The organism is Peribacillus simplex (genome assembly GCF_900156045.1).
Lineage (GTDB): Bacteria > Bacillota > Bacilli > Bacillales > DSM-1321 > Peribacillus > Peribacillus simplex_D.
The window spans coordinates 1-115,343 of sequence record NZ_FTMX01000011.1 but is presented as its reverse complement, the minus strand read 5'-3'; the positions used below and the strand labels follow the sequence as shown (position 1 = coordinate 115,343).

The following is a 115,343-nucleotide window of genomic DNA, read 5'->3' as shown; positions in this document are numbered from 1 at the left end:
TCCCCGCCAATTCCATCACAAGAGGGGGAACATATTCATTATACTGAAGGATATGTGTTATTTGAGGATGGGCATACCCATTATTATAAGGCATATTCGGGACCGCCCATTCCGGTTGGAAATGGAATGCATGTTCACTATTACGATTTTTACACCACGGAAGATGATGGGCATAGACATAGAATTAAAGGGGTTGACCAACCTGCTCCAGGGAATAAATAAGATACTTGATAAACAAAAAACATCAGGGTGATGTGAAATCCCCCTGATGTTTTCTTGCCTCCGATAGTCTGACTCTAAATGCATCTCACTAATCTTGAGATAAACCAATTGGAATGCATAGGGGCGTTTGATCAACAGGGTTTTCAATAATGCAGCATTCAAGTCCGAAGACGTCCTTGATCATATCTTTTGTGAAGACCGTTTCAGGCGGTCCTTCTTTATAGATTTTCCCCTTCTTGATGCTAATCAGATGATCGGCATACTGTGCCGCTTGATTCAAATCATGCAGAACCATGACAATCGTGCGCCCATGAGTGGAGTTTAAATCGCGCAGTAATTCCAATATTTCAATTTGGTGCGCTAAGTCCAGATAGGTTGTCGGTTCATCCAACAGTAATAGGTCGGTTTCTTGTACCAAAGCCATCGAAATCCATGCCCTTTGCCTTTGTCCTCCAGATAATGCATCCAATGTCCGATCAGCGAATTCCGTCATTTTTGTTGCGGATAATGCACGGTCGACAATGGCATGATCTTCCGGGGTTTGTCTGGAAAATAAGCCTTTGTGCGGATGCCTGCCATAATAGCATAGTTCTTTAACCGTTATATCTTCAGGAGCTTCCGGAGCTTGGGGTAAGATAGCCAATTTCTTTGCCACATCCTTGGAAGATTGAAGATGAATGGCTTTTCCATCTAAATAAATCGTGCCTTGCTGGGGTGTTAATAATCTGGCTAGAGACCGTAGAATGGTAGATTTGCCACAACCATTGGAACCTATGATTATACTGATCTTACCTTCAGGAATTTCCAAATCGATATCATCGATGATTTGAGTTGCTCCATAAGAGAGGGAAAGATGCTCTGCTGATAATGTTGTCATGATATTCAGCCTTCCTTATGTTATTTTTCGTTCTCGGCGTAATAGATATAAAAAATATGGCACTCCAATCACCGCAGTGATAATTCCCGCGGGTATTTCTATTGGAGGGAATAATCCTCTTCCAAGGCTATCGGCAACGAGCAGAAAGATGGAACCGAAAAGAGCTGAAGCAGGAAGCAAAACCTTGAATTTTGACCCTACCACCCTCAGTGCGATATGGGGGGCAATTAAACCTATGAACCCGATGGAACCCACCGCCGCTACACAGACCCCGATTAATATGACAGAAACACTCAACAACATATAACGCAGTAATTTTGATCTTTCACCGAGACCTGTCGCTATATCGTCGCCAAGGCTGAGTACATCCATTTTGGAAGTTAAGGCAATCAATACCGGGACAAGGACAAGAAATGGAAGCAAAATGAATACTTGATCCCATCCTCTTCCCCATAGACTGCCGGTCAACCAAAGCAGTGTCGTGTTTACATCATCCGGGAACTTGACCATGAAATACTCTATACCCGCTTGACATATGGCCCCTAAAGCAATTCCCACCAAAGCGATTGTATTTGGCTGGGCTCCTTTTTTATAAACAAATATCATCAAAATTGCCGCCATGACCGCCGCTCCGATAAAAGCTGAAAGAGGCAGAATGATAATGGGCGATTGCGGAAATAAAACGATGACGATAACAGCTGCCAAGCCGGCCCCTTTTGTTACCCCAATCACATCCGGAGAAGCCAACGGATTTCGAAGAACCCCTTGCAGAATGGCTCCAGCCGTTGCCAAACCGGCCCCCACTATCACGGCAATTAAAATACGTGGTATGCGATAGTTGTGCAGAATGAACGACTGGCTTTGCATGCCATTTCCAAGGAAATTTTGGAGAATTTCTAAAGGTGAGATATAAATGGCCCCTAATCCCAGGCTCACCATTGCTAAAATCAGCATGGTAACCGTCAGCATCAGGAGAATAGAATAAGGGTGCAAAGTTGATTTCAACCCAAATGTCCCTTTTCGTTTCATTGCTTTATATTCCTCCCTCTCTTCGCTAAATACAGGAAGAATGGCGCACCGATTATAGCTGTTACGATGCCTACCGGCGACTCAAAAGGGTAAGCGATAAACCGGGCGAGAATATCTGCGTAAACCAAGAGTAAAGCGCCGAATAATGCAGAAAAAGGGATGATTCTCCGATAATCCCCGCCCACCATTCTCCTGACGATATGAGGAATGATCAAACCTACAAAGCCGACCGGTCCTGCGACGGCAACCGAAGATCCTGCCAAAATGATCACCAATATTCCTGCCAAAATACGGATTCGGTACACCCGCTGCCCAAGTCCCTGCGCCATATTTTCCCCTAAGACAAGGATGGAAACAGATCGAGAGAACAAGGCAGCGATAAGTAGCCCGAAAAGGGACCAAGGAAGAATCATGTTAACGTGCGCCCATGTTTTCCCATTAATAGACCCGACTAACCAATAGAGCACATCTTTCGCTTGTTCATTAAAGATGATCATGCCTTGCGTTAAAGAAGATAAAAAAAAGTGAACAGCCATTCCGGCCAATGCCAGCTTTACTTGGGTCATCCCTCCTCCCGAAGCAAAAGAATAGACCGCCACCCCTCCCACTGCTGCACCAATGAATGCAACGCAAACTAGAGATACGGAAGAAAGGTCAGGAAAGAAAACGAAAGCGGACACAATAAAAAATGAGGCACCGGCATTAACACCAAACACTTGTGGAGAAGCTAATGAATTCCGGGTAATGGCCTGCATGAGAGCGCCCGCCACCGCTAAATTGGCACCGACCAATGCTCCAACTAAAGCCCGGGGCAATCGAAGGGTCCTTATAATAGTTTGTTCCTTGGACGAGTCGGCATCAAAAAAGGACTTCAAAACCATTGATGCATCTATATCGGCCGCTCCCACCGAAATACTCGTCAGGACTCCTAAAATCAGCAAAATGATTCCAGCGATAGCGGTACAATACACTTTCAGTTTACTTCTAGCTACAGATTCCATCGCTATACAACACACTTCCTAACTTAATTTAAACCTAATGGAAAGCGAAGTAAGAATGGGATCTCTTACTTCGCTTTTGTACCTTTATTCTTCACCAAGCATGTTTAAAGTGTCTTTAGCAATGGCCTCCGCTGATACAACACCACGGTATCTCGTCCATAAATCTCGATCAACACTATACACTTGTCCGTTTTTTACAGCCTTCAGGTCTTTCCAAAGAGGATTGTCTTTCCACTCATCAGTAAGTAACTTACCCTCATTATTCGCTAGAAGCAGCACATCCGGATTAATCTCGACAAGCTGCTCCAGGTTCATCTCGGCATGTGGCTGTTCCTGCTGAATGGCATTTTTCAATCCCATGCGTTCAAGCAATTCCCCATCATAAGAAGATGAAGTATGGGCTTGGAATGAAGTATCTCGTACAACTGCAGGTAAAACCGTCATATTTGAATCAACAGTAAGTTTTGCTTTAAGTTCCTTAATCGTTTTTTCATGCTCGCTCAATCTTTTTTCTGCAGCATCTTCCTGATTCACTGCCTTTGCAATCGTTTTAAATGAATCCAGGTTTTCTTGATATGTAGATTCCCGGCTTTTTAAGACAATGGTAGGAGCAATCTGCTGTAAATCTTTATAAATCCCTTTATGCCGCTCAGCATCTGCAATGATTAAATCCGGCTGTAAAGAACTGATCACCTCTAAATTAGGCTGTTCACGTGTTCCTACAGAAGTATAATCCATTTCTTGGCCTACAAGCTTTGTAATCATATCTTTTTTGTTGTCATCTGAAATCCCGATAGGTTTTATCCCTAGGGCATTTAAAGAATCAACGAAAGATAACTCAAGCGTAACTATTTTTTTAGGAGTATTTTTAATTTCCGTTTCTCCCATTTCATGCTTAATCGTCCTTGTTTCTTGATTACTTGTTTCGGCAGATGTCTTCTCTGCTTCTGTTGTTTTTTGAGAATTATTACATCCTGATAACATCATCATAATCGTGAATAACAGGATCAATGCTCCTCCCCCAAACGTTCTTGCTTTTCTAGATTCTCTCATTTTTCGCACCCTTTCCTTCATCTATACCTATTTAACTTCTTACACTACGAATACTACATAATTGAAAATGATTATCATTATCCTGTTGTTATGATAAAGTCATAGATTGATACCGTCAATATTAATAAAATTTTGTGAATAAAGATCATTTTGGCCATTAAGACAACCTGCATGGATTTTATTATTTCGTGAAGGAAATTGAAGTATGGATTCGGCAAGGGCTTGAAGTTGAACTTTAAAAAAGGCAGTTTTCACATAATTCGTTGCTATTTACCAAGTAATGCGGTGTGGTTGATTTCACCTCCAATGCTCGCTTTCCGCGGGGCGGGCGGTGAGCCTCCTCGGCGTAAACGCCTGTGGGGTCTCACCTGTCCCGCTGCTCCCGCAGGAGTCTCGCACTTCCGCCCCAATCAACCTTAAATCGTTTCGTTTTAAAAACATCAATCTTTACGAAAAGAGCCTTAAAAAAAGTAAAAAAAGAGCAAACCCGTTAAGGTCTGCTCTCCTTGCCTTTTCAAAGAATCTATTTTCTTTCAATCAACATCTCTTCAAGAGGATATTCTTCATTTGCAGCTTCTTTTGTTGATCGTTTTATGGAGGTTTTAATAAGAATGGTAGAAACAATTGATAATGCACCCATGATCAGGTAGCCTGTCGATCTAGAAAACACTTCAATCAAGATGCCGATTAGGACAGGTCCTAAAAACATACCAGCAGAATATAAACTTTGGAACAAGCCCATTCTCGTGGATTGTTTAATCTCCGGGATATTTTCAACAGCCCAGGAAGTGACGACCGTAAAGATCAATCCGTAACCGAAGCCTTGAAATGCCTGTAATAGAAAAAGCATCGTTAAATTTTCAGCATAAGGGATCAATATGATGATGACCCCTTGTAAAACTGCTCCCAAAATCGCTGTATTCATTAAACCGATTTTTTTATAAAAAAGGGCACCACATAATCCTGCGGCTAAGCCATATATGATCAGGTGAGTGTTTGCCAGCATGCCAATCAATAGTGGATTTGCTCCAAGGTCGGTTGCGACTAAAGGTGTGAATGTATCCCTTGTTCCAATGGTGACCATCAAAGCAATCGTTGCCAAAACCGAAATGACCCAGATTTTTTTATCGGTGATTTGCTCGACAAGTATTTTCTTATCGTATTTAACTTTTACCCCTTTAATACTTAGGTCTTTTGTGAAAAATGTTAAAGCCAGCGCAAGTATGGCGGCGGCCACCGCTACTAAAAAGCTATATCGATACCCATAACTATTGGCCACAACTGCACCGATCGTTGTCCCGAGTATGGAACCAACCGGCGATGCAACACCCAATATCGCCACTGCTTTTGCAGCTTCCTTCACACCAAAATAAGAGGCGAACATAATATTGTAAATAACCCAGGTGGAACCCGTTAAACCGTCCGAAATTTTCCCAAGGTACAATGTTGTTGAACTTGGTATGAAAAAGGCCAGCGTCCACATTACGATGGTTATCAGCAACCCCATTTGGATAAACAATCTTCGTTTATGCAGCATATCCGAAAATACACCTACCGGAAGCCGTGTCAATAAAGCAACAATCCCTGAAATTCCAATAATACTGCCTATCACAACTGAATCGAACCCAAGATCTTTAGCATAAGAGGAGATAAATGGATCAAATGCCGTAATGGTGACAAAGAACAACAAGCTAATGATAAAGAATAAGATGGTTTCTTTCCGATTATTAATTTTATTAGTTTTGTTCATATATTCCATCCTTTCATTCCCCTCCCTTTCGTCACTCTGGACAGAAAGGCGAATCTATTAATGTTTACACATATTTTCATATATTTTATAGGGCTCAAAACTAACCTGCAGCTACAGGTAAAGCAGTTCATCCACTTTTTCCTTTGATTCGTTTCTTCTATTATTATGTATTCAGATTCATTTTTTATATAAATATATTAATGACATCTGCGTAAACATAAAGATATTTTACTAAGAGATCAATCTTTCCGTATTACCTGAAAAGTTTGATCTCCCGGATTACGTGCCAGCTTATCAGTTAATTTTTCCAGAGTGAATGCGAAGCTCTGTTTCCGGTTTGAAGAAGTGGACTTTATTCATATCCAAGGCTAGTTCTAACAGTTGCCCAGGCTGCACCTCCGCACGGGCGTCAACGCGTGCAACAAAGCTTTGATTATTAATTTGGGAGTATAGCATAGTTTCGGCTCCCATTAACTCTGATACCTCTACCTTGATAGTCACCTTTGTACCTCGAGATGCATCGATGAGTAGAGGTTCATCGTGAAAATCTTCTGGACGGATGCCCAAGATGATGTCTTTATTAACATACCCTTGATTACGTAATACCTTCATTTTCTCCTCTGGCACTTCAATGCCTACTTCACCAATGTGGAAGGCACCATCTTTTAATGATCCTTTGAAAAAGTTCATTGCGGGTGATCCAATGAATCCGCCCACGAATACATTTTCCGGATATTCGTATACTTCTTTTGGGGCACCAACCTGCTGTATGATACCCTCTTTCATAACAACAAGACGAGTAGCCATTGTCATTGCTTCTGTTTGGTCGTGTGTTACATAAATAGTTGTCGTTTGTAAACGTTGATGCAATTTCGCGATTTCAGAACGCATTTGAACACGAAGTTTCGCATCCAAGTTAGATAGCGGCTCGTCCATTAGAAAAACATTTGCATCCCGTACGATGGCTCTTCCTAAAGCAACACGCTGCCGCTGACCACCGGAAAGGGCCTTTGGCTTACGTTTTAAAAATTGTTCAAGACCAAGGATACGTGCAGCATCATTTACACGCCGTTCGATTTCGCCTTTTGGAAACTTGCGTAATTTTAAGCCGAATGCCATGTTATCATATACACTCATATGAGGATATAAAGCATAGTTTTGGAATACCATTGCGATATCGCGGTCTTTTGGCAAAACATCATTTACACGTTTGCCATCAATATATAAATCACCTTTAGAAATATCTTCAAGACCGGCAACCATACGGAGGGTCGTGGATTTACCGCATCCAGACGGACCTACGAATACGATGAATTCCTTATCCTGGATATGAAGATTAAAATCGGTAACGGCCGTAACATTTTTATCATAGATTTTATAAATGTTTTCTAAGCGCAACTCCGCCATCTTAATATTCCTCCTTGAAAAAAAGGGATTTCGTTAACAATTCTCAGCATATCTACTTCGTTTACCTTTGTTAATTAAATAAAAATATTACTTGATACCGCCGGAAGTCATGCCAAGAATGAACTGTTTGCGTACAAGCAGCATAAAAATCACCGTTGGCAGAACAAATATAATGCCAGCTGCAGCCATTTGGTTCCATAAAACTCCCTCTTCCCCAATAAAGAAAGACAATGCTATAGGAAGAGTAACCGCTTCCTGTTGGGTTATCACGAGAGAAAACATAAATTCATTCCAGGTGATCACAAAACAAAAAACAGTTGCGGTAATGATGCCGGGCTTTGCAAGCGGCAATAGAATATGCCATAGCACTTGTAATCTATTAGCCCCGTCAATTGTTGCTGCTTCTTCCATATCAATTGGAATTCGATCAATGAACCCCTTTGTCAACCAGATGGCATAAGGAATTGTGTGACCAAGGTTGACAATGATTAACGCAAGTGTCGTATCCAGCATTCCCCAGTCACGAAACATCGTGAAGAAGGGAATCACATTTACAATTAACGGGATGAACTGAGTAGCAAGTATCATAAACATGAATATTTGTTTCAATGGCATTTGAAAACGTGAAAGGCTGTAAGAGGCTAAAATACTTACCGGAATCGTAATAAGCAGTGTCACTGCAACAACAATTAAACTATTTGAATAGTATTTTCCTAAATTAAAGGCTGATCCGAAGACTGTTCTAAAATTATCCAATGTTGCCTGAAAAAAAATACTAGTGGTATATACTTCGGATTCTGGCTTAAAGGCCGTTAGCACTATCCAGAAAATTGGAAGAAACAAGAAGATGACAATAAGAAGGACACATAACACTTCTAAAACTGACATCATTTTCTTTGAGTTGATTTTTTTTGTGTTGACCTTTTTCTTTTGGGGTAATGTAACTACCTGAGTCATTAGTTCCAATCATCTCCCTTCACCAATTTTCTCATATAGATAATAACAAATACGATTGTTATAAGAGCTAAAATGTAGCCCAATGCAGAGGAATAACCCATATCGAAATAACGGAATCCAGTTTTATAGATGAAAAAGTTTAATACTTCCGTTGAATCCCCTGGACCTCCACGCGTCATCGTAACAACCGGATCAAACGCTTTAAGAGAGAACATCGTCATCAATATGGAGGCTATGAGAATAATTGGCTTTAGCATGGGCAGTGTGATATGGAAGAGTGTTTTTAAAGGAGACGCTCCATCCATTTTAGCTGCTTCAAAAACCTCGCCTGGCATTCCCATAAGGCCGCTTATGAACATCAGGCTCATAAAAGGCAGCCAAATCCAAACCACTACTGAGATGAGGGCAATCATCGCAGTAGAGTTCGTTCCTAACCATACTACATCAGAAAGTGGCGGTATGAGGAACCCAATAATTTTGTCAAATAATCCATAATCAGGATTTAGCATGAATCTCCATGAATACCCGATAAGTGCAGGACTCATTGCAAATGGAATGATAAATACGGCCCGTAAGTATGAGAGATATTTTTTATCCTTGCTTAATAAAAGCGCGACAATAAGGCTTAATATTAATGTAAGCACCACTGTACTGGCAGCAAAAATCAGCGTTGCGCGTACGCTATTCCAAAATTGAGAATCAGAAAAAGCGCGGATATAATTATCGAGCCCAATGAAAGCTCCCATTCCAACAGAGGTTTTTAAATCCCATTCATGTAAGCTGATCCAGAATGACCTCATTAATGGATAAAAGGTCGTAGCGGCAATAAGCATGAAAGCCGGGGCTAATAATACATATTTAAAGAGCTTTTGGTTCAATTTAGCTTCCCCCTACCATTTTTGAGAACAAGATGTGATCCCCTTTAACAGATTAATATTGTTTGATTTGCTCGGCGATCAAAACTGTTAACAGTAATTTTTCATCACCCATAATCTCCTTGAGAAGAGTGAGAAACTTCTTCTCAAGGAATTTAAGGAAAACAACTTGTTCATCAATCGTAGTAACCAGCTTTATCTAAAAGCCGCTCCACTTGTTTAGCCGCATCATTCAATGTTGGCTCTACAGGCTCACCTGTAGCCATCTTCGAGATAGCTCCACTGATTATATCCGCTATGCGAGGCCACTCCTTCATTTTGGGCAGCGCTTTTGCATTTTCAAAGTTATCGGCAGCCACATTGTAGAATCCATCTGTCAATTCATTTAACTCCTCGTTTCTCAAGTTCTCCGTTTGGGTGATAACAGTTGACTGTACAGCTGAAGGACTTTCGTTTTTCACTGTTTTCAGAACCATGTCAAGCTCTTCCTCAGGTTCTGCAATCCACTTAAGAACTTCCCATGCCGCCTCTTTATTTTTTGATCCTTTCATCATCGCCAGAGGGAATGTAGCGACGTTCGCCTGGCTTCCTTTTCCTTCCCAGCCCGGTACTGAGGCGAATCCAACATTCCCAGCGACATCTTCTACAGATGCTTCTTTATCGTTAAACTCAGAGTATACCCACCACCAGCCAAGCCACATTGCCGCTTTTCCTTGCTTAAAGAAAGTCCTGGAGTCTTGTTCACCAAATGTGACAGAGCCAGGCGGTGCCACTTTTTCTGTTACAAGAAGATCTATATACCGTTGCGTGGCTTCAATGCCTTCCGGGCTGTTAAAAACAGGCTTCATTTTATCATCAAAAATATTACCGCCGTTGCTCCACAAGTACGAAGTCCACATAGGCAAATTCTGCCCATTATTCCCTGCCCCGTAATAAGGAACGATGCCAGCAAGGTCAGTTTTATCCGTAATTTCCTTACTAACCTTGTCAAGCTCTTCCCAAGTTGTCGGGACAGTCAGCCCTAGCTGATCAAAGATATCTTTTCGGTAAAAAAGCATTTGTACGTGTGCCCTGACAGGCAGGCTGTAAAGTTTATCATCGAATGTCGATAAATCCCGTATAGCTGCTGGCCAGCGATCAGTATTGAAATTATCACGCTTTACATATTCATCAAGCGGCTCCAAAAATGGTGTTATGGAAGAACCCATTGTATCAAGATGAACAACCAAGTCATAAGCCCCTCCAGATGCAATACCGTCAGAAGTGATATCTTCTAACAGGTTTTCATATGGCGTTTCAATAAACTCAATTTTAATTCCCGTCTTTTCAGTAAAATCTTTACTTCTTGCCTTCCATGCATTGAACTGACCGACACCTCCAGCAGACAATAGTACCTTCACTGTCTTTCCTTTCAAGCTCTCACCTGACGTATTCTCTGAACCAGAATTGCTGCAGCCGGTGACTAACAAAGTTAGTATCAACACGAGTACCGTAATCAAACGAAAGGTTTTTCTCTTTTTCATTATCATGTTCCTTTCTGATTTGGGTTTTGAATTGATGTATTGCTTTTTTCTTAAACTATAGTTTACTGCCCTTATGAAACCTTTTGAATACGTATTCAATTTCGAATTAAATGAATGCGCTTTCTTTGAAAATCAATACTCTTACGAATTCATGAGTATTCCTAGTGCTTATTGCATCGTTCTTTTTAAGAAAAACCTTTTTGAATACGTATTCAAAATAGGGTGAAAATTTCTTACACAAATCATTTTAAACCATATTTTTGAGGTGAAACATTATAAGGAATACGTATTCTTTCTAAACATTATCTTAATTGTGTAAGAAAATTCTGTCAATACTAAATATTATAATAATTTAAGGTGGATTAATTGTTTATTGCTTTTTATACGGGCATTTCTAATGAAAAACTATTTAGGTATATTGTCATAAAGATATCTAGCGAAAATTAGGCGCATTGTCATGTTTGAAATCAAATTTCCTTCGAGCGGCCATTCATTATTTTGCAATTCTTTTAGAAGCGGCATCTAAGCCCAATCCCTAAATTGCTTAAAAGATACACTATCGAATCAGTGTTTGGTGGCGAGGATTGATTTCACCTATGATATTTTGCAACCTTATAATATCCTCATCCAATTGCTGACTGACCTTTATAACCTCCGGATGAGAGGTTCCTTTGATTTTCGTCAATACATACATATCCTGGCGATGCCCATTTATCATCTTACTTAATTCTAATACTGTCTTTAAGATCATTGATCCCGTATCCTTCCCGATTAAAACAACAATTCAAACATCAATTTATTATGAATATAGCAAATAATAAAAGTACAATAATCAAGATGCCTGGGTTTTTCCTTTACTAGCCAATACCTCAGGCAACCGTTGCAAAACCAACCATTAATTGTTTAATTCAAGATGCCTCTCAGAGTAAAAACTTGTCAAGGCAGATTGCTCATAAGCATACCCAGCACGAAATAAGAGGTCTTCTCTATTGTGATTGGCGATTAACTGTAATCCAAGCGGAACTCCATATTCTGAGAGCCCAAAAGGGATCGATAACGCCGGATGTCCTGTGATGTTAAAAAGACTGGTGTAGCGAATCATACAATCCCCGAGAGATTCACTTTGTCCCCCAATGGTCACTTCTTCTGTCTGTACGTCAGCTGTGGCAATAGGCATCGCTGGTGTCATCATTACATCAACATCCAAAAAGATTTCTGATACTCTACGAGTCCATTCCGCTCTTTTTTGCAAAGCATTTAAATAGTCAAAGGCCGAAATAAGTCGACTTTTTTCAAAAGTTTTTTGGGCACCTTCACTGTATAGGTGAATGGAGGATTGAATACGTTCTTTGTGAACAACCCCGACTTCAGATGTCCCAAGTGTGGTAGCGATACCTACTACATCTATTAAAAAAGAAGTGTCTATTTCTACTATGGCAGCTCCTAAATCGGTCATATGCTGAACAGCTTTTTCATACATTTTCTTTACTTCGTCATCCATATTTTCATTGAAATAATGTGTCGGCAGACCGATTCTCATTCCTGCCAGTCCATTCAAACATGCCGTTGTGTAAGGGATGCCTGTAAGGGTTTGCATTATTATCGCTGTATCCTCAATGTTACCTGCTATCGGTCCTGCGTGATCAAGAGTCCACGATAATGGCGTCATACCCTTCATGCCAACTAAGTTATAAGTGGGTTTCATGCCCACAACGCCACAACAAGCTGCAGGTACACGAATTGATCCAGCGGTATCTGTACCTATGGAACCTAAACAGAGATTTGCCGCTACCGCAGCGGCCGAACCACCACTTGATCCACCTGCGGTCTTATTCTTATTCCACGGGTTTATGACATCGCCAAAAAAAGGATTCTGAGAGGTGATGCCAAATGCATATTCATACATATTATTTTTACCAAGTGAAATACTGCCCTCCTGCTCTAACTTTGTGACGACTTCAGCATTTTCAGCAGGTATTCGCTTTTCATCGATTATTGAGCCGCTAGTTGTTAAGACACCTTCAGTATCGATCGAATCTTTATATGAAATAGGTACTCCTAACAGGCCGCTTACTTCTCCAGCATTAATTTTCACTTCCGCCTTTTTCGCCTGATTAAAAGCCTTTTCTTCCGTTATTGTAATGTAGGAATTCATCTTGGGATTTAATTTTTTTATTCTTTCTATATACCAATTTGTTATTTCAGTAGGGGAAAACAGTTTATTTTTATACCCTTCCATCAGTTCTTTTATCGTTAAAATCAATTTGCATATCCCCCTCTATCTGTGCTTTATATCAAATGCCAGTAGTTCCATTAACTAACCTGATCCGTTTCGGTTAGAAAGTTTTGGTTTTCATTTGGTTTCGTTGTAATAAAAAGTTTTATTAATATCCCTGAAACAGCCGAAAGGATTCCTATTATTATAAAACTAAAACTCCTTGAGAAAGCCTCTGTCAATATCCCCATCAAGACGGGGCCAAAAAACATCCCAAACGAAAACACGCTTTGAAAAAATCCCATCCTCGTGGATTGCTTATGTTCTGGAATATCCATGATACTTAATGACATTAAAACAGTAAAATTCAATGCAAATGCGATTCCGGAAAGCGCTTGCAACCAAAAGAGCAAAAGTAAGTTTGGTGCAAATGGTGTTAAAATGGCAACAACGCATTGTAAAAATGCCCCTGCAACAGCTGTGTTCGCTAAGCCCAACTTTTTATAAAAAAATCCTCCACATAATGCGGCAGCAATCCCCCCTGCAATTAAAAACGTATTGGATAGCCAACTTAGAGCAATCGCATCAGCCCCTAAATCTCTTGCTACAAGAGGTGTAAATGTAACTCTCATTCCAAAAGAAGCCATCAGTGCTATGATTGCTAGCAGAGATAAAAGCCATAAGTTTTTATCGGTTACTTGTTCCTTAACGATTTTTTTTATATCATATTTTTCCCTTTTCACTGTAACTTTTATCTCTTTCAAAAAGAACGTTAAAACAAAGGCGATTGAAGCAGCAAAAACGGCAACAAGAAAAGAATATGAATATCCGTAACTGTTTGCGACAATACCTCCTATTATCGAACCTACTAAAGCTCCAATGTAATCTGCCAAAGTTAAAAAGGCAACAGCCTTCGCAGAATTATGGACACCGAAATAAGAGGCGAACATTACAGTATAAAGAACCCATGTAGCCCCCGTTATACCATCCAAAAATTTCGCGAGATATAAAGTATTAGCGTTTGGTTCAATAAAAGCGATTATCCAACCAATGATTGTAACCAATAGCCCAGCTTGAATAATCAACCTTCTTTTGTTCAGCATATCCGAGAATACGCCAAGCGGGAAACGGAAGAACATGGATGCCAGTCCCGTCACTCCCATCACACTGCCAATCACTGCGGGTGAGATCCCTAAATCTTTGGCATATGATGATATAAATGGATCAAAGGCTGAAATGCTAATAAAGAAGAGTACGGTTATGATAAAAAACAATATAATATTCAACCGAAAATGGACTTTGTTCATTAGGTCACCTCATTATTATTTTTCATTTAACTCTTGCCAAAAAAACGAGCAGTTGAATTAGCTCGTCATTTCGTGATGCCTGATGACCTTTATTGAATGCTTTAAAGTAAATCCCTGTCCCGAAATCACAGTTACCAAAACACAACAAGGATAACAATAAGGAATAAATTGATTAAGGGGCAGTCAAAAACGCAGATATTATCTACTAATACATTAAAACGAGTATAAAATCCGCGCTTTGACGCCAGGACCCCTACACAATGAATTTCGACGCAAATGCGCCAACACCCAAGATAGACAGACTTTAAAAATCCTTTTTTTACATTAGAATAAGCTTTTGTTTGCTTTTCACATTTAACTAATAGAATGATATTTTACTTTTTATAGTTTCATACTTTTTGATTTATCCTGACAGTGGCCGATAATTTATGGCCTTCCAAGCCTTCGATTTCGGATTGATCTTCCGCATGGGATGCCAGGAATTGAATGCCTTGGCCTGTGATTTCCTGATGTGTCATGACTTTCACATAACTTCCTGCCCAAAGCCCCCCCGTATATCTTGCTGCCTTTTGTGTCGGCAATGTATGATTCGTTCCGGAGACTTTGTCAGAGAAGACGACGGAACTGCCTTCATCAAGGAACAATGATCCATAGTTATTTAGTTTATCCATCAATTCGCGGCTATTTTTGATATGCAAATGTAAATGTTCAATGGCATAATCATTGCAAATATCCAGTCCTTCTTGTAATGAATCCGCATGGATGATTTCCCCTCTTTTTTCCCATGATTCGTGTGCAGGGGAAGATGGTGAAAAGGTTTTCAAAAAGCCTTGGATTTCTTTTTCAGTTTCTTCGGCAACCGTTCGGGACGTTGTGACAAGAATGGCCCGTGCGTACGGATCGTGTTCAGCCTGGGCTAGTAAATCGGCCGCTATTTTCGTAGGTGACGCAAAATCATCAGCAAAAACCATCACTTCACTCGGTCCAGCAATAAGGTCTATGCCCACTTTACCGAACACTTGTCGTTTTGCTTCTGCTACAAACCGGTTTCCTGGTCCAGCGATGATATCCACTTCCGGGATGGATTCGGTTCCATATGCCATGGCGGCAATGGCCTGCGCCCCGCCAATTGCAAAAATGTCTGTAGCACCGGAGCGGATCAATCCATATAAAACTGCCGGATGGATGCCGCCTTCATAATTGGCCGGGCTTGCTGCAACGATTCTTTTTGCTCCCGCTACCTTTGCTGGGGCAACGACCATTGGTCCTGATGATAATAACGGGAATCTCCCGCCTGGTACATAAGCCCCCACCTTTTCGATCGGTACGATTCTATGACCCATCCTGATCCCATCGCCAAAATCCTTTTCGAATGGCGTCAGGCAGCTCAACTGTGCTTTAGCGAATTCGGATACTCTTTCCACGACCCGGTCAATCAGCACTTTTACCTCTTCAGGAAGAGTCCTGATACAACGCTCGATCTCCTCTTCACTAACCCGGACCGGACGATCGGAATCACCGAATTTTTTTTCATATTCCCGGACGGCATCATCCCCGCCTGCCTTTACATTTTCAATAATGGACTTCACCGTTTGTTCTACTTCATGTGAAGAGGTCTGTTCAAATACGTCCGCTTTTTTCAAATATTCCATCCTATTTTCCCCCTAATCGTTGTTTAGTGAATAGACGGCTGATGCACAGCCGTCAACTGGTCAATCAAGATACGCCGGTAAAATTCCCATCATCGATTGTGGATTCACCATCTTGTTGTGATTCGTTTTCATCAGGCAAATAGATCTGACGCAACACTTCCATTCCATCAAACAATAGCCATTCTTCCGAAATTTTTTCATTACGGATTTTATAGTGGCTGATGCCAGCAATATCAATGGCTTTTCCGCTAGGGGCTCCGAAGTATCCTGTTCCTTCGTGCACTCCTTGTATTCTCCAGCGAACCGCCACATCCCAATCACTGTCAGACCCGCGTCTATTACAAGTTACCCTTTCGAGAATCACTTTCCCATTCGGTATGGAGGCAAAGAGGCTCATGAACATTCCTTGAATTTCACTTACTCCGATTACATCCTTGTTGCAGACATAATGAACGACTGCATTTTCTTCATAAAATTCCCGAACAAAATTAAATGAGCGCCGAGCCCAAATTCGATTGAATACAAGCTGCATGAACTCCCCTATCTCGAACTCATCAGAAGATGGAGTGAATAGTTTTGGAGGAAGTCCCGTTTCTGCTGTCTCTTTAAATCCAAACTGTATAGACGGAGCAAGCTTCTGCGTACTTTTAGCCATTTTTTTAGCAAACTCGACCGGATCCAATCCGAGTTGCAGGACAAGATGATATGTATCCATCACAAGCCATTCTTCGTAAATCTTATTATTTAAAATCATACAATCGGCGCTTGTTCTGAACATCACTTTCTTTCCGGTGGCAGGACCGTATAAACTATCTCCAAGGTTCGTTGCAACGGAACGTCCTCGATGTGAAGTGAAAAACCCTGCTTCATCATCACCTGACCAAATTACACTCCATCCCAGCCCTTTCCGATCCGGAAAAGCGTGCAATGTTTGCAGTGTCCCTGAAATGACTTCGTTAACCCCATGGCTATTGATCAACCCTTTATGAACAGATATGCTTGTGCTATACGTATCGTAAATAAGCCCGATGTCTTTCTCTTTCCAGATTTGCCGTGTGATTTTCACAATATAATCAACGATGTTATTGTATTCTGGGTTAAAACCGTTCATCCTCTGTTTCTTTTGATTCATTTCTTCTATATTAATGTAATCATAATCATCTTTTGTATCGAGCATATTAACGTCTTCAGCATCAGCATAGAAGATGAAGTTTGCTGATTTCTTGACCGGTTGGATTGTATTCTTTACTGTTTTTTCTTCTTTTGGAGCTACTTCAATTGAACCTGTCTTCTTTTCTGCCATAATACCCATCCTTTTCGTATAAAGTAAATTCGTCAAAATGCAGGACTTCTTGTAAAGTCATTTAACAGATTGAGTGGCCTTGCTTGCAGAGATAACATCCGATAACGCAGTAGTAATCACATTATTTAACACGATGCAAACAAATTTTGCGCCTTTGTCAAAAGCCCCATTAGCAGCATCGCTGTTACTGGCTACGGTCCCGAGCGGCACATCGAGTTCTTTACCTTTTATGAATAGTTCATTGATGACCTTTTGCACTTCAGGATGACTTGCGCCTTCCAGTTGATAACCCATGTTCACCGAGAGGTCTGTGGAACCGATAAATGCCAAATCTATTCCAGGGACTGTTGCAATATCTTCAAAATTGGTTGCTGCATCAAGCGTTTCAATATGCACAATTATCATAACATTTTCATTACTCTCATCTAAATAGGGTTTTCCGCTATCTTTTCCGTAACGCGCTGGTCTGGTTGAATACGATACCCCTCTATTTCCATATGGAGGGAATTTAGCCCGCTTAACTACATCAAGAGCCTCTTCCTTTGTATTGACCATCGGTACTTGTACACCTTTTGCTCCGCGATCCAGAGCCTTTTGAATACTGGAAGGATCATATGAAACCCGGACGATCGGGACAAGCCCAACAGAATCTGCCGTACGGATAACGTTTTCAAGCTCTGATGGACTGAATGCACCATGCTCGTCATCTATTACGACGAAATCAAAGCCGGCATAACCGAGCATTTCGACTAATGGGGGGGAATTTATCCCTAAAAATGCACCAAGAACTTGTTCCCCACGTTTGATTTTTTCCTTTATGGCATTATTCTTCATCGTCTTCCTCTCTTTCCACAGACTCGTTCAATGCTGTTAAGATCACATTCAGTTCCCGGCATTTCAATCACCCGTCAACCATTTCCTCAATGCAGCGTTTACTTTTTCAGGCTGTTCCAAAGGACTCAAATGTCCTGAATGGCTTACAATTTCAAGGCTCGCCGTCGGGATGTTTTCCGTTAAATACTCGGACATATGCAGGGGACATACCCTGTCTTCCCTTCCTGCCAAAATCATGGTCGGACATTCAATGGCAGGAAGGATGGGACGTTGATCCGAACGCGTCATCACTGCTTTTAATTGATTGATATACCCTTCAATGCCGACTTTTTCAGCCATAGCGATAATCTTGGAAACTAATGCTTCATCATTTCTACGGTCTGGGTGGATTAACACCGGCAGAAGGTGATTGATTGTAATATCCAAAAACTGACCGTTATTCGCCATATCGATGAACCTCTCCCAGACTGCAATTTGTTCATGGCTAGGAGGATTTGGGTTTGTATCAAGCAAGGCCAATTTCATGATCCGTTCCGGTGCAAGTCGCATGATTTCCAGAGAAATGATGCCACCAAGTGATAAGCCTGCAAGTGCAAACTTATCAGGGGCCTCTTCCAATACCGCCTGAGCGATTCCTTCTATAGTATCAGCCTTCGACACATCACAGACTCTCACATCTGCAAGATCTGCCAGGTTCACAGTTTCCCATAGACGTTCATCACAAAGTGTGCCCGGAAGCAAAATGAGCGGTACTTTGTCCATCCTTATTTTTCACCCATTTTCAATTTATCGGCAATTTCCTTTTCAAGTTCTTCAAAGTTATCAGGTTTGATCATTTTTCCTAAATCATTGGCAAAAAATCCATATTCAGCTGCATCCTTGATCACTTTTGGGGACCAGTAAGGGTCTTTTCCATCAAATACTTTATGTTGTTCAAGAACGGCGAAGATCCAAGAATCTTCTTCACTGATGTTTTCGAAACCTCTCCATAAGCCTGGCGGTAATGAAATTAAGTCCCATTGATCGATGATCGTTTCGCCATCAATTTCATCTGGACCCTTGCCCCAGTAGAAACGCCATTTTCCTGAAAGGGGTAGGAAGGATTCAATGTAATCATGCGTATGGTAAGCAGGCCCGTTTCCTTTTTGGGCTTTCACCATTCCAATTTGAAAACCATGCGGCTCAGTAATTTCAGGAGTGAAGTTATCATTTTCACTTGCTGTATCGCCTATTAATGTATAGTTGATGCGTTGGTGACCCGGAATGATACTATCAATGAACATTAACGGTATTCCTTTTGATTTCATTTGATCGAAACGAACGATCCAATTGTTTTCCATTTCCTCATTCGTTACCGCTTTTTTTACTTTAGGCTCTTGTACTGACATTTTAGTTTCCCCTTCCGTGTTCGTTAATTTTTTTTCATTGCTCCATTTGGATGACATATCTAATTAGAGAGTAAAGACGGCTAGTTTTAATTCTGTCATTTCCTCGACTGAATACTTAACACCTTCCCTGCCAGTTCCGCTGTTTTTCACACCGCCATATGGCATTTGGTCAACCCTGAAGGATGGTATGTCATTCACGATGACACCTCCGACTTCAAGCCTTTCAACAGCATCAAAAGCTTTTGGCATCGAAGTCGTATATACACCTGCTTGAAGGCCGTATAATGAATCATTCACTAGGTCGATCGCTTCATCCCATGTTCCATAGGAATTCACTGAAACGATTGGGGCAAATGCTTCTTGGCAGCTTATTTCCTGTGCTGGCCCTGCATTTTTGATAATGGTAGGATGCAGGACTGCACCTGTTCTTTGACCGCCATATGCGATTTCCGTACCAGCCTCTCTAGCCGATTCGATCCACCCTTCCACTCGTTTTGCTTCATTTATGGTGATCAACGCGGAAAGATCTGTATCTTCTGATTCCGGATCTCCAAATTTAAGCTTCTTCGTCTTTTCTATAAACTTTTGCAAAAATGCCTCATATAAAGCTTCCTGTACATAAATTCGTTGGACAGAGATGCAAACCTGGCCTGAATAGGCAAAGGAACCTTCTGTACAGCGCAGTGCAACGGCATCCAAGTCATCAGCATTGTCAATAATGACAGCTGAATTTGAACCAAGCTCCAATGTCACCTTTTTCAAACCCGCTTTTTCTTTGATCGCCAACCCGACTTCGACACTTCCTGTAAATGTAACCATTTTAATTCTCGGATCAGTGACCAATACATCGCCGACAACGCTTCCTTTACCTGTGACAACATTCAGGGCGCCTTTAGGTAAACCTGCTTCTTCAAAAATTTCGGCTGCAGCCAATGCACTAAGCGGAGTCTGTGAAGCTGGCTTTAAAATGACTGAGTTGCCAGCTGCAAACGCAGGTCCAAGTTTATGTGCCGCTAAATTAAATGGAAAGTTAAATGGTGTGATGGCCGCAATAATGCCTAGCGGTTCACGCTTTGTATAAGCAAAACGGCCTTTGCCACTTTTAGCGGCATCCATCGGAATCGTTTCACCATGGATCCGTTTTGCCTCTTCTGCTGCAAACTTGTATGTTTCAATCGTGCGTAAAATTTCTCCTCTTGCAGCTTTCAAGGGCTTAGCATTTTCTTTGGCGAGTATTAAGGCAAGCTCCTCAAGTCTTTCCTTAAAAATTCCTGCTGCACGTTCCAATATATTTGAGCGCTCAAGGGCCGTTAACTTTTTCATTTCCTTTGCACCTTGTTGAGCACATTCTATCGCTTTTAGAACGGTTTCCTTTCCTGCCAAAGGCACTTGCGCAATCACTTTTCCGGAATAAGGAGACCGAAGATCGTAATGATCATTTCCTTCCAGCCACTCCCCGCCAATGTAAAATCTCTTTTTATCTGAATTGGTCGTGATCAATCAGTTTCCCACCCTTCCTTTAAAGGCGCTTTGGTAGATTCCGAGAATCTTTTGTTCATTTAGCTTATAAGGAGTATTCGAAAGCAAGCGATCAATTTTTGCAGCCTGTTCCGCCAGCATCGGTAATGAGTCCTCTTCAATCCCAAGTTCTGATAACGATGTAGGTAAATCAAGATCTTCCAGAAGCTGATACATATAATCAACAACTGCCTTTAGCGCTTCGCTTGGTTGTGCCTTGAAATCACCCAGCTGTAAAAAGGACGCTACTTCCATCATTTCTTCCGTGCATGTTTTCCCAATCACTTCGAAAACAAATGGCATTAAAAGGGCATTTGCGACTCCATGCTCAATATGATATTTACCGCCCAGCGGATATGCCAGAGCGTGTACCGCTCCAACTCCTGCATTTGCTAGAGCCACTCCCGCTAACGAGCTTACCCAGCTCATTCCGGTTCGAGATTTTAAATCCTTTCCGTTATGGACAGCTCTCGTAATGTTCGCAGGAAATAGTTTCATCGCTTTCTCTGAATAAACTTTCGTAAGTGGTGTAGCCTTGATCGCAATATACGATTCAATAGCATGTGTAAAGGCGTCCACCCCTGATGCCGCGGTAACCCGTGCCGGGCAGGAAATGGTCAATTCCGGATCGATGATCGCTACATCAGGAAGGAATACCGGACTTACGATCCCTCTTTTTACTTGCTGCTCTTCATCACCGAAAATGGCATTCATCGTCACTTCCGAACCTGTTCCTGAAGTTGTCGGCAAAAGAATGCATTTGACCGTTCTCGATTCAACCACTTTTTCGCCGTTTATATAAGTTGTTATATCGCCTTTCCCGCATAAAGCACTACTTGCTTTTGCTACATCCAGCGCACTTCCCCCGCCGATTCCGATGATTAAATCACATTTTTCTGCATCCAACGTTTGTACAGCATCCGTCAACAGCTGAAACGTCGGCTCTCCCGAAATCTCCGTATATGTGATGGTTGGTATGGAAAGGGGCATAATGTGATCCAACACTTTTTGAACAACGCCCACTTTTTCCAGACCTTTGTCACTTACAATCGCAACCTTCTTTGCTCCCAGCTCTTCTATTTCCTTTACTAACGTCGTAAATGCCCCAACACCAACCCGGAAAACTGTCGGCATTCGAAAATCATGAATTACATTTTGAGCAGCGGACATTTTTCACCCTCCTTTGAATACGTATTCAAAAAAACTCACCAGACAGTCCAACCGCCATCAACCACCAATGTTTGACCTGTCATCATATCTGAACAATCTGATGCCAGATATACCACCCCGCCAAATAAATCCTCCGTTTTAGCAAGTCTGCCAAGCGGAATCCTGCTTAATACTTCATCTTTGAACGTTTCCTCTTCAAACATCTGCTTTGTCATCGGTGTTTCAATGAAGGTTGGAGCAATGGCATTGACATTGACTTGATGCGGAGCCCACTCTATAGCAAGCGCTTTCGTCAGTTGTGTAATGCCTCCTTTACTGGAGGAGTATGCAGCCCGTTTGTAATAACCGACGAATGCCATTTGCGAAGACATATTTATGATCTTGCCTTTTTTTTGGTCGATCATATACTTCCCTGCAGCTTGGCTCGTAAAAAATACACTTTTTAAATTAATGTCCAGCACTGTATCCCAATCTTGCGATGTCAACACTTCAGCTGGCTTTGCCACGTTTATTCCTGCATTATTTATTAAAATATCAATCTTACCGAAGTGCTTGTATATTCCCTCCATTACTCCCGCCGTTTCATCAACCTTTGTTAAGTCAAATGAAACGGGTAAAACATTTGCACCGGTTTGCCCGATTTCATGTGCCGCTTCTTCGAGTTGCTCTTCATTGCGGGCAACTATCGCTATATCGGCTCCAGCCTGCGCGAGCAAATGGGCTAAGTCTTTCCCGATTCCTTTACTTGCTCCTGTAATGATGGCCACCTTACCGCTTAAATTAAATAAATGATTTATATCCAATCTATCACCTATCTTTACCTCATCGAGGCGATTTTTGTACATTCAGGCATTTTGCATTTTAATTTTGAATACGTATTCAAAATTAAACAAAATGCTTGTTGGCGATTACAAGTTAAAATATAAACAACTTTCTGACTTTTGTAAATAGTAAAAATAAGATTAAGTCAAAATTTTTAAAAATGACCGATTTCTTTCAAAGGAGTGTTAAAACACTTAAGGTCCAATCCAAAACCGGCCTTTACCCTTAATCTTGTTTGGGGGCTGGCCCTGTTGTTTTACGGACCATCAGTTCAGGCTTAAGGAAAATTTGTATGGATGAAGATGATGTTTCTTTATTTTCTATGAGGTAGATTAATTTTTCCAAAGCTGTTAAAGACATTTGATCCATTTGTTGGGATACTGTGGTCAGCCCTATAAATTCATTAGCGGACAATCTTATATTATCAAACCCGACAACGGATAAATCAGCAGGGATTTTCAAATTCAAGCTTGAAGCTGCATCCAGGACTGCGAGAGCCATCTGATCGGATGCGGCAATGATTGCAGTCGGCCTGTCCTTCTTTTTCAACAGTTTTTTAGTAAATGAATAAATCTTGTCATAGGAAAATTCGCTATTGAAAATCAAATCTTCATCAATTTCATACCCGTTCTCCATCAATTCTTCTTTATAACCCACCGTTCGTTCATAAGTCGCCAAGTATTTGGATGGGCCGGATATTTTCGCTATTTTTTTATGTCCTAATTTTATTAAATGCTGAACAGCGAGCCTGGCACCTTTATTATTGTCCATTACGATAAAGTTAACGTCCTTGATATCGAGGAAACTATTATATAATAATACGGGGAATCCATTATCATGTAGCTTCTTGATTTTATCAGTATAATTTTTACTAACGCTTGTAAGGATGATTCCCTCTACCCTTTTGCCAATCAGCAAATTAATGGCTTGTTCCAAGTTTTCATCTTTATGCCCAGTGTTGTAAACGATGACATCATATTTTAATTCTTGTGCCCTTTCTATGATGACTTCCGCCGTTTCGGCAAAGAATGGATTTGAAATGCTCCCTAATATCAACCCTATTGATTTGGTTCTTTTTTCTACGAGGCTTCTGGCAATTTCATCCCTTGTAAATCCCAGCTCATTGATTACAGCAAGAACCTTGTCACGCGTATTTTTCTTAATATAGGGGTAATCATTCAACACCCTGGAAACTGTTGATTGCGAAACACCCGCTATTTTTGCAACATCTTCTGTCGTCACTCTCTTCATGCTTCATTAATCCTTTCTACGTCTAGAAATTGTTATCCTAGGAAACTAAAATAACGTACTTATATCAATATAAACATTATGATTTCCCTTTAATATATCATAATATTTAAAATTTTACTTCCAGTTATGGAACTGTTTTGGGTTCTGAGTTGCGTCAGCTTGGACTTTTCCCAAAATATGAGGAATGAATCAGCCTTTGTTTCTTATCTTAGCTTCCTATAGAAAGAAGAGCCCATCTTTAAAGATGGGCTCCAGACTGTGGACATGCATACAATTTTAAGAAACGTTCGGAGTAGATTTCAGAAATCCGCTCCCTTTCCGCCGACTGTCTGCCAAGCCTCATCAAAGCAAGCGCCTGTGGGGTCTCGGCTAGCCAGTTATTCGGCAGGAGTGTCGCAAATTTCTTCCATCCATTGAGGGTTTCATAAAACCAGAAAATACATTAAGAATCATCAAGTCTTGCTTTACTATCATGGTTCGGGATGAGACCTGACTACAGTTTTTTCTTTAAACCACAATCCAGTTGATTGGAACGTAAGGTACGAGACTCCTGCGGGAAAAGCGCGTCCAGGGGAGACCCCGCAGGCGCAAGAGCGCCGAGGAGGCTCCCGGACCGCCCGCGGAAAGCGAGTGCCTGAAGTGGAAATCAACGTTCAAATTTTACAAACCAGTTTGGCTCTTCTTGCCTTCCAGGGTTATCTTAGTGAAACATTCCCTTTAAAAAGCGATACAGTCCATCTTCTCGATATGAATGCTCCGTCACTTCATCGGCCTGTTCTTTGACCAGGTCCGTGGCGTTTTTCATGGCAACGCAATTTCCGGCGAGTTGGAATAGCGGGAGGTCATTTTCGCCATCGCCTACTGCCAGGATATTTTCCGGTGCCAGCTGGAAATGTTTCAGCAGCAGTTGAACGCCTGTTGCTTTTGTGATGCCTTCCACAGTCACTTCTACATTATGATGGGTGGAGGAAGCTGTGGTAAAGGCATTGTGCTGCTTGATTTTCCCCAATTCCGCTTTCCATTTTCGAATCGTATTCATTTCATTGCTGAAGAAGTAGATTTTGGCTACGCTGCTTATATCCAGTTGTTCTGACCATCTTATTTTATCTTCCACTGCATCCTGTCTTGATAGCCATTCATTTTCATCGACTGTATCAGGCTTTGGCATCAAACCTTGTTTAACCATATAGTCTTTATCTTTAAGTAATGCCATCCGTGTTCCATCATTCGGATGAACTTCGTAAAAAATCTCTTCCGCTCCTGCTTTGGCGACCAATTCCTCCACAAGTTCGGTCGGCAGGGCGTGTTCGACAATCTGTTTCTTTCCGATGAATACGGACATTCCATTGGCGGTCACCATTCCATCGGCTTTCATGCCGGACGGCAAAACGTCCCTCACTTCTTCCAGCGTTCTTCCTGTTGCAATGAAAATCAGCTTACCTCTTTCCCTGAGTTCGCCTATGTATTGTTCCAGCGTCTCGTTCACAGTATTTCTTTCGTTCAATGTCGTGCCATCCAAATCGAGCACAATAGCTTTGTTGGTCATGTAAATCACCTCAAAAATCCTAATGATGATGAAAATGCCAACAGCCCATTATCTATAAAGATCCCAGGCTGTTGGTTTCATTCATTTATTTTTGTTTCTTTACCTTATCAGTATAACAGTTCAGGATAATCCTAAAAGTTTCATGACGCTTAGGATCAAGAGACCGACCACACCGAAGTCCGAATCACCAAATGTGGTTCCTTCAAACCCTACATCCCCCAAGAAGACCAGGAGTATTGCCGGCAGGAAACTAATGATGAGCCCGTTGGCAAAGGATCCAAGCATCGCTCCGCGTCTGCCTCCTGTGGCATTTCCGAATACACCTGCTGCAGCTCCGGTGAAGAAATGCGGTACGAGCCCCGGAACGATTACTTTCAATCCAAGTGCCGGAAGGAGGAACATGGATAATAGTCCAGCCAAGAAACTGAATAGGAACCCGATAATCACTGCATTTGGAGCGAATGGAAAGATGGTCGGACAGTCCAATGCAGGTTTTGTATTCGGCGCGACTTTATCGGCAATCCCTTTGAATGCAGGGACGATTTCAGCAATTAACATCCGTACCCCTGCAAGGATGATGTAGACTCCTGCAGCAAATGTTATCGCCTGGATGAAAGAGAATACAATGAAGTTCGAACCGCCGGATAATTCCGTTTCAATATAGTTCTGTCCCGCAAACAATGCGACGATCACAAAGAACATCGTCATCGTAAGCGATACAGCGACTGATGTATCCCTCAGGAATCCTAAAGATTTAGGAACCTTGATTTGCTCTGTCGTTTTTTCCTTATTTCCAAACCATTTTCCAACAGTCGCGGATACAAAATATCCGATTGTCCCGAAATGGCCGATGGCAAAATCATCGCTTCCGGTAATCTTCCGTACGTATGGCTGAAGGAGGGCTGGGAACATCACCATGCATACTCCCAATAGAATGGAACCGACCAAGATAAGCGGAAATCCGTTAAGCCCGCCGACCGAAAGCGTGACTGCAAGTAAACAAGCCATGAATAAGGTATGATGTCCCGTTAAGAATATATATTTAAATGGCGTGAAACGAGCCAGCAAAACATTGACAACCATACCAAAAACCATGATTAGTGCAGTCGAAGTCCCAAAATCACTTTGGGCGGCTGCGACAATGGCTTCGTTATTCGGTATGACGCCTTGTACATTGAATGCATGATCGAACATTTTACTGAATATATCAAGGGCGCCAATGAGCACTGCCGCTCCCGCTCCAATGATAATGAAGCCCATGACGGTTTTTAGCGTTCCAGATACAACATCCGCACTGGATTTCCGCTGTAACAGCAGGCCGATGAGGGCAAACAGCCCCACAAGTATGGAAGGTGTACCCAAGATGTCATTCATGATAAGTTCCAGCATTGCCTCTCCCCCTCTTCTTTATGTTTTCTTCTTATAGATGTGAAGCCAATTTCGATGTGATTTCAGGAATGCTCATCATGTTTTCCAGTGTGACGATCGTCCGGGTTCCATCATCCAGCTGACCGACAATATCCGCCGCTCCCAGGTAAATATCCGCCTGAACCGTTTTTGCGGATGCCAGATCCGTATGATCCACCTCGGCTGTCTTCCCCATTTCCGTCAACGCTTTCTTCACATTCATCTCCATGATGAAGCTGCTTCCCAATCCGTTTCCGCATACTACCATGATTTTCTTCATATCAATCTCTCCTTTTTTTATCCTACATGCATTTCCAATTTAGATTTGATTTCAGGGATGCTCATCATGTTCTCCAATGTAACGATCGTCCGGGTTCCATCATCCTGCTGACCGACAATATCCGCCGCTCCCAGGTAAATATCCGCCTGAACCGTTTTTGCGGATGCCAGATCCGTATGATCCACCTCGGCCGTCTTCCCCATTTCCGTCAATGCTTTCTTTACATTCATCTCCATGATGAAGCTGCTTCCCAATCCGTTCCCGCATACTACCATGATTTTCATTCCGCTTCCTCCTTCGAATATTTATGAACGTACTCCATAAGGACCGATTTATCTGAAGTGCTTAAAATATCTTCTATATTGGCTGGTTCATTCAATAATTGAGTGAGCTGGATCAATGCCCGCAGGTGCGAATCGTTATCCACGGCCGCCAAAATGATTATCAGGCGTACCGGTTTATCCGGCGCAAAGTCCACGGCTTCATCCAATTTCAGCAAACTCATGGATAAAGACCTGACCCCCTGCTCCGGACGCGCATGGGGAATCGCCACTCCAGGCGTTATCACTACATATGGTCCATTCGTTTCTATTGCCTCGATCATGGCATCCACATACCGTTCTTCTACGGTTCCTAAGTCCACGAGAGGCTTGGCCGCGACTTGAATGCCTTCTTTCCAATCGGAAACATGCGGCTGTAATTGAATCGTTTGCATATTGAGCAGTTCTTCTAACACAGGCTTCTCTGCCTCCTTTAAAGAAAATTGGGTTATTTTTGGTGTATGGGTATACACATTCGACTTCAAAGCCCTTTCAAGCTGATCCTGTTCATGGATGGTTGCATACTTGGAAATGATCTTTAATAAAGCTGCTACATCCACACTTTCCGTCGTATATCCATATAATTCCTGCATGACCTGCTGGCGCAATGTATGTTTGTCCTGCATTTCCAAAATGGGCGGTACAACGAATAATGCCGCTTTTGTTCTCATATGCACCGTTGAAAAAACAAGGTCGTACGACAGTGGGTATTCAGCCGCATTTCTAACGGACAGAACGTCCAGGAACAATATATCCGGAAATAACTCCCTCAATGTATAAATGAGGATATTGCTGATACCAATGCCATTCGGGCATACGACAATTGCCCGTTTTCGATCATCCAATGTCGTCCCTTGCCTGCGCAGCCATCCGCCAAAATAGACTGTGAAGTATGCGACTTCCTCTTCTGATACCGGACAGCCAATTTCTTTCTCCAACACCCACAGGGATTTTTTTGTCAAATGATGCAATTCAGGATAGACCTTCTGCACCCGTCCCGTCATCGGGTTCATTTGCGGGAGACCATACCGCAGGCGATGATATGCCGGTTTAAAATGAACGTATAATTGTTGGCATAGCTGTTCTTTGTCTTTCAAGTGAACAAATGCCAGCCTCTCGAACTCTGCCACGATTTCCTGCAAAAGGTGCTGAATGGCTTCATCATCCTTAAGAGGCGAAATATCCTTCGTTCGATTCATGCTCAGTAAATGTAAGGTTGCGTATAAGTTTTCGGTTTCGCTCCATACTGATCGAAAGGCATTCGTTCTGGTCATTTCCTCAACCATTTTGTATTCTTCCGTCGCAACAAACGGCGCCCAGCTCTGGTCTGCCTGTAACTCTTCCCCTTTTCCTATGAGCTGATCTGTACATAAAAATAAATAGCTCAATTCATGAAGCCGTTCATCCGTAAAGGTGATGCCTAATTTACGTTCGATCCTTTCAAGCTGTACCCGGATCGAGTTGATTTGCTTCTCATGATTTCCCCATATGCACTCCATGATCAATTCACTATTGGGACTGTTCAGTACATCATGCACAAGACATTCAATGATATATCTCTTTACTCGGGTTTCCCCAATCACCACATAGCCATCTTGTTTGGAATACTGGATCTTGAGCGATATGTCACTGTTTTTCTCTTTAAGTCTTTTTAAATCCTTCAACACCGTATTACGCGAAAGCCCGGTGATCGTCTGGAAATGATAGACGGACAATTCTTCTGGACTTAACAGGATCAAGAGGTAAAAAACTTTTTCCCTATCTGTCTCTGAAAATATATAATTGCGTTTTGTCAGTTTTACATTCAATTCTTCATCCCTGATCGTTTCAGAAAAGGAGTAGCCCATTTCACGATTATATTGAATCGGTTGATATCCATGAAATTGGAGCCAGTCATTCGCCTTGCTCAGACCATATTGGATTTGCCTTCTCGTCAGACCTGTTTGGGCTTCAAGTTCTTTCATTTTTGAAATGGGCGAATGCTGTAATAGTTTTAGTAAATTGGCGCTTCTTTCATCTAAAAACATTCTCAATCCCTCTCCCTGCTTCTACGATATCTCACTTCTTATTAAAAATGTAGCGTTTCTAAGTCCGAATGTTGTCATAGGCACTGCACAATAATATACTCTTTAAACATTTGTGCACAATCCTTATTACCATTCAGCCTAACAGAAAAGGGGCTAGCGAGAACCTGGAGGGTGAATTAAAAGTGGTGTATGCATTATTAAAATGAAATTGCATACACTCCTTAAAAGAAAACAAAAAAGTGGTGACAGTTTTGAGATTAAACGTCCACCACTTTTTTTATACTATTAAGAAATATGCCAACAGGACCTGTTTATAAATCACAAGTAAGTTCCGGATTACCATTTTACTTAGCACTTTTTTGATAAATCACACTTGTTTTTCCTACTTGTAATTTACGTGCCTTGTCTTTATAGAATTTCACAGTTCTTTTAGGGAGGTTATTAAAGGATGGAATGGTTTGCTATTTTTGTTTTTCCAGCATTCACTTTAGGTACAATAGCTTTAGGGCTCGCCCTTCACTCAATCAAAGAAATAAAGAACATGGAAAGGAGAGTTGAGGAATTAGAAAATAAAAATAAATAAATCTATGACTTTTGTCAATAAGGTGCCCCAGCTAAACTTTAATTACAATGATTTTTTCCATAAAAGGGCGCTTTAATTGAACAAACAGCCTTTCTTGATGTCCATAATAAACACGCTGCCCGTTGTTATCTGGATCTTTTAAAACGGGCATTAGCTGAGGCCATTTCTATAACCTCATTTTCTGCTGAGACGAAGTATTCACTATCGGAAATATATTCATTATTAACATATTAAAGAGTTCTATTTATTCATCTTCAGACAAATTCACACCATAAATTTCCAAATGATTTATTGATTTATTAATCTTTACTTCTGCATCTGATACTGTTGAAATGATGAAGTTATCGTTTTCAACACTATTAAAGTGAAGCTCCTCGCTAGTTCCTTCAAACAATATTTCTTGCTTATTCGCATACTTTGTTGCTATTTACCAAGTAAAGCGGTGTGGTTGATTTCCCCTCCAGATGCTCGCTTTCCGCGGGGCGGGCGGTGAGCCTCCTCGGCGTAAACGCCTGTGGGGTCTCACCTGTCCCGCTGCTCCCGCAGGAGTCTCGCACTTCCGCTCCAATCAACCTTAAATCGTTTCTTAAATCGTTTCTTTTTAAAAACAACAATCTTTACGAAAAGAGCCAAAATTAAAAAGGTTTCGGAATGAGAACATTCCGAAACCTTTTTGTTCTGTATAAGGACACAAGTAAAGTTATCTTTATATCTTGCTGAAATCGCGCTGAGCTCCCCTATAGCTTCCGATTATATTTTGATAACCAGGAAGCTGGCTGGAAAGTAAAGCACCAAAACCTTCGACATCGTTGCGCCAATCACGTTGTAATTCGCACGCTACGCTAAACCAGTTCATAAGCTGCACACCGCCATGGGCCATACGCGCTAAAGCCGCATCAGCCACCTGTTTGCTGACTGTTCCAGAAGCATCCGTGACAGCGAATACTTCATAACCAGCGTTCAAAGCGGAAAGTGCCGGGAAAGCAACGCAGACATCCGTAACCACGCCCGCGATGATTAGTTGTTTTTTTCCAGTTTCTTCGATTGCTTTAACAAAATCTTCATTATCCCATGCGTTAATTTGTCCAGGCCGAGCTATTTTTGGTGCGTGAGGAAATAGTTCTTCCAATTCTTGCATGAGCGGTCCGTTTGGCCCGTTTTCAAAGCTCGTTGTTAAAATGACTGGCAAATCAAAAAACTTAGCGGTGTTGGCAAGAGCCATAACATTATTCTTGAATTCATCAACACCATAATCACGCACTAGCCCTGAAATAAGACCGGTTTGATGATCCACTAGTAGAACGGCAGCATCATCTTTGGAAATACGAGAATAGAGATCAGACATTTTTAAAGTCCCCCTTTTATTAAAGCTATCGAAGAAAGTTCATATGTAGGGAAATCCCCCCAACCTCTTCGTTGGTTGCAATCAGTTTACAACTTAACTGATTGTTGTTTAAGTTTATCTATAAACTTATAACCTGTCAATCATATATATAGTAAGATTCATTGATTATTGCTAATTAATCTAGTACTGGAGTGTGATTGATCCAATGAATGAATTGTTGTAAATAACGCTCGAGATAACGTTTCGTTTGATCGTCAGTAAGCACTTTACGATCAGAATCAATCTTTTTATGTACCTGCGATATCAGCATTTTTTGAAATGGAAGAACATGAACTTGCATGGCCTCCAGTATTTGCCTGATTTGCATTTGAGCAAATGCAGTGCCCATTCCACCAGGGGTAGCTCCGATCAGGCCAACTGGTTTTTTGGTAAGTACAGCGGACTCCCGAGGTCTTGATGCCCAGTCCAATGCATTTTTTAATACGCCAGGTATTCCGGAATTGTACTCTGGGCTTACGATGATGATACCGTCAACGTCCTGAATGGCGGATTTAAATGACGTCACTGCTTCTGGAACGCCGCTTATTTCCAAGTCTTCGTTAAACAACGGAAGATCATTAATTTCGATCCAGCGAAATTGATAAGAATCAACCATATCTGTCAATGATTGAGCAATGATTCGATTATAAGAATTTTCCCGTAAACTGCCGCAAATAAGGCCGATGGTTCTGGTCATCTACTTCCCTCCCATTTTGAAATCATCTCCTATAGTACCATAATATACCAACGGCAAAAAAGTGACGTTATTCCTAATCACTAAATATGGAAAAACATAATAGCTGGGTAAAAAGAACTTCCTAAAATTGATCATGAACTCAAAAATTGCATGTACCAAAGTCCCCCTTCCATTTTCTGAATATTTACAACATACTATAAACTATAAGGCGATTGGGAGGAGTGCGGAAATGGATGAAAAGAAAGTTACATGGTTAGAGCTCTTTTATGATTTGTTATTTGTGGCGGCCGTTGCGGGCGCCACTCATGTTTTACTGCATGTTGAAGATGGATATATCCATCTGGAGTATTTGTTTAAGTTCGTGTTGATTTTTATTCCTATCTGGTGGGCTTGGGTAGGGCAAACCATATTTATTAACCGGTTTGGAAAGGATGTATTTCATCAACGGCTATTTTTGATACTGCAAATGTTTTTTGTCCTAATTATGACATCGAGCTTATCTGTTGATTTTGATCATTATTATCTTTCTTTTTTAATTGGCTATATTGGCTTAAGAGCCGTGACGGCCATCCAATATCTTGTTGTACAGCGGATAGAAGAGGGAGTTCGAAAAAAGGCAGCACTCTTTTTGGGAAGGTATTTTTGGGTTGGGATCGTCATTTCATTATTCTCCGTCCTTTTTGATTCTTGGCTTCGCTATGCTGTGCTGTATTTGGGCATCCTGATCGATATCATCATCCCAATCCTTGGAAGAAAGTGCTTGGAAAAGGTTCCTACAAATACGGCCCACTTGTTGGAGCGCTTTGGTCTATTCACCATCATTCTCTTTGGGGAAGCTCTTGTGAGCACTCTTGCGGTCATACAACCTAAACAAGGAAATTGGGATTCGATAGCCTTTTCCATCATTTCATTTGCCCTGATAATAGCTATGTGGTGGCAATATTTCGATAACATGGAGAAAAAGGTCGACAAGTCTGTACAATCTTCCGGCCAAATCATCATTTACGGTCATCTGTTTATTTTAATGTCCATTAGCATGATTGCAGCAGCCATCAGATTATTGTTTTTACATGAGGTCCATTACTCATTTATCCTATATTTTGTTTTTGGTTCCGTATTGCTCTATTTCATTTCAACCACTTTTGTTTTCCACCAATATAGACATAAGCATCAGCGGTTGCAAATATATCATTTAGGATTATTTTTAGGGATTTTGGCAGTCTTTTTTATTTTTAATTTGTTTGTCGGGGTACCGAATATTGTGATAATAGGCGAATTAACACTGTTTTTTATCATCTTTGCTAAACTAACGACCACATAATAAAGGAATCGAAACCAGTATCAATCGATAATACTGGTTTCTTTAATTTGAAGATGGATTTTTTTGCATTTGACACCATATTGGTTTATTCATAAACTGATTGTGACGAAGAAAGAATGAGGTGACATTCATGAAAGAAAACACAACGAATCCCTCCGCATCTACTAATGAGGAACGACTAGGTTTAATGTTATGGTTCCGAATAACAAGAATATATAACCAGAGTATCCGGGAATCCAATCAACATTTAAAGAAATGGAATCTATCGGCAGCCCAATTCGATATCTTGGTCCAAGTGGGTTCACATGAACGATTGTCTCAGCAAGAACTGGCAAACAAGCTGTTCGTGACAAAAGGCAATATCACTCAACTATTAAGGAAAATGGAAGAGTTGGGATTGATTAAACGGGAACAGGAATGGAAAACAAAATACCTTTCATTGACAGAGGAAGGAAAAGAATTTTTTCATGAAGTTGTTCCAAAACAAGAGCATTTTCAAGCATCACAGTTTGCCAACTTGAATGAGGCGGAAAAGCAGCAGCTTTTGGATTTACTTAGTAAAGTTCAAAAATGAAAACAGATCACCTGCTAGAATGGTGATCTGTTTTTTTATCTTTGTTATTTTATAAACTGCATTTTGATTTTTCCATTCTATTATCAGTTGACATTTTGTATACATATGTATACATTTAACACAGAACAAAAAAATGTATACATATGTATACACAGAAGGAGGTTTTAACATGAGAAATGAAAAACTCAAAAGGGATGGCCATCACAAAGGAAAAGACCATGGTTCACACCATCGTGGCCCAAAAACGTTTCGCCGCGGAAGGGCCCTTGCTTTTTTAGAAATGATGAATGTTAAACGTTCAACCATTAAGGAACAGTTAGATAAACCAGAGTTTCAATCCATTAATCAAATCTTAGTCGGTGAATTAAAAGCCATCGATATGTTAATCAACGAATTCATTCAATTATTTGAAATACAAGAAAATGAAGCAGCCGATAAGAAAAGTGAAGAAAAGGAAACATCCGATAACGGTGAGAAAGGAATGGAAATGAATGAAACAAATTAACAGTTATATCGATTCGTTGTTTTATACCAAAGATGCCCTTTTGGAAGAAGTCATAACGTCCATACAAGAAAACGGAATGCCGTCCATATCGGTATCCCCCTCATCTGGGAAACTTCTTACAATTCTCATATCCATTTCAGGAGCTAAAAATATTTTGGAAATAGGCGCTCTTGGGGGCTATAGCGGGATCTGCCTTGCCAGGGGATTCGGCAGCGAAGGAAAATTAACCTCCCTTGAATTAAAGGAGGAATACGCAAAGTTAGCTTATCACAATCTATCCAAAGCCGGCTTTGGCGATCAAGTATCATATATGACCGGAGCAGCTCTGCCAAGCCTTGAAAAACTCGTACGTGATAACAAGAAATTTGATTTTTTCTTTATAGATGCCGACAAGGACAATTATGAAAATTACCTGCAATATTGCATTAAGCTGGCGGAACCGGGTGCTTTAATCGTCATGGATAACGTACTTGCAAGGGGCAGTGTCGCAAATCCGGATGCCAAACCTGAACGGCACACTGCATTCATGAAGGCATTCAATGAAAAAGTTGCCAAACACCCTCAATTGGAATCCATGCTCATTCCGATCGGTGATGGGCTGACTCTTTCAAAAGTAAAGGCTCTAATTCACGAGTAAAACAGCTAAATTTACGTAATGTTCGAATTCACGAGTAAAGTGCCCATTTTCACGAGTAAATTGCTTAAACTCACGAGTAAAGTGCTCAATTTCACGAGTAATGTACGAATTCACGAGTAAAACAGCAAAACTCACGAGTAATGTGCTCAAATTCACGAGTAATTTGCTCAAACTCACGAGTAATATGTGAATTCTCGAGGATTTCGCCCGATTTCACGTGGAAATCGATCAAACTTTTGAATATATCGCCCAAACTTTCGAATTTATCGATCATACTCTCGTATTTATCGCCCAAATATCCTTTTCATGAAGAAAAATGAAATGAATTTCTATAATCTTGAATGAAAATGATTTTTATTATCAATAATAAAAAGAAAGAAGGGTAACCAGTTGATGGTTACCCCCGATGATTTAAATTTCTGGATCAAATGTTTTGCAATCCGTTTCTTTGCTATTTGATGCTTGATTCCCTTTATGACTTACAACATAAATAGCATCAGCACTGCATTTGTTTCCAGAATCCCAATATTTACAATTATTCACTTCACATAGAACATCTTTTGCCATCTTATCACACCTCCTCATTTGCTATCATTAACAAAGTTGGGGTTATTGATACTTTCCTTTTTCAGGTTTTTGTGTCTAATTTTAAGGAAAATGATATTGAGGGCCGCAACGAACGAAAATCCGGGCAGTTTCCGCCCGGATTTTTATGTTCATGCTGATCTTTTCAGTAGTTCTGCCTGAGGGATTTTCCAAAGCTCCCGCCATTTTTTCAAGGCGGCAACCAGAATGATCAAGCCCAGGATTAACATGGTGATCGATAATATTCCGTTCAAGATGCTGAATCCTGCAGAGTCCGGGTTCAGGTATACGTTTCTGACCATCCAGTACCCTGCTACATTAACCGTTACATATAAATAGGCAAGGGGTACAAGGCATGTCCACATATACCAGCGTTTGTCTGCAATTTTCAATACGACGGTCGCACCGATGATGAGTCCAATTGAGGCCATGAGCTGGTTGGATACGCCAAAGAGTGCCCAGATCGAACTAATATCCCCAGAGTAAAGCAGGTATCCCCATATAAAGCAGGCTAACGCGCTGGCAAAGATGTTACCCGGCAGCCAGTCGACCCTTTTTAATGGTTTATAGAACTCCCCGAAGAAGTCCTGGATTAAGTAACGGGCAACACGTGTCCCTGAATCGATTGCGGTCAATATGAACACCGCCTCGAACATGATGACGAATTGGAAGAAAAATGAAGCCAGTTTGTCAAAGAAGGGGATTTCGGTAAAAATATAGGTCATGCCGACAGCAAGTGTAACTGCCCCGCCTGTCCTTCCTTCCAGATTAATGCCGATTTCTTCACTGAGTTCGTTAAGGTGTACGGTTTCCATACCTAATGTTTGAAATACTTCAGGTGAGGAGTTAATCGCAAAATAATCCCCTGGCTGCAGCGAAACCGCAGCAATCAATGCCATGATGGCAACGACACATTCCACAAGCATCGCCCCGAAACCGACGGATTTGATATCACTCCAACGGTTTAACATCTTTGGAGTTGTGCCTGATCCGACAAATGCATGAAATCCTGAAATCGCCCCACAGGCGATGGTTATTGAAATGAATGGCCAAACGGGTCCGGCTACAATCGGGCCCCCGCCATTAATGAATTCGGTAAACGCAGGGAACTGGATTTCTGGATTCACCACGAAAACACCGATAATCAATGCGGCAAATACACCGATTTTCATAAATGTACTCAAGTAATCACGAGGTGCCAGCAACAGCCAAACTGGCAATGCGGCAGCGAAGAAAGCATAGATCGGCAAAATGATGGCAAGTGTACTCGCCTCGAGTGTCAATAAGTCACCAAGTGCCGTTCCTTGAATGTTCGGACCAAGTAAAATCGCGGCCATGATAAGCGCAAAACCGACGATGGTCGCACCTTTCAGATTGCCGGTTTTTTTATGGTAAAGCCCTACTCCCATGGCGATGGGAATGGTGATCCCGACTGCAAACGTCCCCCATGGATTATTTTCCAAAGCATGCAGAACGACCATTGAAAGTCCCGCCATCGTGATCGTAATGATAAAAAGCATCGCGAGTCCTGTACAGAAGCCTGCTACAGGTCCAAGTTCTTCTTTTGCAACTTCCGAAAGGGATTTGCCGTCTTTCCGCATCGACGCAAAAAGCACGACGGCATCATGGACGGCTCCCCCGATTACAGCCCCGATTAAAAGCCATAATAAACTTGGCAAATAGCCGAATTGTGCAGCAAGGATCGGACCCACCAAAGGACCAGCCGCTGCAATAGCTGCAAAATGGTGGCCGAATGCCACCCATTTATTTGTTGGAACATAATCTTTTCCATCTTCTAATTTATGGGCCGGAGTCGGCTTCGAATCATCGAGTTTTAATACTTTGAGTGCTATGAATGTCCCGTATAAACGGTAGGCAATCATTAATATACAAATGGAGCCTATGACAATTGTAACCGCATTCATATTTGAACCCCCTCTATTTCTTACATCGTAAAATGATGATATCACAATGAAAGCGGCTTCAATGGGTTTTCAAGTTATAATGCAGATATCGGGGGATGGACTGCAATATGAAGAAGGTAAAATGCAGAATTATGAAAATTTTTAAAAACCGATAAGCTGCCTTAGTTCCTTCACATATGTGCGGCTTACCGGAATGTTTGATCCGTCACTCATAATGAGATTATAAGTCGAGTTGAACCAAGGCTGTATTTCAGATATATGGATGACATTCACGATAAAACCGCGATGCACCCGTAAAAATGAGCGCTTATCGAGCTTCCTTTCAAGCACGATGAGGGGCTCACCGATTTTATATTCTGTTTCTTCGGTTTTAATGATCGTCTTTCCTTCCATGAGTCCTATGAACAAAATATGATCCCGGTCAATCAAAACGATACGATCATCTATCACTACAGCCAATTTACCTGTCTGTTCCACCGCCGTACGGCTGGCGGGAGGTGCTGTCCTGGATTCGCCTTTCCCGATTTGCCGCTGCTTCATGAGCTTATCCAATGTTTGGCGAATCCTTTTTTCATTAAATGGCTTTAATAGATAATCAAATGCATATAACTCGAAAGCCTGGAGGGCAAACTCATCATAAGCGGTCGCAAAAATGAGCGAAGGTGCGGGGTCAAGTTCCGCCAATTGCTTAGCCAAATGCAAGCCATTGCCTTCTGCAAGCTCAATGTCCAAAAAGACAAGTTCAGGTTTAAGGCGGGAGATATCCCTCATGGCATCTTCTATCCCCTCGGCCTCACCCACGACTTCAACTTGCCTGCTTCTCTTCAATAGATATTTCAATTCATCTCTTGCCAGTGGTTCATCCTCTACGATAAATGCTTTCATCATCGTTGACATATGCTCCTTTTTCGTTGAGTGGTATTGATATTCTCACTTGTGTTCCGTGCCCCGGTTCACTTGCGATCGAGAGGCTGGCCTGTCCTTTATAGATCCCTTCCAGCCGTTCACTGATATTATGAAGGGCCGTTCCTGTACCCTTAGTCGATTCTACAGCATGCTTACCCAATTCATCTATTTTCCCGCTTGGAATCCCTTTTCCGTTATCTTCCACAGCAATGCGCATCGTACCGTCTTTAAAGTATGCGTGAATGATGATTTCACCTTTGCCTTTCAGAAGTGGAAATGCATGGTGTACCGCATTCTCAACAAGTGGCTGTAACGTGAATGGGGGGATGAGAACTTCCTTAAGCCTTGGCTCAATGCGATAGTCGATATGATATTTATCTGGAAAACGCGCCTGCTCCAGTGATAAATATGCGTTAACATGCTCTAATTCCTTTTCCAGCGGCACCAGTATTTGTCGGGCCCCTTGTAAATTAGAACGAAAGAACGCACTGAGCTCCTGCAATAAATTTCTTGCCTTCTCGACATCCGTCCGGCAAAGAACGGATATCGTATTGATTGCATTGAATAAAAAATGAGGATGGACCTGTGCCTGTAAGGCCTTAATTTCTGCATCTTTCAATAATTTCGTTTGCATTTCCGCTTTAGCGAGTTCCAATTGAGTGGAAAATAGTTTGGCCAACCCTTCAGCTAACTCTTGTTCCACTTGGCTTAATTTATCCGGATGCTTGAAATACATCTTCAAAGTCCCGACCGTTTTCTGCTGGACCTGCAACGGCAGGACCACTGCCGCTTGCAATGGGCATTGATCATGAAAACAATAAATGTCCTTTTTTGTTTTGGCCACGATGATTTTCCCTTGTTCAAGGGCTTTTTTCGTTAAGCCTGTCGCTATTCCCACCTTTGGGACATGGTGATCGGACGCAGCACCCACATGGGCAAGTACGCTATGTTCATTGGTAATGGCCACGGCGTCGGCCTCAGTCAGCCCCAAGATGATTTGGGCTATTCTCTTGCATGAAGTTTGATTCAGACCTTGCCGGAAAAAGGGCAAAGTTTGATCTGCAATCAGGAACGCAAGATTGGTTTGTACGGCCCGCGTCCGTGCTTCGTCCCTCGTGATCGACTGAATGATGAGCATGAATAGTAAAGTCCCGAACCCGTTGATGATGATCATGGGCAGTCCGATTACTTGTACGAGCTCCCACGCCCTTTCAAATGGTTTGGCCGTCACCAGGATGATGCCCATTTGGATCGCTTCCAATGCCATGCAAATGGGAAGGGCAAACCAAGGGGTGATCGTCCCATGCTTTCGCCGCCTTTTCCCCAAAAAACCCGATAAAACCCCAGCCAAAATCGCAGCGATTGCACAAGCCCCCGCCGTAAAACCCCCGAGAAAATAACGGTGAAGCCCCGCAATCAAACCTACTCCCAACCCAACAAATGGACCTCCCAGCAAACCGCCGATGGCCACGCCCATGATTCTTGTGTTGGCAATCGCGTTATCGGGAGCAATCTCAGCATGCCAATTCCCCTCTGGCATGGCATGAATCCCGATTTCGATCCCTGTATAGTTACTTATGATGCCAAACGTTCCAAAAAGTGCGATAAACATGATTTTCTTTGACATTTCATGTTCATGGCCTATCATTTGCCGAAACGGTTTCATATAAGAAAGCAGGAATGCGGCAATTACGATGATGCCCACTTTTTCAAACAGCGACGGTAATAAATCAACCAAAGCATTCACCCCATTTCTGGCTTTTTCATTCATCTTACACCAGCCATGAAATCCTTGTCGAATTTTGTTTTTACGATTAACTCCGATAATCCAAGAACATGGAACCTCCATATAATCTTGTTACATTTGGGATATACGCCTTCAGCTAGCATGGGGAACATTAGAATGCTGTGGTTGGTTCAATCCCGGTATGATCATTCAAAAAAAAGCCTATCAATACCAAGGCTTTTTCAAAAGAAGGAAATCACTGATTCGTTTATATAGGACCGAGTCACCATCCTCAGGTAGACATTTAACAAGTTTTTCGTCATGGAGGTTCCTTACAGATGAAGCTATTAGACCAAAAGCTGCATTTAACATCCTTTGGTCGCCTTTGAAATGGAACGCTTTTTTTTCAATAGTCCAATCACTAGCAATATCACCGGGAGCAGAAAACAAATGGTTAAGGAAAATGGCGTCCATGCTTTTAAAGTAAAATTTTGACTATGTACTGTATTTGGATGTGTAATGATGGAGAAGGCAAGAATGATAAATGCTAATGGGAAGTGAAGAATTTTGTGATTTTTTAATCCCAGTACTTGTGCTAACCCCAGAGACATTCCATAATAACAAATCGTTAGCTTGAAATACACGGAAAGAATCCAAATGAAGGCTACAATGACTTCAATACGTTCCAAAAAATTACCAACACTCAACCTCTTTCCTAATCTATAAGAAGGATAGTTTTGCAGTGCTGTTATATCAATACCCAATACGAGGATACTGAAAATGATCACCAAAAATAGAACCATGCCTCCCAATAATGTTCCCCGATAAAAGTTTTTTTTCATTTCATCCTTTTCATTTACATATGGCATGATCATTAAAAGGAAAACGAGCTGTACATACGGGAGTGCCAAAATGTGATATGAGCCCTTAATAATTGGTTTCATGCCGTCGTCGAAAATAGGCTGTATATGTTCTAATTTGATCTCAGGGATAAGAAGTAAAAATAACATGAAAAGCATAAAAACTATCCAAGGGAAAAAGATTGATGCAGTTCGGCTGATGACTTCCAATCCTAAGCGTACACCGATTATGCTTGTCAATAAAAAAAGAACCATGATCATTTCGATAGGCGTTCCAACCAAAATTTGTGTCGTTGAAAAACTCCCTATTTCATACAATAAAGCAGACAAAAGGTATAAAATATAAAAAAGAAAGAGCAGTGCCGAGATTTTCCCAACCCATTTCCCCAATATTTTTTCATTAACTTCGACATAAGTTTTAGATGGATAAATAGAGGCTAATTTATTATATAAGAATACAAAACATAAACTGATGAGCGTAGTCATGATATAGGAAATCCAAGCATCCTGCTTTGCTAACGTGACAAGTAAAGCAGGTACATTAAGTATCGAACCTCCTATCGTAAATATGATGACCAATATAAGAAATTCCCCGGAGCTAATTTTTCCTTTCTCGAGCATGATCAGTCCCCCCTAAGACAGTATCCGTTCCATGAAAGATGTGAAGGGATTATAAATTTTTGTTATCCAGTCTAAGGGATTAGGGATGGTAATATTTTTAATTAATAAAATACTCAACGTCATGCCAACTAAAAGCAATAGAATATAAACGGAGATTTCCCTCCAGCATTTATTTTTAATAAGTTGAGGTAATTCGAAATATGAAATAACAGCTCCAGTAAACACTGTTCCAATCATTGCCCACATTGATTTTACTCCTCGATTTCTTTTTGAAGGATTCTGGTTATCATCTTTGCTTTAAAGGTCACATTCACTTCCAAATCTCGAATTGCTGTTCCCGCAGCCAGTTAGACATAAAACAGGTAAGATGAATGTTACGGTTATGGTTTCACCCTGGATGCAAATATATCCATTTAAATAAAATAATTATGTAATGAAATAAAGGGCATTTTTTGAAAAAAGACTATTCAAAACATGCCCGCTTACAAAATTACCTTTGCGGGAGCGAAAAGGCTAGTTATCGGGAAACGCCCCCATTTGCATCATGAATCTACACACAAATAATAATTAAATCAAAATTCAATCCCATTTCTTTTCTACGAAATGGGATTTTTTATATTGACCCGAAATATGCTACGTGTTAAATAAGTGAACTTCCTATTGTATAAGAAGGATAAGCTTATATTATGTTAAAATTGGAATGGTATTATTTTTGTGCTTGATAAAAAGGTAATCATTATGAAAGTAACACAATGGCTAATGTAAAAAAGAGTATAAGGCTGCACAGCACATAGATATAAATGATATTGTGGACTTACTTTCAGTTCAGGAGATTCTAAAGAAATTTTATGGAGGCGATTAATGTGTTGGTAGTTACCACAGAAAAAATTGAAGGTTACAAAATTGTAGAAGTAAAAGGACCTACCTTTGGTCTAATTGTAAGAAGCAGAGGGATTGGCGGCGATATCATGGCAGGGTTGAAATCCTTAGTAGGCGGGGAGATCAAGCAATATACAGCTATGCTTGAAGATTCAAGAAAAGAAGCTATGGACCGTATGATAAAAAATGCCAATGAAATGGGAGCAAACGCAATTGTAATGATGAGATATGATTCTGGGGAAATCGGTACAAATATGAGCGAAATTGTTGCATATGGAACCGCCGTCATTGTGGAGAAGATATAATGAAATTCATCATAGGGTACTATATATTACAAATTGTTATAGTTATCTTATGCATTTTACTTGGATACTTTATCTATGATAAACGGTTTAGACGCAATCACGGTGCAAAAGTTCCTGATGGATTTCAATCGACAGATGAAATAAATATAGACCCTGTGACTGGAGAAAAAACAAGGGTGTATTATAATCCTGATACGGGTGAACGCTTTTATAAAAAGGAAAAATGATTATAAAAAGCCACGATTTTTACAAAAACGTGGCTTTTTATTTATTGAATCAAATGCAATTCCTAACTTTTGAGCAGGTGTTAATCCTTCGATGAAAAGTTGTCTACATTTTTTAAGGGTCCACTCCAGGCACTCGCTTTCCGCGGGCGGTCCGGCAGCCTCCTCGGCGCCTTTGCGCCTGCAGGGTCTCCCTTGGACACACTTTTCTAAGCAGGAGTCTAGTACACCCGCTCCAATCAATTTTTTTAAAAATTTAGATAGAACCCCTCGTAACCATACAAGCGATTTTAATAACATAATTATTTTTGCATGACAGGCTTATAGTGCCCTGGGATGTTTTGGGCTGAAATGGCCAATCGGTTCCAGCCGTTAATCGTGATGATGATGGTCACGAGATCGATATATTGTTTTTCATCAAAATGAAGGCGGACCCGCTCATACAGTTCATCAGGTACACCGTTTGCAGAAATGGCCGTGACCGCTTCCGTCAATTCCAGCGCTGCCCTTTCCGGTTCAGAATAGAATGGTGATTCACGCCAAGCACTCAAGCAGTAAATTCTTTGTTCCGTTTCACCCATTGCCCGGGCATCCTTTGTATGCATATCCAAGCAGTACGCACAGCCATTGATTTGAGACGCGCGAATTTTAATCAATTCGATTAATTCGCCATCGATTCCCGTTGTTTTTTTGTACTCCTCCAATCCCATCATTAATTTGACCACTTCCCGATTTGTCTTCATGTAGTTAATGCGTTGTTCCATGTCTATCTCCTCCATCAAATCTTTTTGGTTACACTTATAAGACAAAATGGAGATTTGATTTGTGACAAACAAAAAAGAGAGCCCGTAATCGAGCCCTCAGTCTCCCCTATTAAGGAACAGTAATATGTTTTAATTTATCTGGATTGGTAACAATAAAGATTTTTCGGATATTTTTTTGTTTTGAATCCAATTCAAAGCAGATGACTTTGACTGGCTTCCCGTCTTTCATTTGCAAGATTCCTTCCTGACCATTGACCATCACCGGAAGAAGTTCTCCTATGAAACTTCCTTTAGCAGAAATTCCTTTAAGAAAGGAGGATACGCGCTGTTTGTTTACAATCGGATTTAGTGCAGAAAGCACTTTTCCTCCGCCGTCAGTAACAAGGACAACATCTTCTGTAAGGATATCCAAAAACTCCTCAATGTTGCCTGTCGTAGATGCTTTTATGAATTTTTTTGCCAAAAGATCGATATGTTTCGTATCCTCCGGATGGACTGGAAGATCATTCTGTAATTTCCGCTTAGCCCGGCTATAGATCTTTCTGCAGTTCACTTCATTCTTTTCCAGCATTCCGGCAATATCTTCATAGCTGTAAGCGAATGCTTCTCTAAGCACGAAAACCGCTCTTTCAACAGGTGAAAGCTGCTCCAGCAAAACGAGGAAGGCATATGCAACCGTTTCATCCGTTACCACCTTATCTAAAGGCTGCTCTGTTTCGTTTACCCGGGGTTCAGGCAGCCAAGGTCCAGTGTAAACCTCTCTTCTCTTACGGGCTGAATTTAAAAAGTTCAGACAGCGATTTGTCGTCATTTTCGCAAGATATGCTTTCAAGTCCTTAATTTGTTCGGTATCAAGCTTGAGATGCAGGAATAAATCATGAACGATATCTTCTGCGTCGGTAACCGATCCAAGCATCCGGTATGCGATGGAAAAAAGAAAAGGTTGATATGTCTTATATAATGTATCCAACTCCACTTGCTTCACCCATTTTCTATCAAATTCGTTTTTTTGAGATGTATGACCCATTCCATAACTATTCTCTAAACCAATCACTTATCCTTCTTCACCTGGTTTAAAGCAGTCATTCAAACAACATAAAAAAGAGCAGCAAGGGCTGCTCCCAGACTGTAGACAAAATCGATAATCATTTCCAATTTTAGCTCATTATCAAGGTGCTTCATACCATACGATATCATCAAACATTTTTACAACCCGCGGTATGAAGCCTTCTTCATATTCTTCCGGGTATTGAACGATCGCATAGTAAACCCGATCGCCATGTTGAAAAACCGACACTGTACCCAATATTGAATAATTACTGCCCTTCTGACTAATGTCAAATTCAACCTCAGACCAATCAAATCGGTTGGGCGCATTATCAGGTCGCTGTTTAATCTCAAAATCGTTGCTTATCACAACTTCCCTCGCAAACTCCGCCTGTTCTTCTATTGTCGCATTCGCACCCTCTTTGGAAAATATTTGAACTTTGGCATCCTCATTTCTCTTGCCTGCAAAATTTGCAAAAACAATCATTGCATCTCCTTCACCAGAACTAGCCTCTTCAACGACCATGTCATCCACGATGTAGGTTGAGAATCCCAATGCCTGACTTTGATGAAGCGTGAATTGAAATGATTCTTCCATACCTTCTAATATGATTCTATCCGTTTTCGTAGTTGGCCGATCTTTTGTCAGATCGACCGATTCACCTGGAGGATCTTCAGCTTGTTCGTCGGTTTGCTTAGGATTATCATTTGGCTTTTCTGAAATTGGTGGAGATTCCTTATTTTCCTCCTGGACTCCGTTACAAGCACTAAGTCCTGTTACAAAAAAAACGGCTGCCAAAATCAACAATATCCTTTTCATTGGAACCCTCTTTTCATGTGTTTTAACAAATTATTATACGGTCCCACATGAAAAAAAGTTACACTATACCTCTTTGCAAGTATCAGACTTAAAAATGATTGATGCTCCACTCTTTCCGAAAAGAAAATATGAAATTGATCCATTTACTAATTTTAAGGAAATCGTTTTCAACAGTTAACGCTTCACGCATCCGTAAGCCATCGACATTAATACGGGCTTGCCGGAAATAAAGTTCCCTAATCGAGATCAGGAGTCCTTTGATGCATCCATATCTTTATTCAACTAAACTACTCGATAGATAAGATTGTTGTTTTTAAAACGAAACGATTTAAGGTTGATTGGAGCGGAAGTGCGAGACTCCTTCGGGAGCAGCGGGACAGGTGAGAGCCCACAGTCGTTCACGCCGAGGAGGCTTACCGCCCGCCCCGCGGAAAGCGAGCTTTGGAGGCGAAATCAACCACACCGCATTACTTGGTGAATAGCAACAAAGTATGCAAAAACAGCCTAATGTAAAGAATATCACGTTCAAAAGGCCGCCAATTGGCGGCCTTCATAACTTCCCTTGCCTTATCAAAAATAAATGTTTATGTATCGTTTATGGTTACGATCCAATGCTCTGTTCTACTGCAGTATCCCAACTAGGAAAATAATACAATGCATTTTTCATTAACTCAGGATCTGACTTCTTTACCTCTTTCTTTCGAGGTGGCTTCCCTTCTTTTTTTACTAATTCAGAAATTTGATTCACGACTTCTTCAACACTCATATTTACTTCCATCTTTGTTCCCTCCTTCTCGCTATTATTTTTATTTTTTCCCAATTGATGAAAAGTAATACAATTTTTCTTTAGCTAAACAACCAGTTTAGTTTAAGAAGGGAATTTTTTCTTTAATTTGACTGTATGATAATTGAAATGATCGTACAGACAAAAAGCCAACGAAATCGTTGGCTTTTTGTCTAAATAATTCACAAATGCTTTTCCAAGTTATCGTTAGATTCACCTAATAATCGGTTTCAAAGATCCTCCATCATTCTATGTAAAGAATATGCTTCATATTAGCTCAGGAATGGTTCCAGGATTTTGCTTAAAACGGCTGTCATGATGAGCTTCGATGGTTAGTAAGAAGCTTTTCATGGAGTTTGTCATATAAGCATCTTTACGGTGAATGAAGACAGTCGAGATATTGCCGTATTCTTCCGGAATTGCATGCACGTGCACGTTTTCATGGTCTGCAAGGTGATTTACCGCTGAATGGGGTACGAGGGTAATGCCAAGGCCGAGTGTTACGCTGGTTAGGATCGTTTCCAATACATTGAACTCCATGATCCTTTTGGGCATCACTTCTTCCTCTTTCAGCCATTGTTCCAGTTTAGAGCGATAGCCACAGCCCTGACTGAATACTAAAAATGGTTCTGTAATCATTTCTTCAAGGTTAAATGTTTCATTTCTTGTAACTAATACAAGTTTTTCTGTACACACATCGTATGGCTGAATGAGCGGATGTTTAATCGGTCCTGTAACAAAAGCGCCATCCAGCCTATGTTCGATGACATCTTTAATTAAATCCTCGGTTATCCCCGCCTTTATGGATAAATCGACATTGGGATACTGTTTATAATAAGAGGCTAGAATCCTGGGAAGATCGCTGACCGTTTCAACTGTACCGATGTTCAATATCCCTGTAGGTGTTTCACTATCCAGGAATACTTGCTTGAGTTCTTCCACATCAAGCAAAATTTTGTTTACATACTCAAGCATTTTTCTAGCCTCTGCAGTTAAAGACATGCCTCGTTTATGCCGATTGAATAAAGGCGTCCGTAACTCCTGCTCTAAATGCTTAATCCTTGCCGTTACATTGGATTGGACGTAATTCAATTCAACAGCCGCCTTACTTACGCTGCCATATTTAGCGACGCACTGGAATATTTGCAAATCCCGCATTTCCATAAAAGTGCCCCCCTATCTCAACTATCATTAATAATGATGATTATATTCATTTTAAGTCATTTTACATGATAATGACTTTATCATAAGGTGTGTATAGGAATTTAATCAATCATTATTTTTGAGGGGAAGCTTTTATGAAAAAAAATCAAGTTTTAATCGGTGCACTTTTATGTTTGACAGCCAGCATTTCTTGGGGAGCGATGTTTCCAGTTGCAGAAAGGGCCTTAATGTATATTGATCCTTTTTATTTCTCTTTTCTTCGATATTTGGCTGTTAGCGTAATTTTAACGATATTGCTTTTAATTAAAGAAGGGAAGAAGGCTTTTAGCCTGGAAGGGAAAGGGAAGAAATTATTGTTTTTTGGAACGATGGCGTTCACTGTATACAACTTTCTCATTTTCGCAGGTCAAGACTTACTGGGACATAACGGGGTGATTGTCGCTTCCATCATGGAATCATTAATGCCCATGATTTCAGTCTTGATAATGTGGGTTTTCAAAAATGCCAGACCGATGAAGTATACCATCGCCAGCATGTTCATTGCCTTGATAGGGGCCATTCTTGTCATTACCAATGGCGATATATCATTCCTATTTTTATTGAAAGATAGCCTCATCCCTATCCTTTTCATTCTCATCGGGGTTATAGGCTGGGTTATATATACGATGGGCGGCGACCAATTTAATGGATGGTCAACACTTCGCTATTCGACTTTAACGTGCATCTTAGGAACTGCAGTATCAGCAATCATAACATTCCTCGCAACTGCAATGGGCCTGTCTGTCCCTACAGCAGAAGTTATGCAATCCATTTATGGCGAAATGATTTTCATGATTATTTTCCCTGGAGCCATTGCCCTTTTAAGCTGGAATTTAGGCATTAAACTTTTAACGCCTATCAATGGAATCCTATTTATCAATTTAGTTCCAATAACAACGTTGGTCATCATTTTTATCCAAGGAAAATCACTAACATCATCCGAATTACTGGGAACTTTTTTAGTGATATATGCATTGATTCAAAACAATTATTATCAAAGAAAAAACTTGCCTTCCCGAGTTGAGAAAATGAATCCAAGTGAAAAGAATCATTTAATTGAAGGTACACAACATCAATAGGAGGGCAACGATGGATTTATTAACGCTTATGCTAATCTTTGGATTAGCTGTACTGTGGGAATTGGCCACGATTAATAAGAATGTAAAAAAGATGAATGAGCAAAATGCAGAATTAATTAATCTATATCATGATAGAAGTAAAAGAGTTCAGTAAAATAGCCTTTTAGCAATACAACGCAAAAAAGCCTGTCATTGGATAGGCTTCAGACTGTAGACAATTTGAACGCTGATTGGAACGTAGGGCACTCGCTTTCCGCGGGAGTCCCGAACACCCGCTCCAATCTACTTTTTAAAATTTTGATCGAATAACTGAAGCCTTTTAGAGAGGCTTTTTTGCATTTTTGATGATCGTACCATTCACAAGAACGACGTCATCATCCATGAATCCTTTTTCTTATAAACGATTGCACATCCACAATTGGATTACCCTCACTTTGTCGGCGGCCGCGAGCAAATAGAAAAGAGCATGCGTTGAAAAATGATTGATCAAAACATGCCCTTTTTTCAATGTACTTGTATTATAGTTCTTTTTGACATTTTATCATTGTAAATTTAAATGGAGGTTTATTTTCCATATTCTTATGCGGCTCGACAATTTCCGAAGAATCGATCAATCCATATTTTCCAAATTCCTGTTTTATCGAATCGGAATCATAAAAAAACATTTTTACCCCTTCCATTATCTCGAAATAGTCCTTACCTAGTTGTTTGCCCTTGCCAAACATCGGGGCTTCTTTTGAAATAGCAGTAAAAATCATATATCCGTTTGGCTTTAACTGATTATAGCAATCTTTAATAAACTTATCTCTCTCACGATTATTCAATAAGTGAATAAGCGCATAACAAAATATCCCCTCATAAAGTTTGTCATCAAAAGGCATATAGGTTACCGAACCATGAAAAATACTATTATTAAGCCCATTTTGCCTTGCCAAATGTATCGCTGTTTTTGAAATCTCAATACCTGTTATATTTATTCCGTTTTCAATAAATACCTTTGCGTTTCTGCCATATCCAATACCAGGAATCAATATATCCTTAACTTTATTCTCAAAGAAAAAGTCCTTTGCCAAGATTGCGGAGTCTGAAGGTTCAAATCCCCACATCATTTGATTTTCTATAAAACTTGATTCCCAGAATTCTGTCATGCCTCAATCCCCTTTACAAATATTAGCTCTTTTTCTTTGGCTGTTTTCGCATACTTTGTTGCTATTCACCAAGTAATGCGGTGTGGTTGATTTCCCCTCCAATGCTCGCTTTCCGCGGGGCGGGCGGTGAGCCTCCTCGACGTGAACGACTGTGGGGTCTCACCTGTCCCGCTGCTCCCGCAGGAGTCTCGCACTTCCACTCCAATCAACCTTAAATCGTTTCGTTTTAAAAACAACAATGTTAACGAAAAGAGCTTTTTCTTTTTAAAAATACTCTTATGCAGTCAAGGATTTTTATGCCTCCAAAAGAAATGCAGCTTCAACTAAATCCATGATGAGTCCAGCGGCCGCTTTATTGCCCTCCGCCGCAGCAATGACCAGCTGGGAAGGCGTGCTGAGTGATGTATCTCCGCATGCATATACTCCTTCAACCGTTGTTCGCCCAAATGAATCCACTTTAATCCCGCCGTTTGGAGTGATCTCGCAGCCGAGCTGTTCCGCAAAAGGAGCAGACTGCACCAAGTCCATCACCACAATCCCTGCCTCCCTTTTGATTTCCTGTCCGCTTTGCAGCCGGATCGATGTCAGCTGCCCTCCTTTCGATTCAACACCTTCAATCTTTTCTTCCACGACTGTCACGTTCTGCCTAGCCAAGATATCCTTCTCCTCATCAAGCATCTGATAGCCATTTGTAAACACAATTACATCATCGCTCCAGTTTGACAACAGTTTTCCCATATGAGAAGCCCGTTCATTTTCTGCAATCACCGCCAATGCTTGGCCCCGCATTTCCCAGCCGTCACAAAACGGACAGCTGAAAACACTCGTTCCGTATACATTCTGTATGCTTGGAATCTCCGGCAAAACATCCCGAAGACCTGTTGCAAGAAGCACTTTTTTCGCCATGTAATCCGTTCCGCCTTTCGTTTGAATCCGGAACACCCCACTGGCTTTTTCAATAATCTCCACCCGCTCCTCCTTAATGGAGACGGACGGGTATTTCTGGACATCCGTTCTTGCCCGCTTCTTGAACTCTGACGGCTTTACCCCATCCTGTGTGATAAATCCGTGCGACTCCTGCGTCACCCGGTTACGGGGTTTATCCTCATCAAACAAAATTGTTTTCCGTCCAGCACGCCCCATGACCAATGCGGCATTCAGTCCTGCAGGTCCTCCGCCAATGATTACACAATCCAGCACATGAAACACTCCTTCTTTATAAAATCTATTAGAGACCCTTAATATCCTTAATTTGTGTAAAAAAATTTATTTTTCTTTTTTTGTCTCATGACCATGTTTTTTTTCTATCTGCTCCGCAATGCTTTGAATCGTTCGTCCAGCCAGTTCTTTCTTCATGTTGCCTTCCGCCTCGAACATCACGCGCTCAATTATACACTCGCTTTCGTCATGGTCAAACGCACAGTTGAACAGCACCGACTGACCCTCCACCGCTTCAATAACATCCAGAAACGAAATGTCCTGTGCGCGTCGTGAAATGCTGTAGCCGCCTTTTGCCCCTGGCACTGATTCAATTAATCCTGCCTTCACAAGCTTCGTCAAAATCTTCGACAAGTACGTCGGAGACAAATCTTGCATGTACGCCAGCTGATCCACGCTTACCGCCTGACCTTTCGGTTCCATCGTTAAATGCACCATTGTATGTAGTGCATAATTGGTTGCCTTTGAATACTTCATTGATGCACCTCATAATTAAAACTATTACAGACTTTTAATATCCGTAATTGATTGTAACTCAAGCTGCAAAAAACCGCAAACTTTTTTACCTCACCTAACGATCGATCATCCTTCCAAAATCTTGTCTTGTTTAAACAACAGTACATTCCCATTATATATTCCTTTTTAAAATGTTTGGTCATGCAATAGATGTGACTGATAATGATCCACACGAGAAATCAAGGGAAAATTAAAGGGTATGAGCCCCTGTAAATACAGAACTCATACCCTGCCGATGTTGGTTTTTACATCAGGTTATTCACCAAGCTTCTTCCGGATATCCGCTGCTACGTTCTTTAGCGCTTTCTTTGACCCCCGTTCAAGGTCGTGGTTCAATTTCCTTTCTTTGTAGCTAACAAATAAAGTATTGAGATCATAGCCTTCAGGATATAAATCGACGGCCTTTATTTCCAACTCGAGCCTACTGGCATGAACCTCCTTGAAGGTATCTTCGAAAAGAACGGTGACATTATTGTAAGAATCTTTTTTCTTATAAACGATTGCATAGCCATTCAGTTCGCTTACCTTCACTTTGTCACCGACTTCATATTCATAGGATGCTTCCTTAGGAACGGCCGTTGGCTTCGCTTTTTTGATTTTACCTTCCTCGACACGCTCCAAGTCGTAGTCTTTATTGTCGATATAGAGCTTTGCCTTTTGCAGGACCTGTTCACGAACATTCATTTTTTTGGCTATCCAGAGGGCATTGCTTTCCCCGGATTGACCGATCAACAGCTTGTATTTTGGCTCAAGTGTTTCACTGTTGAATTGCATGGCCGCATTCATGAAATCACTGTGTATTTCAGAATAGCGCTTGATTTCACCATAATGGGTGGTCGCGACGGTTATGCAGCCCCTCTGATAAAATTCCTCAAGGATGGCAATCGCCAATGCGGCTCCTTCATTCGGTTCCGTTCCGCTCCCGATTTCATCGAACAGCAGCAAGGAGTTATTGGTTAATGCCCCCATGATTTCCGAGATGTTTTTCATATGCGATGAAAACGTGCTCAGTGCATTTTCAATGCTTTGATTATCACCGATATCGACGAATACCTGATCAAAGACGGCAAGCTCCGTTCCTTCTTTCCCGGCAACATGCAGCCCTGACATGACGGCCAATGTAAGGATGCCGATCGTTTTCAGGACGACTGTTTTACCCCCTGCATTAGGGCCTGTAATAATCAAGCTGCGATAGTCCTTCCCGATTTCAAAATCCAAAGGTACGCTGTCCTGCGGCAAAAGGGGATGTTTACAGCCCTGTAATTTAATATAACCGTGATCATTGATTTTCGGTTCGATGGCATCCATGCTTTTACTGAACTTGGCTTTTGCGAAGATCATGTCATATTGACTGATTAACTCGATGTTTATCTTGATCGGTTTCAGCTGTTCGAAAACCGTTCCGGATAATGTGGCCAAAAGTTGATACTCTTCCATCGATTCCTCCGCTTTTAAACTGGCCAATTCTACATTCAATTTCGTCACCGAGGCAGGTTCGATGAACACGGTAGCCCCTTTTGCAGATACTTCCACAATCGTTCCCGCCACTTGATTTTTATAGGAAGCTTTGATCGGAATTGTGTAGCGATCATCCTTTTTACTGATGAAAAATTCCTGAATGAACTCTTTATTGGCTCCGCTCTTCAAGAACTTATTCAGCCGTTCCTCTATTTTACTTTCTGTCTTGATGATTTGGTTCCTGATCCGTTTCAGGTCCTTGCTTGCTTCGGAAACAACAGCATTTCCTTTTATGGTGAATTGGATTTCTTCTTCAATGCTCCTGAATTCAGTCATGGACCGGGCATAGGAATGCAGTGTTGGTGCAAAGAACTCTTTATCGATCATGAATTTCCTGATATTCCTGCAGCCTCTTAAGAAGTCTGCTATCGCCACTAACTCTGACGGCTCCAAAATCATTCCTTTTTCCAGTTTGTCGATATGGAGTCCAATATGTGAAATGCCTTTCAAGGGAATATGGCTTTCCGCATTCAGTAAGTTCCTTGCTTCCGTTGTCTCGTTCAAACGATTTTTAACGACTTTCAAAATGCTGCTCGGCTTAAGCTGATCCAATAACGCTTTTCCTAAACCGCTTACGCAATGGTTTTTCACCATTTCCTTGAGTTGGATATATTGTAATTTTTCATAAGTCATTGTATTCATCTCATGATCCTCCTTGAATGAGTGAGTGATTAAAATTCCCGAATCCAAAAAAATGCCCGCAATGGTCCCCCTACCTTTACAAATGAACAAGCCATTTGAGTAGAAAGCTCCTGCGGGCATCGGCCTTATCTATGGATAAGTACCTAAAATCGATAACAAATTGGGCAGCTCGAATAGACCTGCGTACACAAAAAAGCATGATAGGACAAATCCCACCATGCTTTTCGCCGTAACACCTGCATGTTACACGATTTATGGAAAAGGAAGCAGTCTTAAGGTAGGTATTCACAATGCAGAATTGCACTGTGAAAAAAGGCATACTTAATCCACTGGCATACCAGTGATTAAATACCTTATTCAACTAAATTAGTTGATACCTACTCCCGACATAAAACACCACACCTTTTCTTAGATTGGAATTAACATACCATATCAGTAAGAAAGAGTCAATTCATTTTTTTGCCATCCTTCGAATCTATTCATGTAACCAAGGGGGTATTGGCTTTAACAGCCATAATGCTTCAGTAACTCCCCTTTTCAGTTCTGAATATTTACATTAGAATTGGGGTATGATATCCTTATATTAACATAAACTAAAAACACCCCCATGCTGGTAACATGAGGGTGACAACTGCAAGAGTGAGCGATCACTTTTCTAAACAATTTAATCTTGGTCAGAAGAAGAACCACTGCGATCTTGCGAGGATGAGTGGTTCTTTTTCCTTTTCTTGGCGAACGCAGACAGGATTAGACTGGTTGCTACAGCAACAAATATCTCTTTACCCATATCTGTAATTAAGTTCAATAAGAAATGCATCATACGGCCACCCCCTTTCCCATCTATAATTAGATGGAAAAGCAAAACAGTGACCTCCCACTCTATCCTCAGTTGTCCCTCTATTTTATCATATCTTTCACATTATGGAAAATATATGAAAATTAAATACGATAAGAGAGTGTGCGTCTTACAAGTGCAGCTAACATTTGACGCCTGTTTCGCCATTAAAAAAAGGGGATTATCCAGTGGATAATCCCCTTTGCGGTTTAAGCTTCATCACTCATTATGAGAGGGACTGTTTTCCCTTCATTCACGTTGATTAATCCATGGTCGGTTATTTTCAGGGCCGGACTGACAGGAAGCGATAAGGTGCTTAATGACATGATGACATTATAATGTTCGTAGCCTAACGATTTAAGTGCATCTGTCAGGTGCTGAACCTGCCTTGATACGATGTCCATTGGCTCTTCGGAAAGGATCCCCCCTACCGGAAGAGGAATCATGGATAGGACCTTGCCGTCTTCAACGCAGCAGACTCCGCCTTGCTTCCTTATTACTTCGTTCGCGGCCATCATCATATCCTGCTTATTATGGCCAATCACCAGGAGATTATGGTTATCATGCGAATAGGTTGTGGCGACCGCTCCACGCTTCAAGACATCGCCGGTGATCAACCCGTGCGCCCGATTACCGTTTTTCCCATATCGTTCGAATGTGGCGATTAAACCATAAGGGCTTTCTTCCCAGCATAATTGACCATTCTTCCCACCTAAACGATCATGGGTTTCAGATGTGAAAGTAGAACCATTCTGCACGTTTATGATCCGGCACTTGCTGCGTTCAAGCTGTTCCGGGATTGTGATGGTAAAATCGTTTTCCGTAAGTTCGGCAAGCTTCACGCTTTGATAGAAATGCCCAGGAAATTGTCTTTCCTTCACTTCTTGCACATATGGCCGTGAAGATTCATAAACGAGCTCACCTGTTTTGTATACTTGTTCAATTTCAAATGTTTCCAAGTCCGATAGCAGCAGGAAATCTGCCGTTTTTCCAGGTGCAATGGCGCCCCGGTCATACATCCTCATCCGCTGTGCAGGTGTATAGGTGCATGCATATATCGCTTTTTCCGGAGTCATCCCCATTTGAATGGCTTTCTTTAAAAGGACATTCAGATGTCCCCTGTTTTGGAAAGAGTCGGTCATGACATCATCGGTGACAAAGCAGAAATGCTCATCCACCTGATTTTCCTTCAAGTAATCTATCACTTCTTCAGTCATTGATTTTTCTTGAATCTCAATGAACATCCCGGCAGCGATCCTCGCATCCATCCCTTCCACGGTCTGGTGTGTATGGTCTGAATTCACTCCGGCATAAACAATCTTCTGCAAATCCAAGTCGAGCAGCTTTGGAACGTGCCCCTCTATGATCAGATCTGGATAACGGGAACGGATATGGGACAAAATCTTATTCGTTTTGCAATCCGGGTCGGTTATGACCTCATAGTAATTCATGATCTCGCCGAGACATTTAATGTCCTCGGTTTGCATCAATTCATCTATATCATCTATTTCGATAGAACCGCCTGTTGTTTCCATCGATGTGGCAGGAACGGAACTCGGGATGGCATAAAACATATCCGCTACGCAATCTTTACTCGCTTTGATCATTTCCTTCACACCGGAAATTCCGAAAACATTGGCCATTTCATGCGGTTCCGGAACGATCGTCGTCACGCCATTCTTGATTAACCCGTAGGAAAAAGTCGCAGGCGTCACCATCGTACTTTCAATGTGGAGATGGATATCGATCAGGCCTGGAACCATATACTTCCCTTGCCCATCGACGATTCGATCCGACTCGAAGGCATCCAATTCCCGGTTTCCAATATAATAGAACTTTCCATCCTTGATGGCTGCATTCCCTTTAATGAATCTTTTAAAATAGCTGTTAAACACGTTGATATCTCTTACAAGCATATCCATTCGCATAACTTACCCTCCTAAGCTAGTCCACAAGCACCATCTGGTTTTTCGGAATTTCAAGGATGATTTCCTGACCCGTCCGGTAGGATTCCGTCATTTCCTTATTCACGGTGAAATCCCCTATTGGAGTTTCAACGACATATTGATAGCTTCTTCCCAGATAGGTACTTACCTTAACCCGGCCAGATAAACTATTTTCCTGAACAGCTCCAGTGTTATCTTTTTCCCTGATCAACAGATCGTCCGGCCTGATGGCGCCTGTTTTTCCCGTTGTATTGGCCATCTGTGCATCCTTGTGCAGCACAAATGAGTAGCCGGATTTGTTCAGTTCTATTTTACCGTCATGATCTGTCCGCTTATCGAACTCAATGAAGTTCTTGAAGCCGATGAAGTCTGCGACAAATTTGGTTTCAGGATATTTGTAAATGGTTGCAGGATCACTAAGCTGCTCGATGATCCCTTTATTCATGATTGCCACCTGGTCGGATATCGAAAAGCATTCTTCCTGGTCATGGGAGACATATACCGTTGTAATCCCCAGCTCTTGTTGGATACGGCGGATCTCGACCCTCATATTCACCCTTAAGTTGGCATCAAGATTACTCAAAGGCTCATCAAATAATAGGATGTCCGGTTCTATCACCAGCGCCCTGGCAATCGCAACCCGCTGCTTTTGGCCTCCGGAAAGCTCTTGGGGATATCTCTTTTCAAACCCTTTTAAATTGACGATTTCGAGCACATTCATTACTTTTTTTTCGATTTCACTTTTAGAAATTTTTCTCAGACGGAGACCGAATGCAATATTATCGAATATCGACAAATGCGGAAATAATGCATAGTTTTGGAACACAAAGCCAAAATTCCGCTTGTTGACGGGCACTTTCGTATAGTCCTTTTCCTTGAATAAAAACTTCCCTTCGTTCGCCTGTAAAAACCCGGCAATTAACCTTAGAGTCGTCGTTTTCCCACAGCCGCTCGGGCCAAGAAGGGATACCAGTTTCCCTTTTTCAATCTCAAGATTGAAATCTTTTAATATATTCTGTTTGTTATATGCTACAGATATATCTTGTAAAGTGAATAAAGCCATCCATCATTACCTCCCTATCGTTTTGTGAAATAAGACAATCCCATGAGCCGTTCTACTATAAACATGAAGAATGCCGTTATGAACATGAGTAATACGGAAATGGCCGAAATGGTAGGATCGAAGTAGTTCTCTACATACGTCAGCATCTGAATCGGAAACGTACTTACCCCAGGGCCTGTCATATAAACTGAAATGTCTACATTATTGAAGGATTCCAAGAAGGCGATCATGACTGCCGCAAGAATTCCTGATTTTATATTCGGAAGGACGACTGTAAAGAATGTGCCCAATTTACTGGCGCCGAGACTCTCCGCCGCTTCTTCAATGGAAAAGTCAAAGTTTGATAAGCTTGAAGAAATCACGCGGATGATGAACGGAAGCATGATAACAGTATGTCCCACAAACAGGGCCGCATAAATCGGAAGCTGATAAGTCCCCACAATATAACGTAAAAACGCAAAGCCGAGCACAATTCCCGGTATTAATATGGGAGAAACGAAAAATGCATTGATCACGCTTTTCCCTTTGAAATCAAACCTGCTTAGTGCATAGGCAGCCGGCACTCCCAGTAACAGTGCCAAAAGGTTGCCTGCCAGTGAAACAAGGATGGACGTTTTAAAAGCGACCAAAAACATTTCCACATTAAAAATATTTTCGTACCATCTTAAAGAAAACTCTTCTGGCGGGAACTTCAAAATATTTCCGCCTTCGAATGACGTAACGGATATGATAAGCAAAGGCCCTAGTAAAAAAAGGAACACCAGGAGAGTAAACAGGGCCAATCCTCGATTTTTTTCCTGCATACACCTCTACCCCTTTGGATTTAATTTTTTTGCCAAACCATTCATGATCGATATGATAAGGACTGTCACCGCAATCATTATGGTAGCGACAATCGATGCCACTTGCCATTCGTTCAATGTAATCGCGTTTTGATAAAGAAATGTCGAAATGACCCGCTGTTTCCCGCCTAATAAAGCAGGCGTTGTATAGGCCGTGAAGCTCCCTACAAAAACAAGGATGCTACCAATGACCAAACCAGGAACCGAAAGCGGGATGACCACTTTCGAGAATACGGCCAACCTTGATGCTCCAAGGCTCTCCGCCGCTTTTAATAAGTCAGTCTCGATGTTCTCCATCACACCCACCAGCGTCACGATGATCAATGGCAGGAATAAATGGACCAATCCGATGATGATGGCCGTAGGCGTATACAAAATATCAAGCGGCTTTTCAATCAAGCCCATGCCCATGAGCAATTTATTCACCACTCCGTTTTTACCGATGATCACCATCCAGCTGAATGAGCGGACCACAGGGCTTGTCAATAGCGGGAAGATCGTCAGCAAAAGCATGATGGCTTTTTTTCGTTGTTTCAGTTTTGAAATATAATAAGCTGCTGGAAATCCTAATAGAATGCAAATGATTGTCGTGAACAGACTCACCCTAAGTGTCGTCAGCAGAATTTCAATAAAGTATCGATCTTGGAAAAAATCGAGATATCCTTGTATAGAAAAGCCGCCGTTTTCATTAAAAAATGTCGTGCCAATCGTCATTAGGATCGGAATGATCATGAAAATCGTTAAAAATAGAACGCCTGGAAACAGCAACAGGTATAGATAGCGTTTTTTCACCTCGGAACCCCCTGTTCGTATTATTTATGAATTGATTATGCGAATGAACAGGTCGAAAAACGCTTCCGCATCAACGTCCAGACAAACATGCGCATTTGGCGGCTTCATCAGCCTATTTTGAAAGTCACAGACCATCTGTCCGTCACAAAGATCACTCTTTGTTTCAACATCCACATAATATTCTTCTCTGGTGACAAGATCTGCTTGCAAAGCAATGGCTACAGCCAATGGATCATGCATCGCACAGGCCCATATACCGTTACGTTCAAAATACCTTTTCCGATAATCTGATGTACTTTCCCTTATATAGTCGGCAAGTTCAAGGTTTTGAATCAGTTGGATATGTTCTTCACCCAATAGAACCTTTCTCGTGACATCAAGACCAACTTGCGTGATGGATGTGAATCCCGCCTGTAATACGATTTTGGCTGCTTCAGGATCGACATACGTGTTATATTCAGAGGTTGGCGTGACATTGCCAACCCCTTGAACGACTCCGCCCATGAAAATGACTTCTTTAACGAGCTTGGTGATTTGCGGACATTTTTTCACCGCTAATGCCAAATTCGTAAGAGGTCCCGTCATGACAAGCGTCACTTCACCAGGAAAATTCAAAATGGAATTGATGATGAAATCAGAAGCAAATCCATCATCAGGCCGCTTTTTGACTGGCACATCCTTCAAGGCTCCGCCAATCCCGTCTTCGCCATGGACCCGGTGTTCAAAAAAGGGGCTCCTGATAATTGGTCTATCTGCCCCCTTTATGACTGAAATGTCCTGTTCACTCAATAAATCCAATATTTTGCATGTATTCAATGTGGCCGTATCAAGTGATACATTCCCGTTCACCGTTGTTACCGCCAATATGTCGAATTGACGGCTTTTAACAGCAAGAATGATCCCGATTGCATCATCTATTCCAGTATCCACATCAAGAATCATTTTTTTCTTCATCAAGCACACCTCGTTTCTTTCTTAGTGTGTAAGCTCACGATTCCAACGATCGATCCATTGTTTAGAGTCCTCATTTACAAACTTCATGTCCAATACACGGAGGCTGTTAATGACGTCATCTCCATAGGTTAAGCCTTTCGCTTCCGTTTTAGAGAGCTTGACTTCCGTATTGACAGGAGAATCCACTTTCGCTTTCGCTGATTTTTCCTGAACTTCCTTGCTTAAGATGTAATTCATGAATTCGCCGGCCAATTCTTTTTGATCGCTGGCTTTAACAATATTCACCGTATTCATCACTGCGTAGCCGCCTTCTTCAGGGGAAATGAACTTAGCATTGGGAACGGCTTCCTGTAAATCGCCAAAATACATTTCCATGATCGGGCCTGCAGCGATCTCCCCTTGCGAGAACATGTTGACGAACTCTGATGTTTGCCCATATTCCTTAACCGCATTCGGCATGATCTTTTTCATTTGATCGAAGGCTTTATCTTCATTGAACTCTTTACTTCCGCTAACTTTTGAAGCGGCATCCAAAAACATCGGTCCAGTTGTTGAAGTGATGGATGGGATCGTGATCTTCCCTGCCAAATCCTTGCTCCAAAGATCTTTCCAAGAGGTGATCGGTTTACTCACTTCATCGGGATTATAGGCAATGCCAAATTGTGCAATCGTATAGGCTGGTCCAAAGTCATCGCCATTCGGCGCTTTTGCCTTGTCGTATATATTATCAATATTCGGAATTTTGCTATGGTCGACTTTCTCGAATAATCCTTCATCGATGCCCTGCTGTGCATAGTAGTCGGATAAATAGATAACATCCACATCGCTATTCGCTTGGCGTACTTTGTTCAATCGATCTGCATTATTTCCTGAATCAACAACAATCTCTACATTATGCTTCTTTTCAAATGGCTCATAAACTTCCGGACGGAAGAAATCATCGGCGAATCCCCAAGTGGAAACGACTAATTTGGTTGGTTTTTCCTTACCATCCTCTTTTGAAGAGCATGCAGCTAAAACTAATGTGAAAAGTGATAACATCATCAATATTTTTTTCATCATCCAAACCTCCAAGTTCATATTTTTTAAAATTTCCTTTTTACTGATATAAATGTAAAAAAAGACAATCTTAAATAGAATTAAAATTCTACCCAAGATTGTCTTTTCTTTGTAAACAAAGATAAAACTTATCATTTGGTTCTATAGTGGCGTTCCCTCCAGATAAATCCGAAGTGAAATCCATTTATATGATTACTTAATTTTTTCCTTCAAAACAATATTGGTGAATGCCAGCTGCGTCGCTGAGTCATAATCCCTCAGGACAGCTTCAATATCCCAATTTGTTTGCGTTTCCAGCTTTTGTTTCAATTTCTTTTTATAAAGCAGGGACATATGAAAGTCCACCTCCTGCTTCAGGCTGGGAACTTCCCCTTCCAAAGCTTCAGAGCGCGGGGCACGTCGATGTTTGGCCTGAAATGTAATCACATTCTGCTCAACAGTAACCTTCAGCAGCGTCGTACCAAAGCCGAACAATTCCTTCGATACCTCATTATACATATGAGAAAGCAATTTCTTCGTTTCGTTAGAGTTTATCGGTAAGATGACTATCACCTGCCAAACTATCGTTTGAGGTAATTATATATACTTTTTTTTAATTGCACAAGATAATATTCGGATTTCGCACAAAAAAAATGTTTTTTTAAATTAAATAGTACATTTACTCACCAATACACGAATTATAAAAATAAGCATAAGGAGATTTCAATATATTTATATAACTTTATATTCAATCCAGCACTTCTATTAATGAAAACTTTTTCAGAGAAATAAGCGCAGGATTGAAAACAATTGATATAACCTTGCATCGCATTGAAAACGCTATCATTCGGATTTAATATAGTTAGTATAGAGCGATAAAAAATAGAGAGTATCAAAGGCTCGTTAAATAAGGGAGGAATTATTATGAAGAAAGCTTTTGAGAAAGCGCAGCAGTTCGGTAAATCTTTTATGCTCCCGATTGCCGTTTTGCCAGCGGCCGGTTTATTGCTGGGAATTGGCGGGGCGCTTTCCAATCCAAATACAGTTGAGGCCTATCCTTTTTTAGACTTTGCTTGGCTGCAGGCCATTTTCACGATCATGAGTTCTGCAGGAAGCATCGTATTCGGCAACTTGCCGGTCATTTTTGCCGTAGGTGTTGCAGTAGGATTGGCACGTTCGGATAAAGGGACCGCTGCACTGGCAGCCATGATCGGCTACTTCGTCATGAACAGTTCAATAAATGCACTGCTTCAAATTAACGGGGAACTTGCCAAAGAGAATTTGGCAGGTGCCGGACAGGGAATGGCGGTCGGGATCCAAACACTGGAGACCGGTGTGTTTGGCGGTATCGTAGTAGGTGTCGTCGCCGCATTTTTGCACAATAAATATAATAAAATTCAGCTTCCGCAAGTTTTAGGGTTTTTCGGCGGTTCCCGTTTCATTCCGATCATCGTTTCCTTCGCATCCATCTTGGTTGGAGCCGTGCTTTTTATCGTGTGGCCTTATTTCCAGCTTCTCATTAACCAATTAGGTGCGCTGGTAACGAGCACAGGTACGATCGGGACTTTCTTTTACGGATTCATATTACGGATGCTCGGGCCGTTAGGGTTGCACCATATTTTCTACCTTCCCTTCTGGCAAACAGCATTAGGCGGAACGATGGAGATAAAAGGGCAGATTGTAAGCGGGACCCAGAATATCTTCTTTGCGCAATTGGCCGATCCGACTACCGTCAAGTACTATGAGGGTGTTTCCCGGTTCATGTCCGGACGGTTCATCACGATGATGTTTGGTTTACCCGGCGCGGCACTGGCCATTTATCACTGCGCTAAACCTAAAAATAAGAAAGTCGTGGCCGGCTTGCTTCTTTCAGCTGCCTTGACCTCTTTCTTAACAGGCATAACCGAACCGCTTGAATTCAGTTTCTTATTTGTCGCCCCGATCCTTTATGTTTTTCATGCCTTGTTTGACGGACTTGCCTTCATGATGGCAGATATATTCAATATAACGATCGGTCAAACTTTTTCTGGAGGGTTTATTGATTTTACTTTATTCGGGATACTCCAGGGAATCAGTAAAACAAACTGGATTTATGTACTGCTCGTCGGCATTCCATGGTTTTTCCTATATTACTTCACTTTTAAATTCTTGATCAGGAAGAAGAACTTGAAAGTGGTCGGCCGTGAAGATGATGAACAGGCCGCCGTTACACAAGTAACCGCATCAGAGAGAACCCAGACCATCGTCAATGGTTTAGGCGGACAGGAAAATATCGATATAGTCGATTGCTGTGCAACCCGTCTGCGTGTCACGGTAAAGGATGAATCATTGGTGAAAGAAGACGTCATTAAACAAACCGGTTCAAAAGGCGTCGTAAAAAAAGGAAATGGCATTCAAATAGTATACGGTCCCCAAGTGACGATCATCAAAAATGAAGTGGAAGAATACTTGGGTCATTAAGAACATAGATAACGATAAGGACGTGTTAAACATGCAACAGGTGCTGGATAAAATTCACAAAAGCTTAATTGTATCATGTCAAGCATTGGAGAATGAGCCGCTGCACAGCTCTTTTATTATGGGACGCATGGCCATTGCTGCCAAAGAAGGCGGTGCGAAATGCATCCGCGCAAACTCTGTAGCTGACATAATCGAAATCAAGAAAAATGTGGACCTTCCAGTCATAGGGATCATTAAACAGGTGTATGGACAAAACGATGTCTATATCACTCCCACCATGGCCGAAATCGATGCATTGATGGAAACGAAAGCGGAAATCATTGCGACGGATGCTACATCCAGGGTAAGACCGGACGGTAAAACGCTAAAGCAGTTTTATGGTGAAATAAGAGCAAAATATCCGGATGTTTTACTAATGGCGGATGTATCCACCATTGAGGAAGCCATTTTCGCTGACGAATTAGGATTCGATATCGTAGCGCCCACTTTATTCGGCTATACCGACGAAACGTTCGGCCAGAAAATATATGAGGATGACTATGCTGTGCTCAAAGAGATAGTAAAAGCAGTGAAAAAAGCGAAAGTGATCGCGGAAGGAAATGTCATAACACCAGAAATCGCCCGCTCTGTATTGGATATGAATGTCCATGCAGTAGTAGTGGGCGGTGCCATTACCAGGCCGCAGCAAATCACTAAAAGATTCGTGGATGCTATCCAAGAATAGAACGTTGCACATAGTAATGAAAAGACCCAGACTGGCAACAGTTTGGGTCTTTTTTGCGATTCATGGCTCCTCAGGTTATTGACGCCGCCAATGGATACATTAAACTATGAATACATATAAGAAATTTGAAATGGGTGATCAAATGGAATATCTCGCAGAAAACCTCATATATGGCATTGAGTGCAGCATGGACAAATTCACCAAAACAGAAGAAGAATTGGCCAATTACATTCTGCAGCGCCCTGAAGAAGTAAGTCAGTTAACCATTAGTCAAATCGCTAAAAAGCTTCATATTTCACCTGCAACCATTACGCGTTTTTGCCAGAAATTAGCCTTTTCCGGGTTCAATGAGTTCAGGCATGAGTTAAAAAGGTTCGTGGATCTCCGAAATACACCGAAAAATATGAAGAACATCAAGCAGGTGGATTACTTCGCTAAACTGTATCAAGATCACTTAGGCATCATTGATAATACCTTTCATATAACCACATATGACGATATCCAAAAAGCTGTATCTTACCTTACACAGGCAAATAAGATTCATGTTTATGGAATAGGGAGTTCAGGTATAGCGGCACAGGAGTTCAAGTCAAAGTTTTTCCGTATCGGCTTAACTGTTGAAGCTATTACAGATCCCCACCAGTCAATGATGGATGCAGCTTTAAGTAACGAGAATAGTGTTGTCATCGGCATTTCCATTTCCGGAACAACGAAGGAAGTGATTTCTGCAGTTAAAATCGCAAAGAGGCAAGGCTCACGCATCCTGATCTTTACTGGGGATAAGAATTCCGAGCTCTCAAAGCTTGGCGATATATCGCTATTGGTCACGAGCAAGAACAGTATGCATATGGGGCAAAACATCTCCCCATTGCTTCCGCTGCTATTACTTTTTGATTTAATATATACAGAATTGGTCGCTAAAGATTATAAGAACAGGATAAGCATCAGGGAAAAGACTTTAAAGGTATTGACCGAGAACGACTGACTTTTGGCCGATCCATAAAAAGTACATGTACTTACCAATACACGAGTCATATAAAAAACTGCATCTCCAATTGCTTGTAAGTTACTAACAATTGGGGTGCAGTCCATTTTAAAGACGTCTTTTTTTTTATGTTCCTTTTAAACTAATTTCCTTATTACTGGCATGGAACGTTCTTGGAGGCTCTCGGAAAGAAGGCTATACGCAACTACCTTATTCTTGTACTGTTTGACTACATCCACGTGGTCGTTGTAAATGTACAAAAATAATCGAACATCGTTTTTTCCTCTTTTAGTATCAATCATTATTGGAATACCACCGTTCTCAGGATGTAAAAACAATTGCTCGTTCCCTGGGAATATATGATTTTTTTTCAAAAACTTAGCTTCGTTAAAATAATCAATTACTTGAATTTTGTCTTCACCTTCCAAACGTTTTCCATCAAAGGTTACGATTGCATTCGCGCCACTAATTTCTGAATGTATTTTAAATTTACTCAGAATCCAATTCACTGCATCGGTTGGAAGGCAGGTAACTAATAATTTAAGCAAACCTAAGATAATTGTCAAAATCAATACAGGCACTGTCATATTTCATCATCTCCGCTACGTTATAATTTAATGATTGGCTGTTTTTCGCATACTTTGTTGCTATTTACCAAGTAAAGCGGTGTGGTTGATTTCCCCTCCAGATGCTCGCTTTCCGCGGGGCGGGCGGTGAGCCTCCTCGCCGTAAACGCCTATGGGATCTCACATGTCCCGCTGCTCCCGCAGGAGTCTCGCACTTGCGCTCCAATCAACCTTAAATCGTTTCGTTTTAAAAACAACTAGCTTTACGAAAAGAGCCTAATGATTAAATGAAAGAGACGGTCAGTTCTTCTTTGTAGTGACCGTTCAGCTTACAAAAGCTATTTTTTTACGAATCAATCAGATTCTTTTCGTTCACATTTTCGTCACATATGTGAACAAATTCACATTTTTCCACAAATAGAGCATGTCTTTTATATCACTCGTACAAAACACTAGCTTTATATAATTAAGCCTATATTTCTAAACATTTTGATTTGCTATTATAGCAATCATTCACATGATATCTTAGGTTAATTTTATTACGAAGTAGATGATGCCCACAGTTAATATTAGGGCAAGACCCATATAAATATAACTTAGGTTCAGCAAATTCCCTCTCGTTGCTGCAGAATAATCACTATCACTCTTCCCCGCTAACGAAAGGGTGCCAACCAGGGCAACTAAACTAATGGCTACTACTAATATTACACTTATCGTCATGATTCAACGCCTCCTTTACTTCCTTGAGCCATTTCAAATTATTCCGATTCTCATCGCATATCGCTGTGTAACTACATAAAAATCATTCCTAATTGGCATGTCAAAATTAAATTGTCCAGGTTGATCGCTCATCGTAAATATATTAGAAAACCCTACTTCTCTATAATAAAAGAACAGCCAATTTTAGGACCATCCAATCAAGTGAAATTTCCACCATCCACTTGCTGAATTCTCGTTAATATACATAGAAAAGGGTAAAGCGCCTCTGAAGGAACGGCTAAGATACCACGCCTCGTGGTAACTCCAGACCTAACTTGCTTCCTCGAAAAAGACAAAAGTTCGTCGAATAACATAACTTTCATCAAATGATGTTCCTGAATCAACTGACCCAAAACAACACCTTTAACTCCTCGGGTATGGTTATCATTTAGATGTGGATTTCTGAAATCACCGGAACCTTTTAATTAAAAAAACTGCAGGCAAACCGAACCAGTTTGTCTACAGTATGAATATGAAAGCATATGATTATAAACTTTTTACAGCCTCCACAAACCTTTTGATGCCTTCGTGAATGGAATCCTCATTTTCCCTTCCAAAAGTAAAGCGTACATATTCCTTATTTGTACCTAATGTTGAACCTGGAACGTATATGACTCCCCTTTTGATGGATTCCTCCAGTAACTTTATTTCGTTCAATGGCACCTTCAGCTTACACCACAAATGAATTCCACCATTTGGCGAATAATACTCAACTTCTTTATGCAGGAATTGTTGAAGACTCGAAACGATTGCATCCCTTCTTTTTTCCAGTTGCCCCCTTAAGTAGGTAATATGGGCAGGAAAATACTCTGAATCCAAAAAATCATTTGCTATCCATTGAGTGAATGAGCCATGGCCGAAATCAACCTGCTGCTTAGCATCAGATAGTCTCTCTATAACGGGTTTCGGTCCGATAATCCACCCAATTCTTAAACCGGAAGCAACAATTTTTGACAATGAACTTATATATAAAACATTTCCGTTGTTATCCATCGATTTAAGAGTGGAAATTTCTTCACCGGCAAAGGAAGTTAAACTATAAGGATCGTCTTCTATGACCGGTATTCCATAATCGGATGAAAGTTCCAGAATCCGTTTGCGACGGTTGATATGCAGGACAGTTCCTGTAGGGTTTTGAAATACAGGGTTCAAAAAAATCATCCTGATCCGGTGTTTTTTATGGAGTTCCAATAAATCCTCCGGGTTGATGCCATCTTTATCAACTGGTAAAGGAAAAATCCTTAGCCCCGCGGATTGAAAGATGGGAAGGTTGTAACTATATGATGGATCTTCCATTACAACGGCATCTCCTGGCTTTAACAAGCATTGGACCACCAGATGCAGGGCCTGCTGTGCACCAGAAGTAATGAGTATGGAAGATGGATGCGTGTCAATTCTCCTATACTGTTTAACATGATTGGTTATCGTTTCCCTCAAAACAGCATTGCCCTGTGGGTGATCATAACCCAAACTACCAATGAAGGACCTATTGGAAATGATTTCACGTAAGGATTGGACTGGAAATAAGTCTTCTGAAAGCTCCCCGCTAGCTAAGTTAATAACTCGATGCCCTTCCGTCTCTTTACGTATTCTTTGGGTTACTGGCATATTGGGCAAAAAAGAACCCGCTTCAATATATCGATTCCAACTAGGTATACGTTTTCGTGTAACTCCCCAGATATCCTTGCTGATCACCGTTCCGCTTCCTTTTATTCGTTCAACCAGTCCATTTGCTTCCAATTCATCATATGCCTTAACAACTGTGCTTCTGTTAACTCCCAGTTCACTTGCCAAGAAGCGTTCAGACGGTAGCGGCTTATCCAATAAAAATGTTCCATCAGCAATGCCACTCTCGATGTAAGCTGCAATTTGTTTATATAAAGGCTTCTTGGATTTTCTGTCAATTTTCCATTCCATAAGCTACATCCTTTAAAATGTTTAGTTAAAAGCGTACTAAATTATGAATTTTATATACTTATTCATTCCCAAAAGCAGTAAAACCTTATAATTCAGTATAATCTTCAGCCGCGAGTATTGCACTTTTAGGTTGGAAGCTATACCATTTTTCAAGTTCCAGTTTTTTATTAAGGCTGTTTTCGCATACTTTGTTGCCATTTACCAAGTAATGCGGTGTGGTTGATTTCCCCTCCAGATGCTCGCTTTCCGCGGGGCGGGCGGTGAGCCTCCTCGGCGTAAACGCCTGTGGGGTCTCACCTGTCCCGCTGCTCCCGCAGGAGTCTCGCACTTGCGCTCCAATCAACCTTAAATCGTTTCGTTTTAAAAACAACAATCTTAACGAAAAGTGCCTTTATTAATAATTGGAGTTTCCTCATTAAATAGAAACGGCCTTCATTCTTTAAAAGAAATGAAGGCTATAATTACATCTTTAACTATGCAGACTCGCCTTCAGCCAAGGGCGATCATGATAGTGTCCGATCGGGATTTGGATCAGGCTCGTTTTCCTTTGCGGACCGCCTAACTTGTAAAGTTCATCACACATATTCACATCAAAGCCGAGCAGCGGGTGCCCGTTCATTCCGAGGGCTGACGACGCTAGCAGTAATTTCTGAACGAGCATCCCCGCTTCCATTTGCTGGATGCGGTATCCTCTATATCCAAGTTGCGTTTTGGAATAATCCCGCTCACCAACTACATGTATGCAGATCGGCACTTGCTGAAAATTCATGATATCGAGGGACATTCCGTATTGCAATAGGAGCCTCTGATCTCCTGATTGTATCTGTCGTAATGAATGTGTCGTGCTGTCGTAATGGTATGCACCATCTTGAATGTCTTCCACATTATACAAACAAGCATATAATGAAACGCGATGTTCGTTGTTCTCGTTTTTTCCATCCAAGTCATTTCGATAGGAGAAAGAAGCGGTTGCCTCCTGCAGGAGAGCAGCCAGTTGCCATTGACTGACTTTACCGAGTACGAAGTCCATTTCAGGTGAAAATCGCTTCCGGCAAACTGATGCCAAGTCATAGGACAACCGATTCACGATAGGAAGGGCTACAATATGTCCTTCGGGCTTCGCCCCCTTCTTCGGACTGATCCGCCGGAATGATTGGGTGGATTCGATCATGGATGCTCCATTCATTTTAGTTAGCATCGGAAATTCCCTGATTCTTTGCGACCGAACATAGTGTTCAGGCTGAATATCCGTCAATTCCAGCAATAATTCCGTTGAATTGACAGGCCGGTCCATACTCCTTTCTTCTCTAAATCTAAAAGAAGGTTCTTCCGATAAGGGGATTAATGCATACGTGCTCTCTTCCTCTTCCGAAAGCCCAAGCAGATGATTGATGGCCCGATCAAGGAATTGGAAGCACACCCCAGCTGCGATTCCAAACCGTTTCGCCACTTCGAGCAACTGTCCAAGAAGCACGCCTGCATCCAGACCTTGCAGACGGTATGAAAAGTTATTATATTTGTAGAAGTTTTTCCAAAACATCGTCGATACAAAAACGGTGCCAAAGCATGCTGACATATCAAAGGTTTCACCAAGAGCTTTTGTTATATATGAATCAAAATTCCCTTCCCGCAGCAAAACCAACCGGTGGTGTGCCGCATCATAATGGTATACACCAGCAGATAATCCCTCCAGCTTCAAGTACACGTACAATTCACTTGGATATAAAGCTCCCCCTGATGGCGGAAAACGCCGGAATGACTGCATGAGGTCCTCAGATTCCGAGGAGCTCGGTACCTGACTGACTTGGGTCAGGCCATATGCATACCAGAGGAAATGACCGATTCCTTCGAGGTCCTGTTTTGAAGGTCCGCTGCACCCCTCGAGCGTCAGCGGCACCTCCAGTGATAGCGGAAAAACAGGCAAGTCACGGTAAAGCTTATACGTCAGCGGTGCATCATTCCAATCCACTTCCCAATCCGGCGGACTTGCCTTTTCGATATCAAAATGCAAATTGTGTAAAAATGCCTCTAGACTCATCCTCCAACCTCCTAAATCACCGCTTATGGAAAAGGATGCGGATGCGGATTGAGCTGTTCGAATTCAAGCGGCCGTTCAGCATATCCTATTTCCATCGGAACCCTCAGTATTCTCTCAAGCCCCGTTATGCGGGTAAGATGATGGCCGAATGTCATCGGCAGCATCCCCGGTATCAGCACTTTCACGCAATGTAACCCATTCCGAGCAATTTCCGGTGTCGTCTGATCCACCACGATCACCTCGAGTTGCAATCGGCGAAACTCCTGAAGGATTTCCTGCAAATCTTCCGTCAAGTCCGGATGGTTCACCTTTTCCCCGTATTCTTCAGCGAACGTTCGCATCGGGCGGTCATCATCCAGCAGAAACTGCAGCCGCTCTTCGGCTTGCGGTAAACCGTAAAGCATGCCATGATCATCCATTTTCCGTACCAGTGAGGAATCATGCAGCATTTTCTCAACCTCATCCTGGTTCTCTTCCAATTTATCGTCAAGTGTCAGCATCATGCCCGCCAACTCGAAAACCGCGCTTTTCACAGCCCGGACCGGGTCCAAATGGGCCCCTGCTGCACAGATGATATTCAATCCTTCTTGTTTCCTGTTTTTCGCCAACGCCCATACGCTCGGGATACCATGTTCCATGGTCGAATTAAACAAATGGATATCATATCCCGCTGCCGCCCTCGCCCTGTCAATCATCAGCTCAAGTTCTTTGTCATTTGCTGAATATGGGTCAAGACGTGTGAGGGGCAGCTGCGCATACCAGGTCAGAAGAAACGAATCACGTTCTACCACTTCCATGATGCCGTAGAAAATGGCCTCCTCCAAACTTCCCCCTAAAGCACAGCCATTGGAAGTTTCATAGACAAATCCATGACCGCAGCCCAAGCTGTAATAGGAAAGCAATTCCGGGACCAAGATCGGCCGCTCTTGCAAAAATGAGTGGCCCCACACCCAATCTATCGAGCGGTCAGGATTAAACGGCTGAAACGGGAAATCGCGCTGTGCATAATTTTCCTTCGAGTGTACCCCTATCCTGATGGGATCGAGCGCAAAATCTTTAAGGTTGTTGTAACTGTCATGTATGACTGTCCGTTTACCGCGGGGCTCCATTCCGCAATACCTTTCCAATCCCTCCAATATGGCAGTCATCTCACTGACCGCATATGAGAGAGTACGGCCTGCCGCCCCCTCATCTCCTATGAACAAAGGCAAATTAACACTTACATCGGCAAATGGCGGCACAAGGTCTATCATTTTATTATTCAAGAAACCTGTGCGATGGTCCAAGTAATCCTTGGCCAGAACTTCATTCAGCTCCTCCATTGAACGGGTACGGTAACTGCCGGGACTGATTTTCGGACTTGGCTGCAACGAAATCCTGGCACGCTCCTTCGAGTCATCAGGTAATGCTGAGCAAACCGGACACAATGGATCTGGTAAAAATGAGTGCCACGAGCCATTCAGCGTTTTCAAGTTGATGATTGATACACACCCTTCCGAACGGGTGCCTTCTCCTTTCATCGCCTGCCTTACCTCTGCACAAATCAAGTGGGACATCTGTAAAAGGCCTGTGCGTGATGCAGCCGCATCACGATCTATCCCCCCATTTTCCTCCAGCTGTTTGCGGATTCCCCACATTTCTTTTCGATCGCGCCCGGCCATGAGATGCCTATGGTCCGCACACTGTGAGCAGCCAGGAACATCCGGGCGCACCAACGGACCTATCACTCCCTCTCCAAATGATACGAACCCCCGCAGCCATGGAATGCCCGCTTGCCTTATCACCTCTTCCGCCTTTAAATGGACAGCGGGATTCCAGGCATCTTGCAGCAGAAGGACCATAGCCGCCGTTTTCGGTATTCCCGCCTCGAAATCGGTTTGGCGATTCACCTGATATTGGCCGGACAGGTCCCCATGAACATGGTCGGCCAACACTCCTTCCCCGACAACCAATACGTCAGTTTTCACCCTGATTCCTCCTCTCGCAAGAACACCCCAAACACTCCTGCCATTTCTTCCTTCAAGAAAGGTTCCAGATTTAATTCGAAAACACAAATTCGCTTATTGTTCTTCTTCAAAACTTGAATGGCCGACTGTACTAGTTCGGAATTCCCTTTCACCCCGCATGAAGGAATCACAAGATTCAGGGGCATCTTTTCTTCCTCAAGAACAGGTGATGCCACTAAACCTGGAGCTGTTAAGCAAACCGTCTGATTTTGGACTTTCATGACGGCCATTTGCAAGGCATTCCGTAATGCGATCGTTACATTCAAACCGACAGCTCCGGACCAACCGTCGCTCGTTCCGGCCCAAACTACCGGGAAACCGGACACTTCCTCACCCAACGCGATGATCGGTTCTCCTTGAAGCCGGGTCAGCGCTTGTAGATAATATCTGCAGCGCTCATCTTCCACTTGAGCCAACTGCACCGTCACGAGTTTCTCCTGGTTGAACCTCTTATTGCCAAACTCTTTATCCAAACTGCTTTGCAATCCACGGCAAACACATTCAGCAAATGTTTCCCCTGCTCCGACACCGGCCGATTCCTTTATATCGTCTGCCCCCTGAAGCGGTGGAAGAGTCGGGACAAGCTGGCTGAGTGTTCGGGATACATATGCTTCAACTCCTGCAAGACCGGCTTCCCTTCTCGCTTCCTCATGCGTGAGGTCTGAACGGATAATTTCGGGCAGCAGTTCGGCCGGACCGGACGACAGCGGGTCAACAACCTGAACGCGGCATTGGGCCAACGGCAGCTGTTTTAAATCTCCCTCATCCCAACGATGAAAGATTCCGGATTCCGCGGATGTCAACCGGCTGAAATACATAAACACCTTCCCCGGCTCACTCGGGTCCGATTTCTGCTCGAGCCGTTGATCAAAATCTTCAATCCATGCAGCAGTCCCCTTTCCCGTCACTCCCGGGTGGGGAATGAACGGATGCCATTTCCCCTCCAATGTATCCATATCCAACAGATAAAATTGATTGGCTTGTTCTGCAGTCGTAACGCCTGTAGCGTCTTTAAACCATTCGAATACCATTATATTGGCTAACATTGCTCCGGCTGTGGCGGGAGAGGAAGATGGTGCCTGATCTTTTTCCAGCTCAGCTTGATGTAAACGATGCCAAGCTGACTCCCAACACCCCTTGGAATCCGGATGGACGAGCGGACCAGCCATGCCTACTTGATTAATGATCAATGCAGGAAACAGGATCTTTTTCCCTTGCCTGCAAACCGAATGAAGTTCTCTTAACTCCTCTATATCACCTTCTTGTGACACATATAAAATTGAGTCAAAAGGCTGCACGATCTCCTGCCATTCAATCTCTACTCCCTTTTCACGCACGACCTCCCCTATGGCAACCTCGTCGTCCGTCTTACGCGCATGTGTCACGATTTCATTCAATCTTTTTCTATTGGTCGGTACCGTGTCCGTAATGAAGATATGGAATGTGGGCAATCCGGATTCAATCAGCGAGGACACCAATGAAAGGAACAATGGGCCAGAACCTATAGCCAACGCCTTTTTCTTTCGATAAGTTTCAAAACGGTAAGCCCCGGAATCGCCGCAGCTTTCCAGGAACTCGATTTGTGAAGCATACCTTTCAAGTACTTGATTCCTTAATTGATGGGGACTGTCCTGACTCACATCCCGAACAAACCCATTACCGTACAAAACCTCGGCAATTTCCATCACCCTGTTCCGGTATGGGCCAGGCAATCCGTCCGTCAACTCGCTTAATGTATGATTCCCGTTGAACATCGGTAATAGCTTTTCAATCCACTGTACGATCGAGCTGCCCTCCATACGGAACGAACTTATGTTATTCCTGAAATACACACCTCTGTTCGGTTCCGGAAGAAAAAACGTATCCCTTTTCACTTTTAAACGCATAGAAGGGGTCAAATTCACCATTCCGTTCCTCCTAACCCGATGCATTCTAAGTACTGCTATTAGCACAGCACTTCACTTTAATCCTATGTACGACAATTTGTCCCTTATGTCTCATGCTATAAAGAAAAGTCCCTGCACATGCAGGGACTTCCTTTAGAAAACCTGGATACTTAACCGCCGCAACGTCCGCAACGACCGCCGCAACCTCCGCAGCGTCCGCATCCTCCACAGCGACCACAACGACCACAGCGACCGCCGCAACCAAAGCAACCGAAGCACAAGAAACAGCCAAAACAGCCAAAGCAGCCACCCACACCAATGAATTGCCGGGATGAATCATCCAGATTGTACTGGTTTTGATCCCATGGAACCGGCTGAGTTACCTGGAAATCATCGACATTCAGATTTTGCAATTGATTTTGAAATTCATACATTTTATATAACCTCCGTTTATTATTTATAAGGTATTGCTTAGAACAGGAAACCGGAACGAAATGGTCAGGGAATAAAACCATGTCAAGTATTCCCTCCAACAAATTATGTCAGGGGAGTGGGCATTGCCACTTATTCAAAAGCCCATTTTTATTGAATCTTCATAAAACGGTTCAAGACGGAAACAGGATAATCACTTTATTAATAATGTGGCTTGGTACAAATGAAAAACTTCGAACATAGCTGAAAGAACCTGGAACTAAGTTGGCAGGCCTAGGATAGGAGGTTAGCTTATCAACTCGAAAAAGGCTCAGGTGCAAGTTAGAAACATAGAACCTCAATATCCTTTTTATAATGAATTACGATGCTACTCCAAACAATCAATTTATGAATTCAATCTCGCTTCGGACAAAAATAAAGCCCTTGCATTAACTTATACAAGGACTTTATTTAATCACTTTGAATTTTCTTTTGGTAAGTCTAATGTTGGAGTACGATCAAAGAAATTCCACGGTTTTAACATGGCGTGTACCCATTCTGTTGGCATCATTGGCCATTCTTCAGCTCGTGCTACATGAGTTGCACCTGTGGTCATCCATACCACATTATCTGTATTGTCAATGGAACCGTTGTTTGCCGAATATTTTCCTAATCCTGTATCTGTTTTGCTGCGGTTCGGATATTTACCTTCCGGATATCGCTCATCCGGGTCATAATTTGTGACCCACAACTGCTTGTCCATAAAGTTAACTCGCTTGAAAAGCCAATCATCATCACTAAATAAGGCTCCTTTGGCAATCGGGTGAGTGCCTCCTGCAAAAGGGATGATTTGATAGGAAACTGGATTTCCTACCTTATTCTCTTTATTAAGATTACTGAACAGTCGAATAGTGGAAGAATCAAATTTTTGAATCGACTCTTGCTCCGTCTTTACTGTTTTTTCTTCTGTTACCATAACACTTTTGCGTGGACCGCCCTCTTGATTTTTTTCTACCTTTGGATTAATTTCCATTAGGGAATTACTTTCGCCATCAACATCTAGGTCAAGTCTGAAATTGTAAATGTGCTGGTGTGTGGTCCCGACAATATTATTATCAAGCAAAGTACCATATTTTGTATCCTCTTTTGCAGTTTTGTCATGCATTGTTTTTGATTTAACACCTTTTACTGCTTCAATACCGGATGCTCCTACATCAATATTAATTACTCCATTTTGTGATAACTTCCAATCAAAGATATAATCATAGTTTCCTATTGTACTAACCCAGCGAACCACTAATTCACGGCGTTCACGGCTTTGATTTTCTTCTTTAAATGTCGCAAGGTCAGCATGTTTATATTCTGGCCCCGCATATTGTTCAAATACTGCAATGGCATTTTTAATAACGTAAGGATTGCCCGAGTTATCTGCAATTGTTGCATCCAGCAGGACGGCGTTTTCTGGTACGTCAGCTCCAAGTTCTAGCGGTGCAGTTAATGTGCCCATTCCATATTCACCAGCATCCAAATAGGATTTGAAGTACCAGCCAACGTCAGGATCTCCGTAAGGAACTATCATCCCGCCCAGCGATCCTTCATACATAATTTTTCTTTTTTTTCCATGGTCATCATAAGTAACGGTTGATAACACAGGTCCTACCCGAGTATCCAATCTCAAGTGGAAATCCCAGTTTTGCCAGCTAATCGTATTTCCTTTTATTTCATAGTTCTTGCCTTCAGGCTCGGTAATATTAAGCGGTTTTGCATCGGATTTCTTCTCATAATCTCTGCCATCATATGCGTTTAATTGCATCGGGATTGGAATGACACCTTCATCTTCTATTTTAATAACCGCTTTCTTTTCAAGATCTACAACAGCGACCAAATTTTCAATTGGATGCGCCCAAAAATTCCCATCCCCTGTATCCAAATAAGATACTATTTTCAATAGACGCTTATCATGCTCCAATTTATCTTCACCATCGAAATAACCTACTGTCAAAGGGGTCGCAACGACCTTTTTAGGGTCATCTATCCCCCGCTTTTTTAGCGCTTTTGCATAGTCTTCACTTGCTTCAATGGCTCCTTGAACAGTAGCAAAATCATCCAGAATAATCATGCCATGAACGCCGTCCATTTCATTCCATGAAACTAGTTTTTTTGATGATATATTCACTTCACCCTCAATAACTTGTTTGCCATTCAATGCAATGAACTCTGCTTTTCTTGTAAATGCGTTGTCTTTTTTCTCTTTATCGTAGTCCCACTCCCACACTTTCTTTTTATCGGGAAGCTTCAGTGTAATTTCTGTAAAACGAAGAGTATCTTTATATTTCCCTGCCTTTTTGATTACATTAACCACCGCTTTAATTTCTTTAGGAGTTAAAGGATCTAAAGGATGATAAGCGTCTTTTATTTTAGCTGTTTGCTTGATGTCAGGGAGAACTTCATTTACAAAATGATCAGTTACGTAGATTTTCTCATCTTTTTCTATCACGTTTGATTCAAGTGTAATCTCTTTTCCATTAATATACGCTTTATCGGAATCAGGTATTATTTTTATGACCGTATCATCTTTTTCGATGGTGATTTTTTTTGTGAAAAAACTCCAAAAATCAGATTTAACAGTTGCACCAGTACCTTCTAAAGCTGTTTCTAGCTTAATTAATTCCACTTCACCGCCATGAGCAGAAGCATTGTTATTATGAATTAGTGAATAAGGAGAGAATATGAAAGTTAGTGCAGTCATTCCAATAATTGCTGCTTTGAAAGTTCTTTTCTTTGTTTTCATAGAATGTTTCCTTTCATTTTTTATTTTGGCTGTTTTCGCATACTTTGTTGCTATTTACCAAGTAAAGCGGTATGGTTGATTTCCACTCCAGATGCTCGCTTTCCGCGGGGCGGGCGGTGAGCCTCCTCGGCGTAAACGCCTGTGGGGTCTCACCTGTCCCGCTGCTCCCGCAGGAGTCTCGCACTTGCGCTCCAATCAACCTTAAATCGTTTCGTTTTAAAAACAACAATCTTTACGAAAACAGCCTTTATTTTTAACTTTCATTAGCTAAATAATAGTCTTAACCACCGTACCAATTTAAGCCTTTTTCACCTAAATCAATCCATACACTCTTTGATTGTGTATACATATCCATGGCTTGGACCCCTAATTCTCTACCAAATCCACTTTGTTTCATTCCTCCAAAAGGAGTTGTACTATCTAGCATACTGTACGTATTCACATAGACAGTTCCCGCTTGGATACCACGTGCCATACGATGAGCTCTTTTTAAGTCATTGGTCCATATCCCTGAAGCTAAACCGTAAATAGTATCATTTGCTTGCCGTAGAGCATCCTCTTCATCTTTGAAGCGAATAACCGATACAACTGGTCCAAATATCTCTTCACGCGCAATTGTCATTTCGTTGGTGACATCTCCAAAGATGGTAGGTGTAAAATAATATCCATTTTTCTTGCCTCTTTGGCCGCCTGTCACTAATTCCGCACCTTCTTCAAGACCAACCTCTACATACTTTTCAATCGTCTTTAACTGTTGTGCAGAAACTTGTGGACCCATTTGCGTTGTCGCTTCAAGGGGATTTCCTACCCGTATTGACTGTACTTTACTAGCAAAAAGATCCATAAATTTATCATAAATACTTTCTTGGACAAATAAACGAGACCCAGAAGCACAAACTTGACCTTGTGCAAAGTAAATGCCAAACATCGCTCCATTAACTGCATCTTCAAGAGTGGCATCGTCAAATACAATGTTAGGTGATTTCCCTCCCAGTTCTAAAGAAACCGGTTTCAAGTTTTTTGTAGCTGCTTGCATGATTAAGCGCCCCGTGTCCGTTGACCCCGTAAAAGCAATTTTATCGACGTCTGGATGAGAAGCTAAAGCAGATCCCACGGTTGAACCTGGACCGGGTACAATATTAATCACTCCATCAGGAATACCGACTTCTTGGAACAGTTTAGCCAGTTCTAGAATACTTGTTGATGTTTCTTTTGCTGGCTTAATAACAATTGTATTTCCAGCAGCTAAAGCAGGAGCTAATTTCCACATCGTCAGCATTAAAGGAAAGTTCCAAGGGACAATGGCACCAATTACACCTAATGGTTCTTTTAGTGTGTAGTTGAAACGATTGTGAGGCGATGCTAATGTATCACCTTGAACCTTATTTGCAAGTCCTGCATAGAACTCCAGTACATCTATGGTAGAAGGAAGAGCTATATGCTTGGTTTCATTGATTGGTAAACCATTATCTTTTGATTCAACTTTCGCTAAAAAGTCTGAATTCTCCCACATTTTCTGAGCTGCTTTATACAGAAGTCTACCTCGGTCACTAGGAGACATAGTCGCCCATGGTCCGGATTCGAACGCTTTTCGAGCTGCTTTAACTGCATGGTTTAAATCTTCCTCGCCCCCTTGTGAAACAAGGGCATGAACTTCTCCTGTGCCAGGATTAATCGATTCAAATGTTTCTCCCGAGAGTGAATCTGTCCATTTTCCACCGATAAATAGTTGATATTTTTTCATTTTCTCCACCTCTTATTTATTTTTTTGATAAAACTTCGAAATTACTAACCATACAATTTTGAAAAACATAGATAGCTAGGTTTCCTTATGTGATGTGTCTTGAATAAGCTAAAAGATCCTAACTTTGTTTACACGCAGTGTTGGAAAGCGGTTACATCTTTGTGATTTTTCAACATGGATAATGAACTCTTAAGTGATGCAGGTTGAAATATGCTCATTTATAGTGCTTCTATTTCAGCACGAGTTAGCGTTTCAATTTCTGAATTGTACATGAAAGCATACCTCTTCCATTATTTTATTAGGCTGTTTTCGCATACTTTGTTGCTATTTACCAAGTAATGCGGTGTGGTTGATTTCCCCTCCAGATGCTCGCTTTCCGCGGGGCGGGCGATGAGCCTCCTCGGCGTAAACGCCTGTGGGGTCTCACCTGTCCCGCTGCTCCCGCAGGAGTCTCGCACATCCGCTCCAATCAACCTTAAATCGTTTCGTTTTAAAAACAACAATCTTTACGAAAAGAGCCTTTTTTTAAAGACATAGAGTAATTAATAACTCTAAAAAACACATAAATATACCAAAAAATTCAACAACCGTTATAAAAATGTTATATAAATAAACCTTACTCTCCTTCAAATAACCTTAAATCAATAACTCAAAGTGCACTACGCATCCACTTATTCAGTTTTGATAAGGAGATGTTTATTTTTCTACCTCACACACTGCGGCTTCTTTCATCTCCTTAGGTTAATTTTAAAAAACCTTTCTAATTTACTGACTATTACATGTAAGTATTTTATATTATCCAGAAAAATCAAAAAATTTACCATTACCCAAATGGGTCATTTTATATCAAAAAGTAATTCATTTTATTTTAAAATGTTATATAATCAAAAAAAGTTAACCTGGAGGAATGCCTATGAAGGAAATGTCTAACCGCAGCTACAAAAAAATTTTATCTTTTATGGATGAAATCACCTTTTCTAATGAAAATTTCCGTGAAAAGGTACTACAGACCTTTGAAAATTTATTCGGTTACTGCCAATCTATTTTTTGGTTATGTGATGATAATAATGATTTGTTCGAACCTATTACGTTAAATATAGATAAATATGTTATCGATGATTATCTTAATAACTTTTATCAATTAGATTTGCTAGTCCCAAAATATACTATGCCAAAAGCAAGTAAACAGACTGTTATAAAAAACCTTGATTTACTTCCTCCTGAATTATATGAAAAAAGTGTATACTACAATGATTTCATGCTAAAATATGGATTTTATTATGATGTGGGTGTTTTTTTACATGATAAAAACAGTATTAAAGGTGTTCTGAACTTCGTTAGATCCAAAAAGGAGAAGCCCTTTAGTACATCCGATATTATGTGTCTAGAGGTTATTTCCAGGTTCTTATCGCAAAAAACAAGCGATTTCCCTAATCATTCTGTAAGCGTTTCCAAAGAAAGCCTGATTAATCCTTTGAAAAATAAGATTCTGGCCAGTTCTCAAGATCTCAGGCAACCAGATTTAACAGTAAAAGAAGCAGAAATATTACAACTGGTTCTAAAAGGGCATACCAATATCACCATTGCCAGCGAACTATTTATAAGTGTTAATACAGTAAAAAGACATTTGCAAAATCTTTATAGAAAGTTTGATGTCTCAAACCGAACAAGTTTATGCTATAAAATTGTTAAACCTTAAACACAATCAAAAAAACCAGAAGGTCCCCAACACCCTTCTGGTTTTCATATTAATTGCCTTACAAGTAACCTTTTTCTTTGGCATTTACAATGAAAAAATCCTTATTATAAAGATTGTCCCACCCTTATTGATGGGAGAATCACTTATGTACTGCCGGAGGTTATCTATTGTGCTTAGTAAGAATTCCACACATCACTCTTTCCAATTAGTTCTCCAGTTGTTCATAACGAGTCCAGTTCACCGATTTTTCCAGCACGATTGATATCAATACGCCCATTATAAGCCCATTCGTCAAAAAGGGCAGTAAAAGCGTGGGAACGTTCGAAAATGCACTAGGCAGGATATTCATCAAGCTCACTCCAATCAATACGGGTACGGCAAGCCTGAATATCGTGTCTGAAGTGAAATGCTGGCCCTTGACGCTGTTGAAAGCCGTACCGAACAGCTGAAGGTAAGCAACGAACAATACTGCATTCCCGACTGTTATCGGCATGGTGGCCAGGAAAGAGATGAAAGGAGGAATGAGCCCAATTATGGTCAGTAACATGCCTCCAAGCAAGAAGGGCCTCCGCTCATAGATTTGAGTGCTCTGCAAAAATCCGATGGATGAAGTAAAAGGTGTATACGGAACAAGGCCAAGCAACGGGGCGAAAATGGTAAAACCGCCAGTCATGAATAAAGAATTTCGGTACTGCTTGTGTTCAGCTTCATCACCGATTAATTCCGATGCGGCTTGGATGGAAGCGAACGTGTTGCACAAATTCAGTAATCCTGCAAAAAAGGAAATCGCTATTATCCCGAATTCCAGGTTTGGTGCACCTAATGGGAAAAGTGAAAAAGCGGCACCCGTCGACCCCAATTCTCCCCCGGCTTCCGGAAATAACAGCTCGTAAAAAATCCATCCCACCATAATCCCGATCAATATGGAGAAATTGCTTATGGTCCTTGGTCCTTTTATCTTTAATATACTTACTAAAAGTACAATCCCCACTGATAGGAAACTGACCGGGATATTAATTTCCCCATTCTCCGTAATCCCAAGCATCCCCTTAAAAAATACAAAAATGAGCTGGAACGTCAGAAGGAATAAATAAACCGTCATGACCATGGGAGTGAAAATCTTCTGGACATAAGAAATCAGGTTGAAGGCAGCAATAATGAGGGTCACGATACCAGCTGCAATGAGACCAGTAGCAATTCCCCCTCCAATCTCGGCATAACCGAGCCCTATGGATGGTGCTGATAACCCTAAATTCAACATCACTCCCCACAATAGACCGGAGTGACCTTCCATAAGTGGATACTTATGCCCCTTCCACCCCTGAAACACGCAAGCGATCCCGGTGAAAATGAGCGAGCTTCTCATGGTCATTTCCGTAATATCGGGGGGAAGATCAAAAGCTGCGCCAATCGATATGGGCACAACTACCGTATTTGCAAAAATAAAAAACAACCATTGAAAAGAAGAAAATAGAGTCACAGAAGAACTCCAACTTTTCATAGATTCCATCTCCTTTGAACATGATACTTTTCAAGCTCATGGTGAATTTAAACTGCCCTTCCCTTGAAAAAGGCGATAAGAGAGCACCATGCTAATAAACGCGGTCCCCGGACGGGGCATGCGATATGATAACGTTACCATTAATAGTAACAAAGACTGCGGCTCCCTGCTAATTTGTTGGCTTGACTGAGGCTGCAAGGCAAATAGTAAAAAAATCACTTCCACAGCATATAACATAAGTAAGTAAAAGTACATGGAAGCGGAACCCGTTCCATAACAAAACGAAAAAGGAAATCCGGAAGTATCCAGAAATCCTTTTTCGTTTAGTCTTACCGTTCAATTGACTGCTTTTGTTTATACAGTGAACCGGAAACTAAGTTTCCTTTGTAAATGACTGCTTTACGTTCAGAACGCCTGGCAACTGCCTCTGCAGAACAACTTGCGTCAATTAACACCAAACTTGCGGCATCTCCCGCTTTCGGCCATACCTGGTTACCCTTTTCGTCCAATGGGGTTTTTCCGCCGGTTATATACCCGAGTGTTCGGGAAAGTGAGACTTCATCGATCCATTTGAAACGTTCTGCGAGCCTTCCTGCTCTCTCCAAGATGTCACCATTCCCAAGAGGGGACCATACATCAAAGATATTATCATTTCCTACTGATACTTCAACCCCTCTTTCATGTAATAAATCAACAGGGGGCATCTGCCTGTTAATAGGGACGCTGGTGACGATGGAAATCCCCGCATCCCTAAGATTGTCAGCCAAATCACAGGCTTCTTCCTTGGATACGTCCCCGATACCGAAAGCATGGCTTAATGCTACCCTGCCTTCCCAGCCCGCCTGCTTGGTCAGAGCTGCCAAACGTTTCATGGTGAACGTGCCCAGATGGCCTGGATCATGCAAATGCAAGTCCACATCAGCGTTCGCTTCCACTGCTAAATCCATCAATTGAACCAGCGATGCTTCAATATTGTTATCGACTGTTGCTGGATCGACCGCCCCGACGATTCCTGCTCCGTTTCGCAATGCCTCCCTGACAAGCTCGACAGAACCGGACCGCAGCAATCCGTGCTGCGCAAATGCGACTATTTCTGAACTGAGTCTATTAGAATAGCCAGCAAGCGCCTGTTGCACTTGATCTAAGTTTTGCAATCCCACTTCAGGATAGATATCAACATGTGTCCGTATATGTGCAGAGCCGGAAGCTAAAAGGATTTCCAGCAAAGATTCTGCACGTTTACATGTGCTTGTCGCAATGGAAGGCAGTACCCTTTTCTCATTTTCAAAACGTTCAATGACGCTTGAAGAAGGAGTGCACGCTCTCCAAACATCCCCCATCAGTGTCTTATCAAGATGAACATGCTTTTCGATAAACGATGGTAACGCCAGCAAACCTTTTGCATCCTCCACCGGTAAATCATCATGTATGGCTTCCCCACCTTTGACAATCTTCGCGATCCTTCCATCCTCCATCAACAGATGAAATAGCCCGGTCATCGTTCCTGTAACTCTTTCATTCTCTTTCTTGTAACCACATTCCAAACGAACATTCTTTAACCAATAGATTGTATTCATGATCTTCATCCCTTCTTGAAATAGACCTTCAATTCGACTTCAAGGCAGATTCGCGATCGAGTCCGCCGTAAACCAGATTTCCACCGACCATAACCGCAGCACGCTCCGACCTCCTGGCAACTGCCTCGGCAGAACATGAAGCATCCACAAAAACCATACTAGCGTCATTTCCCACATTCGGCCATAAACGATTTCCTTCAGGGTCCAGTGTCTTGACCCCTCCCGTAATGAATTGGAGCGATTGGGACAATGCATACTCGTCCTTCCAGTTGTACCTTTCGGCCAATCGGCCTGCCTTTTCCAGCATATCCCCTGTACCGAACGGGGACCAGGAGTCATAAAAGCCATCGCATCCGAGGGCAACATGGACGCCCTTTTCATGCAGTGAATCAATCGGGGGAATGACCCTGTTGATCGGAACTGTAGACATAATGGCTACCCCCAGGTTTGATAATTCACTGGCCAGTTCATTTGATTCTCCTATAGAAACATCACCAAGTGCAAAAGCATGACTGATGGCCGCTCTGTTTTTCCACCCTGCTTCATCGATCAAAGAAGCGAGTTTCTTGATCGTATATAAACCTAGATGACCGGGGTCATGTATATGAATATCAATATCCGCATCAAATTCAACGGCCAAATCGACCATTTCATATAGGGAAGCTTCTATATTATTATCCACTCCGCCAGGATCCAGGCCGCCCACCAAAGACGCCCCTTCTTTCATCGCTTGTCTCATCAACCCTTTTGAATTCGTTCTTAACAGTCCATGCTGTGGGAAAGCCACGATCTCGTATGTCATTTTCCCTTTGAAACGATATAATGCACGTTGAATCTCTTCCAAGTTCTTCATACCGATGTATGGATCAACGTTAACATGCGTCCTTACATGCGTCGCCCCGCCGCTTAACAATAGTTGAAGCATCCGTTCTGCCCGGAGCCGACCGGTTTCAGCCAGTTCAGCAAGCTCTTTTGCTTCTAACTTTAAGCGTTCGATTAAATTCGGAACCGGAGTGCATGATTTCCATGGCAGTCCTAAATAAGTCTTATCAAGATGGTTATGCATCTCCTTAAAAGGAGGAAGTGCAAGCAGCTTCCCCGCGTCGTGAACAGGATCATCCGTTTTCAAAGGCACACTTGAAGCCAATTGCAATTGCTTTATGATCCCATTTTTTATATACATGTTGTATGCAGCTGTCTTCGTCCGATCAATTCTTCCATTCTCAAAAACAAATCCACTATCAAGTGTAACGTTTGTAAGCCAGTATGCTTCATTCATCAAATCACTCTCTTTAATAGAAGATTAAACACCTGTCGTCTCAAAAGATGAAATAGATCCGCTAACAACATTGCCCCTGAAGATGACAGCGGCACGCTTTGCCCTTCTAGCCACCGCTTCCGCAGAACAGCTGGCTTCAAGCAACACGATATTCGCCTCATCCCCGACATTAGGCCACGCCTTGACCCCGTCCTGGTTTAATGGGGTCTTCCCTCCTGTTATGAATTGCAGGCTTTGCGCTAAGGAACGCTCTTCAATCATGCGAAATCTCTCTGCAAGGCGACCGGCCTTTTCCAGATTGTCCCCGATGCCAAAGGGTGTCCAATGATCAGTGAGGCTGTCATTACCCAATTCGACTTTCACCCCTTTTTCATGAAGCAGGGGGATGGGGATCGTTCTGAAGATCGGCACTGTGGATGTAATCGATATGCCCGTTTCCGAAAACCTTTCGGCTATGCCCGTTGCCTCCGGGACTGAAAGATCTGCCAAACCGCTTGCGTGGCTAACCGTGACCCTTCCTTGCCAGCCTGCGTCTTCCGTCAGTGAAGCGAGACGCTGCATCGTGAAGAGTCCAAGGTGATCCGGATCATGTAAATGGACATCGATATCGGAATTGTATTCAACCGCGATATCCATGATCGTTTCAAGGGACCGCTCTATGTTTTCATCAATGGTGGCGGGATCCACGCCGCCTACCAGATTCGCCCCATTCTTCATGGCCTGCCTTATCAAACCGACGGAATTGCTGCGTAATAGTCCATGCTGTGGGAATGCAACGATTTCATACGTCAATTTATCCTTATATCCTTCCAATGCCTGAATGGTTGCCTCTAAGTTTTTCAGACCTATGACGGGGTCAATGTTGCAATGTGTGCGTATATGGGTAGATCCGAAGTCCAATAATAAATCGAGCATTTTTTCCGCCCTTACTTTAGCGGTAGGCAATAATTCTGGCAGTAAGACCTGCTCTTCCTCTATCCGGGTTTTCACGCCATTAATGGCAGGCGTGCAAGCCTTCCACGGACCGCCATAATAGGTTTTATCAATGTGGATATGCATTTCCTTAAACGAGGGGACCATCAGAAGACCGTGAACATCATGCTGTGGGTCCTGATCCGTTATCGATTCCTTCGCCAATAAAATGGAGGATATTTTTCCATTTTCAATCTTAATGTGGTAATTTCCGGTCTCAGTGCCGGTGATCGTTTCATTTTCATTATAAGTAAAACCATTTTCCAAGCGTACATTCGTCAACCAATAAGATTGAGACATTAAACTCACCCTTCCACTCCAGATTGAATATGCATCACTTTCATTATAGTTCTAAAAATCAACAAATCATTTCAGAATTTTTACTTGTTTTTATGTTATTTTTACTTATTGTGCCAAAGAAAAAGGCTCACCCTAAATTGGATGAACCCTTTCGTCTTATCTCCCCATCACTTTATCGTGACTTCATTTATTTCCAGGTAGCCTGAAGGGCTGATTGAAAATCCTTTTACTTCTTTAGCGACTGCAGCAACATTTTCTATGACCCTTACAGGAATATACGGGGTGTCACCCATCTCGATTTCCTGTGCCTCTGCGTATAGTTCTTTGCGTTTGCCTTCTTCTTTTTCCTTCCTGGCGGCATCTATTAAACGATCAACCTTCTGATTGCTGTAAAAGAATGTATTTCCTGCCGCTCCCTGTGATTCCGTATGAAATAGATTATATTGATTATAATCGGCATCCCCTGTCGCGTTTCTCCAACTGATGATGAACATTTCCGATTGCCCTTTATTCACTTGTTCCACGAACGAACCGTACTCCATCACCTGTACCTTCAAATTAATCCCGATACCTTTTAGTTGGGATTGCAGGACCTCGGCCAAGTTGACTCTTTCTTTACTGTCCATTGTCAGGATGGTTGCATCCAAGCCTTCAGAATATCCGGCTTCGGCCATCAGTTTCTTCGCTTCCTTCAGGTTGTAATCATAGGCTTCGAGTTCTTCGTTGTAACCGAATACTTTAGAGCCCATCAAGGAGTTCGCCTTCACTCCCACATTATTAAAGACACCCTTGATGATCGAGTCCATTTCAATGGCATGGGCGATGGCTTTACGGACCCTTACATCCTTGAACGGTTCTTTATTGACATTGAACCCTAAATATTCGGTACCATACCCTTCACTGCGGTAAACATCCATAGCCGGTGAAGATTCAACCTGGTCCATGACCGCTACAGGAAGAGGCTCAGCAATATGCGCTTCACCGGTTTCAATCATCGATATCCTCGTGGAGTCTTCCGGGACGACCTTGAAGATGACCTTGTCCACTTTTGGCTCGTCTCCCCAATAGCTGTCGTTTTTCGTCAATGTGATTTCCTGGCCCGGGGACCATGAATCAAAAACGAAAGGACCGGTTCCATTCGGTTCCTGGATGATCTTTTTGCCATACTTTTCAATCGTTTTCGGACTGATGATTCCGCCTTCGTGATTCGCCAATATGGAAAGGAGAGGGGAAAAAGGTTCCTTCAAAATGAATTGCACGGTAAATTCATCAACCGGTTTCACCTCTTTTACCATTTCGAACACTACCGCCCTCGGAGAAGCGACCTTCGGATCTAACAGTCGATCAAACGTCCTTTTTACTGCGTCTGCATTAAATGGCGTGCCATCATGAAACTTTACATCTTCCCTAAGCTTGAATTCCCAGGTCGTGTCATTTATTTGCTTCCATTTTTCTGCCAGCATAGGCTGTATCTCACTATTCTCATCCCGTTGAACAAGACCTTCATAGACTTTATGGTGAGTGACGCTAGCGGCGTTAATCGTGGACATGAACTGCTGATCCAGATTCTCAGCGTCGGATAAGCGGGCAATGACCAATGTACCCCCTTCGTTTGATGCCCGGTTTGGATCACTTGCCGTTGTGTTTACGTCATTGTTAGAAGAACAGCCCGTAATGATGATAGCCATGATCATGACTAGAAAAAGCTTACCTGTCCCACGTTTTAACCCCATGGTCTTCTACCTCCCAATTTCGTTTTTTAACATTTATCTAATTATAGGAAATATTCTGACTATTTTTTTCGAATATCTTTACTATGTTTTTCATTTTCTTTACTTGTTGTCATGAATCGCTTCCGTCCCGCTTATCGATTCCACGACCTTGAATGATGGCTTAAACAATTCTTTCTCGGGAAGCTCCTGATAATCCCTTTCCATATATCCTCTTCTCATCTTCTTAAAATATTGTTGGCCCTTATATTTGATATCCGTTAAATCCAGATTGGGGATTATTTGATCCCTCATGACTACCTTTCCATTTATGATCGATAATTTAACGTCCCTCCCCGACCCGCTTACGAACATGGTTCGAATGGGATCATCGATCACTCCCATATGAAAACCGTCCAAGTCAATCGCGATGATATCAGCCTTGGCCCCCGCTGCGATGCGCCCTAAATCGTTCCTGCCAAGAAAAGCGGCGGCATCAAGTGTGGCTGACCGAAAGAAATCGGCATAGACAGAGCCTTCCGTTTCTCCTTCCACCATCCGTGAGAGCATGCTGCCCGTCCTGACGTTCTGGAACATATCCGGAGGGAATGTGTCCGTTCCAAGGGCTATATTGATCCCAGCCCGTTTATATTTAGCAAAAGATTCCAGTGCCTCCCCATGCCTCCCGATGATCAGAGGGCAATGAATCACCGTTGTGTTCGTTTCAGCAAGCAGTGCCAGGTCATCACCCTGTCCATATTTCGCTTTACTATATCCTGAAACAAAGTGGGCATGCGGGATCCCTGTTCTTGGACCGAGAAATCCAAGGTCGTACAAATATCTGATTGGTGTAACTTGATGGGCATTCCAGATGGTGTTGAATTCAAAACTTCCTTGTGCAGCATGCAGCTTTATGGGTACGTCCAATTTTTCGCTGTAATATTTAATCTGTTTTAATTGATCTGCCGTTTGGGACTCTATACGTTCTGGGGCAAGCATCCCTCTGACCATGCCTTCATAAGCACCATCGAATTTTCCCACAAACTCGACCGCTTTCCGTAATCCCGCTTCCCCGGCTTTTTCATCCCAATGCAGTTTAATATTCCCGTTAGGCTGGACGACCCTCATTCCTGATTGGAAACTCGGGCCAAGGTATATCCTTAACCCCAATCCAGCTGCATGTTCTGCCGCAGCTGCCAATTCATCATAGGTTTCAGCCCAGCTTTTATAAAAAACGGAAGTAATGGGCATCGCCGTCGTCACGCCATGAAGGATGAGTTGTGAATAAGCATATAGTGATTTAAAAGCTTCTTCTTCCTCGGTCATTAATTCAGGATGTCCGCTTTTTATATGATTCTCTGACCAGAGAAGATTTTTCTGTCTGCCGGCATCGGCTTCAAAATGTAAAATATCATGGTCAATGTCCCCTAATGCATTTAAATCTATGAACCCGGGACTGATAATGGCGTTACCGGCATCCATTACCTCGTCCACTTCTCCAGGATAATTTTTTCCGACATACAGAATCGTATCTTTTTCATAAACGATTTCCGCGTTTTCCAAAATGACATGATCGCATCCATCATACCCAATTACATATCTTCCTTTAAGCTTGGTTTTCATCTTATTCCCCTTTCACCATCGCGGCAGCGTCTTCTTCTCGTTCGTCATATCGCTTTTCATCTACATATGCCCTGGCATGGCCCCAGAAATATTTCGTCGGTTGCATATACTTTTCGAGCCCCGCACGCTTAATCGTTGAAAAGGCCTCCTCATTCGCTTCATCAAGCACTGTACTTTCATGGACCGTCCGTACATTCCTCCCTTCCATAATCAATTTCCCATCCACGATGACATGCTCCACATCATTCGCCACTGCTTGAAATACAAGCCGATGAACATGCATGAATTCGGGGGTCAGATGAGGCTGATGCAGATTGACCGTAATGACATCCGCTTTTTTCCCGATCTCAATGGAGCCTATTTCATCATCCCAGCCAATGCATTTCGCAGCATCTATCGTGATCATTTCCAACAGCTTGCCTGGGGGTAAATAATAGTAGTCCCTAAGCGCTGCCTGGTGAACAAACTGTGTTTTCCTCATTGCCTGAAACATATCGAAACTTGTGGAAGGGGAAGTCCCATCCGTGGAGATTGCCACAGTTGCACCCATCTCCAATAATTCAGTTATCGGGGTACGGGCATGAACCTGGCCAAATCCAGGTGATGCACTGACGTTGGTACCTGTTTCTGCCAGTATTCTTGCCTCATCGAAGGAAATGCCCCGACAGTGCTGTAAATGGACATCTGGACCCAATAGGGCATTTTCCTTATCCTGTATCGCCAAATGAATCATCCCGCCAAAGGCATCAGAGTGAATGCGTGTATTATATTTCCTGGCAATCTCCCTTATTTTCTTCGCTTGATAAAGGTCATGATCATTCAGCCCATAAAGCCTGTCAGGAGATGTGGGATTTGAGGGATCCACGGATGTCACGATGACAAATGGCGTAATGAATGCTCTCGTGCGGTCTTCATTCGCATGGTTCAGCGCCTCGATTACAGCTTCCGCCCCCTGTAGCACTTCTTCATAGGTAACTTCCTTCACCACTCTCTTTCCGTCGATCCACCTGCTGAATGAATGGGGCCATGGAGGGTTGCAAGGACCCGTGCATACCACTTCCCTGATTCCCACTTCGGCGTATGCTTTTGCATGATTGAGGGCAAAAATGGGTTCATCGGACCGCGGCATGGAACCTAACACGCTCACACCGGTTGTCACGCCCGCCTTTAATCTCTCAAGGGAGGATAGCTTTCCTTCGTAGTACCAAAAGTCATCTGTAACAAAATGCTTGTACGCATTCGTCATGATGGGCATCCAAAAATCAATATTTTCCATTGCGATCGTTTTGAACATGGAATGTCCCCCATGCCCATGAACATCTATCAATCCCGGCAATATGCATTGATGGCTGCAATCGATGACTTTTACAGCCTCATACTGCAATTTCAGTTTTTCGCTTGAATCAACGGCTAAAATCCTTCCTTGATGTATGGCGACCGCTCCATCCGGCAGAATTCTCCTGTTTTGATCCATGGTTATCACGGTCCCATGGGTTAGCAGTAAATCTATCATATTTTCCCCTCCTAATTGAGAAGACAGCATAACATCCTTATGCTGCCTTCCTTTTGTGATGAATTCCTACTTCACGGTTACGTCATCAAGCATTAAATAATTTGCCGGATTCAGCCAAAGTCCTTTAACCGTCCCGCCATATACGGCCAAGTGCTCATAGTTACGGATCGGAACATATGGAACTTCTTCCCTTTCAATGGCTTGTGCCTTGGAATACAGTTCCTTACGTTTATCGCCATCCGATTCTTTACGTGCATTTTCAATCAATTTATCCACTTCCGGGTTGCTGTAGAATGAACTATTTCCCGCAGCACCTTGGGATTTGCTATTGAAAAGATTGAATTGATTATAATCTCCATCACCGGTAGCATTGCCCCAGCCGCCTATCGCTACCTGGTGCTCGCCCTTGGCTGTCGCATCAATGTAAGCCCCATACTCAAGGACTTGAATCTTGACCTTGATTCCAATTCCTTTTAACTGGGATTGGATCACCTCGGCCATATTGATCCTTTCCTTACGATCACTCGTCGTCAGTGTAAACTCCAAACCATCCTTGACCCCCGCTTCAGTCAAGAGCTTCTTCGATTCATTAATATCATAGTCGTAGCCTTTTATATCCGGATCATATCCAAACACCTTTGGGCTCATTGTTGAATTTGCCCTCGTACCGACGTCGTTATAAACCCCTTTGATAATGGAATCCACCTCGATGGCATGAGCGACCGCCTTGCGGACCCGCACATCATCAAAAGGTTTTTTCTTAACATTGAAGCTTAAGTATTCAACGGCAAGTCCCTCCGTGCGATATAAATCCATCGTGCCCGAAGCTTCGATCCTATCTATCTCCGTCACTGGCACTTGATCTGTCACATGTGCTTCACCCGTTTCAATCATCGCAATCCTCGTGGCATCTTCAGGGACAACCTTGAATACCACCCCATCGATCTTAGGCTTGTCCCCCCAGTAATCCTTGTTTTTCGAAAGTGTGATTTCTTCACCAGGCTTCCACGATTTAAAAACGAATGGCCCTGTCCCAACGGGGTTTTGAGCCAGTTTGTCACTATTTTCCTTAATCGCTTTAGGGCTGATGATGCTTCCTTCATTACTCACTAAAATCGATAACAGCGGAGCATAAGGATATTTCAGCTTGAATTGTACGGTCGTTTCGTCAACGACTTTAATTTCTTTGATCATTTCCAATTTACCAGCCTGAGGAGAAGCTGTTGCCGGGTCCAGTATCCTGTCGAAATTGGTTTTCACCGCTTCGGCATTGAATGGGGCCCCATCATGGAATTTGACTCCCTCCTGCAATTTAAACTCCCACGTGACATCATCCAGCTGTTTCCACTCTTTTGCGAGCAGCGGTTTAGGATCCATGTTTTTGTCAGGAACGACCAATGTTTGATAAACCTTTTCATAAATGACGTTTGCCGATGGAATGTCTGTTATGAAATGAGGGTCCAAGGTGGTCGCGTCAGATAATCGCGCGACGATCAGCGTTCCTCCTTCTTTCGCTTTTTCCTCTGTTTCCTTGCTGCCGGTTTGTTCTGTTGCACACCCTGATAAAACGGATGAGATGCCTAATAAAGAGGCAAAAAGCAACCCAATCATACCTTTTCTCATTCTATTTCCTCCCTTTTCATCCTCCCTTTGTTTCTCCAAGTAACTTTCAGCTATGGGTACATCGGGCTTACTGTAAATTATAAAAAAAAATAAAATTTTATATTTTCAGAATCTTTACTCATTTTTTAATTATCTTTACTGCTTTTCCTCATCATATTTACTTCAATTCCTTTTTTGAATAAATTGAATGAAAGAAAAGGAGGAAGTCCAATGAAGCCAGAGGTCGTAATCAATAATACCGAATTGAATGTAAACGAAAGAAAATCTCCGAAACTAAGACACTGGAAAGCCTTTTATAAAAAATTCAAACGAAATAAATTGGCATTGGTAGGCGGGTATATCGTAATTTTTTATATTTTATTGGCTATCTTTGCACCTTTGATCTCACCGCAGGATCCGTATGAAATTGACTTAGTCAACAAACTCCAGCCTCCATCGGCCGAACATTTGATGGGTACGGATGATAAGGGAAGGGATATTTTAAGCAGATTATTATATGGGACAAGGCTTTCATTAACGGTCGGGTTTGTCTCTGTATTCTTCGGGGCGTTCATTGGGATACTCCTCGGGTTAACTGCCGGGTATTACGGAAAATGGATCGATACCGTCATCATGAGGATTGTCGATGTTCTGCTGGCTTTCCCGGGAATTTTGCTTGCTCTTGCCATCATCAGTGCCCTTGGTCCAAGTTTAATCAATGTAATGGTAGCGGTCGGCGTCTTTTCCATACCGATGTTCGCCCGGATTGTACGCGGTTCCACATTGTCAGTCAGGAAGCTGGAATATATCGATGCCATTCGTGCATTGGGAGCCACTGACATCACGATCATATGCAAGCATATTTTTCCGAATATTCTATCACCTGTCATCGTTCAAGCCACATTACGTCTGGCAACTGCCATTCTGTCGGCAGCCGGATTATCATTTCTGGGCCTGGGAGCCCAGCCGCCTTCTCCAGAATGGGGAGCGATGCTGAGCAGCGGTCGGGATTATTTGTTCAGCGCCCCCCACATCGCTTTGTTTCCGGGGATAGCGATATCAACACTGGTACTTGGTTTCAACATCTTCGGGGATGGACTTAGAGATGCCCTGGATCCAAGAATGAAAAAATAAGGAGGAGAGAAAATGTTCGTATTCATTATCCGACGGGTACTTCAAACCATACCGGTATTACTGGGAGTAAGTCTTGTTGTGTTCCTCATCATGCAAATGGTCCCGGGAGACCCGGCGACACTGCTTGCAGGTGAAGGAGCGACTAAAGAAACGATTGAATCGCTGCGGCATGAGCTTGGCTTGGATCGTCCAATCCTCTATCAATACGTCGACTATGTCCTTCATGCCGTTCAAGGTGACTTCGGGGAATCCCTCCGCAGCAGCCGCCCTGTTTTGGACGAAATCATGGTCCGTTTGCCCATCACCCTTGAACTGGCACTTGCAAGCATTTTCATAACGGTCGTGCTTGGAATGATCGCAGGAATCATCTCGGCCACCAAGCAATACTCGGCAGCTGACATTTCCATCATGATCGTTGCTTTACTGGGAATCTCGTTACCTAGTTTTTGGCTGGGCCTCATGCTTATCTACTTCTTTTCCGTAAACCTTCATTTGTTTCCGGTTTCAGGTTGGGGAACTTTCAGCCACATGATACTCCCAGCCATAACCCTTGGGGCCGGCGGAGCGGCCATTGTCGCCAGGATGACCAGGTCGAGCATGCTTGAAGTCGTTCGCCAGGACTACATCCGGACCGCAAGAGCCAAAGGATTGAAAGAATATATCATCATTTATAAACATGGCCTGAAAAATGCGCTTATCCCCGTCATTACAGTCGTTGGCCTCCAGTTCGGTGCACTCCTTGGCGGCACAGTATTGACAGAGTCCGTTTTTGCCATCAATGGACTTGGGAGATTGATAGTCGATGCAATCAGAACGAGGGATTTGCCGATGGTCCAAGGCGGGGTCCTCATCGCTTCCGTTATCTTCGTATTCATGAATTTGGCAGTGGATGTCCTCTATCGATACTTTAACAAAAGAATAGACTTGAACTAAGGAGGTATGATGATGAAACAGGTTGATGATAAAATACTGGAGGTAAAAAATCTGCAAACCCACTTTTTCACTGACGAAGGAACGAGTAAAGCGGTCAACGGAATCAGTTTCTCCCTTAATAAAGGGGAAACGCTTGGAATCGTCGGGGAGTCCGGAAGCGGGAAAAGCATAACATCGCTATCATTATTAAGGCTCATTCCATCGCCCCCCGGCAAGATTGCCGGTGGCAGCATCCTTTTTAAAGGGGAGGATTTGCTTACGAAGTCTGAAAAGCAGATGCGGTCCATACGCGGGAATGAAATTTCGATGATATTTCAGGAGCCGATGACATCATTGAATCCCGTATATCCAGCGGGCGAGCAAATTGCGGAAGCGATCCGGCTCCATCAAAAGCTGGGAAAAAAGGAAGCATGGAATAAAGCGGTCGACATGCTTCGGCTCGTCGGCATCCCCTCACCCGAAAAAAGGGCAAAACAGGAGCCGCATGAGCTAAGCGGCGGAATGAGGCAAAGGGTCATGATTGCCATGGCACTTGCCTGCCACCCTGAGGTTCTAATAGCGGATGAACCTACAACAGCACTGGATGTGACGATCCAAGCCCAAATCCTTGAACTGATCAAGACGCTGCAAAAGGATTTCGGGACGGCTGTCATTTTGATCACTCATGATTTGGGTGTCGTATATGAAACCTGTGATCGGGTTGCCGTCATGTACGCAGGAAAAATCGTCGAATACACTTTGGCCAAGGAAATATTCACAAACCCAAAACATCCATACACGATTGGCTTATTGAACTCCCTTCCGCGTCTGGACATGGACCAGGAAGAACTGACTACAATCCCCGGGACCGTTCCAAGTCCTTACAACATGCCCAAGGGCTGCAGCTTCGCTCCCCGCTGTGCACATGCGAGGGGCATTTGTGAACAAGCCGTACCGGATCTCCAAGCTATCGGCCCAAGCACCGAGGTCAGCTGCTGGATGTTCACCCCTCAATGGGAGAAGGAATATGACGCTCAAGAGAAGGTGGGAATGTAATGATGGGTGTACCAGCTGCAGAGAAAAAGGTTCTGCTTAAAGTTGATCAATTGAAACAATACTTTCCGATCAAGGGCGGGTTTTTCGGAAGAACCATCAATCATGTAAAAGCCGTCGATGACATTACCTTCGATATCCATCAGGGCGAGACCTTAAGCATAGTCGGCGAATCCGGCTGCGGAAAATCGACTACCGGAAGGGCCATCCTTCGATTGGATGAACCAACAAGCGGGAGCATTCACTTTCAGGATAAGGATTTACTGAGTTTAGGAAAAAAAGAAATGAGGCGTACAAGGAAGGATCTGCAAGTCATTTTTCAAGATCCATTTGCTTCCCTTAACCCGAGACAGACGATCGGCCAAATTCTCGGAGAAGCTTTGTCCATCCAAAATGTAGTACCTAAAGAAAACCGGAAGAGCCGGATTGAAGAATTATTGGGACATGTCGGGCTGAGACCGGAGTCCATGGAAAGATACCCGCATGAATTCAGCGGCGGCCAGAGACAGCGGGTCGGCATTGCGCGGGCTCTTGCAGTGGACCCAAAATTGATCATATGTGACGAAGCTGTATCTGCACTGGATGTCTCCATTCAAGCGCAAGTGCTGAATTTATTAAAATCCTTACAGCGCCAGTTCGACCTTACCTTTCTTTTCATATCACATGATTTAGGCGTGGTCAGGCATATCTCGGATCGGGTTATGGTCATGTATCTCGGAAAGATAGTCGAAATAGCCGATAAAAAGTCCATTTTCGAACAGCCGCAGCATCCATATACAAGGGCATTGCTATCGGCCATCCCAGTACCGAATCCTGTGCATGAAAGAGAACGGATCCTATTGACGGGTGATGTCCCCTCACCCATCGACCCTCCAAGCGGCTGCCGCTTCCATACACGGTGCCCTTTTGTACAGGATATCTGCAAAACACAGCTGCCTGAACTAAAAAGATCGGCACAAAACCATCAAGTGGCTTGTCACATTGTGTCATAAGCTGTAGATTTCCGGAGGGGTCTTTAGTATGATACTAATAAACAGAATAATTCAAGTTATTTAAAAATATAACCAGCAGAGGTTCACCATGCTAAGTTACGAAGGATTCACATTAATTATCATGCTCTTCATTTTAGCTCCCATCATGGGAGCTATCGCTCTTTTATTTCTATTCATATTCGAGAAAAGGATCGACCTTCTTGAAAATAAAAACAAAGAGATCCGCCTGGAGCAAGCACTGCAAGAAGCACAGTATAATAAATTGAACCAGCAAATCCAGCCACACTTTTTGTTCAATACACTGAATGTCATACTGGGCTTGGCCCGCCTGAACAGGACGGCTGAATTGATTCGTGCATTAGAGGCATTTTCGCAATTCCTGAAATTCAAATATAAAGCATCAGAACCATTGATCCCCCTTTCCCAGGAAATCCAGTATACCCAGCATTATCTCGACATCCAGACCCTTCGCTTCGGTGATCGGCTCAAGATTGACATGGAGTGCCCAGAACCATTATCTATCGCACTGGTCCCACCCTTCATTCTCCAGACATTGGTGGAGAATTCGTTTAAACACGGTTTGGAAAAAAAAGTGGGTGAAGCCCTGCTGCATATCCGTTTCCATCTGGATTCGCAGACGGTATATCTGGAAGTGGCGGATAATGGATTAATGGGAAATGAATCTTCCGTTACGGACGAAGGCGGCCATGGCCTGGATAATATCAAAAAACGTCTTTATTTGTATTTTAATGACCGTGCACAATTGAATATAGCTTCTAATGAATCGGGAACTAAGGTAGAGGTATCATGGCCACTGGTTTTTGATAAGGAATTGGAGGAGGCGGAGCCGGAATGAATGTATTATTAGTTGATGACGAACCATTGGTCCTTGAACAAATGGAATATATGATTCAGTCCATATACCCTTTTTGGAAGTTTCACAAAGCTGCTGATGCCTGTCAGGCACTGACCCTCAATCAAAATCATAAAATCAACCTCGCTTTCCTGGATATTAATCTGCCGGGGCGATCTGGTCTTGAATTCGGTGAAGACCTAAGGGCACTGAACAAAGAAGTCGAAATCATAATGGTGACCGCACATCAAAGTTTCGATTATGCCCAGCAATCCATCAGGATAGGCGTGGTTGATTATTTAACGAAACCTGTCATAGAAAGTGATTTGCATAAAGTCCTGGCCAAGTATGACAAAAGGGAATCTTCCCATAACTATTCAACCCTTATCCACCATTCGCTTTCATTCATTCATGAAAATTATGCCGAAAAACTCTCCCTTTCGGACATCGCTCGTGAAGTGCATACCAATCCGACTTATTTAAGCAGGAAATTCCATGAAGAAGTCGGCACTTCCTTTTCGGAATATTTAATGCACTATAGAATAAAGGCTGCTAAAAGGGCCTTGACCAATAACACCAGCTGGAGCATATCAGACGTCGCTGAAAACTCGGGTTTCAATAGCCAGCATTATTTCAGCACTTTATTCCGGAAGATAGAGGGAATCACGCCCAAGGAGTTCCGCGAGAAAGGAAAATGAACATTGCGATCACGTACATTTCAAGAATACGTACAAGGCCCCATCCAAATCGGGATGGGTTTAGGGATCATCTCCCTCCTGGCACGCTGGGTGACAGGAACAACGATATTATCCTCCCCCGAATCGATGGTGAAGTATGGAGTTTTCGGAGGGATCGGGTACGCACTGATGGGAGCGATCGCCCTGTCGATGTTCAGCTTCATCGGGAAAAGGGTTCGGCAGGATTTCCCCGTGGGTTTGACCATCGGGGACTATTTAAAAGCCCGGCTTCACCCGCTCGGATATTGGATATTGATCGTGATCCTGGTCATAACCAGTTTACACATCCTTTTCATTCAGGGAATGGCCGCGTCCACACTATGTCAGTTTCTTTTCGATACACCGCTGTATGTCGGGTTGTTCTTTTTTTTCGGTTTCTGTGTCCTTTATGCTGGATTCGGCGGGTTAAAGCTCATTCATGGGTTCGCAGCTTTTCAAGTCATCTTCATGTTTGCCGCAGTTATCTTGATTCCATTATACTTTTTCGTCAAGGAAGGGATTCAGCCTGTTTATGATGGGATTCGCTTATACCATCCATACATGCTCGTAATCAATAAGTATGATCTATGGAGTTTTCTTTTTGCAGGACTTCTTGTCGGGTTCGGCCAGTTTTTCTTTGACCTGACATCATGGCAGCGATTATTCATGATGGAAATGAAAAAGGTTCCCTTAACATTCTCTTTATCCGGCCTTATCTGGATCATATTCCCGCTCTCATTTTCATCCCTGTTCATCATGGTCATCTTTACGGGAGGCTTCACTGATATACACTCGATCCTGGATGGATTGGCAAACAAAATAACGACACCATTCTTTTTCATCCTTTTTGTGCTCTGCGCTTTCAGTGCAATCACCTCAACATTCGGCGCCTGCCTGCATTCATTGGTAAGCCTGATCGTAGCCAATATTCTTGAACCATTACAAACAAAAAAAAGCGACCAGCAAAAAATAAGGATGGCCTGCCTGCTTTCAATCTGTATTGGAGGATTGGTTTTCGTTGCTACACTCTTCTATTCCCCAAACCTATTAGAGCTCTTATTTTATTCAGGCAATATATATTCGGCATTGCTGGCCCCAATCCTGGTCATCGTATTCAGCAAAGGGAAAGTCGCTGATTACATACCGATAAGCGCGATCCTTGCCATTGTGGCTTCATACATCATCCAGCCTTATGTAAGTGAATTCCAAAGCATATGGTTCAGCGGATTGGCTTCATTGACGATCCTGGTGATTTGTATGATCCTTACCCTCATCAAGAACAAATGGAGGTTCGTGAAAACAAAACCATAAATAATGCAAACCCCATTCATTATGAATGGGGTTCTTCTTTTTATCTCGTAATAACTTAGCTTGCCACCTTTCTGAAATACCGATAAACCTTTTCTAGCTTTTGAATCTGTTTCCCCTTTGGGCTTTCCATATTTCCGAATTCGAAAAACTTCACTTTTTTGATTCCGACAAAATTGAATAACGCTCTTTTCATCAAGAATTTATGCGCATCATTCAACCAGAGAAGCGGATACTTTGCAGGTCCCTTCATCGTGGATACACAAACGACCGACTTTCCCTTTAGGAGACCCTCTGGGAACAATCCCTTTTTATCCCTGTAGGCAAAATTCGCAGAAAACAATTGATCAATGTATCCCATCAGCATTGCAGGAGGCCTCCCCCACCAGATTGGATAGATAAAGACAATCTTGTCTGCCCAGGTAATTTGATTTCTATATTTTTCAAGCTGAGGATCACGATGCATATCACGCCTTCGTTTATGCTCATTGAACACCAAGAGCGGATTAAAGCCCTCTTCATATAAATCCAATACCTGCAGCCCCTTTATGTTGGAGTTCTCCTTACTGCCTTGGATGACTTTTTCTAAAAAAGCATGGCTTAAGCTTTCATGATTTGGATATGTGTAAATGACCAGCACGTTCATGACGTACCCCCCTATTTACTTATCATTTGATAACAATAATTATAACAGTACCTTTTTTGTTGTCAAATGATAATTGTATTTTGATAACACTTTTGATATCTTCACAAGAGAGGTGAAAGTTATGGACAAAAAAGCTCTTTTTGAAAAAATGGTCACATTTACAACTTCCGTACATCAAGTGACACACGAATTGACCCAAAACGCCAAATCCGATTCCATCACGCCGGTACAATATAAAATCCTTGAATATATAACAGTCAGCCAGCCTGTCACACCAAGTGAAATCAGTGACTGTCAGCACATTTCCATGCCTAACACGAGTCGTGAACTGAAAAAATTAAGCGAAAAGAATTTAATCGAAAAAATAAGTGATTCGGAAGATAGACGGAAACAATACATCCGCCTCTCCAAAGAGGGGGAAATGATGATGAACGAGGCTTTTGCAATCGTGGAATCCCGTTTCCAAAGCCGGCTGCAGCATGCATCAAAGGAAGATTTAGCGGATATTGACCGTGCCCTGGACATTCTTCAAACAAAACTTTTTTACTAAATAAACAAAAATGGCTCCCGGGATTGAAGTTGACAAAAAATCAATTCAATCCCGGGAGCTCCTTCATACATGCATGTTTTATAATCAGGTACCGCAAAAGGTCCGGTATGGCTTAGTTGACTCAGGCAATGCGGCGTATTCAGTTTGTTCCTCGCAGTGTGCATAAGGTTTTGCAAGAACAGCCAAAAGCCGTTCCATCACGCTGTAGTCCCCTTGTTCCACTGCCGCTTTCAACGCCTCTTCCACCCGGTGGTTCCGTGGGATCACTGCAGGATTGCTGTCCTGCATCAACTGATTCGAAGCTTCTTTCGATTCCTTCTGCCTGCCCAGTCTCGCCTGCCAAAGCTCTTGCCACTGAGCGAATTCCGGTGTACCGAAAAGGACCGTATCCTCCACTTTATCAAAGGTCAAAGCACGGAATGTATTGGTATAGTCGGCACCATGCTTCTTCATCATGCTGAGGATGCCATTAATAAGGGCTTCATCCTGAGTCTCTTCGTTGAATATCCCCAACTTCGCCCTCATTCCCGCTAACCAATTAGCATGATACAGATCATTAAAAATGGAAATCTTATCTTGTGCCAGTGTAACGGCCTGATCCTGGTCATCATGCAACAGCGGCAATAAGGATTCAGCGAATCGCGCAAGGTTCCATCCCCCAATAACCGGCTGGTTGCCATAGGCATAGCGGCCTTGTCTATCAATTGAACTGAATACCGTTGCAGGGTCATAGGCATCCATGAAGGCGCAAGGGCCATAATCGATGGTTTCCCCGCTGATCGTCATGTTGTCGGTGTTCATCACCCCATGAATGAAACCAACCAGCTGCCATTGGGCAATGAGCTCAGCCTGACGCTTGACCACTTCCTGCAGCAGTGAGAGATATCGGCTTTCATCTGCTTCAATGTCTGGAAAATGACGCTTAATGGCATAGTCGGCAAGTGTCCGGAGTTCCTCGAGCGTGCCCCATTTTGCAGCGAATTGAAAGGTTCCGACACGAAGATGACTCGAAGCCACACGGGTCATGATGGCACCAGGCAGCCCGGTTTCACGGATTACCGTTTCACCTGTCGTCACGACAGCCAGACTTCTGGTGGTAGGAATGCCGAGTCCGTGCATCGCCTCGCTGATGATGTATTCGCGCAGCATCGGTCCAAGTGCAGCCCGGCCATCGCCCCCGCGGGAGTACGGCGTTCTTCCTGGACCCTTCAGCTGGATATCGACCCTCTCGCCTTCTGGCAAGACCTGCTCGCCAAGCAATATCGCCCGGCCGTCCCCCAACATGTTAAAATGACCGAATTGATGCCCAGCATATGCTTGTGCAAGGGGTGAAGCACCTTCAGGAACCTCGTTTCCGGCAAACACCGCCACGCCATCTTCGCCTTGTAGCTTTTTCACGTCCAAACCAAGAGTTCCAGCCAAACTCTCATTGAGAATGACCAACTCCGGTGAACGTACAGGAGTCGGGTTCGTGCTCGTGAAAAACTTTTCCGGAAGACGCGCATAGCTATTGTCTAAATTCCATCCTGTTTCATTAGTCATGTTTTCTCCTTTTCTTATTTTGACTTTTGTATAAAGGTTCGTTCTCTCAAGATTCAGTTAAAACACGGTATAAAACTCAGTTGCAGTCCATTTTTTAATGTCTACCTCTAACAATTAATTATACCGTTTCTGTATAAAAATGGCTCTTTTAAAGTAGCGTTAAATCCATGATAATTCCCAGGTTCGCTAAGACGATTGTGTAAAGCGCCAATATCTCATCGGTCCCTTAGAATGAAAAAAAGAAGGCAACCTTAATGTTTTATTAGTCAAGAAAATGTTTAAATATAAAAGGATAGGTAAGCAGAGATACATCTGAATTTAAAGGTGCATTAATGAACTGTTGATTGAAAATGGAGTTGTTCCGTTAAAGGGCCAGATTGTGGAGGATTGGAAGAAGGAAAGTTATGTATAATTAGTGATGTAAGTTTATGCTTTTTATGTAATAATTATTTTGTAGAAATGGAAAGTTACAATTCATACATAGTGAAGGTGGGGATCATAATGGCAACGGGAACGCATACAGTAGTAGTTCCAGTAGATGTACAAGCAGTTTGGGATTATGTCAGTGATCTCGAAAAATGGGCAACGACAGTACCAGCCTATAAAGAACATGAAATCATAAATGACAAGCAATCTATTTGGACATTTGAAGGTAGTGTGAAAGGTATTAAAAAAACCATACAAGCGCAGGTAGATATTACCGAATGGAATGAACCTTCAAATATTAAGTTTGAACTAAAAGGTTTATCAGATAATTTTACAGGAAGCGGTCACTTTACTGCAGAAGATGTTAATGGTGAAACACTAATGACTTGTACGGTGGAAGTCCATGCAGGCGGAATATCTGGTGCGGTGTTAACACCACTTATTAAATGGGCTGTTCCAAAAGTAGCATCTCGTTTAACAGAATCCATCGCACGTAAAATTGCAGTATTCTCATAGTTAGCGAAAAGGGGGCTGTCCAAAAAGGATGGCCTCTTTTTTTCAATATTCCAGAGTCGGTCGCTTTAATGGCATAAGCATCACAAAATGATTAAACTTTTTTATGAAAATCTCATCCTTATCTATTAAGAGTAACTCCCAACCCGAACGATGATTTTAAAGAAGACTTGATTACCCTTCATGTTTTTTACTTTTTTATATGGATAAACCCCTCATTGGATTGAAGAAATTTGCGACACTCCCGCCGAATAACTAGCTAGACGAGACCCCACAGGCACTTGCTTTAATGAATCTTGGCAGACAGTCGGCGGAAAGGGAGCGGATTTCTGAAATCAACTGGAACGTTTTTCCAATAAAAAAAACTGTAGGCAAACTCTCTTTCTTGAAAGTTGTCTACAGTCTGAAGCCTGCCTTTGATTCGGCAGGCTTTTTTTATTTCATCTATCGTGTGGAGGATTCATGTTTTCAGAATGCCTCCCCACCTTTTTCTGTCTTCTTCCTTCCCGCTTCATCTCCCGCATCCCTCTTCCATTCAAGGGTAGTCTTAATTCAATAAAGTCAGGCTGATAAAGGCAATGCCAAATATACAGTACAGAATGAGGGTAAAGGGCTGGGGAAAAATAATATATACTATCATACTAATGATCATCAGCAGGATGCTGAAGGCATTTATCCTATCTCTCCACATACTCACCTTTGGTCAACTCCTTTTCCACAAGCGTAAGGTACATTTTCATCGCAAACTTCTTCCGGTGCTGCCTGGCCGGCTTTGAGGAAGCACTTCTCCCACAGTCAAAGCGTACATCAGCAAAAATAGAGTTTCTTCTTCATCCTTCATTCCACTTTGTTATAATGGCTTTGTGCCTAATTTGCATTTTTTCATTTTTTCGTTAGTAAGTAAGCGACTGATAATTTATAATTATAAAATTGAACCCGCTAAACAGCCATGTAGCCAAAATGATAAATCCATAAAAATAATTTAAATATTCAGACTTTTTAAGGGGTATGAAGTGAATGATCTATAAAACTTTCAAGGTTGTATTAAGAGCCTTGCACAAAGGCCAAACCGAGGAATTCGCTTATGTTTTTGAAGGGAAAAGCTTGCTGATCGGCCGTGCAAGCCAGCACTCCAAAGCTGATTTCAAGCTTTACAATGACTTCGTTTCCAGGGAACATTGCCGGATTTATATGGAGGAAGGACAGCTTTTCATTGAGGATTTGGCAAGCAAACACGGTACCTCGGTGAACCAGATGCCGCTCGTACCGGGCAATCCCTGTCACATTGAACCGGGGGATTCGATTACTTTGATCAATGGACTGATCGAATTCATGATTTCCATCGACAACGATTTAACACGGGATTTCACTCCGGTGAACCCTGAGTTCCAGCAAACCGTCACGATCAATGAGCACCTTCAGACCGTGATCATCAATGAAGAAACACCCATAAAAATGCCGACAAAGGAATTCAATTGCTTTAAGCTGCTTTATGAAAATTTGGACAACCTTATTTCAAAGGAAGAGATTGTCCAGCAAGTATGGCCGGAGAGAGTCGGTGATCCCGAGCAAATTGTGACGGCAGAAGAAATCGCTTCACTGCTGTACCGGGTGCGGAAACGGATAAATGGGCACTTCGCAATAAAAGCCGTCATTCAAAAAGGATATTATATGGAATCCATCCATTCATTCAATCTATCGGACTTATAATGACTATCATTCGAAGACATGAAAAAAAGCATTGCTGATAACAATGCTTTTTTCATGTTTTATATCTAAGACGGCAAGCAGGTATCCACCTGGACCATTATCATTTCTACGGTAAGTCCAGATTAGTGAATTCATCGACTGGAACGATGTCTTCTTCCATATCCATCACCTTCAGCACAACCCGGTCCCCTACATTCGTCAACACAATGTCAGAAAGCGCATTGACACCTGGATCCACCGAGAACCTCTTGGAATTGCCTTCGACGATCAAATGGAATACGTATCCATTTGAGAGATTGGCATCATTGATCCTTATTACCTTCCCCTTTATTTCTTTCATCTCAAATCCTTTTTGAGGCGTCACACCGCTCACTTTCCCTAAAGAGGCAATCAGTTTTTTATAATTGCGGAAAGCTTCGTCTTTCGTTTTCCCAAAGACCACTTGGGGATTATCGCTATTGGCGTAAACGATCGCCACACCTTGGAACTTGCTGCCCTTTGTAACCGGAATCACATATGTGGGAGCACCATAAATCGTATAGAAAATTCCATTAGTGGCTTTCCAGCCTGGATATTTAGACAAAAACTCACTCGCATTTGCGTTGGATTTTGCCTCCTTTCCAGTCAGAACGGACGTGACGCCTTTATAGTATGTCATTTCACCGGTTTTGGCATTGAAAACACCATAACCTACAAGGGTTTTGGAGTTGCCTTTTGATTTAGCCCGGGTAAAGTCCACTACATAAATCAATTCGCCTTTTTCATTAAACGTAACTTGCATATTATCCTCATTAGGAATCAGGACATCTTTCTTCGGCCCAATCAAGGACTGGTTTTTCCACCCGTGAACATATTTCCCCCAGTAGGTCCAATATTCCAGGGCTGTTTCCAATGTGAATGTCCGATCTACCCATTTAGGTTCTTTTCCTTTTGGATAGTATTTCGTGTCCCCCGTTTCCGGATTCACCAATACCACCCCGTCCACTACGGGACCGCTGCGGTATTTCAAATAATGTCCGACTGAAGCAATGAAGAAAGGCTTTCCATCTTCGTTCGGTTCCAAATATGAATCATGGATGATTTTATTCGGATATGCCTTGCGGATGGTTCTTTCCAAATCATGATCGAGATACTGTGAGGGAGCATACAGCATCTTCCCTTTGACAGTACTTGCCCCTTTATCCGTCGATACGGCGGAAATCAGATTATAACCTGGCGTGTATTCCGCTTTCCCGGCTTTCAAAAATCCGTCCATTTCAATGGGTGATGTATAAGCCAATTCATCATTGATATTGGTTAATCGGTATTCACCTTCAGTGAAATATGATGCATTTTCTATTTTATTAATCGCTGCATCGCCTTTTGCGTCAGCCATTTTCACAGTAACAAGCGGCATGGTTTTTATATCTTGAACTTCTTCCAGCTCTTTTTTCTTATCGACTTTCGCCAATCCATGCAGATCAGCGGCAAAAGTGATGGGGTAAAACAGCATGATGACCCATGCTAATATCAAAACGACACCTATCAAACTGTTGAAATGTACGTTCAAGGTGTTTTTGATTGCTTTGCTGTTTCATTTCCCCTCCGATTCCGTCGGGTGCTAGAAGAATCACTGGCACTGTACACATAAATTCTTGAATCGATGATGAGAATGAGCCCAAGTATAATGGCAAAACTCGAAAAGAATGCAGCGGGAGTGAGATCCAGCAGCATGATATCGATAACGAAAAAAAGTATGGCAGCAGAAACTAAAAGTCTCAGCACCTGTTCAATGAAAAAAGGTATCTCCTTTTTGGTGATTGCGTTTGTCCATCTCTGCGGAATCAAGGAAAGTCCCAATATGGCAAATGGCATCTTCAATAAAATTCCTTTCAAGATGAAAACGAGTAATGAAATTATCATGGTTTTAAAAATCTCTCCTTGTCATGTATGTTCCCATTTACCCATTTTATCACTTTTGTACAACTAATTTACTATTTTTTAAAATATCGAAATAACGTAAAAAAACTGCCAATATCATTTGCTCCAACGATGCTACTTTTATCGATTTAATGTTTATATAGACTCTAGAATAGGTTGGATGCCAAAGGGGGCGAAGCCTTATGATTTACGAAGAAACTTACCAATACCTATTAAGGAATGTATCTTCCACTGAATTCGATACGTGTTTGTACGCCTTGCTCCACAGTGATTGGGACGGTGTCATCCAGAGCCCGCTTCATATGATGGCCCGAGGAGTCGGAACGACAGAAAAGTACTTAAGGCAGATCATCAATAAATTCACCGCACCACAAGGATCACTAAAAAGAGTGTTTGTGCCTGTTCATCAAGGTGAAGATATTTTATATAAGTTTAACCTTGGTCCTGCAAGTAATCTTGGCTATAACAGGAAGACGGACCGTTATTGCAAGAAATACCGTTTCTTTTATTGCGATGCTTTCAAAACCTTAACGATTCATGGAAAACGGCTGCTGCTCATGGGCGCTTTCCGAATGTCTGTTTTGAAGTCTGAAGAAGTTCTATTCGATTATAATGAAATCGTTCCTGATTCCAACTCGCAATTCACGAGGAAGCGCCTATTGGATGCAGTCGATGCCATCCATGCCGCTTTAGGCCATGTAGTGACGATTTCTTTTGCTAGCAAGGCTTTTTCAAAGAAAGAAATCCTGGTATTCACCTTTACAGAAGGCATCTTGGAGCAGTATAAGGAAAATAGGTCGGAACGGACATGGTTGCGGAGAACGATCTTTGACTCTGGCTACCTTGGGCATATCAATGATTCTGTATGCAGGGAATTGGAACGGGTAGGCAAATATATTTTCCGTTCATTTCTGCAGGAAACGACAAACATCTCCAATGATATCCAAATGGAACTGCAGAAGTTAGCCCGTTTCGTCTATTCTCATTCTCTTAAGAAATTTGGCCAGGCGATTCCTGCCAAAGAGCAGTTACTTCTTGCCCCCAAACAAGCCTCTGCCTATTTAAGCAAGATCATGTACAATGAAGCATTGGAACAGATGGTCAAGTATGCCCACCAGGCGGAATCCATCAAAAGCCTGCTTGAACGCGTTCATTTTCATAGAAACATCTCCGAGAAAGCTCTCTGCCGGGAAGTGAATGATTTGAAAATGGCAGAACATATCAAGCCCATTCTCCAAAAGTACCATCAAGCAGACTTCATCCGTCATGTGCTGAACGACTGGTGCGAAACATGGCTCATTTCCCGTGTAAAGTCAGTGACAGAAGAATTTCAGGCAGAAGGAAAAAGGAAAAGTACCGATGCTGATAAGCAGGCCGCGGCCGAATATATGATGCGCATTAGAAACGATACATATGACCAGTTGGACAAGCTGTTGACCTTGATTCTTAAATTCGGCAATCATGCTGTGGCCCCAGCTGTCCGGAACTTCCCTCTCACTAAGAAAAAGGAAACCCTCCAATCCTATTTCGCGATTCAAAAGGAGCGTCTCGACGCTCTCCCCATTTCCTCTTAAAAAATCATCCGGTTTAAACCTTTTAATAGGTCATTTGTTTTCCAAGAGAACGGATCCGTTCTCTTTTTTTTTGCTTGTAACGATGGACGGCTGTGAATTGCAGAATGGCGAGTGTGGTTTGGTGATTGGCCATTGTGGATTTCTCCCCTGAATTCGTGTATTGCATATGGATTTTGTGGATAAGGGAACTTGGACAGCATTTTTTTTTGAAGGCAGGCCATGACCCCTGCATGGGCAAGGGCATTTATGCGGAGTTATTCTAAGGGTCTAAGAATGGGTCTATATAAAGGAACTGAAAAAGGTTTTGAACATCAGTATGAATAAGGTGTTGAATCCAGGCAGGCCGCTATTCGGGTAAAAGAAATGGGCCCCATTTAAAATGGAAAGCCCTCATGACTTGTTATGGCATTAATAATATTTTCCCCGAACTTTTCCGGCTTTCAAGAAGTCTATGGGCATCCGCCCCATTTTCCAAAGAGAAAAGAGTCGGTTCTTTGATGAGGATTTCCCCCGACAGAATCCATTGAAACAGCTCTGCTGTTCTTCTTGTCCGTTCTTCATGGGTGGTCAGGACATTCCAAAGGTCTCCACCTATTAATGCTTTCGATGTATCCATTAGCATTCTTGGATCGATTTTCTCTGGATCACCGCCTGCCATCCCAAAAAATACAACCGTTCCTCCAGTCTTGGTCGCCTCGAAACTATCCATCAAGGTTTGACCCACTGATTCATAAACGACATCAACGCCTTCACCGCCGGTTACATCCTTGATGGATTCCACCCAGTCCGAACCGTAAAGGAAAACATGATCCGCACCCATTTGTTTGGCAACCGCCGCTTTATCATTTGATGAGGTCAAGCCAATGACCCGACCGCCCTTCATCTTGATCATCTGTGTCAGTAATTGACCGACTCCCCCAGCAGCGGCATGGACCAGAATGGTTTCTCCTTCTTTAACTTGATGACTGTCATGAGTTAAATATTGGGCAGTCAATCCTTGAAGTAAAACGGATGCGGCCGTTTCAAAGGAAATGCCCTCAGGCAGCGGTAACAGCTTATCAGCTGGAACTGAAACCAGCTCCGCATTGGCATGGGGAACATCAGCGAACCCGACACGATCACCGGCTTTCACATGATGGACATCTTCCCCGACATATTCGATGACCCCTGCCCCCTCATAACCTAGAATAAATGGGGGATCACCCACCAAATGATAATTCCCTTTCCTTCTATATACATCAGCAAAATTCAATCCGATTGCTTTCATTCGTACGATCACGGCTGATCTTGAATGTTCAGGTTCTGCAATTTCCCTTACAGACAGAACTTCCGGCCCGCCAAAATCATCAAAGACAAGTGCTTTCATCATCCTAACTCCCTTCAATGCTTCTTCATTCTTTAAGATATAGGATGAACCCTTTGGTGGCAAGAAACAACCGCCCTGCCTTTTAAGGCAAGAGCGGTCACTAAGTTTTACTCAATCTGTATTGGACCCAGGGCCGTTCTTTCGTTTATTCGCAGAATATTCCTTACCGTGTGCTTCATGTTCTGCAATGATGTCCGCTTTCGGAATATGGTTATTCTTTTTCGGTGAACCGGTACGGTTACGATGTTTTTTTCCCATGATCTGTCTCCCCTTCATTCAAAGCTATTTATGTTGAACTATTGTTAGCTTGTCCGATTACCACCGAAAATACCGGCAAAATAGGCACTTCATAATAAAGGAAAAACCATCGCGGAGACCGAATAGATGTAAAACTGATATATGAGGAGGGAAAAAAATGTTTCCTGTATTGAACACGGAAAGGTTATGCTTTCGGGAAATTCGTGAAAGTGATGCGGAAGCTGTTTTCCAATGCTTATCAAAAGATGAAGTCACCCGCTTTTATGGGCAGGATTCATTGGAAAATGTCGAACAGGCGAAGGATATCATAGCGTCTTTTGCGAAAAACTATCTTGAAAAAAGAGCAATCCGATGGGGAATTGAAAGAAAAGATACACAGGAATTGATTGGTACCATCGGTTTTCATGCCCACAGTCATAAATACAGACGGGCGGAAATTGGTTATGAAATCGATCCAGCACATTGGCGGAAAGGATTTGCGTCAGAAGCTCTTAAAGAAATTATCGCTTACGGCTTCAACGACCTTGATTTAACCCGCATCGGCGCAGTCGTTTTCCTGGAAAACAAGCCATCAAGTGAGCTCTTGCTTAAGCTGGGCTTCATCCAGGAAGGAATATTAAGGAGTTATATTTACCAAAACGGTATCCCTCATGATACATATGTCTATTCCTTGCTGAAGCCTCTTTGAATGGTTCTTCGCGAAACTCCTGCCGAATGACTGGCTAGCCAAGACCCCGGAGATGCCTGCATTGATGAGGGCTTGGCAGTCAACCGGCGTAAAGGGGACGGATTTCTGGTTTCCCCATTCCATTTACTTATTTGAAAAAGATAAAACTGTAAATAAACTTCCTTTATATTCCAAATTACCTACAAAAAAAAGTCACCAAAACATGGCGACTCCAACTTCACGATTTTAGGTGACTACAAGATAGTCCTTCAAGGCCTGCTGCAGTGTACCCTTGGTCTCTGCTTTATTATCGAGCTGAATTCCTGCACGGATCATTTTCGTTACAACCTCTGGGCGTAATCCAGTCACCACAGCCTTACACCCCATCATTGCCGTTCCATCGAGGATTTTCATCAAATCATTGATCATTTCAACTTCCATTTCGATGATACCGGACAAATCCAAGATCAAGGTCGTTATCCGCAGTTTACCTATCTCCATCAATACTTTTTCTTCTATTATCTGTATTCGTGAATAATCGATTGTCCCAATTAACGGAAGGACACAGGTGGTGGGAGTGACGGGAATGATCGGGACGGATAGATTTTCCACCAAGTTTTGCTGAGCGAGAATCAATTTGTCTTTATAATCGGAATAACTGACGAAAAAGGATTTTAGAAAAACATCAACTTTTTCATTCACTTTTTTCTCTAATTCAAAAAATACTATGGAATCCTCAATAAACGCTTCCTTTTCTTGTTCAAACTTATAGAGAAACGTCCAAAGCGTTCTGCGAAGGGCCTGAATCCATTCCAGCTTGAATGAAAGCGTCAAGGAGTGGGTTGCCCACGTAACTCCCTCTTGTTCGGCAAAGGCAATCAAATCCGTTTCATTCTGTTCCACTATATAACGGATGAGCTTATGTGCATTATTCAAAAGGTCGACATTTCCAATCAGAAGGATTTCTTCGATTTTATCCCTTACATTGACCGCTGCTGATAAAAGATATTCTTCAAACTCACTTTTATTCTGTAAAAGGAATTCCATTATTATATCTTCCTCATAAACAAAACTCACTCTTCTCCACTCCCTTTTTGAACTCCAACTGTGATTTTTGTTACTATTTACTTTCTATATGGATGGAGCTTTTTCCTGCTGATTGCCCATATATTAAAAATATGGATAGTAAATGGTTAAAACCGATTTATATCTCCTCTCCTGAAAAAACATTTTTCGTTGCGGAAGAAAATATCAGATGTGTGGACGATTTCCCATATTTAATGGCTTCATCGACGAAGTCTTCCAGCGTTTCCATGGAAAATGTACTTATTTTAATCAAATAACTATATTGACCTGCTAACCGGTGGCATTCCAGTACTTCCGGATGGTTCAAGCTAAATTGATAAAAGTCTTTGCATCTGTCCGTTTCGAATAATATGAATGCCGTTATGCTCCTATCAAGTTTTTCAAGGGATATTTCAGTTTTATATCCTTTTATCACTCCGCTTTCCTCTAATTTATTCACACGTTCTTTCGTTGCTGGAGCCGTTAAGGAAACTTCATGTGCCAGTTCTTTCATGGACATGCGCCCATTAATCTCCAGCAAGGAAAGTATCTTTTTGTCCGTTCGATCCATTTCAATCACTCCCACTTTTTATTATTAATAAAATTCACCTAAATACATTATAAAATAAATAGAAATAAAACGATTACGTAATTTATCTTATGTATTAGGGAATTCGCTTTTTATATAATAAATACAAATATAAATAAGGGGGATGCACGATGAAAAAAGTATTGATGCTGCTATCAAATGGATTCGAAGCGGTTGAAGCAAGTGTGTTTACAGATGTATTGGGCTGGAATAAATTAGAGGGTGATGGTACGACTGACCTGGTTACGGTGGGACTTCATGAACAATTGAAATGCACATGGAATTTCATCGTGCAGCCGGAATTGACCCTCGATCAAGTGAACCTTGATGACTTCGATGCTTTGGCCATTCCAGGAGGTTTTGAAGAAGCCGGTTTCTATGAGGATGCCTATGATCAGAGGTTTCTTGATGTGATCAAGCATTTTCATGATAAGAACAAAATCATAGCAACCATTTGTGTAGGTTCTCTCCCACTAGGAAAAAGCGGGATATTGAATGGAAGAAAGGCCACTACATACACCCATCCAACCAGCAAGAGACAGGGGCAGCTAAAAGATTTTGGTGCGATTGTCGTTAATGAACCGATTGTCGTCACGGACAATATCATTACATCCTACAATCCATCCACAGCTTTCGATGTTGCCTTTACGCTCTTGGAAATGCTCACTTCAAGAAATAATTGTAAACATGTGAAGGAATTGATGGGCTTCCATTAAGATTGATTACCGCTCCAGGCACTCGGCGGAAAGGGAGCGGATACCTGAAATCAACTGCAACTTTTTTCAAAGAAAAAACTGCAGGCAAACTCGTCTTTTCGAGTTCATCTGCAGTCAGGGGTTCCGAATGAATTCGGAACCTTTTTCACGTTACTTCCAATAAGCCAATGAACGGGTTTTCATGGATTCACGGAACTGTTTTGTTGATTCTGGCAGGACTTTATTCGTTGCATAATCGATGATGACACCATACTGGCGAATGACATCCAGACTATCCAGCTCGCCGTTGGCGAATTTATCTTCCACGCTTTGTATGTTTTCCTCAAGCCATTGTTTACGGTTGTTCCTGATATTTTAAGTATAATTACACAACAATATTATTTATCAGATGTTTCCGACGTGCCTTCCTCACTGTTTTTGAGGTAAACTTCAGAAATTCCATTCATGCCTTCCAATAGTTGCGCTTCAGTATATTCCATACTGCCAACCAGTTTATGAAGCTTCTTATCATCATTCTCTTCTGTAAGTTTAGATTCTGAATCAGTCACATTTTTTCACCTCCAACTTTTAGGATGGCAAATCAAGATGGAAATATGTATGACAGGCGATGAAGATAGTCACCCTCAAAGTCCATTTTAGGTAAAGAATGGAATATACCAGCAGATTCTGTACTTAAATAAGCAGGAAAAGATTATTTTATGAATCTTTTTTAAAAAATCAGCTGTTTTCAAGCCACTAAAGGGATATACTATAGTTTAGCTTTTATTACATTTTTGTTAGTATTTTTTCTTGTCACATATTGTGTAATATTTTACAAGTTTTTCTATTTACATCAACAAAATGCTTATTGCAAAGGAGAATTGGATATGTCAGAAACGATTACCCAATCACAAACTGAACAACTTAATGCCCGCCAAAAACAATTAGATGTACTGGACCAATTATTAAAGCCTGAGGTTCAGGAATCATTGAACACTTTAGTCGAGCAGTTACCACAACTAACTGAGTTAGTGAATATTTTAACAAAGTCTTATGATTTCGCTCAATCGGTTGCGACTGATGATGTGTTGAAAAATGATACGGTCAGCGCCATTTC

General features: G+C 42.1%; 104 protein-coding genes and 1 pseudogene (1 of these 105 running past the window's edge). 28 read left to right on the top strand and 77 right to left on the bottom strand.

Annotated elements, in window-relative coordinates:
• On the top strand, positions 1-222 hold the 3' portion of the coding sequence (locus tag BW986_RS26140) for a YmaF family protein (protein WP_076372293.1). It extends 117 nt beyond the left edge of the window; 222 of the gene's 339 nt are visible here — the last part of the coding sequence; its start codon lies off the left edge, out of view; the stop codon is at positions 220-222.
• An 88-nt stretch (positions 223-310) separates the two neighbouring features.
• Here the strand turns inward: BW986_RS26140 and BW986_RS26135 are convergent, their stop codons facing one another.
• The 26 genes from BW986_RS26135 to BW986_RS26010 form a co-directional block, all read right to left on the bottom strand.
• Entirely contained in the window at positions 311-1,099 is a 789-nt protein-coding gene (locus tag BW986_RS26135) for an ABC transporter ATP-binding protein (RefSeq protein WP_076372291.1), read from the bottom strand.
• A gap of 15 nt (positions 1,100-1,114) precedes the next feature.
• Positions 1,115-2,128, bottom strand: a complete 1,014-nt coding sequence (locus BW986_RS26130) for a FecCD family ABC transporter permease (RefSeq protein WP_076372289.1) — start codon at positions 2,126-2,128, stop codon at positions 1,115-1,117.
• Entirely contained in the window at positions 2,125-3,129 is a 1,005-nt protein-coding gene (locus tag BW986_RS26125) for a FecCD family ABC transporter permease (protein ID WP_076372287.1), read from the bottom strand. Before BW986_RS26125 ends, BW986_RS26130 begins: the two co-directional genes overlap by 4 nt.
• An 84-nt stretch (positions 3,130-3,213) precedes the next feature.
• Entirely contained in the window at positions 3,214-4,182 is a 969-nt protein-coding gene (locus BW986_RS26120; RefSeq protein WP_076372285.1) for an ABC transporter substrate-binding protein, read from the bottom strand.
• 523 nt (positions 4,183-4,705) lie between these two features.
• A complete protein-coding gene (locus tag BW986_RS26115; protein ID WP_076372367.1) occupies positions 4,706-5,932 on the bottom strand; it encodes an MFS transporter in 1,227 nt (408 codons plus the stop codon).
• A 294-nt stretch (positions 5,933-6,226) separates the two neighbouring features.
• Positions 6,227-7,339, bottom strand: coding sequence for an ABC transporter ATP-binding protein (locus tag BW986_RS26110; RefSeq protein WP_076372283.1), 1,113 nt, complete (start codon positions 7,337-7,339; stop codon positions 6,227-6,229).
• Between the two features lie 87 nt (positions 7,340-7,426).
• On the bottom strand, positions 7,427-8,296 hold the full coding sequence (locus BW986_RS26105; protein WP_076372281.1) for a carbohydrate ABC transporter permease: 870 nt from the start codon (positions 8,294-8,296) through the stop codon (positions 7,427-7,429).
• A complete protein-coding gene (locus BW986_RS26100) occupies positions 8,296-9,174 on the bottom strand; it encodes a carbohydrate ABC transporter permease (protein ID WP_142244746.1) in 879 nt (292 codons plus the stop codon). The genes BW986_RS26105 and BW986_RS26100 overlap by 1 nt, the downstream gene beginning before the upstream one ends.
• 173 nt (positions 9,175-9,347) lie before the next feature.
• Positions 9,348-10,694, bottom strand: a complete 1,347-nt coding sequence (locus BW986_RS26095) for an ABC transporter substrate-binding protein (protein WP_076372279.1) — start codon at positions 10,692-10,694, stop codon at positions 9,348-9,350.
• Between the two features lie 556 nt (positions 10,695-11,250).
• On the bottom strand, positions 11,251-11,445 hold the full coding sequence (locus BW986_RS26090) for an aspartyl-phosphate phosphatase Spo0E family protein (protein ID WP_076372277.1): 195 nt from the start codon (positions 11,443-11,445) through the stop codon (positions 11,251-11,253).
• A 144-nt stretch (positions 11,446-11,589) separates the two neighbouring features.
• Entirely contained in the window at positions 11,590-12,957 is a 1,368-nt protein-coding gene (locus BW986_RS26085) for an amidase (protein ID WP_081395815.1), read from the bottom strand.
• Between the two features lie 50 nt (positions 12,958-13,007).
• On the bottom strand, positions 13,008-14,216 hold the full coding sequence (locus BW986_RS26080) for an MFS transporter (protein WP_076372275.1): 1,209 nt from the start codon (positions 14,214-14,216) through the stop codon (positions 13,008-13,010).
• Between the two features lie 389 nt (positions 14,217-14,605).
• The gene (gene hisD / locus BW986_RS26075; protein WP_076372273.1) at positions 14,606-15,868 is read right to left on the bottom strand and encodes a histidinol dehydrogenase; all 1,263 of its coding nucleotides are present in this window, start codon (positions 15,866-15,868) and stop codon (positions 14,606-14,608) included.
• A gap of 64 nt (positions 15,869-15,932) precedes the next feature.
• Positions 15,933-17,171: an ester cyclase gene (locus BW986_RS26070; protein WP_076372271.1), complete on the bottom strand. Its 1,239-nt coding sequence runs from the start codon at positions 17,169-17,171 to the stop codon at positions 15,933-15,935.
• A gap of 57 nt (positions 17,172-17,228) precedes the next feature.
• Positions 17,229-18,005, bottom strand: coding sequence for an HpcH/HpaI aldolase family protein (locus BW986_RS26065; protein WP_076372269.1), 777 nt, complete (start codon positions 18,003-18,005; stop codon positions 17,229-17,231).
• A 63-nt stretch (positions 18,006-18,068) separates the two neighbouring features.
• Positions 18,069-18,767, bottom strand: coding sequence for an alpha/beta fold hydrolase (locus tag BW986_RS26060; protein WP_076372267.1), 699 nt, complete (start codon positions 18,765-18,767; stop codon positions 18,069-18,071).
• A gap of 2 nt (positions 18,768-18,769) precedes the next feature.
• Positions 18,770-19,393, bottom strand: a complete 624-nt coding sequence (locus BW986_RS26055; protein WP_076372264.1) for a cupin domain-containing protein — start codon at positions 19,391-19,393, stop codon at positions 18,770-18,772.
• Between the two features lie 63 nt (positions 19,394-19,456).
• Positions 19,457-20,890 carry an aldehyde dehydrogenase family protein gene (locus tag BW986_RS26050; protein WP_076372359.1) on the bottom strand — a complete coding sequence of 478 codons (1,434 nt, stop codon included), beginning with the start codon at positions 20,888-20,890 and terminating at the stop codon, positions 19,457-19,459.
• Between the two features lie 3 nt (positions 20,891-20,893).
• The gene (locus tag BW986_RS26045) at positions 20,894-22,081 is read right to left on the bottom strand and encodes an iron-containing alcohol dehydrogenase (RefSeq protein ID WP_081395814.1); all 1,188 of its coding nucleotides are present in this window, start codon (positions 22,079-22,081) and stop codon (positions 20,894-20,896) included.
• A 35-nt stretch (positions 22,082-22,116) separates the two neighbouring features.
• Entirely contained in the window at positions 22,117-22,884 is a 768-nt protein-coding gene (locus BW986_RS26040; protein WP_260320998.1) for an SDR family NAD(P)-dependent oxidoreductase, read from the bottom strand.
• Between the two features lie 244 nt (positions 22,885-23,128).
• On the bottom strand, positions 23,129-24,154 hold the full coding sequence (locus BW986_RS26035) for a LacI family DNA-binding transcriptional regulator (RefSeq protein WP_076372261.1): 1,026 nt from the start codon (positions 24,152-24,154) through the stop codon (positions 23,129-23,131).
• Between the two features lie 700 nt (positions 24,155-24,854).
• On the bottom strand, positions 24,855-25,700 hold the full coding sequence (locus BW986_RS26030) for a Cof-type HAD-IIB family hydrolase (RefSeq protein WP_081395812.1): 846 nt from the start codon (positions 25,698-25,700) through the stop codon (positions 24,855-24,857).
• Between the two features lie 120 nt (positions 25,701-25,820).
• Complete coding sequence (locus BW986_RS26025; RefSeq protein WP_076372259.1) at positions 25,821-27,089, bottom strand: PTS ascorbate transporter subunit IIC; 1,269 nt, start codon at positions 27,087-27,089, stop codon at positions 25,821-25,823.
• Between the two features lie 31 nt (positions 27,090-27,120).
• Positions 27,121-27,387 (bottom strand): PTS sugar transporter subunit IIB, encoded by a 267-nt coding sequence (locus BW986_RS26020; RefSeq protein ID WP_076372257.1) that lies wholly within the window; start codon positions 27,385-27,387, stop codon positions 27,121-27,123.
• A gap of 17 nt (positions 27,388-27,404) precedes the next feature.
• Positions 27,405-27,671, bottom strand: a complete 267-nt coding sequence (locus BW986_RS26015) for a PTS sugar transporter subunit IIB (protein WP_076372255.1) — start codon at positions 27,669-27,671, stop codon at positions 27,405-27,407.
• Entirely contained in the window at positions 27,668-29,734 is a 2,067-nt protein-coding gene (locus BW986_RS26010; protein WP_076372254.1) for a BglG family transcription antiterminator, read from the bottom strand. Before BW986_RS26010 ends, BW986_RS26015 begins: the two co-directional genes overlap by 4 nt.
• A 448-nt stretch (positions 29,735-30,182) precedes the next feature.
• On the opposite strand from BW986_RS26010, the gene BW986_RS31005 reads away from it, so the two are divergent.
• Positions 30,183-30,317, top strand: a complete 135-nt coding sequence (locus tag BW986_RS31005) for a hypothetical protein (RefSeq protein WP_260320997.1) — start codon at positions 30,183-30,185, stop codon at positions 30,315-30,317.
• Positions 30,318-31,023: 706 nt separating this feature from the next.
• On the opposite strand, the gene ycaC is transcribed toward BW986_RS31005, so the two are convergent.
• The gene (gene ycaC, locus BW986_RS26000; RefSeq protein WP_076372250.1) at positions 31,024-31,662 is read right to left on the bottom strand and encodes an isochorismate family cysteine hydrolase YcaC; all 639 of its coding nucleotides are present in this window, start codon (positions 31,660-31,662) and stop codon (positions 31,024-31,026) included.
• Between the two features lie 175 nt (positions 31,663-31,837).
• The gene (locus BW986_RS25995; protein WP_076372248.1) at positions 31,838-32,398 is read right to left on the bottom strand and encodes an NADPH-dependent FMN reductase; all 561 of its coding nucleotides are present in this window, start codon (positions 32,396-32,398) and stop codon (positions 31,838-31,840) included.
• 229 nt (positions 32,399-32,627) lie between these two features.
• Between BW986_RS25995 and BW986_RS25990 the strand changes: the two genes are divergently transcribed.
• The 4 genes from BW986_RS25990 (at position 32,628) to BW986_RS25975 (ending at position 35,435) form a co-directional block, all read left to right on the top strand.
• Positions 32,628-33,719, top strand: a complete 1,092-nt coding sequence (locus BW986_RS25990; RefSeq protein WP_076372246.1) for a low temperature requirement protein A — start codon at positions 32,628-32,630, stop codon at positions 33,717-33,719.
• A gap of 130 nt (positions 33,720-33,849) precedes the next feature.
• On the top strand, positions 33,850-34,293 hold the full coding sequence (locus tag BW986_RS25985; RefSeq protein ID WP_076372244.1) for a MarR family winged helix-turn-helix transcriptional regulator: 444 nt from the start codon (positions 33,850-33,852) through the stop codon (positions 34,291-34,293).
• Positions 34,294-34,462: 169 nt separating this feature from the next.
• Positions 34,463-34,798 carry a hypothetical protein gene (locus BW986_RS25980; RefSeq protein WP_076372242.1) on the top strand — a complete coding sequence of 112 codons (336 nt, stop codon included), beginning with the start codon at positions 34,463-34,465 and terminating at the stop codon, positions 34,796-34,798.
• Positions 34,785-35,435: an O-methyltransferase gene (locus BW986_RS25975; protein WP_076372240.1), complete on the top strand. Its 651-nt coding sequence runs from the start codon at positions 34,785-34,787 to the stop codon at positions 35,433-35,435. The genes BW986_RS25980 and BW986_RS25975 overlap by 14 nt, the downstream gene beginning before the upstream one ends.
• A gap of 411 nt (positions 35,436-35,846) precedes the next feature.
• Here the strand turns inward: BW986_RS25975 and BW986_RS25970 are convergent, their stop codons facing one another.
• From BW986_RS25970 to BW986_RS25950, 5 genes are all read right to left on the bottom strand, one after another.
• Positions 35,847-36,002 carry a DUF1540 domain-containing protein gene (locus tag BW986_RS25970; RefSeq protein ID WP_065310844.1) on the bottom strand — a complete coding sequence of 52 codons (156 nt, stop codon included), beginning with the start codon at positions 36,000-36,002 and terminating at the stop codon, positions 35,847-35,849.
• Between the two features lie 149 nt (positions 36,003-36,151).
• On the bottom strand, positions 36,152-37,945 hold the full coding sequence (gene cstA / locus BW986_RS25965) for a carbon starvation protein CstA (protein WP_076372238.1): 1,794 nt from the start codon (positions 37,943-37,945) through the stop codon (positions 36,152-36,154).
• A 141-nt stretch (positions 37,946-38,086) separates the two neighbouring features.
• On the bottom strand, positions 38,087-38,833 hold the full coding sequence (locus tag BW986_RS25960; RefSeq protein WP_076372236.1) for a LytR/AlgR family response regulator transcription factor: 747 nt from the start codon (positions 38,831-38,833) through the stop codon (positions 38,087-38,089).
• A complete protein-coding gene (locus tag BW986_RS25955; RefSeq protein WP_311316578.1) occupies positions 38,805-40,622 on the bottom strand; it encodes a sensor histidine kinase in 1,818 nt (605 codons plus the stop codon). The genes BW986_RS25960 and BW986_RS25955 overlap by 29 nt, the downstream gene beginning before the upstream one ends.
• A 320-nt stretch (positions 40,623-40,942) precedes the next feature.
• Positions 40,943-42,058: a GerAB/ArcD/ProY family transporter gene (locus tag BW986_RS25950; RefSeq protein WP_076372234.1), complete on the bottom strand. Its 1,116-nt coding sequence runs from the start codon at positions 42,056-42,058 to the stop codon at positions 40,943-40,945.
• A gap of 863 nt (positions 42,059-42,921) precedes the next feature.
• Here BW986_RS25950 and BW986_RS25940 point away from each other — a divergent pair.
• Both BW986_RS25940 and BW986_RS25935 read left to right on the top strand, forming a co-directional pair.
• Complete coding sequence (locus tag BW986_RS25940; protein WP_076372230.1) at positions 42,922-43,242, top strand: YbjQ family protein; 321 nt, start codon at positions 42,922-42,924, stop codon at positions 43,240-43,242.
• Positions 43,242-43,469: a hypothetical protein gene (locus tag BW986_RS25935; RefSeq protein WP_076372228.1), complete on the top strand. Its 228-nt coding sequence runs from the start codon at positions 43,242-43,244 to the stop codon at positions 43,467-43,469. The genes BW986_RS25940 and BW986_RS25935 overlap by 1 nt, the downstream gene beginning before the upstream one ends.
• A gap of 299 nt (positions 43,470-43,768) precedes the next feature.
• On the opposite strand, the gene BW986_RS25925 is transcribed toward BW986_RS25935, so the two are convergent.
• From BW986_RS25925 to BW986_RS25910, 5 genes are all read right to left on the bottom strand, one after another.
• A complete protein-coding gene (locus BW986_RS25925; protein WP_076372224.1) occupies positions 43,769-44,230 on the bottom strand; it encodes a carboxymuconolactone decarboxylase family protein in 462 nt (153 codons plus the stop codon).
• A gap of 109 nt (positions 44,231-44,339) precedes the next feature.
• Entirely contained in the window at positions 44,340-45,284 is a 945-nt protein-coding gene (locus tag BW986_RS25920; RefSeq protein WP_311316577.1) for an RNA polymerase sigma-70 factor, read from the bottom strand.
• A gap of 114 nt (positions 45,285-45,398) precedes the next feature.
• A complete protein-coding gene (locus BW986_RS25915) occupies positions 45,399-46,097 on the bottom strand; it encodes a hypothetical protein (protein ID WP_076372221.1) in 699 nt (232 codons plus the stop codon).
• Positions 46,098-46,698: 601 nt separating this feature from the next.
• Positions 46,699-46,875, bottom strand: a complete 177-nt coding sequence (locus BW986_RS30465) for a hypothetical protein (protein ID WP_179086174.1) — start codon at positions 46,873-46,875, stop codon at positions 46,699-46,701.
• Positions 46,876-47,148: 273 nt separating this feature from the next.
• On the bottom strand, positions 47,149-48,045 hold the full coding sequence (locus tag BW986_RS25910) for a LysR family transcriptional regulator (protein WP_076372219.1): 897 nt from the start codon (positions 48,043-48,045) through the stop codon (positions 47,149-47,151).
• Between the two features lie 134 nt (positions 48,046-48,179).
• Between BW986_RS25910 and BW986_RS25905 the strand changes: the two genes are divergently transcribed.
• Both BW986_RS25905 and BW986_RS30460 read left to right on the top strand, forming a co-directional pair.
• Positions 48,180-49,163, top strand: a complete 984-nt coding sequence (locus tag BW986_RS25905; protein WP_076372217.1) for a DMT family transporter — start codon at positions 48,180-48,182, stop codon at positions 49,161-49,163.
• Between the two features lie 10 nt (positions 49,164-49,173).
• On the top strand, positions 49,174-49,317 hold the full coding sequence (locus BW986_RS30460; protein WP_179086173.1) for a hypothetical protein: 144 nt from the start codon (positions 49,174-49,176) through the stop codon (positions 49,315-49,317).
• A gap of 364 nt (positions 49,318-49,681) precedes the next feature.
• On the opposite strand, the gene BW986_RS25900 is transcribed toward BW986_RS30460, so the two are convergent.
• The 12 genes from BW986_RS25900 to BW986_RS25845 all read right to left on the bottom strand — a co-directional run bounded on the left by BW986_RS25900 (position 49,682) and on the right by BW986_RS25845 (position 62,194).
• Entirely contained in the window at positions 49,682-50,311 is a 630-nt protein-coding gene (locus BW986_RS25900; RefSeq protein ID WP_076372215.1) for a class I SAM-dependent methyltransferase, read from the bottom strand.
• Positions 50,312-50,605: 294 nt separating this feature from the next.
• Complete coding sequence (locus tag BW986_RS25895; RefSeq protein WP_076372213.1) at positions 50,606-51,511, bottom strand: NAD(P)/FAD-dependent oxidoreductase; 906 nt, start codon at positions 51,509-51,511, stop codon at positions 50,606-50,608.
• A gap of 66 nt (positions 51,512-51,577) precedes the next feature.
• The gene (locus BW986_RS25890) at positions 51,578-52,006 is read right to left on the bottom strand and encodes an Rrf2 family transcriptional regulator (protein ID WP_076372211.1); all 429 of its coding nucleotides are present in this window, start codon (positions 52,004-52,006) and stop codon (positions 51,578-51,580) included.
• Between the two features lie 294 nt (positions 52,007-52,300).
• Positions 52,301-54,205 carry an endonuclease MutS2 gene (locus BW986_RS25885; protein WP_076372209.1) on the bottom strand — a complete coding sequence of 635 codons (1,905 nt, stop codon included), beginning with the start codon at positions 54,203-54,205 and terminating at the stop codon, positions 52,301-52,303.
• Positions 54,206-54,869: 664 nt separating this feature from the next.
• Positions 54,870-55,067 (bottom strand): hypothetical protein, encoded by a 198-nt coding sequence (locus tag BW986_RS25880; RefSeq protein ID WP_076372207.1) that lies wholly within the window; start codon positions 55,065-55,067, stop codon positions 54,870-54,872.
• A 182-nt stretch (positions 55,068-55,249) separates the two neighbouring features.
• Positions 55,250-56,968, bottom strand: coding sequence for an adenine deaminase C-terminal domain-containing protein (locus BW986_RS25875; protein WP_076372205.1), 1,719 nt, complete (start codon positions 56,966-56,968; stop codon positions 55,250-55,252).
• A 16-nt stretch (positions 56,969-56,984) separates the two neighbouring features.
• Positions 56,985-58,049 carry an ABC transporter ATP-binding protein gene (locus BW986_RS25870; protein WP_076372203.1) on the bottom strand — a complete coding sequence of 355 codons (1,065 nt, stop codon included), beginning with the start codon at positions 58,047-58,049 and terminating at the stop codon, positions 56,985-56,987.
• 14 nt (positions 58,050-58,063) lie between these two features.
• Entirely contained in the window at positions 58,064-58,852 is a 789-nt protein-coding gene (locus BW986_RS25865) for an ABC transporter permease (protein ID WP_076372201.1), read from the bottom strand.
• Between the two features lie 6 nt (positions 58,853-58,858).
• Positions 58,859-59,683, bottom strand: coding sequence for an ABC transporter permease (locus BW986_RS25860; RefSeq protein WP_076372199.1), 825 nt, complete (start codon positions 59,681-59,683; stop codon positions 58,859-58,861).
• Positions 59,684-59,707: 24 nt separating this feature from the next.
• On the bottom strand, positions 59,708-60,637 hold the full coding sequence (locus BW986_RS25855; protein WP_076372197.1) for a nucleoside hydrolase: 930 nt from the start codon (positions 60,635-60,637) through the stop codon (positions 59,708-59,710).
• A gap of 21 nt (positions 60,638-60,658) precedes the next feature.
• Positions 60,659-61,696, bottom strand: a complete 1,038-nt coding sequence (locus BW986_RS25850; protein WP_076372349.1) for an ABC transporter substrate-binding protein — start codon at positions 61,694-61,696, stop codon at positions 60,659-60,661.
• Between the two features lie 192 nt (positions 61,697-61,888).
• Positions 61,889-62,194, bottom strand: coding sequence for a DUF2294 domain-containing protein (locus tag BW986_RS25845; RefSeq protein WP_081395810.1), 306 nt, complete (start codon positions 62,192-62,194; stop codon positions 61,889-61,891).
• Positions 62,195-62,599: 405 nt separating this feature from the next.
• On the opposite strand from BW986_RS25845, the gene BW986_RS25840 reads away from it, so the two are divergent.
• From BW986_RS25840 to BW986_RS25830, 3 genes are all read left to right on the top strand, one after another.
• On the top strand, positions 62,600-64,135 hold the full coding sequence (locus BW986_RS25840; protein ID WP_076372193.1) for a maltose/glucose-specific PTS transporter subunit IIC: 1,536 nt from the start codon (positions 62,600-62,602) through the stop codon (positions 64,133-64,135).
• 31 nt (positions 64,136-64,166) lie between these two features.
• The gene (locus BW986_RS25835) at positions 64,167-64,859 is read left to right on the top strand and encodes an N-acetylmannosamine-6-phosphate 2-epimerase (RefSeq protein WP_076372191.1); all 693 of its coding nucleotides are present in this window, start codon (positions 64,167-64,169) and stop codon (positions 64,857-64,859) included.
• A gap of 106 nt (positions 64,860-64,965) precedes the next feature.
• Positions 64,966-65,844, top strand: a complete 879-nt coding sequence (locus BW986_RS25830) for a MurR/RpiR family transcriptional regulator (protein WP_260320996.1) — start codon at positions 64,966-64,968, stop codon at positions 65,842-65,844.
• Between the two features lie 137 nt (positions 65,845-65,981).
• Here the strand turns inward: BW986_RS25830 and BW986_RS25825 are convergent, their stop codons facing one another.
• The 9 genes from BW986_RS25825 to BW986_RS25780 all read right to left on the bottom strand — a co-directional run bounded on the left by BW986_RS25825 (position 65,982) and on the right by BW986_RS25780 (position 79,962).
• Complete coding sequence (locus BW986_RS25825) at positions 65,982-66,431, bottom strand: YfmQ family protein (protein WP_076372189.1); 450 nt, start codon at positions 66,429-66,431, stop codon at positions 65,982-65,984.
• 504 nt (positions 66,432-66,935) lie between these two features.
• A complete protein-coding gene (locus tag BW986_RS25820; RefSeq protein ID WP_076372187.1) occupies positions 66,936-67,130 on the bottom strand; it encodes a hypothetical protein in 195 nt (64 codons plus the stop codon).
• Between the two features lie 525 nt (positions 67,131-67,655).
• Positions 67,656-69,086, bottom strand: coding sequence for a MocR-like pyridoxine biosynthesis transcription factor PdxR (gene pdxR, locus BW986_RS25815; RefSeq protein WP_076372185.1), 1,431 nt, complete (start codon positions 69,084-69,086; stop codon positions 67,656-67,658).
• A gap of 469 nt (positions 69,087-69,555) precedes the next feature.
• Positions 69,556-71,124, bottom strand: coding sequence for a SagB family peptide dehydrogenase (locus tag BW986_RS25810; protein ID WP_076372183.1), 1,569 nt, complete (start codon positions 71,122-71,124; stop codon positions 69,556-69,558).
• Positions 71,125-71,147: 23 nt separating this feature from the next.
• Entirely contained in the window at positions 71,148-73,091 is a 1,944-nt protein-coding gene (locus tag BW986_RS25805; RefSeq protein ID WP_076372181.1) for a TOMM precursor leader peptide-binding protein, read from the bottom strand.
• Positions 73,088-75,037, bottom strand: a complete 1,950-nt coding sequence (locus tag BW986_RS25800) for a putative thiazole-containing bacteriocin maturation protein (RefSeq protein ID WP_076372179.1) — start codon at positions 75,035-75,037, stop codon at positions 73,088-73,090. The genes BW986_RS25805 and BW986_RS25800 overlap by 4 nt, the downstream gene beginning before the upstream one ends.
• Positions 75,038-75,186: 149 nt before the next feature.
• The gene (locus tag BW986_RS25795) at positions 75,187-75,450 is read right to left on the bottom strand and encodes a heterocycloanthracin/sonorensin family bacteriocin (RefSeq protein WP_076372345.1); all 264 of its coding nucleotides are present in this window, start codon (positions 75,448-75,450) and stop codon (positions 75,187-75,189) included.
• A 452-nt stretch (positions 75,451-75,902) separates the two neighbouring features.
• Positions 75,903-78,218: a copper amine oxidase gene (locus BW986_RS25790; protein ID WP_076372177.1), complete on the bottom strand. Its 2,316-nt coding sequence runs from the start codon at positions 78,216-78,218 to the stop codon at positions 75,903-75,905.
• A gap of 280 nt (positions 78,219-78,498) precedes the next feature.
• Positions 78,499-79,962, bottom strand: a complete 1,464-nt coding sequence (locus BW986_RS25780; RefSeq protein ID WP_076372173.1) for an aldehyde dehydrogenase family protein — start codon at positions 79,960-79,962, stop codon at positions 78,499-78,501.
• Between the two features lie 913 nt (positions 79,963-80,875).
• Between BW986_RS25780 and BW986_RS25770 the strand changes: the two genes are divergently transcribed.
• Positions 80,876-81,661 (top strand): response regulator transcription factor, encoded by a 786-nt coding sequence (locus tag BW986_RS25770; protein WP_076372169.1) that lies wholly within the window; start codon positions 80,876-80,878, stop codon positions 81,659-81,661.
• 205 nt (positions 81,662-81,866) lie between these two features.
• Here the strand turns inward: BW986_RS25770 and BW986_RS25765 are convergent, their stop codons facing one another.
• The 8 genes from BW986_RS25765 to BW986_RS25730 form a co-directional block, all read right to left on the bottom strand.
• Positions 81,867-83,162 (bottom strand): uracil/xanthine transporter, encoded by a 1,296-nt coding sequence (locus BW986_RS25765; RefSeq protein WP_076372167.1) that lies wholly within the window; start codon positions 83,160-83,162, stop codon positions 81,867-81,869.
• Positions 83,163-83,491: 329 nt separating this feature from the next.
• Positions 83,492-84,739 (bottom strand): amidohydrolase, encoded by a 1,248-nt coding sequence (locus tag BW986_RS25760; RefSeq protein WP_076372165.1) that lies wholly within the window; start codon positions 84,737-84,739, stop codon positions 83,492-83,494.
• Positions 84,740-84,767: 28 nt separating this feature from the next.
• Entirely contained in the window at positions 84,768-86,018 is a 1,251-nt protein-coding gene (locus BW986_RS25755; RefSeq protein ID WP_076372163.1) for an amidohydrolase family protein, read from the bottom strand.
• A 24-nt stretch (positions 86,019-86,042) separates the two neighbouring features.
• On the bottom strand, positions 86,043-87,290 hold the full coding sequence (locus tag BW986_RS25750) for an amidohydrolase family protein (protein ID WP_081395808.1): 1,248 nt from the start codon (positions 87,288-87,290) through the stop codon (positions 86,043-86,045).
• Positions 87,291-87,457: 167 nt separating this feature from the next.
• Positions 87,458-89,023: a glutathione ABC transporter substrate-binding protein gene (locus BW986_RS25745; RefSeq protein ID WP_076372159.1), complete on the bottom strand. Its 1,566-nt coding sequence runs from the start codon at positions 89,021-89,023 to the stop codon at positions 87,458-87,460.
• Between the two features lie 99 nt (positions 89,024-89,122).
• Complete coding sequence (locus tag BW986_RS25740) at positions 89,123-90,622, bottom strand: chlorohydrolase family protein (protein WP_076372157.1); 1,500 nt, start codon at positions 90,620-90,622, stop codon at positions 89,123-89,125.
• Between the two features lies 1 nt (position 90,623).
• Positions 90,624-92,135 carry an amidohydrolase family protein gene (locus BW986_RS25735; protein ID WP_076372155.1) on the bottom strand — a complete coding sequence of 504 codons (1,512 nt, stop codon included), beginning with the start codon at positions 92,133-92,135 and terminating at the stop codon, positions 90,624-90,626.
• Between the two features lie 66 nt (positions 92,136-92,201).
• The gene (locus BW986_RS25730) at positions 92,202-93,758 is read right to left on the bottom strand and encodes a glutathione ABC transporter substrate-binding protein (RefSeq protein ID WP_076372153.1); all 1,557 of its coding nucleotides are present in this window, start codon (positions 93,756-93,758) and stop codon (positions 92,202-92,204) included.
• 210 nt (positions 93,759-93,968) lie between these two features.
• Here BW986_RS25730 and nikC point away from each other — a divergent pair, with 210 nt between their 5' ends.
• The 7 genes from nikC (at position 93,969) to BW986_RS25695 (ending at position 100,708) form a co-directional block, all read left to right on the top strand.
• On the top strand, positions 93,969-94,871 hold the full coding sequence (nikC, locus tag BW986_RS25725) for a nickel transporter permease (protein WP_081395807.1): 903 nt from the start codon (positions 93,969-93,971) through the stop codon (positions 94,869-94,871).
• 12 nt (positions 94,872-94,883) lie between these two features.
• Positions 94,884-95,804 (top strand): nickel ABC transporter permease, encoded by a 921-nt coding sequence (gene nikB, locus BW986_RS25720; RefSeq protein ID WP_034304259.1) that lies wholly within the window; start codon positions 94,884-94,886, stop codon positions 95,802-95,804.
• A 12-nt stretch (positions 95,805-95,816) separates the two neighbouring features.
• Complete coding sequence (locus tag BW986_RS25715) at positions 95,817-96,839, top strand: ABC transporter ATP-binding protein (RefSeq protein ID WP_076372151.1); 1,023 nt, start codon at positions 95,817-95,819, stop codon at positions 96,837-96,839.
• Positions 96,839-97,828 (top strand): ABC transporter ATP-binding protein, encoded by a 990-nt coding sequence (locus BW986_RS25710; protein WP_076372149.1) that lies wholly within the window; start codon positions 96,839-96,841, stop codon positions 97,826-97,828. Before BW986_RS25715 ends, BW986_RS25710 begins: the two co-directional genes overlap by 1 nt.
• Before the next feature lie 88 nt (positions 97,829-97,916).
• A complete protein-coding gene (locus BW986_RS25705; RefSeq protein WP_076372147.1) occupies positions 97,917-98,684 on the top strand; it encodes a sensor histidine kinase in 768 nt (255 codons plus the stop codon).
• Positions 98,681-99,379, top strand: a complete 699-nt coding sequence (locus BW986_RS25700) for a response regulator transcription factor (RefSeq protein WP_076372145.1) — start codon at positions 98,681-98,683, stop codon at positions 99,377-99,379. Before BW986_RS25705 ends, BW986_RS25700 begins: the two co-directional genes overlap by 4 nt.
• A 3-nt stretch (positions 99,380-99,382) precedes the next feature.
• A complete protein-coding gene (locus tag BW986_RS25695; protein ID WP_142244744.1) occupies positions 99,383-100,708 on the top strand; it encodes an SLC5/6 family protein in 1,326 nt (441 codons plus the stop codon).
• Positions 100,709-100,763: 55 nt separating this feature from the next.
• Here BW986_RS25695 and BW986_RS25690 read toward each other — a convergent pair whose 3' ends face one another.
• Positions 100,764-101,351, bottom strand: a complete 588-nt coding sequence (locus BW986_RS25690; protein WP_076372143.1) for an NAD(P)H-dependent oxidoreductase — start codon at positions 101,349-101,351, stop codon at positions 100,764-100,766.
• Between the two features lie 121 nt (positions 101,352-101,472).
• Between BW986_RS25690 and BW986_RS25685 the strand changes: the two genes are divergently transcribed.
• Positions 101,473-101,901, top strand: a complete 429-nt coding sequence (locus tag BW986_RS25685) for a MarR family winged helix-turn-helix transcriptional regulator (RefSeq protein ID WP_076372141.1) — start codon at positions 101,473-101,475, stop codon at positions 101,899-101,901.
• 84 nt (positions 101,902-101,985) lie between these two features.
• Here BW986_RS25685 and BW986_RS25680 read toward each other — a convergent pair whose 3' ends face one another.
• The gene (locus tag BW986_RS25680; protein WP_076372139.1) at positions 101,986-103,443 is read right to left on the bottom strand and encodes a protein adenylyltransferase SelO; all 1,458 of its coding nucleotides are present in this window, start codon (positions 103,441-103,443) and stop codon (positions 101,986-101,988) included.
• 501 nt (positions 103,444-103,944) lie between these two features.
• Here BW986_RS25680 and BW986_RS25675 point away from each other — a divergent pair.
• Both BW986_RS25675 and BW986_RS25670 read left to right on the top strand, forming a co-directional pair.
• The gene (locus BW986_RS25675) at positions 103,945-104,385 is read left to right on the top strand and encodes an SRPBCC family protein (RefSeq protein ID WP_076372137.1); all 441 of its coding nucleotides are present in this window, start codon (positions 103,945-103,947) and stop codon (positions 104,383-104,385) included.
• Between the two features lie 1,014 nt (positions 104,386-105,399).
• Positions 105,400-106,092, top strand: a complete 693-nt coding sequence (locus BW986_RS25670; RefSeq protein ID WP_081395806.1) for an FHA domain-containing protein — start codon at positions 105,400-105,402, stop codon at positions 106,090-106,092.
• A gap of 106 nt (positions 106,093-106,198) precedes the next feature.
• Here BW986_RS25670 and BW986_RS25665 read toward each other — a convergent pair whose 3' ends face one another.
• Together BW986_RS25665 and BW986_RS25660 are read right to left on the bottom strand one after the other, a co-directional pair.
• Positions 106,199-107,605: a hypothetical protein gene (locus tag BW986_RS25665; RefSeq protein WP_142244743.1), complete on the bottom strand. Its 1,407-nt coding sequence runs from the start codon at positions 107,603-107,605 to the stop codon at positions 106,199-106,201.
• Between the two features lie 32 nt (positions 107,606-107,637).
• On the bottom strand, positions 107,638-107,994 hold the full coding sequence (locus BW986_RS25660; protein WP_076372133.1) for a hypothetical protein: 357 nt from the start codon (positions 107,992-107,994) through the stop codon (positions 107,638-107,640).
• Positions 107,995-108,194: 200 nt separating this feature from the next.
• Here BW986_RS25660 and BW986_RS25655 point away from each other — a divergent pair, with 200 nt between their 5' ends.
• Entirely contained in the window at positions 108,195-109,586 is a 1,392-nt protein-coding gene (locus tag BW986_RS25655) for a hypothetical protein (protein WP_076372131.1), read from the top strand.
• Positions 109,587-109,986: 400 nt separating this feature from the next.
• On the opposite strand, the gene BW986_RS25645 is transcribed toward BW986_RS25655, so the two are convergent.
• Positions 109,987-110,952, bottom strand: a complete 966-nt coding sequence (locus BW986_RS25645) for a quinone oxidoreductase family protein (RefSeq protein ID WP_076372337.1) — start codon at positions 110,950-110,952, stop codon at positions 109,987-109,989.
• A 111-nt stretch (positions 110,953-111,063) separates the two neighbouring features.
• A complete protein-coding gene (locus tag BW986_RS29865; protein ID WP_141994063.1) occupies positions 111,064-111,210 on the bottom strand; it encodes a hypothetical protein in 147 nt (48 codons plus the stop codon).
• 157 nt (positions 111,211-111,367) lie between these two features.
• Here BW986_RS29865 and BW986_RS25640 point away from each other — a divergent pair, with 157 nt between their 5' ends.
• On the top strand, positions 111,368-111,898 hold the full coding sequence (locus BW986_RS25640; RefSeq protein WP_076372127.1) for a GNAT family N-acetyltransferase: 531 nt from the start codon (positions 111,368-111,370) through the stop codon (positions 111,896-111,898).
• Positions 111,899-112,123: 225 nt separating this feature from the next.
• Here the strand turns inward: BW986_RS25640 and BW986_RS25635 are convergent, their stop codons facing one another.
• Both BW986_RS25635 and BW986_RS25630 read right to left on the bottom strand, forming a co-directional pair.
• Entirely contained in the window at positions 112,124-112,954 is an 831-nt protein-coding gene (locus BW986_RS25635) for an STAS domain-containing protein (protein WP_142244742.1), read from the bottom strand.
• Positions 112,955-113,081: 127 nt separating this feature from the next.
• Positions 113,082-113,513, bottom strand: a complete 432-nt coding sequence (locus tag BW986_RS25630; protein ID WP_076372123.1) for an Lrp/AsnC family transcriptional regulator — start codon at positions 113,511-113,513, stop codon at positions 113,082-113,084.
• 149 nt (positions 113,514-113,662) lie between these two features.
• Here BW986_RS25630 and BW986_RS25625 point away from each other — a divergent pair, with 149 nt between their 5' ends.
• Positions 113,663-114,247 carry a DJ-1/PfpI family protein gene (locus tag BW986_RS25625; RefSeq protein ID WP_076372122.1) on the top strand — a complete coding sequence of 195 codons (585 nt, stop codon included), beginning with the start codon at positions 113,663-113,665 and terminating at the stop codon, positions 114,245-114,247.
• 150 nt (positions 114,248-114,397) lie between these two features.
• On the opposite strand, the gene BW986_RS30455 is transcribed toward BW986_RS25625, so the two are convergent.
• The gene (locus BW986_RS30455; protein ID WP_179086172.1) at positions 114,398-114,553 is read right to left on the bottom strand and encodes a hypothetical protein; all 156 of its coding nucleotides are present in this window, start codon (positions 114,551-114,553) and stop codon (positions 114,398-114,400) included.
• Between the two features lie 71 nt (positions 114,554-114,624).
• Positions 114,625-114,795 carry a hypothetical protein gene (locus tag BW986_RS30450; protein ID WP_179086171.1) on the bottom strand — a complete coding sequence of 57 codons (171 nt, stop codon included), beginning with the start codon at positions 114,793-114,795 and terminating at the stop codon, positions 114,625-114,627.
• 318 nt (positions 114,796-115,113) lie between these two features.
• Here BW986_RS30450 and BW986_RS25620 point away from each other — a divergent pair.
• Positions 115,114-115,343, top strand: a pseudogene (locus tag BW986_RS25620) (DUF1641 domain-containing protein); the annotation flags it as partial.

Coding starts and splice junctions, on each gene's coding strand:
- BW986_RS26135 (WP_076372291.1), bottom strand. CDS start 1,099: ATGACAACATTATCAGCAGAGCATCTTTCCCTCTCTTATGGAGCAACT.
- BW986_RS26130 (WP_076372289.1), bottom strand. CDS start 2,128: ATGAAACGAAAAGGGACATTTGGGTTGAAATCAACTTTGCACCCTTAT.
- BW986_RS26125 (WP_076372287.1), bottom strand. CDS start 3,129: ATGGAATCTGTAGCTAGAAGTAAACTGAAAGTGTATTGTACCGCTATC.
- BW986_RS26120 (WP_076372285.1), bottom strand. CDS start 4,182: ATGAGAGAATCTAGAAAAGCAAGAACGTTTGGGGGAGGAGCATTGATC.
- BW986_RS26115 (WP_076372367.1), bottom strand. CDS start 5,932: ATGAACAAAACTAATAAAATTAATAATCGGAAAGAAACCATCTTATTC.
- BW986_RS26110 (WP_076372283.1), bottom strand. CDS start 7,339: ATGGCGGAGTTGCGCTTAGAAAACATTTATAAAATCTATGATAAAAAT.
- BW986_RS26105 (WP_076372281.1), bottom strand. CDS start 8,296: ATGACTCAGGTAGTTACATTACCCCAAAAGAAAAAGGTCAACACAAAA.
- BW986_RS26095 (WP_076372279.1), bottom strand. CDS start 10,694: ATGAAAAAGAGAAAAACCTTTCGTTTGATTACGGTACTCGTGTTGATA.
- BW986_RS26090 (WP_076372277.1), bottom strand. CDS start 11,445: ATGATCTTAAAGACAGTATTAGAATTAAGTAAGATGATAAATGGGCAT.
- BW986_RS26080 (WP_076372275.1), bottom strand. CDS start 14,216: ATGAACAAAGTCCATTTTCGGTTGAATATTATATTGTTTTTTATCATA.
- hisD (WP_076372273.1), bottom strand. CDS start 15,868: ATGGAATATTTGAAAAAAGCGGACGTATTTGAACAGACCTCTTCACAT.
- BW986_RS26070 (WP_076372271.1), bottom strand. CDS start 17,171: ATGGCAGAAAAGAAGACAGGTTCAATTGAAGTAGCTCCAAAAGAAGAA.
- BW986_RS26065 (WP_076372269.1), bottom strand. CDS start 18,005: ATGAAGAATAATGCCATAAAGGAAAAAATCAAACGTGGGGAACAAGTT.
- BW986_RS26060 (WP_076372267.1), bottom strand. CDS start 18,767: ATGGACAAAGTACCGCTCATTTTGCTTCCGGGCACACTTTGTGATGAA.
- BW986_RS26055 (WP_076372264.1), bottom strand. CDS start 19,393: ATGTCAGTACAAGAGCCTAAAGTAAAAAAAGCGGTAACGAATGAGGAA.
- BW986_RS26045 (WP_081395814.1), bottom strand. CDS start 22,081: ATGTCCGCTGCTCAAAATGTAATTCATGATTTTCGAATGCCGACAGTT.
- BW986_RS26035 (WP_076372261.1), bottom strand. CDS start 24,154: ATGAAGAGAGTGACGACAGAAGATGTTGCAAAAATAGCGGGTGTTTCG.
- BW986_RS26030 (WP_081395812.1), bottom strand. CDS start 25,700: ATGACCAACAAAGCTATTGTGCTCGATTTGGATGGCACGACATTGAAC.
- BW986_RS26025 (WP_076372259.1), bottom strand. CDS start 27,089: ATGCTGGAACTTATCATGAATGACATCTTGGGTACACCTTCCATACTT.
- BW986_RS26020 (WP_076372257.1), bottom strand. CDS start 27,387: ATGAAGAAAATCATGGTAGTATGCGGAAACGGATTGGGAAGCAGCTTC.
- BW986_RS26015 (WP_076372255.1), bottom strand. CDS start 27,671: ATGAAAATCATGGTAGTATGCGGGAACGGATTGGGAAGCAGCTTCATC.
- BW986_RS26010 (WP_076372254.1), bottom strand. CDS start 29,734: ATGTTTTTAGATGAAAGAAGCGCCAATTTACTAAAACTATTACAGCAT.
- BW986_RS31005 (WP_260320997.1), top strand. CDS start 30,183: ATGGAATGGTTTGCTATTTTTGTTTTTCCAGCATTCACTTTAGGTACA.
- ycaC (WP_076372250.1), bottom strand. CDS start 31,662: ATGTCTGATCTCTATTCTCGTATTTCCAAAGATGATGCTGCCGTTCTA.
- BW986_RS25995 (WP_076372248.1), bottom strand. CDS start 32,398: ATGACCAGAACCATCGGCCTTATTTGCGGCAGTTTACGGGAAAATTCT.
- BW986_RS25990 (WP_076372246.1), top strand. CDS start 32,628: ATGGATGAAAAGAAAGTTACATGGTTAGAGCTCTTTTATGATTTGTTA.
- BW986_RS25985 (WP_076372244.1), top strand. CDS start 33,850: ATGAAAGAAAACACAACGAATCCCTCCGCATCTACTAATGAGGAACGA.
- BW986_RS25980 (WP_076372242.1), top strand. CDS start 34,463: ATGAGAAATGAAAAACTCAAAAGGGATGGCCATCACAAAGGAAAAGAC.
- BW986_RS25975 (WP_076372240.1), top strand. CDS start 34,785: ATGAAACAAATTAACAGTTATATCGATTCGTTGTTTTATACCAAAGAT.
- BW986_RS25970 (WP_065310844.1), bottom strand. CDS start 36,002: ATGGCAAAAGATGTTCTATGTGAAGTGAATAATTGTAAATATTGGGAT.
- cstA (WP_076372238.1), bottom strand. CDS start 37,945: ATGAATGCGGTTACAATTGTCATAGGCTCCATTTGTATATTAATGATT.
- BW986_RS25960 (WP_076372236.1), bottom strand. CDS start 38,833: ATGATGAAAGCATTTATCGTAGAGGATGAACCACTGGCAAGAGATGAA.
- BW986_RS25955 (WP_311316578.1), bottom strand. CDS start 40,622: ATGAATGAAAAAGCCAGAAATGGGGTGAATGCTTTGGTTGATTTATTA.
- BW986_RS25950 (WP_076372234.1), bottom strand. CDS start 42,058: ATGCTCGAGAAAGGAAAAATTAGCTCCGGGGAATTTCTTATATTGGTC.
- BW986_RS25935 (WP_076372228.1), top strand. CDS start 43,242: ATGAAATTCATCATAGGGTACTATATATTACAAATTGTTATAGTTATC.
- BW986_RS25925 (WP_076372224.1), bottom strand. CDS start 44,230: ATGGAACAACGCATTAACTACATGAAGACAAATCGGGAAGTGGTCAAA.
- BW986_RS25915 (WP_076372221.1), bottom strand. CDS start 46,097: ATGAAAAGGATATTGTTGATTTTGGCAGCCGTTTTTTTTGTAACAGGA.
- BW986_RS30465 (WP_179086174.1), bottom strand. CDS start 46,875: ATGGAAGTAAATATGAGTGTTGAAGAAGTCGTGAATCAAATTTCTGAA.
- BW986_RS25910 (WP_076372219.1), bottom strand. CDS start 48,045: ATGGAAATGCGGGATTTGCAAATATTCCAGTGCGTCGCTAAATATGGC.
- BW986_RS25905 (WP_076372217.1), top strand. CDS start 48,180: ATGAAAAAAAATCAAGTTTTAATCGGTGCACTTTTATGTTTGACAGCC.
- BW986_RS30460 (WP_179086173.1), top strand. CDS start 49,174: ATGGATTTATTAACGCTTATGCTAATCTTTGGATTAGCTGTACTGTGG.
- BW986_RS25900 (WP_076372215.1), bottom strand. CDS start 50,311: ATGACAGAATTCTGGGAATCAAGTTTTATAGAAAATCAAATGATGTGG.
- BW986_RS25890 (WP_076372211.1), bottom strand. CDS start 52,006: ATGAAGTATTCAAAGGCAACCAATTATGCACTACATACAATGGTGCAT.
- BW986_RS25885 (WP_076372209.1), bottom strand. CDS start 54,205: ATGAATACAATGACTTATGAAAAATTACAATATATCCAACTCAAGGAA.
- BW986_RS25875 (WP_076372205.1), bottom strand. CDS start 56,968: ATGCGAATGGATATGCTTGTAAGAGATATCAACGTGTTTAACAGCTAT.
- BW986_RS25870 (WP_076372203.1), bottom strand. CDS start 58,049: ATGGCTTTATTCACTTTACAAGATATATCTGTAGCATATAACAAACAG.
- BW986_RS25865 (WP_076372201.1), bottom strand. CDS start 58,852: ATGCAGGAAAAAAATCGAGGATTGGCCCTGTTTACTCTCCTGGTGTTC.
- BW986_RS25855 (WP_076372197.1), bottom strand. CDS start 60,637: ATGAAGAAAAAAATGATTCTTGATGTGGATACTGGAATAGATGATGCA.
- BW986_RS25850 (WP_076372349.1), bottom strand. CDS start 61,696: ATGAAAAAAATATTGATGATGTTATCACTTTTCACATTAGTTTTAGCT.
- BW986_RS25845 (WP_081395810.1), bottom strand. CDS start 62,194: ATGTATAATGAGGTATCGAAGGAATTGTTCGGCTTTGGTACGACGCTG.
- BW986_RS25840 (WP_076372193.1), top strand. CDS start 62,600: ATGAAGAAAGCTTTTGAGAAAGCGCAGCAGTTCGGTAAATCTTTTATG.
- BW986_RS25835 (WP_076372191.1), top strand. CDS start 64,167: ATGCAACAGGTGCTGGATAAAATTCACAAAAGCTTAATTGTATCATGT.
- BW986_RS25830 (WP_260320996.1), top strand. CDS start 64,966: ATGAATACATATAAGAAATTTGAAATGGGTGATCAAATGGAATATCTC.
- BW986_RS25825 (WP_076372189.1), bottom strand. CDS start 66,431: ATGACAGTGCCTGTATTGATTTTGACAATTATCTTAGGTTTGCTTAAA.
- BW986_RS25820 (WP_076372187.1), bottom strand. CDS start 67,130: ATGACGATAAGTGTAATATTAGTAGTAGCCATTAGTTTAGTTGCCCTG.
- pdxR (WP_076372185.1), bottom strand. CDS start 69,086: ATGGAATGGAAAATTGACAGAAAATCCAAGAAGCCTTTATATAAACAA.
- BW986_RS25810 (WP_076372183.1), bottom strand. CDS start 71,124: ATGAGTCTAGAGGCATTTTTACACAATTTGCATTTTGATATCGAAAAG.
- BW986_RS25800 (WP_076372179.1), bottom strand. CDS start 75,037: ATGGTGAATTTGACCCCTTCTATGCGTTTAAAAGTGAAAAGGGATACG.
- BW986_RS25795 (WP_076372345.1), bottom strand. CDS start 75,450: ATGTATGAATTTCAAAATCAATTGCAAAATCTGAATGTCGATGATTTC.
- BW986_RS25790 (WP_076372177.1), bottom strand. CDS start 78,218: ATGAAAACAAAGAAAAGAACTTTCAAAGCAGCAATTATTGGAATGACT.
- BW986_RS25780 (WP_076372173.1), bottom strand. CDS start 79,962: ATGAAAAAATATCAACTATTTATCGGTGGAAAATGGACAGATTCACTC.
- BW986_RS25770 (WP_076372169.1), top strand. CDS start 80,876: ATGAAGGAAATGTCTAACCGCAGCTACAAAAAAATTTTATCTTTTATG.
- BW986_RS25765 (WP_076372167.1), bottom strand. CDS start 83,162: ATGAAAAGTTGGAGTTCTTCTGTGACTCTATTTTCTTCTTTTCAATGG.
- BW986_RS25760 (WP_076372165.1), bottom strand. CDS start 84,739: ATGAATACAATCTATTGGTTAAAGAATGTTCGTTTGGAATGTGGTTAC.
- BW986_RS25755 (WP_076372163.1), bottom strand. CDS start 86,018: ATGAATGAAGCATACTGGCTTACAAACGTTACACTTGATAGTGGATTT.
- BW986_RS25750 (WP_081395808.1), bottom strand. CDS start 87,290: ATGTCTCAATCTTATTGGTTGACGAATGTACGCTTGGAAAATGGTTTT.
- BW986_RS25745 (WP_076372159.1), bottom strand. CDS start 89,023: ATGGGGTTAAAACGTGGGACAGGTAAGCTTTTTCTAGTCATGATCATG.
- BW986_RS25740 (WP_076372157.1), bottom strand. CDS start 90,622: ATGAAAACCAAGCTTAAAGGAAGATATGTAATTGGGTATGATGGATGC.
- BW986_RS25735 (WP_076372155.1), bottom strand. CDS start 92,135: ATGATAGATTTACTGCTAACCCATGGGACCGTGATAACCATGGATCAA.
- BW986_RS25730 (WP_076372153.1), bottom strand. CDS start 93,758: ATGAGAAAAGGTATGATTGGGTTGCTTTTTGCCTCTTTATTAGGCATC.
- nikC (WP_081395807.1), top strand. CDS start 93,969: ATGAAGCCAGAGGTCGTAATCAATAATACCGAATTGAATGTAAACGAA.
- nikB (WP_034304259.1), top strand. CDS start 94,884: ATGTTCGTATTCATTATCCGACGGGTACTTCAAACCATACCGGTATTA.
- BW986_RS25715 (WP_076372151.1), top strand. CDS start 95,817: ATGAAACAGGTTGATGATAAAATACTGGAGGTAAAAAATCTGCAAACC.
- BW986_RS25710 (WP_076372149.1), top strand. CDS start 96,839: ATGATGGGTGTACCAGCTGCAGAGAAAAAGGTTCTGCTTAAAGTTGAT.
- BW986_RS25705 (WP_076372147.1), top strand. CDS start 97,917: ATGCTAAGTTACGAAGGATTCACATTAATTATCATGCTCTTCATTTTA.
- BW986_RS25700 (WP_076372145.1), top strand. CDS start 98,681: ATGAATGTATTATTAGTTGATGACGAACCATTGGTCCTTGAACAAATG.
- BW986_RS25690 (WP_076372143.1), bottom strand. CDS start 101,351: ATGAACGTGCTGGTCATTTACACATATCCAAATCATGAAAGCTTAAGC.
- BW986_RS25685 (WP_076372141.1), top strand. CDS start 101,473: ATGGACAAAAAAGCTCTTTTTGAAAAAATGGTCACATTTACAACTTCC.
- BW986_RS25680 (WP_076372139.1), bottom strand. CDS start 103,443: ATGACTAATGAAACAGGATGGAATTTAGACAATAGCTATGCGCGTCTT.
- BW986_RS25675 (WP_076372137.1), top strand. CDS start 103,945: ATGGCAACGGGAACGCATACAGTAGTAGTTCCAGTAGATGTACAAGCA.
- BW986_RS25670 (WP_081395806.1), top strand. CDS start 105,400: ATGATCTATAAAACTTTCAAGGTTGTATTAAGAGCCTTGCACAAAGGC.
- BW986_RS25660 (WP_076372133.1), bottom strand. CDS start 107,994: ATGATAATTTCATTACTCGTTTTCATCTTGAAAGGAATTTTATTGAAG.
- BW986_RS25655 (WP_076372131.1), top strand. CDS start 108,195: ATGATTTACGAAGAAACTTACCAATACCTATTAAGGAATGTATCTTCC.
- BW986_RS25645 (WP_076372337.1), bottom strand. CDS start 110,952: ATGAAAGCACTTGTCTTTGATGATTTTGGCGGGCCGGAAGTTCTGTCT.
- BW986_RS29865 (WP_141994063.1), bottom strand. CDS start 111,210: ATGGGAAAAAAACATCGTAACCGTACCGGTTCACCGAAAAAGAATAAC.
- BW986_RS25640 (WP_076372127.1), top strand. CDS start 111,368: ATGTTTCCTGTATTGAACACGGAAAGGTTATGCTTTCGGGAAATTCGT.
- BW986_RS25630 (WP_076372123.1), bottom strand. CDS start 113,513: ATGGATCGAACGGACAAAAAGATACTTTCCTTGCTGGAGATTAATGGG.
- BW986_RS25625 (WP_076372122.1), top strand. CDS start 113,663: ATGAAAAAAGTATTGATGCTGCTATCAAATGGATTCGAAGCGGTTGAA.